The sequence below is a fragment of the Gallibacterium sp. ZY190522 genome (assembly GCF_054166015.1).
Window position 1 is genome coordinate 1 of the sequence record NZ_CM135118.1, and the last position, 115,343, is coordinate 115,343.

General features: G+C 38.1%; 98 protein-coding genes, 6 tRNA genes, 1 other RNA gene and 1 pseudogene (1 of these 106 running past the window's edge). 58 read left to right on the forward strand and 48 right to left on the reverse strand.

The window, feature by feature from the left end; genetic code table 11:
* The 3 genes from dnaA to recF are packed head-to-tail and all read left to right on the forward strand — an operon-like array spanning position 1 to position 3,562.
* Complete coding sequence (gene dnaA / locus ACXPAV_RS00005) at positions 1–1,368, forward strand: chromosomal replication initiator protein DnaA (protein WP_039135194.1); 1,368 nt, start codon at positions 1–3, stop codon at positions 1,366–1,368.
* 11 nt (positions 1,369–1,379) lie between these two features.
* A complete protein-coding gene (dnaN, locus tag ACXPAV_RS00010) occupies positions 1,380–2,480 on the forward strand; it encodes a DNA polymerase III subunit beta (RefSeq protein ID WP_458003631.1) in 1,101 nt (366 codons plus the stop codon).
* Positions 2,481–2,482: 2 nt separating this feature from the next.
* Positions 2,483–3,562: a DNA replication/repair protein RecF gene (gene recF, locus ACXPAV_RS00015; protein WP_458003632.1), complete on the forward strand. Its 1,080-nt coding sequence runs from the start codon at positions 2,483–2,485 to the stop codon at positions 3,560–3,562.
* 16 nt (positions 3,563–3,578) lie between these two features.
* Here recF and rluC read toward each other — a convergent pair whose 3' ends face one another.
* Positions 3,579–4,544: a 23S rRNA pseudouridine(955/2504/2580) synthase RluC gene (gene rluC, locus ACXPAV_RS00020; protein WP_065233388.1), complete on the reverse strand. Its 966-nt coding sequence runs from the start codon at positions 4,542–4,544 to the stop codon at positions 3,579–3,581.
* A 431-nt stretch (positions 4,545–4,975) separates the two neighbouring features.
* Here rluC and rne point away from each other — a divergent pair, with 431 nt between their 5' ends.
* The 3 genes and pseudogenes from rne (at position 4,976) to ACXPAV_RS00035 (ending at position 9,392) form a co-directional block, all read left to right on the forward strand.
* Positions 4,976–7,960: a ribonuclease E gene (gene rne, locus ACXPAV_RS00025; protein WP_458003633.1), complete on the forward strand. Its 2,985-nt coding sequence runs from the start codon at positions 4,976–4,978 to the stop codon at positions 7,958–7,960.
* Positions 7,961–8,055: 95 nt separating this feature from the next.
* Positions 8,056–8,349: pseudogene (locus ACXPAV_RS00030) on the forward strand (helix-turn-helix domain-containing protein); the annotation flags it as partial.
* A gap of 17 nt (positions 8,350–8,366) precedes the next feature.
* Positions 8,367–9,392, forward strand: coding sequence for an IS3 family transposase (locus ACXPAV_RS00035; RefSeq protein ID WP_458004437.1), 1,026 nt, complete (start codon positions 8,367–8,369; stop codon positions 9,390–9,392).
* Positions 9,393–9,465: 73 nt separating this feature from the next.
* Here ACXPAV_RS00035 and ACXPAV_RS00040 read toward each other — a convergent pair whose 3' ends face one another.
* From ACXPAV_RS00040 to ACXPAV_RS00050, 3 genes are all read right to left on the reverse strand, one after another.
* On the reverse strand, positions 9,466–10,062 hold the full coding sequence (locus tag ACXPAV_RS00040; RefSeq protein WP_039135206.1) for a 5-formyltetrahydrofolate cyclo-ligase: 597 nt from the start codon (positions 10,060–10,062) through the stop codon (positions 9,466–9,468).
* Between the two features lie 18 nt (positions 10,063–10,080).
* A non-coding RNA gene (gene ssrS, locus ACXPAV_RS00045) (6S RNA) lies at positions 10,081–10,260 on the reverse strand.
* A gap of 68 nt (positions 10,261–10,328) precedes the next feature.
* Positions 10,329–10,631, reverse strand: coding sequence for a cell division protein ZapA (locus tag ACXPAV_RS00050; RefSeq protein ID WP_013745654.1), 303 nt, complete (start codon positions 10,629–10,631; stop codon positions 10,329–10,331).
* A 138-nt stretch (positions 10,632–10,769) separates the two neighbouring features.
* On the opposite strand from ACXPAV_RS00050, the gene ACXPAV_RS00055 reads away from it, so the two are divergent.
* The 11 genes from ACXPAV_RS00055 to ACXPAV_RS00105 all read left to right on the forward strand — a co-directional run bounded on the left by ACXPAV_RS00055 (position 10,770) and on the right by ACXPAV_RS00105 (position 22,190).
* A complete protein-coding gene (locus ACXPAV_RS00055) occupies positions 10,770–11,324 on the forward strand; it encodes a UPF0149 family protein (RefSeq protein ID WP_458003634.1) in 555 nt (184 codons plus the stop codon).
* Positions 11,325–11,335: 11 nt separating this feature from the next.
* Positions 11,336–12,670: a Xaa-Pro aminopeptidase gene (pepP, locus tag ACXPAV_RS00060; protein WP_458003635.1), complete on the forward strand. Its 1,335-nt coding sequence runs from the start codon at positions 11,336–11,338 to the stop codon at positions 12,668–12,670.
* A 2-nt stretch (positions 12,671–12,672) separates the two neighbouring features.
* A complete protein-coding gene (ubiH, locus tag ACXPAV_RS00065; RefSeq protein WP_458003636.1) occupies positions 12,673–13,860 on the forward strand; it encodes a 2-octaprenyl-6-methoxyphenyl hydroxylase in 1,188 nt (395 codons plus the stop codon).
* Positions 13,860–15,080: an FAD-dependent monooxygenase gene (locus tag ACXPAV_RS00070; protein ID WP_458003637.1), complete on the forward strand. Its 1,221-nt coding sequence runs from the start codon at positions 13,860–13,862 to the stop codon at positions 15,078–15,080. The genes ubiH and ACXPAV_RS00070 overlap by 1 nt, the downstream gene beginning before the upstream one ends.
* Positions 15,081–15,236: 156 nt before the next feature.
* Positions 15,237–15,698: a transcriptional regulator AsnC gene (asnC, locus tag ACXPAV_RS00075; RefSeq protein WP_013745649.1), complete on the forward strand. Its 462-nt coding sequence runs from the start codon at positions 15,237–15,239 to the stop codon at positions 15,696–15,698.
* A gap of 27 nt (positions 15,699–15,725) precedes the next feature.
* A complete protein-coding gene (gene udp, locus ACXPAV_RS00080) occupies positions 15,726–16,484 on the forward strand; it encodes a uridine phosphorylase (protein WP_458003638.1) in 759 nt (252 codons plus the stop codon).
* Between the two features lie 446 nt (positions 16,485–16,930).
* Positions 16,931–18,232, forward strand: coding sequence for a trigger factor (tig, locus tag ACXPAV_RS00085; protein WP_458003639.1), 1,302 nt, complete (start codon positions 16,931–16,933; stop codon positions 18,230–18,232).
* 138 nt (positions 18,233–18,370) lie between these two features.
* The gene (clpP, locus tag ACXPAV_RS00090; RefSeq protein ID WP_013745609.1) at positions 18,371–18,958 is read left to right on the forward strand and encodes an ATP-dependent Clp endopeptidase proteolytic subunit ClpP; all 588 of its coding nucleotides are present in this window, start codon (positions 18,371–18,373) and stop codon (positions 18,956–18,958) included.
* Positions 18,959–18,969: 11 nt separating this feature from the next.
* Positions 18,970–20,217, forward strand: a complete 1,248-nt coding sequence (gene clpX / locus ACXPAV_RS00095; RefSeq protein WP_458003640.1) for an ATP-dependent protease ATP-binding subunit ClpX — start codon at positions 18,970–18,972, stop codon at positions 20,215–20,217.
* Positions 20,218–20,359: 142 nt separating this feature from the next.
* Positions 20,360–20,758: a YbaN family protein gene (locus ACXPAV_RS00100; protein ID WP_335798088.1), complete on the forward strand. Its 399-nt coding sequence runs from the start codon at positions 20,360–20,362 to the stop codon at positions 20,756–20,758.
* A 130-nt stretch (positions 20,759–20,888) separates the two neighbouring features.
* Positions 20,889–22,190, forward strand: coding sequence for an anaerobic C4-dicarboxylate transporter (locus tag ACXPAV_RS00105; RefSeq protein WP_458003641.1), 1,302 nt, complete (start codon positions 20,889–20,891; stop codon positions 22,188–22,190).
* 134 nt (positions 22,191–22,324) lie between these two features.
* Here the strand turns inward: ACXPAV_RS00105 and tnpA are convergent, their stop codons facing one another.
* Positions 22,325–22,741, reverse strand: coding sequence for an IS200/IS605 family transposase (gene tnpA / locus ACXPAV_RS00110; RefSeq protein ID WP_409025852.1), 417 nt, complete (start codon positions 22,739–22,741; stop codon positions 22,325–22,327).
* Between the two features lie 45 nt (positions 22,742–22,786).
* On the opposite strand from tnpA, the gene ACXPAV_RS00115 reads away from it, so the two are divergent.
* From ACXPAV_RS00115 to fruA, 4 genes are all read left to right on the forward strand, one after another.
* Positions 22,787–23,923 (forward strand): RNA-guided endonuclease InsQ/TnpB family protein, encoded by a 1,137-nt coding sequence (locus tag ACXPAV_RS00115; RefSeq protein ID WP_458003642.1) that lies wholly within the window; start codon positions 22,787–22,789, stop codon positions 23,921–23,923.
* Between the two features lie 312 nt (positions 23,924–24,235).
* Positions 24,236–25,399, forward strand: coding sequence for a fused PTS fructose transporter subunit IIA/HPr protein (gene fruB, locus ACXPAV_RS00120; RefSeq protein ID WP_458003643.1), 1,164 nt, complete (start codon positions 24,236–24,238; stop codon positions 25,397–25,399).
* Position 25,400: 1 nt separating this feature from the next.
* Positions 25,401–26,339: a 1-phosphofructokinase gene (gene fruK, locus ACXPAV_RS00125; RefSeq protein WP_458003644.1), complete on the forward strand. Its 939-nt coding sequence runs from the start codon at positions 25,401–25,403 to the stop codon at positions 26,337–26,339.
* 3 nt (positions 26,340–26,342) lie between these two features.
* The gene (fruA, locus tag ACXPAV_RS00130; protein ID WP_458003645.1) at positions 26,343–28,031 is read left to right on the forward strand and encodes a PTS fructose transporter subunit IIBC; all 1,689 of its coding nucleotides are present in this window, start codon (positions 26,343–26,345) and stop codon (positions 28,029–28,031) included.
* A 49-nt stretch (positions 28,032–28,080) separates the two neighbouring features.
* Here fruA and ACXPAV_RS00135 read toward each other — a convergent pair whose 3' ends face one another.
* Complete coding sequence (locus ACXPAV_RS00135) at positions 28,081–28,944, reverse strand: LysR family transcriptional regulator (RefSeq protein WP_458003646.1); 864 nt, start codon at positions 28,942–28,944, stop codon at positions 28,081–28,083.
* A gap of 109 nt (positions 28,945–29,053) precedes the next feature.
* Here ACXPAV_RS00135 and ACXPAV_RS00140 point away from each other — a divergent pair, with 109 nt between their 5' ends.
* Positions 29,054–29,452: a DoxX family protein gene (locus ACXPAV_RS00140; protein ID WP_458003647.1), complete on the forward strand. Its 399-nt coding sequence runs from the start codon at positions 29,054–29,056 to the stop codon at positions 29,450–29,452.
* A 27-nt stretch (positions 29,453–29,479) separates the two neighbouring features.
* A complete protein-coding gene (locus tag ACXPAV_RS00145) occupies positions 29,480–30,070 on the forward strand; it encodes an FMN-dependent NADH-azoreductase (protein WP_458003648.1) in 591 nt (196 codons plus the stop codon).
* Positions 30,071–30,144: 74 nt separating this feature from the next.
* On the opposite strand, the gene ACXPAV_RS00150 is transcribed toward ACXPAV_RS00145, so the two are convergent.
* Entirely contained in the window at positions 30,145–31,062 is a 918-nt protein-coding gene (locus ACXPAV_RS00150) for a mechanosensitive ion channel family protein (protein WP_285094296.1), read from the reverse strand.
* On the reverse strand, positions 31,050–31,277 hold the full coding sequence (locus ACXPAV_RS00155) for a DUF7575 domain-containing protein (protein WP_039144786.1): 228 nt from the start codon (positions 31,275–31,277) through the stop codon (positions 31,050–31,052). The genes ACXPAV_RS00150 and ACXPAV_RS00155 overlap by 13 nt, the downstream gene beginning before the upstream one ends.
* 251 nt (positions 31,278–31,528) lie before the next feature.
* Here ACXPAV_RS00155 and asnB point away from each other — a divergent pair, with 251 nt between their 5' ends.
* From asnB to ACXPAV_RS00180, 5 genes are all read left to right on the forward strand, one after another.
* Positions 31,529–33,112, forward strand: a complete 1,584-nt coding sequence (gene asnB / locus ACXPAV_RS00160; RefSeq protein ID WP_458003649.1) for an asparagine synthase B — start codon at positions 31,529–31,531, stop codon at positions 33,110–33,112.
* A gap of 384 nt (positions 33,113–33,496) precedes the next feature.
* On the forward strand, positions 33,497–34,093 hold the full coding sequence (locus ACXPAV_RS00165; protein WP_458003650.1) for a fimbrial protein: 597 nt from the start codon (positions 33,497–33,499) through the stop codon (positions 34,091–34,093).
* A 102-nt stretch (positions 34,094–34,195) separates the two neighbouring features.
* Positions 34,196–34,888: a fimbrial biogenesis chaperone gene (locus tag ACXPAV_RS00170; protein ID WP_458003651.1), complete on the forward strand. Its 693-nt coding sequence runs from the start codon at positions 34,196–34,198 to the stop codon at positions 34,886–34,888.
* Positions 34,889–34,896: 8 nt separating this feature from the next.
* Positions 34,897–37,413 carry a fimbria/pilus outer membrane usher protein gene (locus ACXPAV_RS00175; RefSeq protein ID WP_458003652.1) on the forward strand — a complete coding sequence of 839 codons (2,517 nt, stop codon included), beginning with the start codon at positions 34,897–34,899 and terminating at the stop codon, positions 37,411–37,413.
* On the forward strand, positions 37,398–38,513 hold the full coding sequence (locus ACXPAV_RS00180; RefSeq protein ID WP_458003653.1) for a fimbrial protein: 1,116 nt from the start codon (positions 37,398–37,400) through the stop codon (positions 38,511–38,513). The genes ACXPAV_RS00175 and ACXPAV_RS00180 overlap by 16 nt, the downstream gene beginning before the upstream one ends.
* Positions 38,514–38,643: 130 nt before the next feature.
* Here the strand turns inward: ACXPAV_RS00180 and tgt are convergent, their stop codons facing one another.
* Both tgt and queA read right to left on the reverse strand, forming a co-directional pair.
* A complete protein-coding gene (gene tgt, locus ACXPAV_RS00185; protein ID WP_458003654.1) occupies positions 38,644–39,780 on the reverse strand; it encodes a tRNA guanosine(34) transglycosylase Tgt in 1,137 nt (378 codons plus the stop codon).
* Positions 39,781–39,861: 81 nt separating this feature from the next.
* Positions 39,862–40,935 carry a tRNA preQ1(34) S-adenosylmethionine ribosyltransferase-isomerase QueA gene (gene queA / locus ACXPAV_RS00190; protein WP_458003655.1) on the reverse strand — a complete coding sequence of 358 codons (1,074 nt, stop codon included), beginning with the start codon at positions 40,933–40,935 and terminating at the stop codon, positions 39,862–39,864.
* A 149-nt stretch (positions 40,936–41,084) separates the two neighbouring features.
* Here queA and menC point away from each other — a divergent pair, with 149 nt between their 5' ends.
* A complete protein-coding gene (gene menC, locus ACXPAV_RS00195; protein WP_458003656.1) occupies positions 41,085–42,083 on the forward strand; it encodes an o-succinylbenzoate synthase in 999 nt (332 codons plus the stop codon).
* Between the two features lie 64 nt (positions 42,084–42,147).
* Here menC and groL read toward each other — a convergent pair whose 3' ends face one another.
* Together groL and ACXPAV_RS00205 are read right to left on the reverse strand one after the other, a co-directional pair.
* Positions 42,148–43,791, reverse strand: a complete 1,644-nt coding sequence (groL, locus tag ACXPAV_RS00200) for a chaperonin GroEL (protein ID WP_065230852.1) — start codon at positions 43,789–43,791, stop codon at positions 42,148–42,150.
* Between the two features lie 18 nt (positions 43,792–43,809).
* On the reverse strand, positions 43,810–44,100 hold the full coding sequence (locus tag ACXPAV_RS00205; protein ID WP_021461355.1) for a co-chaperone GroES: 291 nt from the start codon (positions 44,098–44,100) through the stop codon (positions 43,810–43,812).
* 325 nt (positions 44,101–44,425) lie between these two features.
* Between ACXPAV_RS00205 and aspA the strand changes: the two genes are divergently transcribed.
* Positions 44,426–45,844 carry an aspartate ammonia-lyase gene (aspA, locus tag ACXPAV_RS00210; RefSeq protein ID WP_021461356.1) on the forward strand — a complete coding sequence of 473 codons (1,419 nt, stop codon included), beginning with the start codon at positions 44,426–44,428 and terminating at the stop codon, positions 45,842–45,844.
* Positions 45,845–45,979: 135 nt separating this feature from the next.
* Positions 45,980–48,754 carry a DNA polymerase I gene (gene polA / locus ACXPAV_RS00215; protein ID WP_458003657.1) on the forward strand — a complete coding sequence of 925 codons (2,775 nt, stop codon included), beginning with the start codon at positions 45,980–45,982 and terminating at the stop codon, positions 48,752–48,754.
* 141 nt (positions 48,755–48,895) lie between these two features.
* Here the strand turns inward: polA and ACXPAV_RS00220 are convergent, their stop codons facing one another.
* Together ACXPAV_RS00220 and ACXPAV_RS00225 are read right to left on the reverse strand one after the other, a co-directional pair.
* Positions 48,896–49,819 carry an IS256 family transposase, variant Zn-binding type gene (locus ACXPAV_RS00220; RefSeq protein WP_458004369.1) on the reverse strand — a complete coding sequence of 308 codons (924 nt, stop codon included), beginning with the start codon at positions 49,817–49,819 and terminating at the stop codon, positions 48,896–48,898.
* Between the two features lie 178 nt (positions 49,820–49,997).
* The gene (locus tag ACXPAV_RS00225; RefSeq protein ID WP_458003658.1) at positions 49,998–55,289 is read right to left on the reverse strand and encodes an SGNH/GDSL hydrolase family protein; all 5,292 of its coding nucleotides are present in this window, start codon (positions 55,287–55,289) and stop codon (positions 49,998–50,000) included.
* Positions 55,290–55,600: 311 nt separating this feature from the next.
* On the opposite strand from ACXPAV_RS00225, the gene ACXPAV_RS00230 reads away from it, so the two are divergent.
* Positions 55,601–56,416: an SDR family NAD(P)-dependent oxidoreductase gene (locus ACXPAV_RS00230; protein ID WP_458004370.1), complete on the forward strand. Its 816-nt coding sequence runs from the start codon at positions 55,601–55,603 to the stop codon at positions 56,414–56,416.
* Between the two features lie 40 nt (positions 56,417–56,456).
* On the opposite strand, the gene ACXPAV_RS00235 is transcribed toward ACXPAV_RS00230, so the two are convergent.
* From ACXPAV_RS00235 to nagB, 7 genes are all read right to left on the reverse strand, one after another.
* Positions 56,457–56,531: transfer RNA gene (locus ACXPAV_RS00235), tRNA-Gln, on the reverse strand.
* A 26-nt stretch (positions 56,532–56,557) separates the two neighbouring features.
* Positions 56,558–56,632 (reverse strand) — tRNA-Gln (locus ACXPAV_RS00240).
* Between the two features lie 27 nt (positions 56,633–56,659).
* Positions 56,660–56,734 (reverse strand) — tRNA-Gln (locus tag ACXPAV_RS00245).
* 20 nt (positions 56,735–56,754) lie between these two features.
* Positions 56,755–56,839 (reverse strand) — tRNA-Leu (locus ACXPAV_RS00250).
* Between the two features lie 2 nt (positions 56,840–56,841).
* Positions 56,842–56,918: transfer RNA gene (locus ACXPAV_RS00255), tRNA-Met, on the reverse strand.
* A gap of 279 nt (positions 56,919–57,197) precedes the next feature.
* Positions 57,198–58,343, reverse strand: a complete 1,146-nt coding sequence (gene nagA, locus ACXPAV_RS00260; RefSeq protein WP_039171054.1) for an N-acetylglucosamine-6-phosphate deacetylase — start codon at positions 58,341–58,343, stop codon at positions 57,198–57,200.
* Positions 58,340–59,152 (reverse strand): glucosamine-6-phosphate deaminase, encoded by an 813-nt coding sequence (gene nagB, locus ACXPAV_RS00265; RefSeq protein ID WP_039171057.1) that lies wholly within the window; start codon positions 59,150–59,152, stop codon positions 58,340–58,342. The genes nagA and nagB overlap by 4 nt, the downstream gene beginning before the upstream one ends.
* Before the next feature lie 251 nt (positions 59,153–59,403).
* On the opposite strand from nagB, the gene glyQ reads away from it, so the two are divergent.
* The 6 genes from glyQ to glyS all read left to right on the forward strand — a co-directional run bounded on the left by glyQ (position 59,404) and on the right by glyS (position 64,990).
* Positions 59,404–60,315 (forward strand): glycine--tRNA ligase subunit alpha, encoded by a 912-nt coding sequence (glyQ, locus tag ACXPAV_RS00270; protein ID WP_039137156.1) that lies wholly within the window; start codon positions 59,404–59,406, stop codon positions 60,313–60,315.
* Between the two features lie 10 nt (positions 60,316–60,325).
* Complete coding sequence (locus tag ACXPAV_RS00275) at positions 60,326–60,979, forward strand: FABP family protein (protein WP_039171060.1); 654 nt, start codon at positions 60,326–60,328, stop codon at positions 60,977–60,979.
* Complete coding sequence (locus tag ACXPAV_RS00280; protein ID WP_458003659.1) at positions 60,979–61,245, forward strand: hypothetical protein; 267 nt, start codon at positions 60,979–60,981, stop codon at positions 61,243–61,245. The genes ACXPAV_RS00275 and ACXPAV_RS00280 overlap by 1 nt, the downstream gene beginning before the upstream one ends.
* 33 nt (positions 61,246–61,278) lie before the next feature.
* Entirely contained in the window at positions 61,279–62,316 is a 1,038-nt protein-coding gene (locus tag ACXPAV_RS00285) for a PDDEXK nuclease domain-containing protein (protein ID WP_458003660.1), read from the forward strand.
* A gap of 49 nt (positions 62,317–62,365) precedes the next feature.
* Positions 62,366–62,764, forward strand: a complete 399-nt coding sequence (locus ACXPAV_RS00290) for an endonuclease domain-containing protein (RefSeq protein WP_458003661.1) — start codon at positions 62,366–62,368, stop codon at positions 62,762–62,764.
* 159 nt (positions 62,765–62,923) lie between these two features.
* A complete protein-coding gene (gene glyS / locus ACXPAV_RS00295; RefSeq protein ID WP_458003662.1) occupies positions 62,924–64,990 on the forward strand; it encodes a glycine--tRNA ligase subunit beta in 2,067 nt (688 codons plus the stop codon).
* A gap of 64 nt (positions 64,991–65,054) precedes the next feature.
* Here the strand turns inward: glyS and ACXPAV_RS00300 are convergent, their stop codons facing one another.
* From ACXPAV_RS00300 to nhaB, 7 genes are all read right to left on the reverse strand, one after another.
* On the reverse strand, positions 65,055–65,273 hold the full coding sequence (locus ACXPAV_RS00300) for a gamma carbonic anhydrase family protein (RefSeq protein ID WP_458003663.1): 219 nt from the start codon (positions 65,271–65,273) through the stop codon (positions 65,055–65,057).
* A 20-nt stretch (positions 65,274–65,293) separates the two neighbouring features.
* Entirely contained in the window at positions 65,294–65,590 is a 297-nt protein-coding gene (locus ACXPAV_RS00305; protein WP_458003664.1) for a gamma carbonic anhydrase family protein, read from the reverse strand.
* A gap of 55 nt (positions 65,591–65,645) precedes the next feature.
* Positions 65,646–66,503 (reverse strand): 1,4-dihydroxy-2-naphthoyl-CoA synthase, encoded by an 858-nt coding sequence (menB, locus tag ACXPAV_RS00310; RefSeq protein WP_018345838.1) that lies wholly within the window; start codon positions 66,501–66,503, stop codon positions 65,646–65,648.
* A 13-nt stretch (positions 66,504–66,516) separates the two neighbouring features.
* Positions 66,517–67,248 (reverse strand): 2-succinyl-6-hydroxy-2,4-cyclohexadiene-1-carboxylate synthase, encoded by a 732-nt coding sequence (menH, locus tag ACXPAV_RS00315; RefSeq protein ID WP_458003665.1) that lies wholly within the window; start codon positions 67,246–67,248, stop codon positions 66,517–66,519.
* Complete coding sequence (locus ACXPAV_RS00320; protein WP_458003666.1) at positions 67,248–69,509, reverse strand: ATP-binding protein; 2,262 nt, start codon at positions 69,507–69,509, stop codon at positions 67,248–67,250. The genes menH and ACXPAV_RS00320 overlap by 1 nt, the downstream gene beginning before the upstream one ends.
* A 70-nt stretch (positions 69,510–69,579) precedes the next feature.
* A complete protein-coding gene (gene dsbB / locus ACXPAV_RS00325; protein ID WP_039134715.1) occupies positions 69,580–70,119 on the reverse strand; it encodes a disulfide bond formation protein DsbB in 540 nt (179 codons plus the stop codon).
* An 11-nt stretch (positions 70,120–70,130) separates the two neighbouring features.
* Positions 70,131–71,687, reverse strand: coding sequence for a Na(+)/H(+) antiporter NhaB (gene nhaB / locus ACXPAV_RS00330; RefSeq protein ID WP_039134713.1), 1,557 nt, complete (start codon positions 71,685–71,687; stop codon positions 70,131–70,133).
* Between the two features lie 233 nt (positions 71,688–71,920).
* Between nhaB and fadR the strand changes: the two genes are divergently transcribed.
* Positions 71,921–72,646, forward strand: a complete 726-nt coding sequence (gene fadR / locus ACXPAV_RS00335; RefSeq protein WP_458003667.1) for a fatty acid metabolism transcriptional regulator FadR — start codon at positions 71,921–71,923, stop codon at positions 72,644–72,646.
* Positions 72,647–72,822: 176 nt separating this feature from the next.
* Entirely contained in the window at positions 72,823–73,818 is a 996-nt protein-coding gene (gene gapA / locus ACXPAV_RS00340; RefSeq protein WP_458003668.1) for a glyceraldehyde-3-phosphate dehydrogenase, read from the forward strand.
* A gap of 203 nt (positions 73,819–74,021) precedes the next feature.
* Here the strand turns inward: gapA and plsB are convergent, their stop codons facing one another.
* Entirely contained in the window at positions 74,022–76,445 is a 2,424-nt protein-coding gene (gene plsB / locus ACXPAV_RS00345; RefSeq protein WP_458003669.1) for a glycerol-3-phosphate 1-O-acyltransferase PlsB, read from the reverse strand.
* 189 nt (positions 76,446–76,634) lie between these two features.
* On the opposite strand from plsB, the gene lexA reads away from it, so the two are divergent.
* The 10 genes from lexA (at position 76,635) to manA (ending at position 85,755) form a co-directional block, all read left to right on the forward strand.
* On the forward strand, positions 76,635–77,270 hold the full coding sequence (gene lexA, locus ACXPAV_RS00350) for a transcriptional repressor LexA (protein ID WP_179255232.1): 636 nt from the start codon (positions 76,635–76,637) through the stop codon (positions 77,268–77,270).
* Positions 77,271–77,643: 373 nt separating this feature from the next.
* The gene (gene frdA, locus ACXPAV_RS00355) at positions 77,644–79,434 is read left to right on the forward strand and encodes a fumarate reductase (quinol) flavoprotein subunit (RefSeq protein WP_039134758.1); all 1,791 of its coding nucleotides are present in this window, start codon (positions 77,644–77,646) and stop codon (positions 79,432–79,434) included.
* Positions 79,434–80,207, forward strand: a complete 774-nt coding sequence (locus ACXPAV_RS00360) for a succinate dehydrogenase/fumarate reductase iron-sulfur subunit (protein WP_021461006.1) — start codon at positions 79,434–79,436, stop codon at positions 80,205–80,207. The genes frdA and ACXPAV_RS00360 overlap by 1 nt, the downstream gene beginning before the upstream one ends.
* 12 nt (positions 80,208–80,219) lie before the next feature.
* The gene (gene frdC, locus ACXPAV_RS00365; RefSeq protein WP_021461007.1) at positions 80,220–80,615 is read left to right on the forward strand and encodes a fumarate reductase subunit FrdC; all 396 of its coding nucleotides are present in this window, start codon (positions 80,220–80,222) and stop codon (positions 80,613–80,615) included.
* Between the two features lie 10 nt (positions 80,616–80,625).
* A complete protein-coding gene (gene frdD / locus ACXPAV_RS00370) occupies positions 80,626–80,970 on the forward strand; it encodes a fumarate reductase subunit FrdD (protein ID WP_458003670.1) in 345 nt (114 codons plus the stop codon).
* Positions 80,971–81,282: 312 nt separating this feature from the next.
* Complete coding sequence (gene manX / locus ACXPAV_RS00375) at positions 81,283–82,284, forward strand: PTS mannose transporter subunit IIAB (protein ID WP_458003671.1); 1,002 nt, start codon at positions 81,283–81,285, stop codon at positions 82,282–82,284.
* 22 nt (positions 82,285–82,306) lie between these two features.
* Complete coding sequence (locus ACXPAV_RS00380) at positions 82,307–83,110, forward strand: PTS mannose/fructose/sorbose transporter subunit IIC (RefSeq protein WP_039157278.1); 804 nt, start codon at positions 82,307–82,309, stop codon at positions 83,108–83,110.
* Positions 83,111–83,124: 14 nt separating this feature from the next.
* On the forward strand, positions 83,125–83,961 hold the full coding sequence (locus ACXPAV_RS00385) for a PTS mannose transporter subunit IID (RefSeq protein WP_039082749.1): 837 nt from the start codon (positions 83,125–83,127) through the stop codon (positions 83,959–83,961).
* A 108-nt stretch (positions 83,962–84,069) separates the two neighbouring features.
* Positions 84,070–84,555, forward strand: a complete 486-nt coding sequence (locus ACXPAV_RS00390) for a YobD family protein (RefSeq protein ID WP_458003672.1) — start codon at positions 84,070–84,072, stop codon at positions 84,553–84,555.
* Positions 84,556–84,558: 3 nt separating this feature from the next.
* The gene (gene manA, locus ACXPAV_RS00395; protein ID WP_458003673.1) at positions 84,559–85,755 is read left to right on the forward strand and encodes a mannose-6-phosphate isomerase, class I; all 1,197 of its coding nucleotides are present in this window, start codon (positions 84,559–84,561) and stop codon (positions 85,753–85,755) included.
* A gap of 74 nt (positions 85,756–85,829) precedes the next feature.
* Here manA and ACXPAV_RS00400 read toward each other — a convergent pair whose 3' ends face one another.
* From ACXPAV_RS00400 to ACXPAV_RS00425, 6 genes are all read right to left on the reverse strand, one after another.
* Complete coding sequence (locus tag ACXPAV_RS00400; protein WP_458003674.1) at positions 85,830–86,924, reverse strand: fimbrial protein; 1,095 nt, start codon at positions 86,922–86,924, stop codon at positions 85,830–85,832.
* A gap of 8 nt (positions 86,925–86,932) precedes the next feature.
* Positions 86,933–89,464: a fimbria/pilus outer membrane usher protein gene (locus ACXPAV_RS00405; protein WP_458003675.1), complete on the reverse strand. Its 2,532-nt coding sequence runs from the start codon at positions 89,462–89,464 to the stop codon at positions 86,933–86,935.
* 29 nt (positions 89,465–89,493) lie between these two features.
* A complete protein-coding gene (locus tag ACXPAV_RS00410) occupies positions 89,494–90,198 on the reverse strand; it encodes a fimbrial biogenesis chaperone (protein WP_458003676.1) in 705 nt (234 codons plus the stop codon).
* Between the two features lie 67 nt (positions 90,199–90,265).
* Positions 90,266–90,805 (reverse strand): fimbrial protein, encoded by a 540-nt coding sequence (locus ACXPAV_RS00415; protein WP_458003677.1) that lies wholly within the window; start codon positions 90,803–90,805, stop codon positions 90,266–90,268.
* A 393-nt stretch (positions 90,806–91,198) separates the two neighbouring features.
* Positions 91,199–92,398: a low temperature requirement protein A gene (locus ACXPAV_RS00420; protein ID WP_458003678.1), complete on the reverse strand. Its 1,200-nt coding sequence runs from the start codon at positions 92,396–92,398 to the stop codon at positions 91,199–91,201.
* 3 nt (positions 92,399–92,401) lie between these two features.
* Complete coding sequence (locus tag ACXPAV_RS00425; RefSeq protein WP_458003679.1) at positions 92,402–92,761, reverse strand: winged helix-turn-helix transcriptional regulator; 360 nt, start codon at positions 92,759–92,761, stop codon at positions 92,402–92,404.
* Positions 92,762–93,000: 239 nt separating this feature from the next.
* On the opposite strand from ACXPAV_RS00425, the gene ACXPAV_RS00430 reads away from it, so the two are divergent.
* From ACXPAV_RS00430 to ACXPAV_RS00440, 3 genes are read left to right on the forward strand one after another with little or no spacing between them, the layout of a single operon-like run.
* A complete protein-coding gene (locus tag ACXPAV_RS00430; RefSeq protein ID WP_458003680.1) occupies positions 93,001–93,231 on the forward strand; it encodes a DUF896 domain-containing protein in 231 nt (76 codons plus the stop codon).
* 32 nt (positions 93,232–93,263) lie between these two features.
* The gene (locus tag ACXPAV_RS00435) at positions 93,264–94,136 is read left to right on the forward strand and encodes a pirin family protein (protein WP_458003681.1); all 873 of its coding nucleotides are present in this window, start codon (positions 93,264–93,266) and stop codon (positions 94,134–94,136) included.
* Between the two features lie 46 nt (positions 94,137–94,182).
* Entirely contained in the window at positions 94,183–94,743 is a 561-nt protein-coding gene (locus ACXPAV_RS00440; RefSeq protein WP_458003682.1) for a hemerythrin domain-containing protein, read from the forward strand.
* Between the two features lie 46 nt (positions 94,744–94,789).
* Here the strand turns inward: ACXPAV_RS00440 and ACXPAV_RS00445 are convergent, their stop codons facing one another.
* Together ACXPAV_RS00445 and ACXPAV_RS00450 are read right to left on the reverse strand one after the other, a co-directional pair.
* Positions 94,790–95,134, reverse strand: coding sequence for a DMT family protein (locus ACXPAV_RS00445; protein ID WP_458003683.1), 345 nt, complete (start codon positions 95,132–95,134; stop codon positions 94,790–94,792).
* A 120-nt stretch (positions 95,135–95,254) separates the two neighbouring features.
* Complete coding sequence (locus tag ACXPAV_RS00450) at positions 95,255–96,622, reverse strand: GntP family permease (RefSeq protein WP_458003684.1); 1,368 nt, start codon at positions 96,620–96,622, stop codon at positions 95,255–95,257.
* 338 nt (positions 96,623–96,960) lie between these two features.
* Between ACXPAV_RS00450 and ACXPAV_RS00455 the strand changes: the two genes are divergently transcribed.
* Together ACXPAV_RS00455 and edd are read left to right on the forward strand one after the other, a co-directional pair.
* Positions 96,961–97,488, forward strand: a complete 528-nt coding sequence (locus ACXPAV_RS00455) for a gluconokinase (protein WP_458003685.1) — start codon at positions 96,961–96,963, stop codon at positions 97,486–97,488.
* 10 nt (positions 97,489–97,498) lie between these two features.
* Positions 97,499–99,298 carry a phosphogluconate dehydratase gene (gene edd / locus ACXPAV_RS00460; RefSeq protein ID WP_458003686.1) on the forward strand — a complete coding sequence of 600 codons (1,800 nt, stop codon included), beginning with the start codon at positions 97,499–97,501 and terminating at the stop codon, positions 99,296–99,298.
* Positions 99,299–99,353: 55 nt separating this feature from the next.
* On the opposite strand, the gene ACXPAV_RS00465 is transcribed toward edd, so the two are convergent.
* The 6 genes from ACXPAV_RS00465 to ACXPAV_RS00490 form a co-directional block, all read right to left on the reverse strand.
* Positions 99,354–100,271: an EamA family transporter gene (locus tag ACXPAV_RS00465; RefSeq protein ID WP_065230827.1), complete on the reverse strand. Its 918-nt coding sequence runs from the start codon at positions 100,269–100,271 to the stop codon at positions 99,354–99,356.
* Between the two features lie 61 nt (positions 100,272–100,332).
* Positions 100,333–101,337: a peptide ABC transporter ATP-binding protein gene (locus ACXPAV_RS00470; RefSeq protein WP_065230826.1), complete on the reverse strand. Its 1,005-nt coding sequence runs from the start codon at positions 101,335–101,337 to the stop codon at positions 100,333–100,335.
* Positions 101,330–102,313: a dipeptide ABC transporter ATP-binding protein gene (gene dppD, locus ACXPAV_RS00475; RefSeq protein WP_065230825.1), complete on the reverse strand. Its 984-nt coding sequence runs from the start codon at positions 102,311–102,313 to the stop codon at positions 101,330–101,332. Before dppD ends, ACXPAV_RS00470 begins: the two co-directional genes overlap by 8 nt.
* An 8-nt stretch (positions 102,314–102,321) precedes the next feature.
* A complete protein-coding gene (dppC, locus tag ACXPAV_RS00480; protein WP_458003687.1) occupies positions 102,322–103,212 on the reverse strand; it encodes a dipeptide ABC transporter permease DppC in 891 nt (296 codons plus the stop codon).
* A gap of 11 nt (positions 103,213–103,223) precedes the next feature.
* The gene (locus tag ACXPAV_RS00485) at positions 103,224–104,234 is read right to left on the reverse strand and encodes an ABC transporter permease subunit (protein ID WP_039171749.1); all 1,011 of its coding nucleotides are present in this window, start codon (positions 104,232–104,234) and stop codon (positions 103,224–103,226) included.
* 93 nt (positions 104,235–104,327) lie between these two features.
* On the reverse strand, positions 104,328–105,923 hold the full coding sequence (locus ACXPAV_RS00490) for an ABC transporter substrate-binding protein (protein WP_458003688.1): 1,596 nt from the start codon (positions 105,921–105,923) through the stop codon (positions 104,328–104,330).
* Between the two features lie 293 nt (positions 105,924–106,216).
* Between ACXPAV_RS00490 and putA the strand changes: the two genes are divergently transcribed.
* From putA to ACXPAV_RS00505, 3 genes are all read left to right on the forward strand, one after another.
* A complete protein-coding gene (gene putA, locus ACXPAV_RS00495) occupies positions 106,217–109,657 on the forward strand; it encodes a bifunctional proline dehydrogenase/L-glutamate gamma-semialdehyde dehydrogenase PutA (protein ID WP_458003689.1) in 3,441 nt (1,146 codons plus the stop codon).
* Positions 109,658–109,679: 22 nt separating this feature from the next.
* On the forward strand, positions 109,680–111,185 hold the full coding sequence (gene putP / locus ACXPAV_RS00500; protein WP_458003690.1) for a sodium/proline symporter PutP: 1,506 nt from the start codon (positions 109,680–109,682) through the stop codon (positions 111,183–111,185).
* A 159-nt stretch (positions 111,186–111,344) separates the two neighbouring features.
* Positions 111,345–111,434: transfer RNA gene (locus ACXPAV_RS00505), tRNA-Ser, on the forward strand.
* A gap of 194 nt (positions 111,435–111,628) precedes the next feature.
* Here ACXPAV_RS00505 and glpK read toward each other — a convergent pair.
* The 5 genes from glpK to lapB all read right to left on the reverse strand — a co-directional run.
* Positions 111,629–113,143: a glycerol kinase GlpK gene (gene glpK / locus ACXPAV_RS00510; RefSeq protein WP_458003691.1), complete on the reverse strand. Its 1,515-nt coding sequence runs from the start codon at positions 113,141–113,143 to the stop codon at positions 111,629–111,631.
* Between the two features lie 23 nt (positions 113,144–113,166).
* Entirely contained in the window at positions 113,167–113,973 is an 807-nt protein-coding gene (locus ACXPAV_RS00515) for an MIP/aquaporin family protein (RefSeq protein ID WP_458003692.1), read from the reverse strand.
* Between the two features lie 299 nt (positions 113,974–114,272).
* Positions 114,273–114,593, reverse strand: a complete 321-nt coding sequence (yciH, locus tag ACXPAV_RS00520; RefSeq protein WP_458003693.1) for a stress response translation initiation inhibitor YciH — start codon at positions 114,591–114,593, stop codon at positions 114,273–114,275.
* Between the two features lie 3 nt (positions 114,594–114,596).
* Positions 114,597–115,292 carry an orotidine-5'-phosphate decarboxylase gene (pyrF, locus tag ACXPAV_RS00525; RefSeq protein ID WP_458003694.1) on the reverse strand — a complete coding sequence of 232 codons (696 nt, stop codon included), beginning with the start codon at positions 115,290–115,292 and terminating at the stop codon, positions 114,597–114,599.
* Positions 115,293–115,315: 23 nt separating this feature from the next.
* Positions 115,316–115,343 carry the 3' end of a lipopolysaccharide assembly protein LapB gene (lapB, locus tag ACXPAV_RS00530; RefSeq protein WP_065230818.1) on the reverse strand. Its footprint extends 1,145 nt past the window's final position, so only the last 28 of its 1,173 coding nucleotides appear in the window; its start codon lies off the right edge, out of view — the gene reads right to left on this strand; it ends in the stop codon at positions 115,316–115,318.

The following is a 115,343-nucleotide window of genomic DNA, read 5'->3' on the forward strand; positions in this document are numbered from 1 at the left end:
ATGGAACAGCATAGATTTTCTTCTTTATGGCAAAGTTGCCTATTACAATTGCAAGATAAGACTTCCGAGATAGATTTTAGTACTTGGTTACGTCCACTACAGGCGGATATTTCAGATACTACAATGATTTTATATGCTCCGAATCGATTTGTTCGTGATTGGGTTCAGGATAAATATGTATCTCAAATAGAGGAAATTGTTCGTTTTTTAACGGAAAATCCGCAATTTGTTGTGCGTGTTCGAGAGGGAACGCGTCCGGTCAGGGAAGCGACTCAGGTAGCAGAAGAGATGTCTATTACTGTTACTGAAACGAATACGGAGCAAATACAGCCAACGCATAAATTTAAAACCAACCTTAATCCTAAATATGAATTTCATAATTTTGTGCAAGGTAAATCTAATCAACTGGCAAGAGTAGTTGCGCAAAAAGTTGCAGAAAAGATAGGTGATGAAGGCTATAATCCGCTATTTCTTTATGGTGGAACGGGCTTAGGTAAAACACACTTATTGCACGCTATTGGTAACGGTATTTTGAAGAATAAACCGAATGCAAGAGTGGTTTATATTCATTCTGAACGTTTTGTTCAAGAATTAGTAAAAGCATTAAAGTCGGAAACTATTGAAAAATTTAAGAAGTTTTATCGTTCTTTAGATGCATTATTGATTGATGATATTCAATTTTTTGCTGGTAAAGAAGGATCACAGGAGGAGTTTTTCCATACTTTCAACAGTCTATTTGAAGGGGGACGACAGATTATTTTGACATCTGATCGTTATCCTAAAGAGATTGATAAAATAGAGGAACGTTTAAAATCTCGCTTTAATTGGGGATTAAGTGTTGCAATCGAACCACCTGAATTAGAAACAAGGGTGGCAATTTTGTTGAAAAAAGCGGAAGAGAGCAATATTGTTTTACCTGAAGAGGTCGCTTTTTTTATTGGTCAGAAATTACGTACTAATGTGCGTGAATTGGAAGGTGCTTTAAATCGTGTCAGTGCCAATGCAAATTTTACTGGTCAGCCCATTACTATTGATTTTGTACGTGAAACGTTGAAAGATATGCTGGCAGTACACGATCGTTCTGTAACATTAGATAATATTCAACGTGTTGTGGCAGAACGTTATCGCATTAAAGTGGCTGATTTAAAATCAAAAAGTAAAGCACGATCAGTAGTTCGTCCTCGCCAAATGGCAATGGCATTGTCAAAAGAGTTAACAAATCATAGTTTGCCTGAAATCGGTCGTGCTTTTGGTGATCGTGATCATACTACTGTATTACACGCTTGTCGGAAAATTGCTGAATTGCGTGATTCAGACAATAATATCAGTGAAGATTATTCAAATCTTATTAGAACGTTATCAACTTAAAGGTGGGCATTATGCAATTTATTGTCGCAAGAGAAAATTTATTAAAACCTTTACAGCAGGTGTGTGGAGTGTTGAATAATCGTCCATCTTTACCTGTGTTAAATAATATTTTAGTTCAGATAGACGGTGATCGTTTAACCTTAACTGGTTCTGATCTTGAGGTTGAGCTTTCCACTTTTGTGCAATTAGTGTCATCCAGTGAAAACGGAACATTTACCATTCCTGCACGTAAATTTTTGGATATTTGTCGTTCCTTAAATGAAGATGCTCAAATTACTGTGAATTACGAAAATGATCGTGTTTTAGTTACAGCGGAGCGCAGTAAATTTAATTTAGCCACGCTGCCGGCGGAAAGTTATCCGAATTTAACACAGCTGGATGTTGATGTTGAATTAAATATTGAACAATCGGTGTTGCGCCGTGTGATGGAAGCCACCCAATTTTCAATGGCAAATCAGGATGCTCGTTATTTTTTAAATGGAATGAAGTTTGAAACTGAAAATAATGTATTAAGAACAGTGGCAACTGATGGACATCGATTAGCAGTTTGTGGTATCCAATTGCAACAGGGTGTTCCTGATTATGCGATTATTGTGCCGCGTAAAGGTGTAATTGAATTGATGCGTTTGCTTGATAGTAATAGTGAGAATGCTTATATCCGAATGGGGCAAAGTAATATCCAAGTACACCTCAATAATGTGATTTTTACCTCAAAATTGATTGACGGACGTTTTCCTGATTATCGCCGTGTCTTGCCGAAAAATGCGGATCGAATTTTGGAAGTGGATTGGAATTCATTAAAACAGGCGTGTGTTCGTGCAGCTATTTTATCTAATGAACGTTTTCGTGGAGTGCGTTTGATTATTGAAGCCAATCAGCTAAAAATTTTGGCGCAGAATCCGGATCAAGAAGAGGCGGAAGAAGTTATTGATGTGAATTATCAAGGCGAACCAATGGAAGTCGGCTTTAATGTCAGCTATATTTTAGACGTATTGAATGCATTGAAATGTCAGTCGGTGAGAATGCGTTTAACGGATGCCACTTCAAGCTGCTTAATAGAAGATTGTGAACAGAGTAATGCCGAATATGTGATTATGCCGATGCGTTTATAGTTATGGCTTTATCTCAACTCAATATTCAACATTTTAGAAACCTTAAAGCCGTGAATTTAGCCTTAAATTCAGGCTTTAATTTTTTAATTGGGCATAACGGCAGCGGTAAAACCAGCCTGTTGGAAGCGATCTATTTTCTTGGACACGGGCGTTCTTTTAAAAGCTCAGTGGTGAATCGTATTATTCAATATGAACAAGCTGAATTCACGCTATTTGCTAAAGTGGAAGAGCAGCAACAGTCGTGGGCATTAGGGTTGCAGAAAACACGACAAGGTGAAAATACGATTCGAATCAATGGCAAGGATGGTCATAAAATTTCTGATCTTGCGCATTTATTACCGATGCAGCTTATTACTCCGGAAGGGCTAACCTTGATTAACGGTGGTCCAAGTTATCGCCGCGCTTTTCTTGATTGGGGGTTATTCCATCTTGAACCGCAGTTTCATCATCATTGGTCGGCAATGAATCGTTTATTAAAGCAACGTAATGCGGCATTGCAGCAAGTGGATGATTATGCCTTACTAAAAATTTGGGATCAGCAATTGTGCCAATTAGCACAACAAATTAGTGAATGGCGACAATGTTATGCGGATGAACTAAAAACAGAAATTACGCAGACTTGCCGCTTATTTTTACCGGAGGTGGAGATCGAAGTTCACTTTTATCAAGGTTGGAATAAAGAGAGTGATTATGCTGATATTTTAATTGAAAATTTCCAACGAGATAAAAGTGTCGGTTATACGATGTCCGGTCCACAACGTGCGGATTTTAAATTCAGGGCAAACGGAATGCCGGCGGAAGATATTCTTTCAAGAGGACAATTAAAGTTATTGATGTGTGCGTTGCGATTGGCACAAGGGGAGCATTTAATGCGGCAGCAGCAACGGCACTGTATTTTTTTAATTGATGACTTTGCTTCGGAACTTGACCCGAATAAACGGGCTTTATTGGCACAACGCTTAAAAGAGAGCCATTCTCAGGTGATTATTACAGCTATTACTGTAGAACAATTACAGCAACCTTATTGGCAGGAAGGGAGTAGATTTCAATTATTGAATGGGGAATTATCGCCTTTAGAATAATTCCCCAAGCGGAATATTAACTGCGCAGCTTTGCTAACAATTGTTTGCACTGTTGATCTAACGGTGCAGCAATAACCATTTGTTCACCACTTTTGGGGTGGGTAAAACGGATACTTGCGGCGTGTAGAAAAAGACGTTGCAATCCGAGCGATGCCAATTGTTGATCAAACTCTTTACTGCCATACTTAGTGTCGAACGCAATTGGATGCCCAGCATATTGCGTATGAACACGAATTTGATGGGTTCTGCCGGTCACCGGTGAAGCCTTTACTAAGGTGGCGATTTTAAACCGTTCTTCCACCTTAAATCTGGTTTCTGAAGGTTTGCCTTGATCACTTACTTTTACTATCCGCTCACCACTGGATAATTCATTTTTTAATAAAGGTGCTTTGACAACTTTACAATGCGATTGCCATTCGCCACGTACTAATGCTAAATAATCTTTTTGTATTGTTTTTTCACGAAGTTGTTCGTGCAAATTGCGCAAAGCGGAGCGTTTCTTAGCGACTAATAAAATACCAGAAGTATCCCGATCTAAACGGTGTACTAACTCTAAAAATTTGGCTTGAGGACGCAAAGCACGAAGTGCTTCAATAACACCGAAACTTAGACCGCTACCACCGTGTACAGCAATACCCGAAGGTTTATTGATAATTAATAGTTGATCATCTTCAAATAAAATTTGTTGTTCCAGCGTATTTACCTTATTTAATTTTGTTGAAATCGGTGCATTATTACTCTTTTCACTAATGCGTACTGGAGGAATACGGATAATATCTCCAACTTGCAATTTATATTCAGGCTTAATTCTACCTTTATTAACACGCACCTCGCCTTTGCGAATAATACGATAAATTAAGCTTTTTGGTACGCCTTTTAATTTGGTAAGCAGATAATTATCAATGCGTTGCAGCTCTTCCCCCGCTTCAATGGTAATAAGTTGTACAGAGGCATTAACCACTTTGTCTTCGGATTTATTCATAAGTACTCTAATCTTAAAATTTGTGCGTATCATATCATTAAGCGTTTTAAGTTGCGAAAATATTCTGTTGAGCTGTAGTTAATTGCACTATCTTTAGCTTTCCAAAAGTCAGAGAAAATGGAATAATAGAGAGCATTTTTGTAAATCAGATGCTACTGAATTTTTGTAGTTGTATTTGCAAAGAGTTGTCGAATAAAACAGATTTTTTGGTGCTGCGGTAGGCGTAAGACGCCAATATTGTTGATGTTATACAGAACACGATTCAATAAATTCAACAGAAGTCAGTCGGTAAGTGATATAGACCAATGATTGCCGGTTGGTATTCTATGCAAATAATGAGAGTCGAGAGATTGGCATAACCTGCAACGACAGAATAAAGTGTTGGTATAACATCGTATTGATAAAGCTATAACAAGAATAGAGAAATAACGATGAAAAGAATGTTAATTAACGCCACGCAAAAAGAAGAGTTGCGTGTCGCTTTAGTTGATGGTCAGCGACTGTTTGACCTAGATATTGAATCACCTGGACACGAACAAAAGAAAGCTAATATCTATAAGGGGAGAATTACTCGTGTTGAACCTAGTTTAGAAGCTGCATTTGTTGATTATGGTGCAGAAAGGCACGGTTTCCTTCCTCTCAAAGAAATTGCTCGAGAATATTTTCCGGAAGGTTATGTTTATCAAGGAAGACCGAATATTCGTGATATTTTGCAGGAAGGGCAGGAAGTTATTGTTCAAGTCAGTAAAGAAGAGCGAGGAAATAAAGGTGCAGCTTTAACGACTTTTGTATCTTTGGCGGGTAGTTATTTGGTGATTATGCCGAATAATCCACGAGCCGGTGGTATTTCTCGTCGTATTGAAGGTGATGAGCGTTTAGAACTTAAAGAATCACTGAGTTCTTTAGAAGTACCGGAAGGTGTCGGGCTTATCGTCCGTACTGCTGGAGTGGGGCGTTCTCCAGAAGAGTTGCAATGGGATTTGCACGTGCTGCTTCATCATTGGGAAGCCATTAAACAGGCTTCGGAATCTCGTCCTGCACCGTTCTTGATCCATCAGGAAAGCGATGTGATTGTGCGTGCGATTCGAGATTATTTGCGTCGTGATATTGGTGAAATTTTAATTGATAGCCGTAAGGTTTTCGATAAAGTCAAAGAACATATTAAATTAGTTCGTCCTGATTTTATCAATCGCGTTAAACTTTATCAGGGAGAAGTGCCTTTATTTAGTCATTTCCAGATTGAGTCTCAAATTGAATCAGCATTCCAACGAGAAGTACAATTGCCTTCAGGCGGTTCCATTGTTATTGATGTAACAGAGGCATTGACAGCAATTGATATTAATTCTGCCCGTTCTACTCGAGGTGGAGATATTGAAGAAACAGCATTGAATACAAACTTGGAAGCAGCCGATGAGATCGCACGTCAGTTGCGTTTGCGTGATTTAGGTGGCTTAATTGTTATTGACTTCATTGATATGACACCGGCTCGTCATCAACGTGAAGTGGAAAATAGAATGCGTGAGGCAGTGCGCCAAGATCGTGCCAGAATCCAAATTAGCCGTATTTCTCGTTTTGGATTATTGGAAATGTCTCGTCAGCGTTTAAGCCCTTCGCTTAATGAATCGACACATCATATTTGTCCTCGTTGTCAGGGTACAGGTAAAGTGCGTGATAATGAATCATTGTCACTTTCCATTTTGCGTTTGTTGGAAGAGGAAGCGTTAAAAGAACATACTAAACAGGTGCATACAATTGTACCGGTAAAAATTGCAACTTATTTGTTAAACGAAAAACGTAAAGCAATTACTGATATCGAAAAACGCCACAATGTTCAAATTGTTGTAGTGCCTCACGAACAAATGGAAACTCCTCATTTCTCGGTGTTCCGCTTGCGTGATGGGGAAGATAATCACACTTTAAGTTATAACTTGGCGAAACTTCACGATATTCAAGAAGATGCAGATAGTGAAGAATCATTGCTCAATCGTACAATTGATCTTTCCAATAGTACGACAGCTAATCCGGCAGCTGAAGTGGCTGCGGTGGAGATTACTATTTCTGAGCCGGCACCATTAGTGAAAAAAGAAGAAATTAAAGATTCTTTATTAGCACGCATATGGAAAAAATTAAAAGCGTTTTTTGCTGATAATACGCAAGAGGAAAAAGAGAAACAGAATCGAAGCCGTACTGGTAATAAACGCCATCGTCGTAGTGATAAAGAGAATAATCGTCAGAAAGACAGACGTAATGAAGAGCGTCGAGCAAAAGATTCTGCTAATGTTGCAAATAAAGAAGATCTTAAGCGCACAAAACGGGCTAACCGTAAAGCGGTGGATGAAGCACCAGACTCTGTTTCGGTAGCGAAGAAAGCGGATGAAACCAAGGAAAATAGTAAAGAACAGCAGATTGCGTCACGTCGCCAACGTCGTGATTTACGTAAGAAAGTTCGCTTATCTGAAAGTAATTCGCAACCTAATTCCAATAGAGCAGAAGAAAGCAACGTTGAAAAAACGGTTGAAACTGTCGCTGTTTCTCAAGTTTCTGTTGAAAAGGTGGAAACAGCCAATTTCACTGCGGTTGTCGAGGAAAAGATTGCCACCACAACGGTTGTACAAGAGGAAAATAAACGACAACAAGATGATCATCAAAAACCGCAATCTCCGCTTCCGGAAGAGAAGAGTGAAGCAGCCGTTGATAAGGCTCAGACAGAGAGTGCGGAAGAGAGTGAAAACAGTCATCGTGAAAATAATCGCTCCCGTCGTTTACCGCGTCATTTACGAATGAACAGTCGCAGACGTCGTCATTATCAAGAAACTGTTTCCCCAATGCCATTGTTTATGGCGGTAGCCTCACCGGAATTAGCAAGTGGAAAAATTCATTTACCATTTGTGAACCGCATAGAAAAAGAGAAAAATAATAACTTTGTTTCTGTTGATGAAATGCTTGAACAGCAAAAACAACATAAAAATGACACTTTAGTACCAGTAATTTCAGCAGTGGAGAGTAGAGAAAGCAACCCTCGTCCGTTGGAAGCTGTGTTGACAATGGAAGCGAACGGTAAGGAAGCAAAATCAAAACCAAACAGCAGCATTAATCAAGCGATGCAAGCCGAACAGGCAGCAGTTCGATATGGGGCAATGGAGCAATCATCTGCTGTTTCAGAGGAGAAAAAAGAAGATAAGATAAAGCCTTATTTGTCTGATTATCGATTTGATGGTCGTTTAGGTACATTTTCAGCGGTACATCATATTAAGGCAGAGATGACATTAGCGCAGGCTGATGAGTTGCCAACGATGCTATTAAATATTGTTGAATGGAAAGGTTCACGTTATAGCTTTAGAGGTCGTGGCGCAGCAGGCTATCATACTGCTATTGATCACGCTACTGTGGAGCCGACACAAGCAAAAGCTGAATAGATAATCAGAAAAATTATAGAGCCATACAAGTTTGTTGATCTGCACCCCTAAAGTTGGACTTATTATCCAACAACATACAGAGGTGCAGATTTTTTATGACTAAATATAACCAAACATTTAAACAACAAGTGGTAGATTTCTACTTTCAACACGAGGAAAGCCTTTCTTTAACCTGTCGTACATTTACCGTGTCTAAACGCACATTAAGGCGTTGGATTGCCCAATATCAACATTCAGGTATAAATGGCTTAGCCGTGCTGCATACCAAACGAACCTATACTCCAGAGTTTAAATATCACGTCATACAAACGATTCAAAACAGAGACATGACAGCTGACCAAGCCTGTTTACAGTTTGGAATTGCTAATTCGGGTGCTATTAGCCAATGGTTGAAAAACTTTCAACAATGCGGTATAGAAGGATTACACCCAAAACCCAAAGGACGACCTGCGATGAAAAAAACACGCTATGCCAAAATGCCACCGCCACCGAAAACAGAAGAAGAACGCTTACGCTTAAGAATTCTAGAATTAGAAACGGAGAATGCCTACCTAAAAAAGTGTCAGCAATTAGACCGAGAAAAAATGAGGAAAAAGCCAACGCCGTCCAAGAATTAAGAGCAGACTATCCGTTAGACTTACTGTTACGGTATGCCGATTTAGCCAGAAGTACTTTCTTTTATCATTTACATGGTAAAGATAAGACTAGGGATAACAACGCTTCATTATGTGCCCAAATTCTTGCTATCAAACAACAGAATCCACATTATGGCTATCGCCGAGTCACCAAACAATTAGGCGAGGGGATCAACCATAAACGGGTACAACGATTAATCCAAGTGATGGGATTGCAGGTAAAAGGGAAAAGACAACGTAAATATTATTCTTATCGTGGGGAAGTGGGTAACATCGCCCCGAATCACTTACAACGAGACTTCCACGCCACCGTTCCGCACCAGAAATGGTTGACCGATATTACTGAGTTTAAGGTGAAGGGCGATAAACTCTATTTTTCCCCGATATTGGATTGCTATAACAATGAATTGATTGCTTATCAATGTAGTCGTCATCCAGATGGTAGATTAGTAAAACAGATGGTGTTACAAGCAATTGCTCGGTTAGCTGAGGGGGACTCCCCGATATTACATTCAGACCAAGGTATTCAGTATCAAATGGCAAGTTATCAACAGTTATTAGCTGAGCACAATATTGTGCAGAGTATGTCAAGGAAAGGCAATTGTTTAGATAATGCCGCGATGGAGAGTTTCTTTGGGCGGATGAAAGTGGAATGTTTTTATGGCAAAACTTTCGACAGCATTGAAGAACTTGAATCTGTTATCAAAGAATATGTTCGTTATTACAATGAGGAAAGAATACAATTAAAATTAAATGGACTGAGCCCTGTTCAATACAGAATTCAGTCCTTAAAATAACAGTCTAACTTTTCGGAGTCAGATCATGTCGCTTGTATGGCTTTTTTATTTGGATAGAAAATTAAGAAATGAATTAAACGGCTAAAATTTCAAATAAAGGCATATCCCAATCTTCGGTCGGAATATGTTCAACTTGTTGGCAATGGTGAGCTAATCCTATCGGTAGAAAAGGTTTATTTTGCCAATTTTCAAGAGTTCTATCATAAAAACCGCCTCCCATTCCAAGACGATTTTTTTTCAGATCAAAAGCGACTAAAGGGGTAAAAATAATATCCAATCGATCAGGGGGTAAAACTTGTCTGACATCTAATTCCGGTTCAAGAATATTAAATTTATTTTTAACAAGTTTTGTTGTTGGCGTGTAAGAAAGAAATAAGAGATTCCCTTTGCTAAAAGGGTGTAATACCGGTAAATAGAGACAGTAGCCCTGCTGCCATAATGTTTTAATTAAATAACTCGTTGAGATTTCCCCATCAAAAGATAAATAAACTGCAATATTTTTTACGTTTAAAGGCGCTAGAAAATCCATAGCAACTTTTGCAACTTTCTGTTCAGCCATTGTCTGTTGTTGTAAAGTTAATGAGGAACGTCTTTGACGAATAAACCTTCTCAACTGTTGTCGTTGATATGATTTATTTGCAGATATATCAATAGAGGATTGAAGAGTCATTGTTTGTTTCAATTTAATTAGAAACCCAAGGTGCCGGTGTGGGTGATCGGTCCTTGAACCCTACGGTTCAAGGGAGTCAGTCTTACAATCATTAGGCTTCTTGATAACAAGCATGCTCACCGACTGTAGGTAACCAACTCTAAAAAATATCAGTATCGGCTCAGGGACGTAACCCATTGTCGAACACCCCAGGTTGAGAATAATAGTACCTTAAATTTTTTAATTTGCCTAGTCAGAGATTAGAATTTCTTGTTTTAAATCAGATTTTATTTTCTGGTAGGCATATTAGATAAAATAGTGCTTAAAGAATGTTCTATTTGTTCAATTTTATTGTTGATTAAATATTCTCGTTCAGAATTTTGCTGTTGCTGAGTTAATAATTCATAGCATAAATTTAAACCAACAATAGTGAGCGCTTTATCCAATTGAATAATTCCGGTGCGATTTTTTAATTCAGAAACCTTTTTTTCTAAAACCTCAGCTGCTTCTCTTAATGCCTGTTGTTGATCTTCCGGGCAGCTTAAACGCAGATTTTGACCAAAAATATACAAATCAATATTTTTAGACATAAAAGACCTCTTAGATAAATAATAAAATTATAGAAATGGCGGTATTATGCCATAGCAAATAAGTTTCGTCATAGATTATTGGTGGATATATAAGGTTGGTGATAGAATGACAACATTTACGATCAGATGGAATATAGAATGGTTGCAATAACAGCTCAACAACTGAACAATGAATTAAAACAGGCAGGCATATCCTTAAACGGTGTTGAATTACACGGGCTTTTAAGCGGATTTATCTGTGGCGGTATTAGAGATGAAAGTTGGAAAACCTTGCTTTATAAATTTACTAATGATGATCACGCTTACCCTATTCAATTATTAACAAAGATCACGGAACTTTATCAAGCACTACAGAAAAATTTAGCTGATATTACAGAATTTGAGTTTGATCTTGATTTAGGCGAGTCAGGCGATGTTTTCCAAAATATCAATGCATTAAGTGAATGGAGTAATCATTTTTTACTCGGCTTAGGATTAGCTCAACCGAATTTACAGCAAGAAAAACAAGAAGATATTATTGAAGCAATATCTGATTTACGTGAAATTTGCCAACTTGGCTATGAAGACGGTGATGATGAAGAGGGGCTGGAACAAGCTTTTGAAGAGATTGTTGAGTATTTAAGAACGATTGCAATGCTGTTCTATTCCCATTTTGGTCAGGCTCAGGTAACAATGCACCAAACTGTGCATTAAGGAAGAATTTGATGGATTTAAGTTATATGGCAGAAATGCCGAAAGAAGAGTTTCAGCAACGGCGTCAGCGTGTATTGGAACAAATGTCGGATAACAGCGCTCTTATTCTGTTTTCAAGTTTGGAGTGTAAGCGCAATGCGGATACTACCTATCCATTTCGCCAAGATAGTTATTTTTGGTATTTAACTGGATTTAACGAACCGGATTCAGTGCTATTACTGAAAAAGAGTAATAAAGAACAGCACGCTATTCTGTTTTTGCGTCCGTCCGATCCATTAATGGAAACTTGGAATGGACGCCGTTTGGGCATAGAGAGAGCAACAACAGATCTGAATTTGGATGCTGCTTTTTCGATTGAAGATTTGCAACAACAACTACCGTTGTTATTAAACGGCACACAAACACTCTATTATGCGCAAGAAGTTCAGGCTTGGGGTGATGAAGTTGTGCGTCAGACATTGTCTTTAATGCGTGCTAAACAGCGTCAGGGATTGCGCGTACCATTGACACAAATTTGCTGGCGTCCAATTTTAGATGAAATGCGTCTATTTAAGTCAGAAAACGAAATTCGTTTAATGCAGCAAGCAGGGCAAATTTCAGCATTGGCACATATGCGTGCAATGAAACAGGCTCGTCCGCAGCGGTTTGAATATGAATTGGCAAGCGAATTGTTGCACGAATTTAACCGTTTCGGTGCGAGATCTGAATCTTTCGGATCGATTGTTGCAAGCGGTGATAATGCCTGTATTTTGCACTATACAGAAAATGATCGCTTAATGCAGGACGGTGATTTAGTGTTAATTGATGCCGGTTGTGAATTTGCTATGTATGCCGGCGATATTAGCAGAACTTTCCCGGTGAACGGCAAATTCAGTCAAGCACAGCGAGAGGTTTATCAAATTGTGCTTGACGCACAAAAACGAGCGATAGAATTGTTGGTTAATGGCAGCTCCATCAAGCAAGCGAATGATGAAGTGTTGAAAATTAAGGTTGCAGGCTTGGTTAAATTAGGCATTTTATCCGGTGAGGTAGAGCAGTTAATCGCAGATAAAGCCTATTTACGCTTTTATATGCACGGTTTGGGACATTGGCTCGGATTGGATGTTCACGATGTCGGAGAATATGGTGAAAATCGTAGCAGAACATTGGCGCCCGGAATGGTTGTGACGGTTGAACCGGGGTTGTATATTCCTAATGCAGAAGATATTCCACCGGCTTATCGAGGCATTGGCGTTCGTATTGAGGATGATCTACTGATTACCGACTATGGCAACAAGGTGTTGACCGCAGCAGTGCCGAAAGAGATAGATGAAATCGAAGCCTTAATGGCAGCTAGCAAGGATTAATTATGCAACAACACTACGACTTGATCATTGGTGGCGGTGCAATGAATGGCTTAACGCTTGCCTTGGCGTTATCCCACTTTTCAGCGCAGCGATTAAAAATTGCTGTGGTTGAAAAACGGTTACAGCAAGAACAACAAGGCGTGGGATTTGATACACGTTGTGTTGCTTTGTCTGATGGAACTTGTCGTAAGTTAGCCCAAATTCCTTTTTCCGAACACTATTCATTATGGGACAAAATGCAGGCATTTGCCGAACCGATTAAACAGGTGCATATTTCTGAACAGCACCATTCAGGCATTGTCGAAATTAATGCTCAAGAGTTGCATTTGTCGCAAGTCGGTGCGGTTGTTCCATTAAGCGAAATGGGGTTAATGTTTAGCCAAGCGTTAAAGGCTCAACAGAATATTGATTTTATTTGTCCGGATAGCATTGTTGAGTTACAAACATCAAAACAACAGATTTCCGTATTATTACAAAGTGGACAACAGCTAAGTGCAAAATTACTGGTCGCAGCGGATGGCAGTGATTCAAAAATTGCTGAATTGGCAAAGATTGCTACCGAAACGGTGCATAATTACCAGCAAACAGCGATTATTGCCAATGTGAGAATTTCCAGCTCACATAACGGGCGGGCTTTTGAACGCTTTACTACACAAGGGCCAATTGCATTATTGCCGTTAGCGGACAAAATGATGTCATTAGTGTTTTGTACGAAAGCGCCGGAACAGCTACTTAATATGAATGATGAACAATTCATATCGCATTTACAACAGCAGTTCGGTTGGCGTTTAGGTGCGTTTCAGGCTGTTAGTCGCCGTTATGCCTATCCATTAATGTTAAAACGGGCGACATCTTTTGTCGGAGATCGTATTGCGTTAGTCGGAAATGCAGCACAAACACTGCACCCTGTGGCAGGGCAAGGCTTTAATTTAGGAATTCGTGATGTTTTTGCATTAGCGAAAATCGTGGCGGAAGCAGATGAGATCGGTTCGGCAGCAATGTTGCAACAGTATCAGCAGCAGCGCCTTGCCGATCAACAGCATATTATTGGCTTAACAGATAATTTAGTGCAAATTTTTAGTAATTCATTGTTACCGTTACAAATTTTGCGTAATTTAGGCTTAATTGGTTTAAGCAACTGCGCTTTATTGCGAAATCGTTTTGTACAACCTACTTTGGGAAGAATTTAATGAAAACGTTCGATATTGTCGTCATTGGTGGCGGAATGGTTGGGTTGGCATTCGCACAAGCTTTAAAACAAAGTGCTTGTTCGATAGCTGTGATTGAAGAGAATAATACGGTATTTGATTTATCGAATATCGGTTATCGAGTGAGTGCATTAAATCTTTCTTCCGAAGCGATGTTGCGACAATTCGATGTTTGGCAGCAGTTAAAAGCGTGGCGAGCAACTGCCTATGCAGAAATGCAAGTGTGGGAAAAAGACAGTTTCGGACGCATTGAGCTCAATACCGAGCAGCTTGGTGTTGAACATCTTGGGCATATTGTGGAAAACCAATTGATTCGACAGGCGTTATATCAAGCGGTTGTCGCTCAAGAAAATGCTGAAGTGATTGTGAGCAAACCGGTGTCGTTGGGTGTCAATCAGGACAATGCGATTTTAGGCTTGGAAAACGGTGAAATTTTAGTCGCAAAATTGGTGGTTGGCGCGGACGGTGCGAATTCGTGGTTGCGACAACAGGCGAATATTCCGTTGGTTTTCCGTGATTACCAACATTCGGCTTTAGTGTGTAATGTGGAAACGGAGGAACCGCATCAACAAATTTGCCGCCAAATTTTCTCTCCGGATACCATTTTAGCCTTTTTGCCGTTACATCAGCCTAATTTAAGTTCGATTGTTTGGTCGCAGGATCCGGTACAAGCAGAGGCGATGGCAAGTTGTGATCCGCAACAGTTTAATCGCTATTTAACTACGGCGTTTGATAACAGATTGGGTTTATGTAAGTTGGTCACACAACGTAGCGTCTATCCGCTTACGGCGCGTTTTGCTCGACAATTCGCCGCACAGCGCATTGCTTTGGTTGGTGATGCAGCACACACTATTCATCCTCTTGCCGGTTTAGGCGTGAATTTAGGGTTTATGGATGCGTTGGCATTGGCAGAAGAGGTGGATAAACATTTAGCTCAAGATAAAGATATCGGCAGTTATCGTCATTTGCGCCATTATGAGCGTTGGCGTAAGGCGGAAGCATTAAAAATGTTGGCAGCAATGCAAGGCTTTAAGGATCTTTTTGCCGGTGAGCAGCCGTTAAAAAAATTGATACGAGGCGTGGGCTTATCATTAACCAATCAATTCTCGCCGATTAAGCAGCAATTTATTCAGCAAGCAACCGGATTAAGTGGGGATTTGCCACAGCGGGTAAGACAGTTAAATCTCTTTGATTTAGCTTGAAATTTTGATCTGCTTCACATTTTTGTTGGAAGAATGGCAAGAAAATGGATTTTGTCTTGAAACAAATCAGCAACTCTCTTACCATTAGAAGAAATTTATTTTTTATATCGATAAATTATATATTATCTAATCATTTCATTACTTATAAGGCTGAATATGCAACCAGTTACCAATATTGATCATTTGGATCAGCAGATTTTACGTGTGTTAACGCAAGACGCTCGTACTCCGTATGCGGAAATGGCGAAAAATTTCGGCGTTAGTCCGGGAACGATTCACGTTCGGGTCGAAAAGATGCGCCAGTCCGGTATTATTGAAGGCACAAAAGTTAAAATCAATGAAAGACGTTTAGGCTATGATGTTTGTTGTTTTATCGGCATTATCCTGAAAAGTGCGAAAGATTATGAAAAAGTGATCGCAAAACTGAAAGATTTTGATGAAGTGGTAGAGGCCTATTACACAACCGGAAATTATTCAATATTTATCAAGGTGATGACACATACTATCGAAGAATTGCATCACGTGTTGGCAACGAAAATTCAACTAATTGATGAGATCCAATCAACTGAAACTTTGATCTCGATGCAAAATCCTATTCTCCGGGATATAAAACCATAACATACAAAAATAAAATAAGGAGGCTGTATGTCTGATGTGTTTCATTTGGGCTTAAAGAAAACAGATTTGGATGGCGCTACCCTTGCCATTGTGCCGGGTGCACCGGAAAGAGTTCCTGTTATTGCTAAGCTGTTGGATAACCCTAAATTTTTAGTATCTACACGTGAATTTACTTCGTGGCTAGGCTATTTGCACGGTAAAGCCGTGGTTGTTTGTTCTACCGGTATTGGTGGCCCATCGGTATCCATTGCTGTTGAAGAGTTAGCACAGCTTGGTGTGCGTACCTTTTTGCGTATCGGTACAACGGGAGCGATTCAACCGCATATTAATGTCGGTGATGTTCTGATCACAACCAGTGCGGTACGTTTGGATGGCGCAAGCCAACACTTTGCGCCGTTAGAGTATCCAGCAGTGGCGAATTTTGAATGTACCACAGCACTTTATCGTGCAGCACAAGAGTTAAATCCGAACAAAACTTATGTCGGCATTACGGCTTCATCAGATACTTTTTATCCCGGACAGGAGCGTTATGACACTTATAGCGGTAAAGTTTGGCGTAAGTTTGCTGGCTCTTTGAAACAGTGGCAGGAACTTAATGTAATGAATTTTGAAATGGAATCGGCAACGCTGTTTACAATGTGTTCAGCGTTAGGGTTACGAGCTGGTATGGTTGCAGGTGCAATTGTTAACCGCACACAACAGGAAATTCCTAATGAGGCAACAATGAAAGCGACAGAAGAAAATGCGGTGAAAATTGTTGTGAGAGCAGCGGAGTATCTTCTTTAATAAAAACTAAATTTAGTTTTAATAAAGATTAAAAATAATGATAAAAACCTAGTTCAAAACTGGGTCTTTGATTTAATAAAAATCTCAAATTAAAAATACTCCAATATTACAAATATCTTCTATTGTTCTCTGTCATCTGCCCTAATGTAGATAGAAAAATAAGTCATTGAAGGTTTGTCAATGATCTATAAGATGTTCTTGTTATCTGATGTGAGCTTAAAATTAAATTATTTAGCACAAGGGAAGAAGTAAAAGCAATTAAATTGAGTGAACAATAAACAACTATCCGTTTTTATCGTTCGCTTTCTCGACATATTACCAATGAATAGGCTATAATCGGGCGTTCTTTTTAATACGCTTGTATTACTTTTAAATAATAGGTATTTTTTGCGTGTTCGGTAGCAATAGAAAGTGCCGAGTACAATTATTTTTTTGAGGTAGCATAAATGCAAATTTCAGTAGAAACAACTCAAGGATTAGAACGCCGTATTAGCATTACTGTACCGGCAGACGAGATCGAACAAGCTGTTCGTGAAGAATTAAAAAGAGTAGCTAAAACTGCTCGTATTGATGGTTTCCGTAAAGGTAAAGTGCCGCCAAGCATCATTGAAAAACGCTTTGGAGCTTCTGCCCGTCAGGATGTTTTAGGTGATGTAATGCAGCGTCACTTTTTTGATGCAGTAATGCAGGAAAAAATCAATTTGGCAAGCCGTCCAACTTTTGCACCGGAAAAATACAAAGTTGGTGAAGATTTAACTTTCTCTGCAACTTTTGAAGTTTATCCTGAAATAGAAATCAAAGGTTTAGAAAATATCAAAGTTGAAAAACCGGTTGTAAAAATCAATGAAGCAGACATTGATAAAATGGTTGATACATTACGTAAACAACAAGCAACTTGGGAAGAAACCACTGAAGCAGCAGCGGCTGACAGTCGCGTAACTTTAGATTTCGTTGGTTCTATTGATGGTGAAGAATTTGAAGGCGGAAAAGCGAATGACTTCATTCTCTTTATGGGACAAGGGCGTATGATCCCAGGTTTTGAAGATGGTATTGTAGGTCATAAAGCCGGAGAACAATTTGACATTGATGTAACCTTTCCAGAAGAGTATCACGCTGAAAACTTAAAAGGTAAACCTGCTAAATTTGCTATTACCTTGAAAAAAGTGGAAAAAATGGTACTTCCTGAATTAACAGATGAATTTGTGGCTAAATTCGGGCCAAATACCAAAACTGTAGCTGATCTTCGTGCAGAAATTGAAAAAAATATGCAACGTGAACTTGATAATGCAGTAACTGCAAACATCAAACAGCAAGTTCTTGATGGTTTGCTTGAGCAAAATAATATCGATGTTCCGAATGCAGCGGTTGATGAAGAAATCAATGTATTACGTCAACAAGCAGCACAACGTTTTGGTGGTAATGCTAAACAAGCGCTTGAATTACCACGTGAAATCTTTGAAGAACAGGCTAAACGTCGTGTTAAAGTCGGTTTATTACTTAGCAAAGTTATCTCCGGTAATGACTTAAAAGTAGATGAAGATCGTGTTAAATCAATGATCGCAAGTATTGCTTCTGCTTATGAGCAACCTGAAGAAGTGATTAATTATTACAGTAGCAATAAAGAACTTTCCAATAACATCCGTAACGTTGTATTAGAAGATCAAGCTGTTGATGCAATTCTTGCTAAAGCGCAAGTGTCAGAAGTTGAAAAATCTTTTGACGACATTATGAACACTCCTCGTGCATAATGAATAGTGCTATAGCACTATTTGAAAATAGCGCTATAACACAAAATTATTCTACATTCATCAAGTGCGGTTAATCTATACCGCACTTTTTCTATTCTTTTTACGATTAAAAAGACTAGCTACAAAATAGGAGAAAATATGGCATTAGTTCCAATGGTTGTCGAACAAACTGCTCGTGGTGAACGTGCTTTCGATATTTATTCTCGCTTGCTTAAAGAACGTGTGATTTTTCTTAACGGTCAAGTAGAGGATAATATGGCTAACTTAATTGTTGCTCAATTATTATTCCTTGAAGCGGAAAATCCTGATGAAGATATTAATCTTTATATCAACTCACCCGGCGGTGTAGTTACTGCCGGAATGGCAATTTATGACACAATGCAATTTATTAAACCTGATGTTCGTACGCTTTGTATGGGACAAGCTTGTTCTATGGGAGCATTTTTATTAGCGGGTGGTGCAGCAGGAAAACGTTTTGCACTTCCGCACGCTCGTATTATGATTCATCAACCTTTAGGTGGGTATCGTGGTCAGGCATCGGATATTCAAATTCACGCACAGGAAATTCTTAAAATCAAAGATACTTTAAATCAACGTCTTGCTTTCCATACTGGTCAACCATTGGAAGTTGTAGAACGTGATACTGATCGTGATAACTTTATGTCTGCTCAGGCAGCTAAAGAATATGGTTTAATTGATGAAGTATTAACTCATCGCCAACTATAAGTGAGAAATTTATGTCAGATAAACCAGAGAATAATGAGAAATTTTACTGCTCACTTTGTGGTAAAGAGAAACACGAAGTGAGCAAATTGATTGCCGGAGTATCCGGTTATATTTGTAATGAATGTGTGGAAACGTGCCACGATTTATTGATGGAAGAAGCTAATAAGCAGCAAAAAGAGCAAGAGCAAGGAAAACCGCTAGAAAAGCTACCTACACCACATCAAATCCGTGCGCATTTGGATGATTATGTAATCGGACAAGATCAAGCAAAAAAAATCCTTTCTGTCGCTGTTTATAATCATTACAAACGCCTACGTAACAATGAAACAGAGCTTGATGTTGAATTAGGGAAAAGTAATATTTTGCTGATCGGTCCGACTGGAAGTGGAAAAACGTTATTGGCACAAACATTGGCTCGCCAAATTAATGTTCCTTTTGCAATTGCCGATGCGACAACGTTAACTGAAGCCGGTTATGTTGGTGAAGATGTTGAAAATATTATTCAACGGTTATTACAAAATTGTGATTACGATACCGAAAAAGCGGAACAGGGCATTATTTATATTGATGAAATTGATAAAATTACTCGTAAATCTGAAAATCCATCGATTACTAGAGATGTTTCCGGTGAAGGGGTACAACAAGCATTATTGAAACTAATTGAAGGTACAATCGCATCTGTTCCACCTCAAGGCGGAAGAAAACATCCACAGCAAGAGTTTTTGAAAGTGGATACTTCAAAAATTCTCTTTATTTGTGGAGGTGCATTTTCCGGTTTGGATAAAATCATCGAAAAACGCACTCATAAAGATCGTGGAATAGGTTTCAATGCAAATGTACAAAGCAAAGAAAAAGAGAATGATATCAGCAAATTATTTGCACAGGTAGAAACCGAAGACTTAATCAAATTTGGTTTAATTCCTGAGTTTGTTGGTCGTTTACCAGTTGTAGCGTCATTAGCGGAACTGGATGAAGAGGCATTAATTAGCATTTTAACTGTACCGAAAAATGCGTTAATCAAACAATATCAGGCATTGTTTAAACTAGAGAATGTAGAGTTGGAATTCACTCCGGAAGCATTAACCGCCATTGCTAAAAAAGCACTGGCACGTAAAACCGGTGCTAGAGGATTACGTTCCATTGTCGAAGGTATTTTATTAGATACAATGTACGATCTTCCTTCTTTAGAGGGATTAAAGAAAGTAGTTGTGGATCAGGATGTTATTGAAAACCAATCACTGCCAAAATTAGAATATTAACAACAACATTTGATCTACACTGAAAGATTAATTGATAAGAGCGGTTAATCAGCGGTGTAGATCATTTTCTTTTCTTTCTCATTTCTTTTTTTCACAAAAACTGCTATCTTATTAAGAATAATTCTCAACAAAGAAAAGGCTAATGTTACGCTATATTTATATTTTTCTTGGATTTACTTGTTTAGCTTTAGGCATTCTCGGTGCTTTCCTCCCACTTTTACCGACAACGCCTTTTTTGCTCTGTACGCTTTTTTTCTTTGGAAAAAGTTCCCCTAGGTTAGAAAACTGGTTTAAACAGACTCAGGTTTATCATAAATATTTAAAAACATTTAATGAACAACGAGCTTTAACAAAACGCGCGAAACGTTCCATTTTATTAATCTCAACAATAATGATGGCACTCTCTTTTTATGCCTCACCAAATATCATAGGTAAGATCGTAATTCTTTTATTACTTTTGATCGAATATTGGTGTTTTTTCTTTTGGATAAAAACAATTCCTGAAGAAAAATCAATCTGTCACTCTCGTGAAACAGTGTAATAACATCATTATTTAGATCTAGCTCAACAATATTGATATAAAAACTGATAAAATTATTAACCACAAAGCGTTAATCTTAATTAACGCTTATTTGTTGTGTGTAAATCATAAAATTAAATAAGGAACTTATATGATCTGGTTACAATTTTTAGTTGTACTTTTCTTTATATTTTTAGGTACTCGCCTTGGTGGAATAGGAATCGGTTTTGCCGGCGGTTTAGGTGTTGTTGCATTAGCGTTATTAGGATTAACACCGGGTGAAATTCCATTTGATGTTATTTCTATCATTATGTCTGTTATTATGGCAATTGCTGCTATGCAGGTCGCAGGTGGTATGGATTTCTTAGTTAAATGGGCGGAGCACGTTCTTCGTAAACACCCTAAACACATCACTTTTCTTGCGCCGGCTGTCGGTTATTTTATGACCGTTTGTGCAGGAACAGGTCACACCGCTTTCTCCATTCTTCCTGTGGTGGCTGAAGTGGCAAAAGAACAAGGCATTCGCCCTTCTCGTCCGTTATCTATCACCACTGTTGCTTCACAAATTGCTATTACCGCTTCACCAATTTCTGCCGCAGTTGTTTATCTTGCCGGTGAAATTGAAAAAAATTACGGCATTGGTTATATCGAATTATTGGCGATTTGGATTCCAACCACTTTCGTGGCTTGTATGATTACCGCATTTATCTGTAACTTCTTAGGAAAAGATTTAAAAGATGATGAAGAGTATCAACGCCGTTTAGCAGCCGGATTAATTAAATTGCGTGGTGAATCTCAAATTGAAGTACAGCCTTACGCAAAACGTTCCGTTGCCATCTTCTTAGCGACTGTTATCATCGTGATGTTCTATGCGACATTAATTAGTAAAACCGTTGGTTTAGTTGAGAATCCGGTTTTACCTCGTAACGAAGCGATTATTAGCTTTATGTTAGGGGCAGCCGCATTAATTGTTATTTTCTGTAAAATTGATATTAGCAAAATCACTTCAGCAGCAACATTTAAGTCAGGTATGTCTGCAGCAATTTGTGTAATGGGGGTTGCTTGGTTAGGTAACACTTTTGTTGGTGGTCATATTAATGAAATCAAAGAAGTTTCTGCTGATTTATTACAAAATTATCCTTGGATGTTTGCGGTAATTTTATTCTTTGCAAGTACATTGCTTTATTCACAAGCAGCGACTGCAAAAGCACTTTATCCAACAGCTATTTTGTTAGGGGTTTCTCCACTTTCTGCTGTGGCGGCTTTTGCGGCAGTATCTGCATTGTTCGTATTACCGACTTATCCAACATTAATTGCGGCAGTAGAAATGGATGATACTGGTTCAACTCGTATCGGGAAATTTGTCTTTAACCATCCATTTATTATTCCGGGGGTAATTGCCATTTCCTTATCCGTTCTATTCGGTTTCTTATGGGGAAGCCTATTTATCTAGATGAGATACCTAAACTTTTTAATAAATCGGGAAGCAGGAGAGCTTCCCGATTTTTTATCAGACTCGTGCCGTAAAACTCCGTCCTTCAGGGCGGAGATATAAGGCACAAACGGCGTAAGCCGTTTCAAACCTAACTAATCAGGTGTTTGTTGTTGCTCAATGTATTGGCGAATAATGGAAATTGGAGCGCCACCACAACTCCCTGCAAAATAAGACGGAGACCACAGCTGATTACCCCACAATTTCTTGCGGATACTCGGAAAATTCTTTCGTCTAATCATTCGACTTGACACTCCTTTCAGGCTGTTCACTAATGTAGACACCGCAATTTTTGGGGGATATTCCACAAGTAAATGGACATGATCGTCTTCACCGTCAAATTCAACTAATTTTGCTTTAAAATCATTGCAGACGCTTTCAAAAATCAATTTGAGTTCGTCTAAAATAGCTTTCGTAAAAACATCACGGCGATATTTTGTTACAAAGACTAAGTGAACATGCATATTAAAAACACAATGTCTACCGTGCCTAATTTCTGTTTCTTTTTGCATAGACCAAGTGTAAAATGTTGAAAACTTACATTCTAAACCTTGTCAATGCAACTACACAAAGCCTTTAAGTTCGAGATAATGCCAAACGGCAACCAAATCCGCAGAATTAAACAGTTCTGTGGTTGCTCTCGTTTTGTGTTCAATCGGGCATTGGCTTGGCAAAATGAACAATACGAGCAAGATAACAGCTTTAAGTTCAGTTACACTAAAATCGCCAACTTGCTTCCACAATGGAAAAAAGAATTAGTTTGGCTAAAAGAATGCCATTCTCAAGTGCTTCAACAGTCGCTAAAAGATCTTGAGAGTGCGTTCAAAAATTTCTTTCAGAAACGTGCCGACTTTCCAAAATTCAAGAAAAAAGGCGTGAAAGAGAGCTTTCGTTTTCCGCAAGGTTGCAAATTAGAACAGGAAAATGACCGCTTGTATCTGCCAAAGATTGGCTGGGTTCGCTATCGCAACAGCCGTGAGGTGGTAGGCGAAGTGAAAAATGTGACGGTTAGCCAAAAGTGCGGTCGCTTTTTTGTTAGTATTCAGACGGAATTTGAGTACGACATTCCGACACATAAAGGCAGTGAAATCGGTATTGATATGGGCGTTGCACGTTTTGCCACGCTTTCAAACGGTGAATTTTTTGAGCCATTAAACGCCTTTAAAACCTACAAAGGCAAATTGGCAAAACTCCAACGCCAACTCAAAAATAAGGTTAAATTTAGTCAAAACTGGCAGAAATTAAAGGCGAAAATCGCCAAACTGCATCATAAAATTGCCAATTTTCGCAAAGACTTCTTGCATCAGACTTCAAGCAAAATCAGCAAAAACCACGCCATAATCTATATTGAAGATTTGCAGGTGTCAAATATGTCAAAATCAGCCAAAGGTACGGCGGAAGCACCAGGCAAAAATGTTGCTGCAAAATCAGGGTTGAACCAAGCGATATTAGATCAATCTTGGTTTGAGTTTCGCCGTCAGTTGGACTACAAAACGCAATGGCAAGGTGGATTTTTAGTGGCAGTGCCAGCGCAAAATACCAGTCGAACTTGCCCTTGTTGTGGTCATGTTGCGAAAGAAAATCGCCAAACACAGGCTAATTTTGAGTGTGTAGAATGTGGCTACACAGAAAATGCTGATGTGGTTGGAGCGTTAAACGTGTTAACTCGTGGGCGAGCTATCGTCCACGCGTAATAAAATGTCAGGGCAGGACATGCCCGTAGCGCTTGTGAAGTGAACTTCATTGAGAGGTCAGCAACAAGAACCCACCGAGAGTAGCCCATTGCTTGCAATGGGCACTAGTAGGAATCCCCGTCCTTTAGGGTGGGGAGGATGTCAAACCTTATTCTCACTTGCTAAATATCTAAAACGGTTTAGCAATGTTTTAAAAATACCCTTTCTAATCAAAAAATAGCCTTTTTCTGCATAATTTTTTTACTAAATAAAATAAATTGAGTTAAAATTGTGCAATTTATTTTAGTCACTCATAATCTAAGGAGTCCAATCGTGTTTAATCTCGTTGAAAAAGACATCCATCTTGCGGCGCAAGCCGATGACAAACAACAAGCGATTACTGCTGTTGCCCAAGCCTTCGTAGAAAAAGGGTTGGTTGAAGAGGGGTATTTGCAAGGTATGCTTGCTCGTGAACAACAAACTTCAACATTTTTAGGGAATGGTATTGCGATTCCTCACGGCACACTGGATACCCGTCATTTGGTAAAACAAACCGGTGTACAAATATTCCAATTTCCTAACGGCGTAAAATGGAGCGATGATAATATTGCGTATCTAGTTATCGGTATTGCAGCAAAATCTGATGAACATCTTGCTATTTTACGTCAATTAACTCACCTACTTGGTGATGAAGATATTGCTGAAAAACTTGCAAAAACCACTGATACTCAAGAGTTTATTGCCCTCTTTAATGGCGACAATAATGGTAATATTGTGGATGAAACATTAGTTTCTCTTAATATTGATACCATCAGCTTGTTAACTTTAACTGCAATTAATGCCGGCAACTTACAACAAGCCAAAGCAGTTGATAATCAGTTCGTTAGTGATGTTATTGCTTCTGCTGCTCTGCCTTTAGGCAATGGGCTTTGGGTTAATGACAGCGTTAACGGTAACCAAAAAAATGCAATTGCGTTTGCTCGTCCGAAACAGGCTTTCCAAAATAATAATAAAACTATTGCCGGTTTAGTTACTATCGCTAATGTAGATGACAGTATTGAGAAGTTATTGGCAAATTTACTTGATCCTCAATGCCAACAACAGTTACTCAACGGCTCTGCCACACAAGTTGTTGCGGCATTGCAAGGTAAAGTTGAAGAAGCACCAGCCTCTTCGACTACAACCACATCTGCTGCCGACACATCAACAGCAGCTGCAGACGGTCAATTAGAAGCCACTTTCACAATCAAAAATGAGCACGGTCTTCACGCTCGCCCATCAGCGGTTCTCATCAATGAAGTGAAAAAATATAAATCCACTATTCAAGTGAAAAATGTTGATCGCGATACCGCTTTTGTGAATGCGAAAAGCTTAATGAAAGTGGTTGGTTTAGGCACAACTAAAGGTCAACGTTTATGTTTCGTTGCTCAAGGTGAAGATGCGGAACAGGCATTAAAAGGTATCGGCGAAGCAATTAATGCCGGTTTAGGAGAGTAAAATGCCTCGCATTGCGACTATTACATTAAATACGGCTTTCGATTTAGTCGGTCGTTTGCCTCGAATTCAGCTGGGTGAAGTCAATACGGTTGAAACTTTGGGCATTTATCCTGCCGGCAAAGGTATTAATGTTGCCAAAGTCTTACACGACTTAAATTTGTCAGTCAGTGTCAGCGGATTTCTCGGCGAAGAAAATCAAGGTGACTTTATCCAACTTTTCCAACAACTTGGTTTAGATGATCGTTTCCAACGTGTCGCCGGGAAAACACGTATTAACGTGAAAGTTACCGAAACTGAAGCGGATGTAACCGATTTAAACTTCTTAGGTTATCAAGTTTCCGAAGCCGATTGGCAACGTTTTGTAGAAAAATCGCTGCAAGATTTCAAAGATTATGATTTGGTCGCTGTCTGTGGTAGTTTGCCTAAAGGCATTTCTCCACAAGCATTTACTGCTTGGTTGCAACAATTAGGACAACATACCAAAGTGGTCTTGGATAGCAGTAATGCTGCACTCACAGCCGGTTTAAAAGCTAATCCGTGGTTAGTCAAACCGAACCACCGTGAATTGGAAGCTTGGATTGGCAAACCGCTTAATTCATTAACAGAAATTATTGATGCGGCGAAACAGTTGAAAGCGCAAGGTATCGCTAACGTTATCATTTCAATGGGTGCGGAAGGCTCATTATGGATCAATGATGAAGGCGTTTTACAGGCACAACCGCCAAAATGCACCAATGTAGTGAGCACTGTCGGTGCCGGTGATTCAATGGTTGCCGGTTTAATTTACGGCACAGAACAACAGCTTTCAAAAGAACAAACGCTACGTTTCGCTTCTGCCGTTTCCGCATTAGCAGTTGCACAAAGTAATGTTGGTGTTGCTGATCATCAAGCATTGAATCAACTTATTGACCAAGTCAAAATTACCAAAATTGAGGAATAATCTATGAAGATTTTTTTATTAGCACAAGAAAAACGTGGTAATGCAACGCTTTACTTGTTAAAACAAATGGTTAGTAAAATTGCTAATCAGCATAACCACCAGTTGGTTGAACAGATACAAGATGCCGATCTTGTATTAGTTTTAGGCGATAAATTACCAAATAATCCTGTTCTTGTTGGTAAAAAAGTATTTTTAACAGCTTTTGAACAGGCGTTTAATGCTCCTGAACAGACTCTACAGCAAGCACTAACTTCAGCAAATGACTATCAAACGCCAACAGATGTTCCAGCCGAAGCAGTTGCGAGTGATCGTCCATTAAATATCGTTGCAGTTACTGCTTGCCCTACTGGCGTAGCTCATACATTTATGGCAGCAGAAGCGATTTCTACTTATTGTCAAAAACAAGGATGGAACGTTAAAGTTGAAACTCGAGGTCAGGTTGGGGCTAATAATTTGATCTCTGCTGAAGATGTGGCAGCAGCTGATCTTGCTTTTATCGCTACCGATATTGATGTAGATTTAAGCAAATTTGATGGTAAAAAAATGTACCACACTTCAACCGGTTTAGCGTTAAAGAAAACCGCACAGGAATTTGAAAAAGCGTTTAAAGAGGCTAAAGTTTATCACCATAAACAGGATAATAACGCCACGGCGAAAACTGAAAGCAAAGAAAAAGGTGAGAAAAAAGGCATTTATAGCCACTTAATGACCGGTGTTTCTCATATGTTACCAATGGTGGTTGCCGGTGGTCTTATCATTGCGCTCTCTTTCGTATTCGGTATCGAGGCTTTTAAAGAAGAAGGTACATTAGCGGCTGCATTAATGAAAATTGGTGGTGGCAGCGCATTTGCTTTAATGATCCCTATTCTTTCTGGTTATATCGCTTACTCTATTGCGGACCGTCCGGGGCTTACTCCGGGGCTTGTTGGCGGGATGTTGGCAAGCTCGCTTGGTGCTGGGTTCATTGGTGGTATTATTTCTGGTTTCTTGGCAGGTTATATCGCTAAAGCGATCAATGATCACGTTAAATTGCCACAAACAATGAATGCATTAAAACCGATTCTGATCATTCCATTCCTCTCTACACTGTTTGTCGGCTTAATTATGATTTATATCGTCGGCGAACCTGTGGCTTGGGTAATGAACAGTATGACTGAATTCTTGAAAGGAATGCAATCAGGCAGTGCAGTTGTGCTTGGCATTATCCTTGGAGCAATGATGTGTTTTGATATGGGCGGTCCTGTAAATAAAGCTGCCTATACTTTTGGTGTTGGTCTATTAGCATCTGCTTCCTACTTACCTATGGCGGCTGTAATGGCAGCAGGTATGGTGCCGGCATTAGGTATGGGGATAGCCACCTTTATTGCTCGCAAAAAATTCAATGCAAATGAATTGGAGGGAGGTAAAGCCTCTTTTGTTCTCGGTTTATGCTTTATTTCCGAAGGAGCAATTCCGTTTGCTGCCCGTGATCCAATGCGTGTGATTCCTAGTTGTATGATTGGCGGTGCTTTGACCGGCGCATTATCAATGGTATTCGGTGTACAACTTATGGCACCGCACGGTGGTATTTTCGTACTTGCCATTCCGGGCGCTATTCAACCGGTATTGCTTTACTTAGTGGCTATTGCGGCTGGTAGTATTGTTACCGGTGTGTTGTATGCAATGATTAAACCGAAAACATTAGAAGCTTAACCGTTTAAAAGTGATGGGATTTTCCCATCACTTTTCCTTTCTACCTTTGCTAAAAATCGTAATGTTTTAACGGATAACTCAGGAACTTCTCTGCCATAAAATCAATAAAACTGCGTACTTTCGCACTCATAAATTCTCGATTCATATAAGCAGCATACAGTGTATGATTTCTGTTTGCCGGATGCGGCACAATTTGCAGATCTCCTTGCTTTAAATCATCCTCGCACAAGAAACTAGGCAAATAAGCAATGCCTTGAGCTGCCAATGCCAACTGATACAACATTAAGGTATTATTGCTTGAAATAATATCGACGAAATGATGCTCAACGTGCGTATAAGTCGGAATCAACCCTTTATGTTGCGCCCACGACAGCTCATTCAATTGTCCAAACTGCTGAATATATTTAGGACTGGCAACCCAGTAAAACGGCAAGCTGGCTAAGGGTTTTACAATTAAATTTTCTGCTGGATGTGCGGTAACTTTTAATGACAAATCAAAACCTTGACCTATCAAATCGGTATGATGATTATCTAACGAAAGCTGAAAATTGACTTTAGGATAGCGATGTTGATATTCGGCTAAAAATTCTGCGAAACGCCTTGTAGCAAACCAAACTGGTAAAGTAATTTTTAAAGTGCCTTGAGGATGAATTGTTCCTTGAGCTGCGATTTGCCGTGCTTCTTCAAGATCATCTAATGCCACCACACAACGTTGATAATAATCTGTACCAACTTCGGTTAAACTTAAACGCCTGCTTGTTCTATTTAATAATTTTGCCTGCAAATAATGTTCTAAGTTTGATAAATGTTTACTCACCATTGACGTGGACATATTCAATTGTTCCGCAGCTTTGCTGAAATTACCTTGTTCGACAATCTGTCGAAATACTTTCATACTCTGTAATGTATCCATTATTGTTTCCTATTAAGAAAAAATACTTTTCTCAAAAACATATCGTTTTCAGATTATGAAATCAATATACTTTATCTTGTTTTCACTACTTAGTTAAAAAGGATTATTTATGTCTTATTCACAACCATTAACCAATTACGGTTTAGCTTTATTACGTATTGTTGCTGGTTATACTTTTTTATTACACGGCAGTGCAAAATTATTTGCACTCCCACACGTTTCCGCTTTTGATGGCTTGTCTGTTTTCTCATTATTGGGAATTGGCGGTGTTTTAGAATTAGTCGGTGGTATTTTATTAGTGCTAGGGCTATTCTCTAGAATCACAGCTTTTATCCTTTCCGGAGAAATGGCATTTGCCTATTTTATGTTCCACGCTTCTATATCAACATTTTGGCTACCATTAATGAATGGTGGTGAAGCAGCAGTATTGTTCTGTTTTATTTTTCTCTTTATTGCGATTGCCGGTGGTGGCGCTTTCGCTTTAGATAATCTTAAAAACAAGCAGTAATTTTCAATATACAAGGAGTTCCTCATTATGAGTAATGTTTTAGTTTTACGCACCTCAGTAAACGGTGAAAAAAGTTTTTCTAATCAACTAATCGATCAATTTATTGCTAAAACAAAAGCAAAATGGCCAGAAGTCAATATTATTGAACGTGATTTAGATGCCAATCCAGTGCCACTTTTAACCGGTAAAACTGTTGCAGCAATTCGTGCAGGCATTGCTGAAACAGAAGAACAACGCAATGCGATTGCTTTAGCAGATGAATTAATTGCTGAATTGAAAACAGCAGATTATATTGTGCTTGGTTTACCTCGTTACAATTTTACTGCGCCGGCAACGTTCAAGTCTTACATTGATTATATCGCTCGCCCTCGCATCACTTTTGCGTATGATGAAAATGGCCCTAAAGGTTTACTACCGAATGTACCTGTTTTCGCTTTTGTAACTAGCGGTGGTGAATATGAAGGTACAGAATTTGACACAATGAGCGATTGGGTTAAGCAGGTTTTAGGTTTTGTCGGTTTAAGCAATGTAGATTTAATTCACGTTGAAGGTTTAGCTTATAAAGCGGATGAAGCGGTTGCGAAAGCAAGCGCAAAAATTGATGAAATTTTGAAATAATTGAATGACCTCTATTGTTTCAATTACTTAGGAGCATTTTATTTAAATGCTCCTTTTTATTCTACTTTCTAGGATTAATTTAATGACTTAATCGATAACGGGTTATCATACAAATTAACCCCACCTTTTACACCAAAATCAAGTGTTGTAACATTATATGCAATAGAAATATCTTCTTGTTCGAAACGTTTTTTAATCGCCATTATCATTTGATGAATACATTCTAAATACTGATCGTGGTCAATAAATTCAACCCACACTCGTAATTCAAAATTATAGGTAGAAGCGCCTATTTCAGTAAAAAAGAAATGAGGCTGATTTTCCTCATCCAATAATAATCCTGACAATTTCCCAATTTCATCTAATGCAACCGCTTTAACTTTTTGTAAATCATCACCATAAGATACTCCGGTAGAAACCACCGCAACTCTTTTTCCTAATGAAGAATAATTTATTACGTTTTGTGAATAAATTAGTTGATTGGGAATATGCACTCGTTGCCCATCTTCGGTTAACACCGTTGTTACAAAAGTCCCTATTTTCTCGACACATCCATATTGACCATTGATATTCACCCAATCATTAACTTTAAACGGCACTAATATGTTCACTAACATACCAGAAAAGAAATTACCAATAGTCTCTTTGGTTGCAAAACCAACAACGATACCGATTACCCCAGCACTTGCTAATATTTGTGTTAAAACGCCTTGTAACCCTAATAAATGAATTGCAATAAAGTAACCTATCAGTAAGCATAAAATGCGTAATGTAAATGCAATAACTGAGTTAATGTTATGCACTTGATTAGAAGAATCTTGGTGAAGATGTTTTTTATAAAATTTTTTAATTTGAGCTGAAATAAAGTGAGCTAAAAAAATCACCAATATAGATGCGATGACATTTATCGCATAATCTGAAATTACAGCTAATGTTCGATCAAACCAAGATAACCAATATTCACTCGTTTTCATAGGAATTAATTTTTCCACCACAATAGTCCTCCAATCACTACTAAAAAAATAATAAACCAAATAAACTGCACTTTTGCATTCTGTTTATTCATCACTTTACGATGTTCTATATCTTGAGATAATCGTTGCTGATAAATTTTTTTCGCATTTTCATCGTGTAATGCAGTTTGGCAAAACGGACAAAAATCCAACTCTTCATTTACCTTTTTCTCACATTTTGGGCAAGATAACATTGACTAACTCCTCTTATCAAATTGGCTTGCTACTATAGCAAAATATAAGGATAAACGCTTTAACAAAGAATTTGTGATTTAAAAATAAACGATTACTAAATTTTATATAACTTTTTTATATAAAATATAAAGTTTTGTGAGAAAATAATAAAAAATTTTATCTAATCATCGAAAATGATAGATAAATTTTAATTTAATGCTATGATATGCAGCTATGAATAACATATAAAAAATAATAAGAGGACTTTCGTATGTGTGGATTCGTTTTTTCATCTTCAGCACAAACATCCGGTGCATTTAAACAGAGTTTTGATCATATTTTTCATCGAGGGCCGGATCATCAAGCGATTATCTATGCAGATGACGCAACTTGGGGCTTCCATCGTTTATCCATTATGGATTTAAGCTCACAAGGGAACCAGCCTTTTCAATATGAAGGCATTTCATTAATTTGTAATGGTGAAATCTATAATTACGAAGCACTAAAATCATTATTATCAAGTAGTTACCAATTCCAATCTGGCAGTGATTGTGAAGTGCTGATTCCACTTTATCAACGTGTCGGTGTGGATGTTATGATGAAAATGTTGGATGCAGAATTTGCGTTAGTATTAAAAGACAGCCATAGCGGTGATTTAATTGCAGGGCGAGATCCAATTGGCATTCGTCCAATGTTTTATGGTTTTGATAAAGAAAACGGTGGCATTGCTTTTGCCTCCGAAGCGAAAGGGCTGATTGGCTGGTGTCGTGATATTCAGCCATTTCCACCGGGGCATTACTATTTAAACGGTGAATTTATTTGCTACAACGATATTGCTGATCCGAAAGTTATTCGTGATCAGTCGCTAGAGACCATTACACAAACATTAAAAACAAAACTTGAAATAGCGGTTATCAAGCGTTTACATTCGGATGCGCCGCTCGGATTTTTATTAAGCGGTGGCTTGGATTCCTCTTTAGTGTGTGCGATTGCACAAAATTATTTAGATAAACCCATTAAAACTTTTGCCATTGGAATGGATACTGATCCTATTGATTTAAAATATGCCAAAGAAGTTGCTGATTACCTTGGTACAGAACATACCGAAGTCATTATGAGCAAAGATGAAGTATTGGAATCACTAGAAAAAGTTATCTGGCATTTAGAAACTTGGGATATTACTACCATTCGAGCCAGTATTGGAATGTATTTGGTGTGTAAATATATTCACGAAAAAACAGACTTAAAAGTGCTTTTGACTGGTGAAGTGAGTGATGAAATTTTTGGTTATAAATATACTGACTTTGCCCCGAATGCCGCAGAATTTCAAAAGGAAGCACAAAAACGTATTCGTGAATTATATATGTATGATGTACTACGGGCTGACCGTTGTTTGGCGGCAAACTCGCTGGAAGCTCGTGTTCCGTTCGGTGATATTGATTTTGTTGATTATGCAATGAGCATTAACCCTGAGAAAAAAATGAATGTTTACAACAAAGGGAAATATTTATTACGCAAAGCCTTTGAGGGGACAAACTATCTGCCGGATAACATTTTATATCGAGAAAAAGCAGCATTCAGTGATGCAGTAGGGCATTCGATGGTTGACCACTTAAAAGCGTTTGCTGAAAGCCGATATAGTGATGAAGAATTAATACAGGCAAAACAAAAATATCCATATGGCACACCATTTACTAAAGAATCCCTTTTATATCGTGATATTTTTGAAAAATTCTATCCGGGGCAAAGCCATTGGATTAAAAGTTTCTGGATGCCGAATAAAGAATGGGAAGGGTGCAATGTAAATGACCCTAGTGCACGTGTGCTGAATAACTATGGCGACAGTGGCAAATAACATTATTCAATAAGAATAAATAAATCTGCATTTTTAATCTCAGCTCAAATTGCTCAAGATTAAAGTGCAGATTATTACCATCCTAAAATCATTTTCACATTATTTGCATCAAAATTCATTTTTGATTTAATTCACAAATTCAACTTTTTTGCTTTTTTTCTTTATTTATATTGTTTACGGCAAAATGGGGTAGTGATATTAAATTTTCTGTTTATACAAGCTAACATATTGATTATATTGAGTTTGTTTGAAAAGTGTTTTTTAAATATCTCTACCTTTACGTATAAGTTTACATTTATTGATTGAAATTTACTTGCCCCCCCCCCTGAAACTTATGTATACTTTCACGTAAATTAACTTAATCCTGAAGGAGTATTTAAAAAAATGAAAAAACAACTTTTAACAACTTTAATTACCGTTGGTTTGGGCTTATCAGCACAAGGTGCATTTGCGGATGAGCCTGATTCTAGTCTTTCAATAAATGGCGGTGTTCTAACAGTCAATGGTAAAGTAGTAAACACCACTTGTTTAATTAATGGAGCACAAAATGGTGATTTGACAGTAACATTACCACCTGTTCCTGCATCAAAATTAGCTTCAAAGGGTAAAACAGATGGTGAAGCAAAAGTTACATTTAAATTAAGTGGATGTAAAACTATAACAGGTCAAGGCGACATTGCTAAAAAAGCAGCAGCATTTTTCAAATTCGATGCAAATAATGTAGATGCTGAGGGTAGGTTAAAAAATAAAGCTTCTGATAGTCCCGCTAAATATGTAGTAATAGAATTAACTCATACGGATAAGACTATGATTGAGGTTGGTTCAGACTATAATGCTCAGACAGGTCAAGCAGGGAAGTACAAATTTGACATTGAAAATAATGCAGCTACTTTAGAGTATCTGGCTCGTTACTATGCAACTGGTACGGCAGAAGCTGGAGCGGTTCAATCTCAGGTGAATTATATCATCGCATACGAATAATCTTTTTCCACTTATCGGGCAGATTTCCTGCCCGATTTTTTACTTATCTATTTTATTGCACTTTTATTAATGGTTTTATTGAGAGTTTTATTAGAGGGGCTTATGTTGAGATATTTTTTCACCATCATTATCGCCTTGTGGGCAATGTCAGTTTCAGCAAATGTGGTTATCACCGGCACTCGTGTGATTTATCCTTCTAATCAAAAAACAGTGAGCGTGCAACTTACGAATGCTGGCACAAAACCTTCTTTAGTTCAAGCTTGGATTGACAATGGCGACCCTAAAGCCGCACCGGAAACAATTAAAACCCCATTTGTGATTACACCACCGATTTCTCGTATTGACGGAAATAAAGGGCAAACATTGCGTATTACTTATACTGGCGCATCATTGCCTAAAGACCGTGAATCTATTTTCTATTTAAATGTGTTAGATATTCCGCCAAAACCAAAAGACCAAAGTCAAAATTATTTACAAATCGCCTTGCGTAGCCGTATTAAACTCTTTTTCCGCCCTGTGGAATTAACCATTTCACCGAGCGATGCCTATTCACAAGTAAAATGGCGTGGGCAAGGTAAACAACTGTTTGTGGATAATCCAACCCCGTATTACATCACTTATCCTGATGTGAAAGTTGGTGCTGCAGAAACTGTGAGTGCGAATATGATAGCACCATTCTCACAAGCGACTTTTCAATTAAATAAAGCTCTTCCAGCTAAAGCAACCACCGTTACTTGGACTGTTATCAACGATTATGGTGCGACCCCAAGTGGAACTAGCACTATGCAACATTAATGATAAATATGATAAAACCTAAATTTTTCAGCAAACCAACAAAATTTAAACTGAGCTATTTATCATTAATTTTGTTAAATAGCTGGTTTAGTTATGCTTACGCGAATGAGTATGTGGAGTTTGACGCTGATTTTTTATTTGGCAGTGAAAGCAAAAAAAATATTGATGTTCAACGCTTTAGTTATGAGAACGCAGTTCCAGCAGGTGAATATATTGCAGATGTTTATTTGAATGAGAAATTGCTTGGACGTATTAACATTCAATATAGCGATATGCCTGAGCAAAAACGTTCTGTATTATGTGCAACAGAAAATTTGCTTGCCTTGTTAGATTTGAAAAGTGAAGCGTTTGCAGATAAGCCTAAAACAATTAATGGGAATTGTCAGTCTTTCTCTGAACTGGTGCCTGAAGCTACAGTGAACTTTGATATGGGGCAATTGCGATTAGATGTGAATATTGCTCAAGCATTAATCACTCAACGTCCGCAAGGCTATATTTCACCAGCACAATGGCAAGATGGCACGCCCGTTGCTTTTGTGCGTTATGATGCAACACATTATCGTTATAAATATTCAGATATAGACGCTCAACAAACCTATTTGGGCATTGATGCAGGTGTTAATTTATTTGGTTGGGCATTTCGTCATCGAGGTTCTCAGACTTGGACTGATCAACAAAAACAGAGCTATCAACGAATTGCAACTTATGCTAAACACGATGTTCCGTTATTACGTGGTCAATTTACTATCGGCGATTTTTACACCAGTGGCAGATTAATGGACAGTATCGCCATTCGAGGCGTGCAGCTAGAATCTGATGATAGAATGCTGGCTACCTCTGAACGTTACTATGCACCAGTTATACGAGGTGTTGCCAATACGAATGCGATTGTTAGCGTTCGACAAAACGGTAATCTATTACGAGAAGTTTCTGTACCTGCAGGAGCTTTCTCCATTGATGACCTATTCCCAACCGGTTATGGCGGTGATCTTGAAGTGGAAGTGTTAGAAGCAAATGGCGAGAAACGCACCTTTACCGTGCCATACACCGCCACGGCACAATTAATCCGCCCTGGTTATAGTCGCTATCAATTAAGTGCGGGACGTTACCGTTATGATAATGAAACTTTAGATAATGTTGCACAAGCCACTTGGCAATATGGTTTAACTAATAATGTAACACTTAACCTTGGTGCGATATTGGCTAAAAATTACCATTCAGAATTAATTGGTGTTGCTGTTAACACGCCTATTGGTGCATTTTCAGGGAATGCAACATTTTCAAATGCCAAGATTGTTAATTCACAGCAAAAATATAAAGGATATAACCTCTATTTTAGCTATAACACCCATATTGAACCAACCAATACAAATGTAACATTGGCAGCATATCGCTATTTATCCCGTAAGTATTACAGTTTGCAAGATACGATATTGGCGAACAACCGTGATTTTGTTGACAGACAAGAGATTGATATGTCGTCATACTATTATCGCCCAAAGAACCAATTTCAAGTAACAGTTAGCCAAGTGTTTAAAGACAATTGGGGAAGTGTTTATGTTAATGGTAGCACCTATACCTATTGGGATAGCAACGAAAAGCGCAATGAATACCAAATTGGTTATGGTAATAGCTATAAAAAACTTAATTACAGCCTTTCCTTTTCTCAAGGGAAAACAAGCAATGGCAAAAATGATAGAAGAGTTTATCTGTCATTATCCTTGCCGTTAGGTAATAGCACGAATAGTGCCTATGTTTCACAAACGCTTAATTATCATAAAGAAAATGGCTATTACGCCTCAACTTCGTTATATGGCTCATTGGGTGAACAAGGCAAATATAATTACAATATTGCAGTGAGCAAACAGAAAGATAACAGCAATATTTCCTTTAACAATAACTACTCAAGCCCACAAGCACGCCTTAGTGCTTCTTGGAGCCGTGATAATAAAGGCAGTCAGCAAATATCATTCGGTGCATCTGGTGCTGTTGTGGCTCATCCAAAAGGCATTACATTATCCAATGATTTAGGCGATAGTTTTGCAATTATTCACGCCAAAGGAGCAAAAGGGGCATTAATTAATGGTTCGGTAGGTAATAAAATTGATTACTTCGGTAACGGTATTGTGCCTTATATTGAACCTTATGCAATGAACTATGTCGGGCTGGATGGAAATTCACTACCAAGCACGGTTGAGCTATCAGCCACAGAACAATCGGTAATTCCGCGTGCCAATCAAGCGATATTAGTGAATTTTGAAACAGAGCAAGGTGCGGTTGTCTTCTTTGAATTAACTAATGATGAAAAAGAGTTGCCACCATTAGGTACAGAAGTGTTTGATCAAAATAATCAATCAGTCGGTGTGGTGGCACAAGGTGGCACAATCTATACTCGAGGCATTGCAGAAAGTGGTGAATTAAAACTTTCTTGGGGTGAAACACGTTGCCATATCAATTATCAACTGCCACAAGAGAGCGATAACACAATGCCTGTTATTGTGCCAGTACAATGCCAATTTTATTAAAAGGGGAAATGATGAAGAAACTTTTAACTTATTGTAGTTTATTAGGAATTGCCCTGAGTGGTTATCAGCCGGCTTTTGCCGCAATGGACATTGATGGCTATCAAGTTGGAGTTCCCCAAAAAGGAGGGAAAGATGTTCCTACCCAACTAAAGGTGCCTTTTCTCGTAGAAGCTGAAAAGACTCTAGAGGGGAAAAAAATTGTTTATAAATGGAATTTAAAAAATACAATGGGGGATTACTGTGATCCATATGGGACGAGTAATCGATTTTATTGGGAAATTAAATTTTATCCTAACGTTGGCCAGGAGTATCTGGCTCACTATTTCAAAACAGCTGATTTAAAAGCAAACGGCATGAGTATTCGTGGTAATAAGGCGTACCAACGGGTACCAGTAAATATAGGAGACTCAGTCGAGTTTCAGCTTACATTAACATTAAAAGATGAGGCACTTTATCAGAGCGATACGGATTATATCGTTAGAGCAGGGCAGAAACTTAGTCTAATGACCATTTTTTGTACAAGCGGATCGATGGCAGCAGGCCATATAGGGGAGTATTCAGATGGCTGGATTCTTTATAATAAGTTTACTGGCTTCTCATTAGTTTCTCAAAATGATGCCACACTTCATCTAGATCGTACCTGTATAATTGATGGACGTCGTGATTTAGAGGTAAATCTCGCCCCTGTTACGAAAGCTGATCTTGAAAATAAAAGAATAATAGAAGGCGGTAAATTTGATTTGAAGTTAAACTGTTCGGGAGCTGGAATTAAAAACGCTTATATTATGTTTACCGATCAGTTAAAACCGAATAATAATACTATATATTTGACTACCCAGAACGGTAGCACTAAAAGAGAAGATGTAAAGTTTATCATTAAAGATAGTGAAGGAAAAGCAGTGCAATATGGGCCTCAGCCTCCGACTTCATCAATTATCTTAGGGGGACAGTATCCTAATATGCAACTGTTTGGAAAGCGTTTAAGTAATGAACCATTTTTGAGCAAAAGTTATACTGTTTTTTATCAGAAGACTGTTCCAACTGGAATAGAACCGGGAGAAGTTCAAGGAAAGGTAATTTATAATTTATACTATAACTAATAAAAAACTAATTCCCCAAGCATAAAAAAATAATAAAAGGCTACGTTTTGTAGCCTTTACATTGTAATATTTTTCAAATATAGCTTTTAGTCAGTTATAAAAAAGCGTATCAATGTAAAAAATGATTTTCTTATCCTTCTAATTGCGGAACAGGTTTCCCCATTCTTTCATAAAAAGTTTTGACAAATGCTTCAAAACGCTGTTCTTCAATCGCTTGACGAATTTGTGCCATTAAACGTTGATAATAGCGTAAATTATGAATAGTGTTTAATCTTGCACCTAAAATTTCACCACATTTGTCCAAATGATGTAGATAAGATTTTGTGTAATGTCGGCAAGTGTAGCAATCACATTCTGGATCAAGTGTGGAAGTGTCATCACGATATTTAGCATTCCTAATTTTAACAACACCGTCAGTAACAAATAAATGCCCATTGCGTGCATTGCGAGTTGGCATTACACAGTCAAACATATCAATACCGCGTCTTACCCCTTCAACAAGATCCTCCGGCTTGCCGACTCCCATAAGATAGCGTGGTTTATCTTGAGGGATTTTTGGACAAATATATTCTAAAATACGGTGCATATCCTCTTTCGGTTCTCCCACAGCCAACCCGCCGACTGCATAGCCGTCAAAACCAATCTCTAACAAACCATCTAATGAAATTTGTCGTAAATTTTCGTGTACGCCACCTTGAATAATGCCAAATAACGCATTTTTATTGCCTAATTTGTCAAAATGAACACGACAACGTTTTGCCCAGCGTAAAGATAATTCCATTGAGTTTTTTGCATACTCAAAAGTTGATGGGTAAGGCGTGCATTCATCAAAAATCATTACAATATCAGAACCAAGATCGTATTGGATTTCCATTGATTTTTCTGGAGATAAGAAAATGCGTTCTCCATTAATTGGGTTTTGGAATTTTACGCCCTCTTCTGTAATTTTGCGTAATTTACCTAAACTGAATACTTGGAAACCGCCACTGTCAGTAAGAATTGGGCGGTGCCATTGCATAAAATCGTGTAAATCGCCGTGTTTACGCATAATTTCTTGCCCAGGACGCAACCATAAATGGAAGGTGTTTCCTAATAAAATTTCTGCACCAGTTTCTCGCACTTCTTCCGGTGTCATTCCTTTTACTGTGCCGTAAGTTCCTACCGGCATAAATGCAGGCGTTTGTACCGTAAAGGTTCCTTGAGGGCGTTCAAATGTTAGTTCACCACGTCTAGCGCCGCCATCAGTATTTTTTAATTGATATTTCATATTTTCTCCATCAACGAATAAACAGTTCGAAGTTTAAATCATCGCGTAAACTTGTACGCATTTTTAAAGATTGATTAAAAATTATGATTGTTTTTTAATCAAAAACATTGCATCGCCATAGCTAAAAAAGCGATAACGATTTTCTACTGCACTACGATAAGCTCGCATAATATTATCGTAACCAGCAAAAGCGGAAACAAGCATAATGAGGGTTGATTCCGGTAAATGAAAATTAGTAATCAGGGCATCAACAACACGAAATTTTTTGCCAGGATAAAGGAAAATGGTGGTATCAGCAAAAAACGGCTCAATGAATTGTTTGCTCTGTTTTTCTTCCGCTGCTAATGCGGCACTTTCTAATGAACGAACAGAAGTTGTGCCTACTGCAATAACACGTTTGCCAGCTGCTTTAGTAGCTAATACTGCATCAACTACTGATTGTGGCACTTCTGCATATTCGGCGTGCATATGATGCTGTTCGATATTTTCAACACGTACTGGCTGGAAGGTTCCTGCCCCAACGTGCAATGTTACAAAAGCCATTTTTACACCTTTTGCTTTTAAGGCATTCAATAATGCTTCATCAAAGTGTAATCCGGCAGTTGGTGCAGCAACAGCACCGGGTATTTTACTATAAACCGTTTGATAACGTTCTTGATCGGCATCTTCATCTGGACGATCAATATATGGTGGTAATGGAATATGTCCGATTTGCTGTAAGGTATCCAACAATGAGCCATCAATATCAAATTGTAAATGGAACAGAGAATCTGAACGCCCGATCATAATTGCTCGAATCCCTTTTCCTTCACCTAATTTATCCTCGCCTAAAATGATTTCGCTGCCCTCTTTCGGAGCTTTTGATGCCCGAACGTGAGCCAGACAGCTTTTTTGATCAAGCACTCTTTCAATAAGCACTTCTACCTTGCCACCGCTACTTTTTCGCCCGTACATCCTCGCTGGAATAACGCGAGTATTATTAAAAACTAAAAGATCACCTTCATTCACAAAATCTAATACATCTTTAAAATGATGGTGCGAAAACTCACCACTATTACCGTCAAGTTTTAATAAACGGCTCGCACTACGTTCCTTTTGTGGATAACGAGCAATGAGTTCATCGGGTAAGTCAAAATAAAAGTCGGACACTCTCATAATTTATCTCTTTTTCTTTTATAAATTTAAACGGGCGTAAGTGTATTGCGATCTACATTAAAATGCAAAAAAGATAATATATTTTCCTTTGTCTGGTGATGTTATACTCTTTGCCGAAAGATATTTTTTACTAAAAGGGATTAAGTATTATGACAGAACGACACTATAAACTTTACCGTTATCAAATTCCAATGGATTCCCAAGTGGTATTACGTAACCGTTTTTTGAAACAACGAGAAGGTTTATTGGTACAAATTAGATGTAATGATAAAGAGGGCTGGGGAGAAATTGCACCGTTGCCGGAATTTAGCCAAGAAACGTTAGAACAAGCACAACAACAAGCGATTGAGTGGTTGAAAGCGTGGGATCAAGCACGCGCTAAAAATGAGAAGCTCTCGCTTGAAAACTGTTATCCCTCCGTTGCTTTCGGCTTAAGCTGTGCTTTGGCGGAAATGCAAAATAAATTAACTGCTCAAGGTAATTTTAAAACTGCGCCGCTTTGTTATGGCGATCCTGATGAGCTATATGCTGAGTTGGATCAGCTTCCCGGTGAAAAAATCGCAAAAATTAAAGTAGGACTCTACGAAGCCAATCGTGACGGTTTAATTACTGATATGTTTCTAGAAGCGATTCCCGATCTGAAACTGCGATTGGATGCAAATCGCTCTTGGACTCCTGCAAAAGCCGCAATGTTTGCAAAATATGTTAAACCGGAACATCGCAGCCGCATTCAATTTTTAGAAGAACCTTGTAAAACACCGGCAGAAAGTTTGCAGTTTGCGCAAGATACCGGCATTGCCATTGCGTGGGATGAAACAGTGAGAGATACGGATTTTGAAGTAAAAGCACAACCGGGGGTGACGGCAATTGTCATTAAACCGACATTAGTCGGCTCTTTAGAAAAATGTATTCAGCTCATTGAACAAGCCCATCAACAAGGCTTAATTGCTGTCATCAGCTCAAGCATTGAATCCAGTTTTGGCTTAACTCAACTTGCTCGGATTGCTCAACAATATACTCCAAGTACAACACCGGGATTGGATACCTTAGATTTAATGAAAGTGCAGGTTGTTCGGGCTTGGCAGGGATCAAACTTACCGATTGCTACGTTAGACAGTGAATATATTACGGAAGTTAAATTTGATTAATCCATATAAAAATGCCGACATTAAGTCGGCATTTTGATGGAACATTAATTAGGTTGACAAGCGATTACATCATACCGCCCATTCCACCCATACCGCCCATTCCGGCAGCACCTAAATCTGCTTTTTCATCTTTAGGAAGTTCTGTCACCATACATTCAGTAGTGATCATTAATCCCGCAATTGATGAAGCAAATTGTAAGGCAGAACGTGTTACTTTAGTTGGATCTAGAATTCCCATTTCCAACATATCACCATATACTTCTGCACCGGCGTTATAACCGAAGTTACCTTCGCCAGATTTTACTTTACTTGCAACAACAGAAGCTTCTTCACCTGCATTAGTTACGATTTGACGAAGAGGTGCTTCCATTGCACGTAATGCAAGTTTAATACCTACATTTTGATCTTCGTTTTCACCTACTAATCCGGCAACTTTATTTGCTGCACGAATTAAGGCTACACCGCCTCCTGCAACAACACCTTCTTCAACGGCTGCACGAGTTGCGTGTAACGCATCTTCAACACGTGCTTTTTTCTCTTTCATTTCAACTTCTGTTGCCGCACCAACTTTAATTACAGCTACACCGCCTGCTAATTTAGCAACACGCTCTTGAAGTTTTTCTTTATCATAATCAGAAGTAGATTCTTCAATTTGTTGACGAATTTGTGCTACACGACCTTGAATTTGTGCTTCATCACCAACACCGTCAATGATAGTAGTATTGTCTTTAGAAATCACAACACGTTTGGCTTGACCAAGATCTTCTAAGGTTGCTTTTTCTAATTCCATACCAATTTCTTCAGAAATGACTGTACCAGCAGTTAAGATCGCAATATCTTGTAACATCGCTTTACGACGATCTCCGAAACCAGGCGCTTTCACAGCAGCAACTTTTACAATACCACGCATAGTATTTACAACTAAAGTTGCTAATGCTTCACCTTCAACATCTTCAGCAACAATTAATAATGGTTTTCCTGCTTTTGCTACAGCTTCAAGCACTGGTAATAATTCACGGATATTAGAGATTTTTTTATCTACTAATAGAATATATGGTGAATCTAATTCAACTGTTCCGGTTTCTGGTTTGTTAATGAAATATGGTGAAAGATAACCACGATCAAATTGCATACCTTCAACTACAGCAAGTTCATCTTCCAATCCAGTACCATCTTCAACAGTGATAACACCTTCTTTACCTACTTTCTCCATTGCTTGAGCGATAATTTTACCGACAACGCTGTCAGAGTTGGCTGAAATTGTACCTACTTGTTCAATTTCTTTTGAGGTTTCGCAAGGTTTAGAAAGATTTTTTAATTCAGCAACCACTTCTGCAACGGCTTTATCAATACCGCGTTTTAAATCCATAGGATTCATTCCAGCTGCAACTGCTTTTAAACCTTCATTTACAATAGCTTGTGCTAAAACGGTTGCTGTTGTTGTACCGTCACCAGCTGCATCATTAGCTTTGGATGCAACTTCTTTAACCATTTGTGCACCCATATTTTCAAATTTATCTTCTAATTCAATTTCACGAGCTACAGATACACCGTCTTTAGTAATAGTTGGTGCTCCAAAAGATTTATCTAATACAACGTTACGACCTTTAGGACCTAATGTTACTTTTACTGCATCGGCTAATACGTTAACACCGTTAAGCATTTTTACGCGTGCATCATTACCAAATCTTACATCTTTTGCTGCCATTTTATATTCCTTCTTTTATTATTCTACAATTGCCAAAATATCATTTTCAGAGATGATTAATAGTTCTTCACCATCAATTTTTTCTGATTTTACGCCATAGCCATCGTTAAAAATCACAACATCACCAACTTTTACATCAAGCGGTTGTACTTGACCATTTTCTAAGATGCGACCTTTACCAACTGCCAACACTTTTCCTCTAGTGGATTTTTGTGCAGCAGAACCAGTTAAAACGATGCCACCAGCTGATTTAGTTTCTACTTCTTCACGTTTTAAGATTACACGATCGTGTAATGGACGAATATTCATAAAAGTACTCCTATACATTTTAGCGAAAATTGATTTTTAGGTATCTTACCCAGTTTGTTGAACGTTTGTAGAAATGGGGATCACAAAGACACTTTCAAGAGGGAAATTAAAAATTTTTTCTTATTCTTAATCTATAAAAAAAACTAATAAATTAAATAAAAATAACTCCTATTTGCTCATTTAAATTTTATGATCCACATCACAAAATTTCATAAAAACAACTTTTATAATACGCGAAAAATAGATTGACAGAGATTGATAAAAAAAGATTTTTCTTTAGTTATCAATTTGATTTTTATTAAAAATAAATAATTTGAGGTGTTTTATGAGCGAATTCCGTAAAGAAGTTGACCTACTTGGTGAAAGAGAAATTCCAGCTGATGTATATTGGGGAATTCATACCCTTCGGGCTATCGAAAATTTCAATATTTCTAATAATACTATTTCTGATGTGCCTGAATTTGTACGTGGAATGGTAATGGTGAAAAAAGCTACTGCAATGACTAATGGTGAACTTGGTGCTATTCCACAAAATATTGCTGATGCAATTGTTGCAGCTTGTGATGAAATTTTGACTACTGGAAAATGTATGGATCAATTCCCGTCTGATATTTATCAGGGCGGAGCAGGAACTTCCGTTAATATGAATACTAACGAAGTTGTTGCCAATATCGCACTTGAAATCCTTGGTCATAAAAAAGGTGAGTATCAATTCTTAGACCCGATGGATCACGTCAACGCTAGCCAATCAACTAATGATACTTATCCAACAGGATTCCGTATTGCAGTGTATAACAGCATTTTAAAATTAGTGGAGAAACTACAATATTTACACGATGGTTTCCAAAATAAAGCAGACGAATTTTCCAATATTTTAAAAATGGGGCGTACTCAATTACAGGATGCTGTTCCAATGACTGTCGGTCAAGAATTCAAGGCTTTTGCCGTATTAATTGATGAAGAGATCAAAAATCTATTAAAAACTGCTGCATTATTGTTGGAAGTCAATCTTGGGGCAACAGCTATCGGTACGGCATTGAATACACCTCAAGGCTATACTGATTTAGTTGTGCAGAATTTAGCAAAAGTAACTGGTTTGCCTTGTGTCAAAGCAGAAAATTTAATTGAAGCAACTTCTGACTGTGGTGCTTATGTAATGGTTCACGGTGCATTAAAACGCACTGCTGTGAAAATTTCTAAAGTATGTAATGACTTGCGTTTGCTTTCTTCAGGTCCTCGTGCAGGCTTAAATGAAATTAACTTGCCTGAATTGCAAGCAGGTTCTTCAATTATGCCGGCAAAAGTTAATCCAGTTGTGCCTGAAGTTGTTAATCAAGTTTGCTTCAAAGTAATGGGAAATGATATTACAGTAACAATGGCAGCGGAAGCTGGTCAATTACAACTTAATGTAATGGAACCTGTTATCGGTCAAGCAATGTTTGAATCTATCAGTATCTTGTCTAACGCCTGCGTTAATTTAAGAGATAAATGTATTGATGGTATTACCGTAAATAAAGAAATTTGTGAAAATTATGTCTTTAATTCAATTGGTATTGTAACTTATCTCAATCCGTTTATTGGGCATCACAACGGTGATAAAGTTGGTAAAATCTGTGCGAAAACTGGAAAAGGTGTGAAAGAAGTTGTTTTAGAATTAGGTTTGCTTACTGAAGAACAATTAAATGATATTCTTTCTGTTGAAAACTTAATGAATCCAACTTACAAAGCAAAATTGAATAAATAATTCTCTCAATCAACCCCAACTAAGAGTCCGCCTGAAAACGGGCTCTTTTTTTGTGTTGCGGTTGCAATTTCGTTCTTAGCGCTTAGAATTAGCCCTTTGTAAAAATATTATTTATTAAATCAAATTGAGAACGTTATGCCACAAATCGCAGAAAATCCATTTGTCCTTGTTGATGGTTCATCTTATTTATATCGTGCTTATCACGCTAATTTTCGTTTAGGATTATCTAATTCTGCCGGAGAGCCGACTGGAGCAATGTATGGCGTACTGAATATGCTTAAAAGCTTATTGAAAGAGGTTAAGCCGACACATATTGCGGTAGTATTTGATGCAAAAGGAAAAACTTTCCGTGATGAAATGTTTGAAAAATATAAATCTCACCGTCCACCAATGCCAGAAGATTTACGCCAACAAATTCAGCCACTTCATCAAATGATTGAAGCTTTAGGATTGCCGTTACTTATTGTTGAGGGAGTTGAAGCGGATGATGTAATTGGTACATTAGCTAAGCAGGCTTCCAAAGCAGGGCGTAATGTATTGATCAGCACCGGCGATAAAGATATGGCTCAATTAGTCGATGATAAAATTATGCTGATCAATACAATGACTAACACTTTATTGGATCGTGAGGGAGTTATTGAAAAATATTCAGTACCGCCAGAATTAATCATTGATTTATTGGCATTAATGGGTGATAGTTCGGATAATATTCCGGGTGTTCCAAGTGTTGGTAATAAAACGGCTGTTGCATTGTTGCAAGGGCTTGGTGGTATTGCTGATATTTATTCACAATTAGATAGAATTGCTGATTTACCGATTCGTGGCGCAAAAAAATTGGCTGATAAACTTGTTGCCGGCAAAGAAGATGCGGATCTTTCCTATAAATTGGCAACCATAAAAACAGATGTGCCGTTGGAAGTTACTTTTGAACAACTCACCTTGCAAAGTGAAAACCGTGATCAATTAATTGAATATTATGCACGTTATGATTTTAAACGTTGGTTAAATGAAATTTTAAATGGAAATACCGTGTCTTCATTGCAAAATGTTGTTGCGGCTAAAGCAACGCCGAACCGTGAAATTCAGCCTTTTACAGCCAAAATTGATCGTAGTCGTTATCAAACTATTTTAACGGAAGAACAGTTAGCACAGTGGCGTGAAAAATTAAGCAGAGCAACACTGTTTGCGATAGATACTGAAACTAATAGTTTGAATTATATGCAGGCAAAATTAGTCGGTTTATCTTTTGCATTAGAAAATGGTGATGCTGCCTATTTACCACTACAACATCATTATCTTGACTGTCCGAAGCAGCTTAGCTGGGATCAGGTTTTAGCTGAGTTAAAAACGATTTTAGAAGATCCGAATATTAAGAAAGTTGGTCAAAATTTAAAATATGATTTGACCATTCTTGCCAGACACGGTGTTACATTACAGGGTGTTGTTTATGACACAATGTTGGAATCCTATATTTTGGATAGCACCGGTCGCCATAATATGGATGATTTGGCAAAACGTTTTTTACATCACGATACTATTCATTTTGAAGATTTGGCAGGTAAAGGTAAAGGGCAACTTACGTTTGATCAGATTACAATTGACAAAGCTGCTGAATATGCAGCGGAAGATGCAGATGTTACCTTTAAATTGCATCAGGCTTTGTGGTCGCAACTTAATCAAATACCAAGTTTAGTTAAACTTTTTACTGAAGTGGAATTGCCCCTTTCTCAAGTTTTAGCACGAATGGAACGTAACGGTGTCTTGATTGACAGTGATCTGCTTTATCAGCAGTCGCAGGAAATCAGTGCTAGACTTATCCAATTGGAACAGCAAGCACATCAACTTGCCGGACAAACATTTAATTTGGCTTCAACTAAACAGCTACAAGAAATTCTGTTTGAAAAACTCGGTTTACCAGTGTTAAAGAAAACGCCTAAAGGTGCGCCGTCAACGAATGAAGAGGTGCTAGAAGAGTTAGCATATGAACACGAATTACCGAAATTATTAGTAGAGCATCGAGGTTTCAGTAAATTGAAGTCTACTTATACGGATAAACTACCACAAATGATCGATCCGGATACCGGTCGTGTGCATACTTCTTATCATCAAGCAGTTACTATTACAGGTCGTTTATCATCATCCGATCCGAATTTACAGAATATTCCGACCCGTAGTGAAGAGGGCAGAAAAATCCGTCAGGCATTTATTGCCGAAAAAGGATTTAAAGTGGTCGCTGCAGACTATTCACAAATTGAGTTAAGAATTATGGCACATCTTTCTGGAGATGCCGGTTTGGCTTATGCTTTTTCTCACGGTTTGGATGTGCATCGCTCTACTGCTGCTGAAGTATTTGATGTTCCGTTGGAACAAGTTACTCCACAACAACGTTATCGTGCTAAAGCGATCAATTTTGGCTTAATTTATGGGATGAGTGCATTTGGATTGGCACGTCAATTACAAATTCCTCGTAATGAGGCTCAGATCTATATAGATCGTTATTTCCATCGTTATCCTGCCGTTAAACAGTTTATGAGTGATATTCAAGAGAAAGCAAAACAACAAGGATATGTTGAAACATTGCTGGGACGACGGCTTTATTTACCTGAATTAAAATCAAGCAATGGAATGCGTCGTAAAGCAGCTGAACGAGTGGCAATCAATGCACCGATGCAAGGCACAGCAGCAGATATCATTAAAAAGGCGATGATTGATATAGATCGTTTTATTGCTGACAAAGAAGATATTCGTATGATTATGCAAGTTCACGATGAATTAGTCTTTGAGGTAAAAGAAGATAAAATTGAATATTATGAAACCATTATCAAGGATATGATGGAGAATGCAGTTAAATTGAGTGTTCCTCTCATTGTTGATGTTAATTTTGGGGATAATTGGGATCAAGCACATTAATCAGCGAATTTTAAGATAAAATTCAGTTATGCAGTTAGTCAATCTATGATTTTTTATGGCATAGTAGACAAAATTGTTGCTGATCTATCAAAAACTATGCCATGTAGACAATTTTGTTGCTAATATTTATTTTTCAAAATATTAGCAACTCTTTTTATTTAAAAAATCCTTTATAAACATGATCTTATGCTGTTTTGTTAAGCCATTATGATTATTTAATTGACGTTTTAGATGTTTAAATAATCCTTCAATCCTATTTGTCGTCTTTTCAATATTTATTTCAGTATACTTTTCAAAATAGAGTAAATAATTCATATACCATTTTAAACTGGCATAAGCGCCTCTTATGTTTCGATGCTTATATGGGAAATAGCCTTTTTCATTCGCTTTTTCACTTCGTTCTTTTAAAAAAATCTCGTGCTTTAAATACCATGTATGTAAGCGAAGATAAAATTCATTTTTTGTACTTTCTGTTATTGTTTTAGTGATAATTTTTAATTCCTTACCTGCTGATGATTGATGTTTTTTTCTTAATTTTCTCATTACAATAGCTATCATATGAAATTGACACATCTGTACCGGAGTATTAAAAAGATCTTTCATTAATCCTCTTCTCCCATCACAAGTAATAGCTTGAATTATATAGCCTTTTTCTCTTAGTCGATTTAATGCTAATTTGTAATAAATATCCTTTTCTGTTCGTATAAAGTGATAACAAACTACCTTATTTGTTTTTGAATCCATCAGCACTAAAACACCAAAATAGCGACCAAAAAAGGTGGTATCCATAATAATGTTCAGGTATCGATTTTGAGGTAATTTTAAGGGTGTTTTGGGGGATTTATCTATATATCTTTGAATGGTTCTAACGGAACAATGATATTTAATTGCAAGTTGTTGATAAGTTTGTTTTCCACAAGTGTAATCAGACCAAATTTTTATTGGCTCTAATTTCTTTTTGAACGTAAATGTTTTATGGCATTGGTGACAAAAATAACGTTGAAAATTATTTAATTTGCCATGTTTCTTTATTTCTGCACTTTGGCAAAATGGGCAGTTTTTTATTCATATTTCAAAAAGAGGGCTTAAAGCCTTGTACTATAAGGCTTTAAGCCACTTTTTAGCAACAATTTTGTCTACTATGCCTTTTTTATTGTAGATTTGCTTTTAGAATAAAGGTCTAGTTTTTATCTAGACCTTTATTAGTAGCTTAATGAATTATTTCAATTTCTTGTCTTTATTTTTAGAATTGAATACTCATACCCACTTGGTAATTCATTCTTCTCAATTTTTGTTCTTTAGTTAAAGAACGCAAATACTCTAAATTAATAAAGGTTGAAATATTATCTGTGAAATAATATCTTGCATTTGCAGAGAGTGCAGCACTATCTTTAGCAAATTTATCTAGAATTACCGTGTTATCCATTGTTAAACGGTCAAAATCACGCAAGTTCTTCACTAATCTTAAATTAGATGAGAAAGCAAATTTTTCAATGCGATATTGTGTACCAATATTCATTAACGCATTGATGTTGTGTTCGCTAATCTTATCTACCGCGATTTGTGCCACTGACATCGCAGAATAGTGATGGTAACTTTCTTGTAATCCGAGATCAGCATAAACAGTCCAATTTGAATTCATTGGATAGCGATAACCTAATAACTGCTCAGCAGAAGCGATATAACCGTGTTGTTTATATTCCTCTTTATCCGCATTCTTGAATTTATGCGTTACTCGTCCAACACTCATCACGGCTTGAGCATACCAATTATCCCAGTTATAAAGATAATAGCCATTAACAGAAGCCATTTCAGAAGTGACTTTACCTGAATAACAACGTAAGCCTAATTGGCAATTAATATAGTTATCCACTGAGTTTTGTGTTTTAGAGTAAGTCGCAGATAAGCCCGCTACCATATTTTTTGTCGTGATGACATCCTTACCGATAGATAAAATTTGGCTATTTTGTCTTAGGTTAAGGAAATGATCACCTTTCACACGATTGTGCGCATAAGCAACATTCACCCAATAATCTAAATGATTTTGACGATCCCATAATGGTGCATTCGGATTACGGCGAGCGTAATCTAAATGCAATTCAGATAAATATTGGCTGATATAAGGCAGAGAAGCCAATAATGTTGCATTATTATTCAAAATACGTTGCAGTTGTGATGCCGGTACATCCGATGTTACTGAAGATGTTGCAACAGAGCTGTTATCTGCTGTTTCCTCAGCCACATTAGCAGCGGTATCGCTTGCTTTATTGGCATCATCATTGACTGTGGCGTTGTTGGTTTCAACATCGTCAGTTTTTGCTGTAATTTCTTCTGTTTTTTCTGCAACATTTGTATCGGCAGCTTGAGTTGCCTCAACAGGCGTGTCGGTTGAATTATCAGTTGAAGATGCAGTTTGTGTCGTATTTGGCTCAACTGCATTAGCAGCTGTTACAACGCTGTTAGTTTCAACAGCAGGTTGGTTTGCAACCACGTTGTTAGTTTCTGTAGAAGCAGTATCTACAGCAGAATCTTCAATATAACCACTTGCATTTCTTCTATTACGAGTACGAGGTTTAGCTGAATCTTGGTCGGCAGTGAGTTGTTCTTCAACCACAGGCTGAGTTTCAACAGCAGGTTGGTTTGCGACCACAGGCTGAGTTTCAACAACAGGTTGGTTCGCAACCACAGGCTGAGTTTCAACAGCAGGTTGGTTTGCAACTTCAGGTTGAGTTTCAACAACAGGTTGGTTTGCAACCACCGGTTGAGTTTCAGCAGCAAGTTGGTTTGCGACCACCGGTTGAGTTTCAACAACAGGCTGGTTCGCAACAACAGGTTGAGTTTCAACAACAGGCTGGTTCGCAACAACAGGTTGATCTTCAACAACAGGTTGGTTCGCAACTACAGGTTGAGTTTCAGCAACAGGTTGGTTTGCAACCACAGGTTGAGTTTCAACAGCAGGTTGGTTTGCGACCACAGGTTGAACTTCAGCAACAGGTTGGTTCGTAACCACAGGTTGAGTTGCTACTTCAGGTTGAGTTTCAACAACAGGTTGGTTTGCAACCACAGGTTGAGCTTCAGCAGCAGGTTGGTTCGCAACCACAGGTTGAGCTTCAGCAGCAGGTTGGTTCGCAACCACAGGTTGAGCTTCAGCAGCAGGTTGGTTCGCAACCACAGGTTGAGCTTCAACAGCAGATTGGTTTGCAACCATAGGTTGATCTTCAACAACAGGTTGGTTTGCTACTTCAGGTTGATCTTCAACAACAGGCTGGTTCGCAACCACAGGTTGAGTTTCAACAACAGGTTGGTTCGCAACCACAGGTTGAGCTTCAGCAGCAGGTTGGTTCGCAACCACAGGTTGAGCTTCAGCAGCAGGTTGGTTCGCAACCACAGGTTGAGCTTCAACAGCAGGTTGGTTTGCAACCACAGGTTGAGTTTCAGCAACAGGTTGGTTTGCAACCACAGGTTGAGCTTCAGCAGCAGGTTGGTTCGCAACCACAGGTTGAGCTTCAACAGCAGGTTGGTTCGCAACCACAGGTTGAACTTCAGCAGCAGGTTGGTTTGCGACCACAGGTTGAGCTTCAACAACAGGCTGGTTTGCAACCACAGGTTGAGTTGCTACTTCAGGTTGAGTTTCAACAACAGGCTGGTTTGTAACCACCGGTTGATCTTCAACTACAGGTTGGTTTGCAACTTCAGGTTGAGTTTCAGCAACAGGTTGGTTTGCGACTACAGGCTGAGTTTTAGCAGCAGATTGGTTTGCAACCACAGGTTGATCTTCAACAACAGGTTGGTTTGCTACTTCAGGTTGAGTTTCAACAACAGGCTGGTTTGTAACCACAGGTTGAGCTTCAGCAGCAGGTTGGTTCGCAACCATATTGTTAGTTTCTGTAGGAGCAGTATCTACAGCAGAATCTTCAACTACAGGCTGATCTTCAGTAACAGGCTGAGGTTCTGTAACAGATTGCGCTTCAACAGATAAATCAGTTGAAGCAACACTGCGATCTTTACCCATTGTTGGTGTAGGTTGTGTGGTTTCTGGTTCAGCGATCACCACAGGAATAACCTTGTCATCTTGTTTGATGTAAGAAGAGGTTAAATACCAGTCGGATTGATCATCCGCGCCGATTCCACCGTGCGTCAACATATACTGATATAAACCGGCAGTCACATCTTTTGCCAGATACAGCGAGCCACCATTTTCTTTATTTGGGTTCAGATCGATAATTTTAATGCCGGCTTTGGTTTCCGCACCGAGAGAAAGTGCGCGGTTTTCAATATAAAGTGCAGCATTTAATAAAGAATTACCGTGAATTTGAATTTTATCTGTTGCACTGCTGTCATCATACAAATCTGTACCTAAACGAATTGTGGCATTTTGTGCCGCAAATGAATCATTCACATTTAAGGTTTTCGCTTGCCAATTTTCCGCAGATTGAGATAAATCCAATGTGGAATCTCTCAAATTCATTGAAGTAACATTTGAATCTTTGGTCATATTCCAAAGACTATTGTTGCTCAAGACAAAGTGAGATTGAGAATGTTGGAATGGATTAGACGATTGGTTCGCTGTAAAAATACCACCATTGATAGTTGAATTATCAAGTACGGCATTTAAAATGGCAGCATTTCTAGTGCCGTTTTCAGCCACTTTGATCGCATAATAGGTTGTGGCAGTGATGGTTGAGCCATTCATTGCTAAGGTTGAAACGCGGCGTTGCTGATCGTTTGCAAACACACGAACACCACTCGCTTTTTCACTTTCTGTTTTTAGCGTTGTGTTCGTTAATGTTGCATTACTGTCCCATAAATTCAGAACATTAGCACCAATACCATTGGAACTGACGGTGCTGTCGGTTAGAGCAATTTTTGCTTTGTTTCCAACCGTCATTGCTGTTGTTTCTTTACCATAGGTATTCAACTTGATTTTATTTAATTCAACTTCTGAACTTTGTCCGTTAACCATTACACCGAATGGAGCAACATAAGGGTTAGTACGGTAAATATCAATATGACCATTAGTAAGATAAATTTTACCACCTAGTTCTGCATTAATAATTCCACCTAGACGCCCTTGAGAAGTGATATTGGTATTTGTCAATTGGATCTTGCCACCATTACTGGCGAATAAAGCGCGACCGTCATTAAAAATATTGAGGTTTGATTTGTTAATATCATTACTATGCATATCAACATGGAAAACACCATCGCCTTCAGCAGAATGGTAAATATTATTAGCTGTGCTATTAAATGGTGTGGTGCTTACACGTCTTACTGTTAAATCAGTTGGATCTCCACTCTCAGATTCTAGTAACGACATAATATAATCTGCGATCATACGATGTGTTTTTGGTGAAGGATGAAATTGATCAGCAAAAACGAATTGGTAACCTTTCCCCCAAAGATAATTTTTATCTTTAACACCTTTTTGCCCGTCTATTGGTTCAAAAGCCGCAACACGCCCTTTTCCAGCTCCCCAACCAACTACTGCACTGGTAAAAGGATTTGCAGCAGAACCGGAAACATTATTAAAGCCAAATTCAGTATAGTGAGACATTACCTCATCTAGCAATAATTGGATATTTGGGCGGATGAAAGTAACATCAGGATGTTGAGCTTTTAAGTTTTCTATTACTTTATCAACACCTTGATTAAATGTATTTACCAAAGACGTTTCTGCTTTATATACACGCTCAAATTGTCTTTTCCATTGTTGCAATTCTTGAAAGGCGGCACTAGTTAATGGCTTACCTTGAGGGATGTTATAATGCTTACGCAAAACAAATTCAAAAGCATCGTAAATAACGTCTTTTGCTGGACGACCGTGATTATTTTGATCATCTAAAAAACGGATAACGTCATCTTTATTGATCCAACCGAAACCAAGAAATTTGCGCCCACCAAGCAATGATTTCCAACCGTCAAAGTAAATGCGCCCATCAGAAAGAAAATTGTTAGTAAAATTGGGGGTGTTCGCAATATTTGGTGCATTTGGCACAATTACAAACTTAGCATTCCCTTTGACCAATAATTTTTTTAATTGTGTTTCTACGGCTTCAATACTACCTTGAATTTTTTTGTTTTGGCTTTGGTCTGTTGAAATATTAGGATCACCTAAACTAATATCATCATCGGCTAAACGGAGATCATTGCCACCAATCCAAAAAATATATTTATAATCTTGATTTTGAGTATTGCGACGACTTAGATAATTATTGATTTCATCGCTTAATTTTGGTGATAAAGATCCCTGCAATCCACCAAGATAATCATTAGCAACAGCTCCGCCTAATGCATAATTAGGTCCATCTTGATTTCTTTTGGTTAAAAAATTTCCATCGTGTCGAGGAGAATTATAGCCATAATAATTGGCTAGATATTCGTTATAGACATTTTCTTGGTTATAAGTAAAGCGAAGAATATTACCGTTATCGCTAAGGCTATCTCCAAAAATGATCAGTTTTTCTGGCATTCCTACACTATATGCATTAGTTGCTAATGCAAGAGAAACGCTTAATGCTAAAAAATGTTTTTTCATATAATTATACCCTAAAAAATTTTGTGGATTTTATACATTACTTGTATGAAAGTAAAATCAATAAATAAAATTTATTAGCTATTTTTTGTAAAAAATCTTTTGTTTTTGTGTGGTTATTTTATATTTTAAAAATTAATGTTTCTTATTTAATATTGGTGTTTTTTATGTAATTAATTAGATTTATTTTGTTTATATGCTCAATTTTTTTAGTGAATAATCTTTTTTATTGATTTATCTTTTTGACTTTGTAATGGACATTAAATAGGATATGTTTTTTATGAAGGAAAGAGTAAATGAAAAATAGGAATGAAATGAGAAGTGTTGCTATTGTAGGGTTAGGTTGGTTAGGATTTCCATTGGGGCGTTATTTACAAAGTTTAGGGTGGCTAGTAAAAGGTAGTAAAAGGACACACGAAGGCACAGAACATATGCGATTACAGCGCATTGAGTGTTATCAACTTGAATTAACGCCGGCAATTAATGCTGATCCGGATGATCTTGAAGCCTTATTAAATGTTGATAGTTTAATTATCAATATCCCACCAAGTGAATACTTTTTCGATCTTAATAATTATATTTTGAGTGTTGAAAATTTATTGACGGAAGCCCTTCTACACAATGTTCAGCACATCATTTTTATCAGTTCAACTTCTGTATACCCAATGATTTCAGGCGTATTTGATGAAGACTATATACCGAAACCAACATCGGATGTGGGAAAAGCTTTATTAGAAATAGAGCAACGATTATGGGATTTGCAGGATATTGATGTAGATATTATTCGTTTTGCCGGTTTAGTCGGGGAAGATCGGCATCCGGTTTATCATTTATCCGGAAAAGAAAATATTCAAGGTGCGAATCAGACTGTTAATTTAGTTCATTTAACGGATTGTATACGGGCAATTCAATTATTGTTAGAAACGCCAGCACATCATCGTCGTTATAATTTAGTTGCGCCAATTCATCCATTAAAACAGGATTTTTATACTACAATGGCGGAAAAACTATCATTGCCAGTACCACATTTTTTGCCGGATGAAGAAAAAATGGAGAGAATTATTTTAGCGGATAAAATTTGTAGAGATTTAGATTTTGTTTATCAATATCCTGATCCAAAAATGATGTGATTGTGAAATATAATCTTAAAAAAGCGGAATTCAAGGAAAATGGCTGGGGTACTAGGATTCGAACCTAGGAATGCCGGAATCAGAATCCGGTGCCTTACCGCTTGGCGATACCCCAATCTAAAGGGGATTGATTAATAAAGATGGCTGGGGTACTAGGATTCGAACCTAGGGATGCCGAGATCAAAACCCGGTGCCTTACCGCTTGGCGATACCCCAACATAAAAGATGATCATTAATAAAAGATGGCTGGGGTACTAGGATTCGAACCTAGGGATGCCGAGATCAAAACCCGGTGCCTTACCGCTTGGCGATACCCCAACTTTATGAAAGTTGCAAAATGGTGCGGGACGAGGGACTTGAACCCACACACCTCACGGCGCCAGAACCTAAATCTGGTGCGTCTACCAATTTCGCCAGTCCCGCAATGGTGGCTATGACGGGATTCGAACCTGTGACCCCAACATTATGAGTGTTGTGCTCTAACCAACTGAGCTACATAGCCATCGTTTTTGCGGCGCTAATTATGCTGATATCTGTAAGTCTCGTCAACACATTTTTTTAGAAAAAAAGATTTTTCGGTCTGTTCGCATAGAGAATAGCCAATTTGTTGTTTTTTTATTAGAAATAGTCGGATGGTTGTCCATTGATATGCAATTAAAATAGATTTATAAAAGTGTGAATGGAGAGGTTGGCTGTAAAACAATTGGATTAGCTAATAAATGAATAATTATAAAAAAGAAAATTGCGATAAAATGATTATCGCAATTTTGGGATAAAAGGGTTAGTTAAAGTGCCAATTACCGTTGACTGCAGTGCCAATTACTTCAAATTTATGGTTAAAGGCTGCTAAGTTGGCAATCTTTCCTTTTTCTAAACTACCTAATCTATCATTAATATGAATGGCACGAGCTGGATAGAGAGTTGCCATACGAAGGGCTTCGTCTAAAGGAATACCCACTTCATTTACACAGTTACGGATTGATTCGATCATAGTAACAGCAGAACCACCGATTGTACCGTTAGCGTCATAGCATTTGTGATCTCGAACATAAACAGTTTTGCCCACAAATTGGAATGATTCAATATCTGCACCAGCAGCAGCGGTAGCGTCAGTGACTAAACAAAGTTTGTCTTGTTTGCATTTTTTAGCAATACGCACATTGCCGAAATTTACGTGTAAACCATCAACAATAATTCCGGTATAGACATTAGGATTATCCAGTACAGCACCAACAACACCCATTTCTCGTCCGGATGACACAGGCGACATTGCATTATACAAATGAGTTGCAAAAGTTGCTCCTTGTTGGAAACGAGCATTCGCTTGTTGATAAGTGGCATTGGAATGCCCGATAGAAACGACAATATTGTTTCTAATAAATTCAGCAATATGATCTGCGGTAGGATTTTCCGCAGCAATCGTCATTTTTGTAATCACTTCAGCGTTATCACATAAAAAAGTGAGCATTTCATCAGAAATTTCACGAATAAATTCCTCGCGATGAACACCTTTTTTAGCTTTACTTAAATAAGGCCCTTCTAGATGTAGCCCCAACGCTTGATTGTGATGTTTAGCAAGATATTCTTTCATTACCGCAACAGCTTGTTTCATTTCAGCATCAGGGGCGGTAATGAATGTTGGCAAAAAGCTGGTTGTGCCGGATTTTAAATTGGTAGCCTGCATAATTTCCAATGTTTCAACAGAACAATCATCATTGAACATTACGCCACCGCAACCATTAAGTTGCAGATCGATAAAACCGGCAGAAAGGTTAGCACCTTGAAGATCGATAGTATCAAGAGCCGGATCAAGATCAGCGGTTTTAACAATATCTGCAATTTTATCGTCATTTACGATCAAAGCGTGATCATACAGAATCTCAGCCCCTGTATAGATAATACTATTAACTAACGCATATTTTTTCATTTTAACTCTCTTACACTATGAATTGCGTGTGATTCTAATTCTTTGAAATATTTCACAGTTTTAACTTTTAATTCTTGAGTTGCTGACTCATCGCAAACAAAAATTGCACGGCTGTGCATTTGCAATGCACTAATTGTCCATAGATGATTTACTGCACCTTCTACACCTGCTTGCAATGCTTGAGCTTTACGATAACCGGTAATTAACAACATTACCTCTTCCGCATCCATTAAAGTTCCAACCCCGATGGTTAAGGCATATTTTGGCACTTGATTAATGTCATTATTAAAGAATCGAGAGTTTGCAATTAAAGTATCTTCATTTAAAGTTTTAATCCGAGTCCGAGAGGAGAGTGATGAACCAGGTTCATTAAATGCGATATGTCCGTCTTCACCTACACCCCCCATAAACAGATGAATTTTACCATAAGATTTAATTTTATCTTCGTAACGTTGGCATTCCGCATCGTGATCATCAGTGTTACCGTTTAAAATATTGATATTTTCAAGCGGAATGTCAACGTGATTGAAGAAGTTATTAAACATAAAGGAGTGATAACTTTCAGGATGTTCTTTTGGCAAACCGACATATTCATCCATATTGAAAGTAACGACATTTTTGAAGCTTACTTCACCTTGTTGATAAAGCCTAATTAACTCTCTGTAAGTAGCGAGCGGTGTGCCGCCAGTTGGTAAGCCAAGAACAAATGGATGTTCTTTAGTGGGAGAAAAACGATTAATGCTGTCAACAATATGGCGCGCTGCCCATCTTGCTACCTGTTGTTCATTATGTAATGGAATAAGACGCATAGATTGCTCCTTGAATAATAAATAGACATTTTAAAATAAAACTTCATTATTTAAATAATCAAGATAATTTTACTTCAAAAAAGTGGATTGATCTAATTGAAAAAGAGTGTTTTTTGAGTAAAGTCACAGAAAAGACCAAAATGGAAAAGAAAATAAATATAAAAGGGAGTAGAGCTTAATTCTACTCATTAACCTAAAAATCAAGTAGAATAACGTTATTTTTTAGAAACTCACTGCACAAAGATTTTATTATGACAACACAATTTAACATTAAAACGTTTCAAGGGATGATTCTTGCACTTCAAGCATATTGGGCGGAACAAGGCTGCACTATCGTTCAGCCGTTTGATATGGAGGTAGGTGCAGGGACTTCTCATCCAATGACGGCACTGCGTGCATTAGGTCCTGAGCCAATGGCATTTGCTTATGTGCAACCTTCACGCCGCCCAACTGATGGTCGTTATGGCGAAAATCCAAACCGTTTGCAACATTATTATCAATTTCAAGTGGTGATCAAACCTTCTCCAGATAACATTCAAGAGCTTTATCTTGGTTCTCTTAAAATGCTTGGTTTTGATCCAACACAAAATGATATTCGTTTTGTTGAAGATAACTGGGAAAATCCAACGCTTGGTGCGTGGGGGCTTGGTTGGGAAGTTTGGTTAAATGGTATGGAAGTAACACAATTTACCTATTTCCAACAAGTGGGTGGTTTGGAGTGTCGTCCAGTAACTGGTGAGATTACCTACGGATTAGAACGTTTAGCGATGTATATTCAAGGCGTGGATAGCGTGTATGATTTAGTGTGGTCAGATGGCCCACTCGGTAAAACCACCTACGGTGATGTTTTCCATCAAAATGAAGTAGAACAATCCACTTATAACTTTGAATATGCTGATATTGATTTCCTCTTCAAGGCTTTTGAACAATATGAAAAAGAAGCTCAAGAACTGTTGGCATTGGAAAAACCATTACCCTTACCGGCGTATGAACGTATTTTAAAAGCGGCACATAGTTTTAACTTGTTAGATGCCCGCAAAGCCATTTCTGTAACCGAACGTCAACGTTATATTTTGCGTATTAGAGCGTTAACTAAAGGTGTGGCGGAAGCTTATTATGCCAGTCGCGAAGCATTGGGATTCCCAGGATGTAACAAAAAATAAGGCAGGAACAATGAAAGAATTTCAATATCCTAAAGATATCTACACTGAACCAGATGCGGATGTGAATACTCTTGCTAATCTTGGGCCATTAACAGCAATGGCTGGTATATGGGAAGGAAAACGAGGATTAGATATTAATCCAAAAGCGGAAGGAGCGGTAAAAGATCCTTATATTGAACATATCGAGCTACAACCTATTGATCCACAAACTAACGGACCGCAGCTTTTTTATGGTTTGCGTTATCATATCCATATTGTGCAACCAAATGAAGTGGAAACATTTCACGATCAAGTTGGTTATTGGCTATGGGAACCGGCAACAGGAAATTTATTGTTAACCTTAAGTATTCCTCGCGGACAAACTTTAATTGCTACTGGTAATGCTAGTGTAGATGCCAAGAAATTTACATTAACCGCACAACGTGGTTCATTAACGAATGGTATTATTTCTAATCCATTTTTAGAACAATCTTTCCGTACAGAAAGTTATACTATTACTGTAACTATCAATAATGACGGTACGTGGTCATATGAGCAAGATACTGTAATGGTAATTCCTAATTACGATGAGCCGTTTCATCATCAAGATCGTAATCGTTTAACGAAGGTTGCTGAACCAACACCGAATCCATTAGCATTAGCAGAACAAAAAGGGCAACTATAATGGATAAACCGATTTTATTTTTCGCCGAAAATTGCCCTGATACTGCTCCTTTTGTGGCAGAGTTGAAGCGATTAAATGTGGATTATGAACGCGTAGAAGTTTTAACTTCATTAGCCAATTTTAAACAATTTCTACGGTTGCGTGATAAGTCAGCGGTGTTTGATAACGCCAAAGCAAATGGCTATGTGGGAATTCCAGCACTGTTGTTGAATAGTGGTGAAGTAATTTTGGATTATAAGAAACTGGCAGAAGTGTTTACTCCATAAATAAAAGCGCGGTAAGTTTTGCAGAGGTTTTAGATGACGACAAAAAAGCCACTTGTGAGAAGCGAACAGCAATTAGTTGGTGAAATTAGCCAACTTATTCAAACAAGCAAACAACGTGTTGCGGTTACCGTTAATGCGGAACTTACCTTGCTTTATTGGCATATTGGACAGCGGATTAATCAGCATATTCTAAACAATGAACGGGCGGAATATGGCAAGGAAGTGATTAAGAATTTGTCTAAAAGCCTAACAGAGCAATTTGGGAAGGGGTGGGGTAAAAGACATCTTAGTTATTTAATGCAGTTTGCTGCCGCTTTTCCTGATCCCAAAATTGTGCACACACTGTGTGCACAATTAAGTTGGTCGCATTTTAAATTGATCATTGCGGTTGATGATCCAATAAAACGAGATTTTTATACCACGATGGCAGCACAAGAAAGATGGTCGGTGAGAACGCTTGATAATCGTATTGGCTCATTGCTATTTGAACGCACCGCAATCTCGAAAAAGCCTGATGAAACTATTAGCCAAGAATTAACTTTATTGCGAGAAAAGGGCGAATATAATCAATCAATGATCTTAAAAGATCCTTATATTTTGGATTTTTTAGAACTTAATGATCGTTATTTAGAAAAAGATCTTGAAGATGCAATTTTAAGAGAAGTTGAACAATTTCTTTTAGAATTAGGAGCGGGTTTCACTTTTATTGCTCGGCAGAAAAGAATTCAAATTGATAATGATGATTTTTATATTGATTTACTCTTCTACAACCGTAAATTAAAACGTTTAATCGCCATTGAATTAAAAACCGAAGCATTTAAACATTCACACAAAAGCCAAATGGAACTTTATTTGGCGTGGCTTGCGAAATATGAGCAAGAAGAAGGGGAAAATCCCCCGTTAGGTATTATTTTGTGTACTTCTAAAAAGCAAGAGCAAGTTAAATTATTAGATTTAAACCATTCTGATATTCATATTGCTGAATATATGACGGTGTTGCCGAGTAAAGAAATATTAGAGCAGCGATTGCATTTGGCGGTATCACGAGCGAAAGAACGGCTTGCTAAATAATATATTGTTAGCTAATAGAATATTTTTGAAATAGTAGATTTTAGTTAGAATGCAGCCTTACTCTAAGAATTTAAAGGAACTTTCACAGAAATTACGTTCAAATCAGACTGATGCTGAACGTAAATTATGGCAACGGATTAATCGAGATCAATTATTAGGCTTTCGCTTTAATCGTCAAAAGCCATTGCTGAATTATATCGTAGATTTTTATTGTGCAAAGGCAAAACTGATTATCGAACTAGATGGTTCTCATCATTATGAGCCAGAGTATCAAGAAAAAGATCGACAAAGAGATGATGAACTAAGATCTCTAGGTTTTACAGTGATGCGGTTTAGCAATGACGAGATTTATTATGAGATTGAGGCTGTTGTAGAGCAGATTTATTTATTTTTAGAACAAGTACAAATTTCCCCTAGCCCCTCTTTACTAAAGAGGGGAACTAGCTAGTTAGCGTTGTAGGGATGATGAGTGGGTAAAACATAAATTTTTAAGTGTTTTTAGGAACGACAAATCTCCCCCTGCCCCCTCTTTACTAAAGAGGGGGCAGGGGGGAGATTTGCCCATACTACCCATACTAAAAGATACAAAATAAAAGAGAAAACCAAAATGACAAAAAACTTCCTCGCCGAGATCGGCACTGAAGAGCTACCACCGAAGGCTCTGAAAAAATTAGCGGTGGCATTTAAAGACAACGTAGAGCAAGAGCTCACTCAAGCGGGTTTGGCGTTTGATGCGGTTGAATGGTTTGCTAGCCCTCGCCGTTTAGCGGTGAAAGTGTTGGGGTTGGCGGAAGCACAACCGAGCAAAGAAGTGGAAAAACGTGGGCCTGCTGTTACAGCGGCGTTTGATGCGGAGGGCAAGCCAACCAAAGCAGCTGAGGGTTGGGCGAGAGGCTGCGGCATTAGTGTGGATCAAGCGGAGCGTTTGACTACGGACAAAGGCGAATGGCTGGTGCATCGTGCTGTGATTGAGGGGCAACCGACTAAAAATCTTCTGCTAGGCATTATCAGCAATGCCCTTGCGAAATTGCCAATTCCAAAAACAATGCGTTGGGGCGATAAAAGCGAGCAATTCGTCCGCCCTGTGCATACGGTAACGTTGCTGTTTGGTGATGAGCTAATCGAGGGCGACATTCTTGGTGTGGCGAGTGGCAGAACGATTCGTGGACACCGTTTCTTAGGCGAACAAGAATTTACCATTGAAAATGCCGAACAATATCCTGAAATTTTAGAGAAAAAAGGCAGCGTGATCGCTGATTTTGAACAACGTAAAACAATTATCCGCCAAGACGCTGAAAAAGCAGCAGCAAAAATCGGTGGCGTTGCAGATATTGAGGATGATTTGCTTGACGAAGTAACCTCATTAGTTGAGTTCCCAGTGGTGATGACTGCAAAATTTGAGGAGCGTTTTTTAGCTGTGCCAGCGGAAGCTTTAGTTTATACAATGAAAGGTGATCAGAAATATTTCCCTATTTATGATCAAAACGGTAAGTTATTACCTAATTTTATTTTCGTTTCCAATATCAATCCGCAAGATCAATCTTCAGTTATCGAAGGAAATGAAAAAGTGGTGCGTCCACGTTTAACGGACGCAGAATTTTTCTTTAAAACCGATTTAAAACAGCGCTTAGAAGACAATCTTCCACGCCTCAAAACTGTGTTATTCCAGCAACAACTCGGCACGCTATTTGATAAAACGGAGCGTATCGAAAAACTCAGTGGCAAAATTGCAGCACAAATCGGAGCGGATGTGGCGAAAGCAGAGCGTGCGGGCTTGCTGTCAAAATGCGATTTAATGACCAATATGGTGTTTGAATTTACTGATACGCAAGGCGTAATGGGAATGCACTATGCCCGCCACGACGGTGAAGATGAAGAAGTCGCGGTAGCGTTGAATGAGCAATATATGCCACGTTTTGCGGGCGATGAATTGCCTCATTCTTTGGTTGCTTGTTCTGTGGCGTTGGCGGATAAATTTGATACATTAGTGGGTATTTTCGGCATCGGTCAGCACCCGAAAGGGGATAAAGACCCGTTTGCTTTACGACGTGCGGCGTTGGGCGTGTTGAGAATTATTGTTGAGAAAAAATTACCACTTGATTTGGTTGATTTGGCACAGAAAGCAACCGCATTATATGATGATAAATTAAGCAATGCTAATGTGGTTGAAGAAGTGGTTGATTTTGTACTTGGTCGTTTCCGTGCTTGGTATCAAGAAGAAGGTATTTCGGTAGATGTGATTCAGGCAGTATTGGCTTGTCGTCCGACTAAACCAGCAGATTTTGATGCACGAGTTAAAGCTGTTAATCATTTTCGTACTTTAGATGCAGCTCAGGCACTAGCTGTAGCAAATAAACGTGTACAAAATATCCTTTCCAAAGTTGATAGCGTGTTGCCAGAAAATATTGATCTCTCATTGTGCTGTGAACCTCAAGAGATCAATTTAGCGGAACGTGTATTGGAATTGCAACGTGAGTTGCAACCATTATTTGAAAAAGGCGATTATCAAACTGTATTGAGCCGTTTGGCTGATTTGCGAGAAAGCGTTGATAGTTTCTTTGATAATGTAATGGTAAATGCTGAAGATGAAAAACTTCGTCAAAATCGTTTAGCCTTATTGAAAAACTTGCGAGATCTGTTCTTTAAAATTGCAGATATTTCGTTATTACAATAACGTTAATTGAATTTGAAAAATTTAGAGGAAGACCGAATAGTGAATGAATATTCGGTCTTTTTTGTTATTTCATACTAAGAAAGTCCGCCGCTGTATCAATATAATTTTGTGCGGAAATTCGTAAGAATTTGCTTTCTTCTTCAGTTAATGGACGAATCATTTTGACAGGAGAGCCAAGATAGAGATAACCGCTAGTTAGGTGCTTTCGCGGTGGGACTAAACTACCGGCGCCAATGATAACGTCATCTTCAATGACAGCATCATCTAAAATAATGCTACCCATTCCGACTAAAACTCGATTTCCTATAGTACAACCGTGTAAAGTAAAACACTATGACCGACAGTAACATCTTCTCCGATTTTCAAAGGAGAACCCTTAGGATGTTCTGTAGTGGATCGAGTAGTATGCAGTACACAGAGATCCTGTATATTGCTGCGTGCGCCGATACGAATATCATTCACATCACCACGCAAGACTGCTCCTGGCCAAATGGAAACGTTATCTTCAAGCCAGACTTTACCAATAACGGTAGCCGCTTCATCGACATAAACATCTTTACCTAATTGTGGTGTGAAAGATAAGTAATTTCGGATTGCCATAGTTGATTGCCTCTAGATGGAAAAGAAATGGTCAGCGAATGCTGACCACTGGAAATTAAGGATTACGTTTAAATTTGCTGAAGTCTGGTTGACGTTTTTCATTAAAGGCATTTCTGCCTTCTTGTCCCTCTTCGGTCATATAGAACAGCATTGTGGCATTGCCTGCCAATTCCTGCAAGCCGGCTTGACCGTCACAATCTGCATTTAATGCCGCTTTCAAACAACGTAATGCAATAGGGCTGTTTTGCAACATTTCACGGCACCAACGTACAGTCTCTTTTTCTAAATCAGCATAAGGGACGACGGTGTTGACTAACCCCATATCCAGAGCCTCTTTTGCATTATATTGACGGCATAAGAACCAGATTTCACGAGCTTTTTTCTGACCAACAATGCGAGCCATATAAGAAGCACCCCAGCCACCATCAAAAGAACCAACGCGTGGACCGGTTTGACCAAAAATAGCATTATCCGCTGCGATAGTTAAATCGCACATCATATGTAAAACGTGACCACCACCAATAGCATAACCGGCTACCATTGCTACCACTGGTTTTGGACAAGTGCGAATATCTCGTTGGAAATCAAGTACGTTTAAATGATGAACGCCTTGATCATCTTTATAACCACCGTAATCACCACGTACTTTTTGATCACCGCCGGAGCAGAAGGCTTTCTCACCTTGACCGGTTAAAACAATAACGCCTATTTTTTCATCAAAACGAGCGTCAGAAAAGGCTTTAATCATCTCTTTTACGGTTTGTGGGCGGAAAGCATTACGTACTTCAGGGCGATTAATTGTAATTTTAGCAATACCATCTTTTGATTTGTGATACAAAATATCGCTATAACCTTCGCTACAATTTTGCCATTCAACAGGAGCGTATAAAAAGTCTTCACTTGGATATAACATAAAATTTCCTTTTTTATTGATTGAATAGGGTGATTAAACACTCGGCAAATGCTGCCGGTTGATGAATATGCGCATTATGCCCAACTTTAGCAATTAATGTTAGGTTTAATTGATGTTTTTCAGCCAACAGTTTAAATTTTTTATCATTTTCTCCACAAATATAGTGAAATTTTTGTGGCTGAGTTTGAATTTGTTGCCAAAGATTAGGTTGTTTGGCTAATGAGGTTGCACTTAACATTTTTGCCAAATCGCTACCGTTATTATGTTTGCGAATTGCAATTAATTGTTGGCGTTGCAAAGCCGTTAAATCCGAAAAAACTGCTTGTTGATACCAATCTTTAAGCACTGTTTCAATATTTTCTGATGCAAATCGTGTTGCCCACTTTATGTCATTTTGCCAACGTTGTTGTTTTTCCTGTTCGGTATCTAAACCTAAATTTGCTCCTTCCAGAAAGACTTGTTGCAAATGATGATGTGCAAATTGTGTTTGTGTAGCAAAGTAGGCAGCTAAACGACCACCTAACGAGTAGCCGATTAAATGATAAGGTTGATTTCCGATTAAGTGATGAATTTTATTGGATAACCATTCGGAGCATTGGTCAAAATCTGCCATATTTTGCCTATTTTGACCGTGTGAAGGTAAATCTAAACAGTAACAATGATAATAGGGTAGATGCTTAATAACATTTTTCCAATCTTTACTGCTGCCAAGAAACCCGTGCAAAAAAATTAAGTTTTGTACCATTATTTGCTATCCAGCCAGCGTTGTAAACTTGCTACGTGTTGTTGCCAAGACTTTAATTGTTCAATACGATTAGCAAGACATATTTGCCAATCACTACTATCTCCGTCTTGAATTGCTTTACAAACTTGTTGTAGCTGTTTTAATCCGACTGAAGCGGCAGCTCCTTTCATTTTGTGTGCAGTTTCAGTAAGCTGTAATTTCTTCTGCGGATCACTCAAATAGTGTTGATACTCTTGCATAAGTTGCTGTAGATATTCTGGCATTGTTGCGACAAAAAGCTTTAAATTATTTTGAATTGCTTGTTTGCCAAGAATTTCATAAAGCTCATCAAGAATGGACAAATCAAGTTGAGGCCACTGTTTATCCTGTACAGAAGGTATAGTTTCCATTTCGTGAGAGTTTTCCTGTTTTTCTTTGTCGCTGGAATTTTCTGGTTGTAGATTAAATAGTTGCAATAAACATTTATTTAAAGCATCGAGTGACAACGGTTTTTGTAACACATCATCCATTCCGTGTTTCAGATAATCTTGTTTATTGGAAACGACATTTGCTGTTAATGCGACCAGAGGCGGTAAATAATCGAATTTTTCATCTTCATATTGCTGATGTAGATAATCTGCAATTTCAAATCCTGTCATATCAGGTAGATGAATATCAAGGAAAACTAGATCATATTGATTATTTTCAATTTTATGAATTGCCTCTTTACCGTTCATTGCAATGTCTACTTGATAACCCAGTTTTTCTAAAACAGATTTAGCAACAATGATGTTGATTTCAATATCTTCAACCAGCAATACAGATAGATTTTGTAGTTCTGGAGTAGAGGAGATTTTCGGCAATTTATGTGCGTGTTCTGCTTTAAATGTGAATGTGAAGGTTGAACCTTTGCCCAGTTCGCTAACAACAGTGAGATCACCGTTCATTAATTTAGCAATACGTTTGGAAATCGATAGACCGATACCGCTGCCAAGTGCTTTTTGATTAGCGGTACGAACTTGATAATACATTGCAAAGATCTTTTTCAATTCGGATTGGGGAATACCGATGCCGGTATCGGTTAGCGCAAAGCTATAAGTATTTTGATCCAAACGTGAAAATCGTAATGTCAGACCGCCGGAAGGCGTAAATTTCACAGCATTATTAATTAAATTCCATAGAATTTGTGAAATACGAGCATAATCTAACAACAATAAATTTGGCAAATTTTGATCATATTCAAGCTTAAAACTGAGATTTTTTTGATTGGTCATAAAAGTTGCAAAATTATTAATATCGCTCAATAAATGCATTACGTTGGTTTCTTTCTTATAAAGTTGAATTCGACGAGTATCTAATTTTTCTAAATCAATGATATCGCTAAAAATATGCCCGAGTGAAACAGCACTCACATTAATAGTATGTAGATAATTACGCTGCTCCTCATTTAATTGGCTATCTAACAGAATTCTACTCAAACCTATTATACCGTTAAGAGGGGTGCGTAATTCGTGACTAATGGTTGCCATTAGTGTGGACTTATCACGGCTCGCTTTTTCAATGGTTTCCTGATAACGTTTATGTTCTGTAATATCTCGCCCAAAACCCAATAAACAGTGCTGTTTATTAATGCGATCATAATAAGGTACTTTGCGGATTTCAAAACAGGCCAGTTTGCCATTAGGATATTTAAACCATTGCTCGTAAGTCATTCCATAATTATTATCCAAGACAGCTCGATCAGTTGCTCGTACATATTTTGCAATATCAATAGAAAATGTTTGTTCGATCTCTAAGGTTTTTAATTCTGCCTCACTTTTTCCTGTCAATAACTCCATTGCACGGTTACATTCTAATAATTGCCCATTTTCCGCACGAGAAAAAACTAAATCAGGAGAGGCATCAATAAAAGAACGTAAGAAATCTGCTTTTTGTTGTAGTGCAATTTGGGCTTTATTTTTAGCACTAATTTCTTGTTCCAACAAAGTTAAAGTATTAGATAATTCTAAATTTGATTCGTGCAAATGTTGGCGTGACAGCTCTAGTTTTTCCACAATCACATTAAAAAAATAGATCACAAAAGGTGCTGAAATTAGGCCGAATGTAATAGAACGAATGATATCCATCCAATCTATAGTGCCAATGATGAAGATGCTTAAGAGAATTTGCGTACAAAGTGCAAATACCGCTAGGATAGTAATCCCTAAAATTGAAAAACGTAAACGCCCAAGCCGAATAACCCAATCAATATATTTTTGTAGTGAATGACGAATATCAACCATATTTTTAACCTTTATCTGAAAAATAAGAAAAAAGGATAAATATCAAATAATTATCCTTTTTTATTCACTCTTATCTGAATAATTGACGTTGACGAGAAAAAGGGTGGCGTTTGAATTGAGATAATGCCACGATTAGCCAAATAACAATATAGATAACAAATATAGCAATTAACCATTGTGGCATTGTATAGCCAAGGAATTTCCAAGTGATATCACTACAGGAGCCACTTGCCTGAAAAATATGTGGAAACCACTGATCTAACGGCAATGTATGTGGGAAATCAGGTTTGAATTCGCACTGTTTCCAAGGTGCGGGATTGAATTGATAATCGACGTGTTCGATAGCGATCATCAATCCTTTAACCGCTCCCCATAAACCGACAGCAATACCGAGAAGTCGACAAACCAATACAGACGGATAAATGGCACCAATTAATGCACCTATAATAATTGCAAATAATGCAACGCGTTCATAAATACACATTACACAAGGATGTAACCCCAGACCGTACTGAAAATAGAGTGCCGCCCCCTCTAGTGCGACACCTGATAACGCCATAATAAACCAAGCTGTGCGAGTTAAAGACCAAGATTTAAAGAGTACGAACATTATTTATCCTTCTAGTGAACCGGTGGAATATGCGATACTGGGATTAAACCCCATTGTGTAAATAATGAAGCAAGTTCCGGTAAGAAAAATTCTACACCAATAAGACCAACGATAGATAACACAATGGTATAAGGTAACGCCATAATCACCATTCTACCATAAGATAAACGAATTAATGGGGCAAATGATGAAGTTAATAAGAATAAGAATGCAGCTTGACCGTTTGGTGTTGCCACTGAAGGTAAGTTAGTTCCGGTATTGATTGCAACAGCAATAGACTCAAATTGTGTTAATGAAATTTTGCCGGCTTCTAAAGCTGCTTTTGCTTCATTAATATAGACAGTGCCGACGAATACATTATCTGAAATAGACGAAAGCAGACCATTGAAGATATAGAACAACATAAGTTGTGAGCTTTCACTAGCACTTAATACGAATTGGATGATGCCACCGAAAAGATGTTGATCGATAATGACGGCAACAACTGTGAAAAATACCACTAACAAAGCAGTAAACGGTAATGACTCTTGGAACGCGCGCCCAATAGTATGTTCATCGGTAACTCCGCAAAGAGAGGTCGCTAAAATAATAATGGTTAAACCAATTAATCCAACGGCTGCAAGGTGAAATGCTAAACCGATAATTAGCCAAACAGCAATAATTGCTTGAACGATTAATTTCAGACGATCATTATTGGTCATTTTTTCGCTTTGACTACGATCTAAAATTGCTAACACTAACCAGACACGACGTGGCAAATGTGCGCCATAGCCGAATAATTTAAATTTCTCTAATGCAAGGCAGGTTAATAAACCGCAAAGAAGAACTGGAAGGGTAACTGGAGCCATACGGAAGAAGAATTCACTAAAATTCCAGCCAGCTTGTTCAGCGATAATTAAATTCTGTGGTTCGCCTACCATTGTCATTACACCACCTAAAGCCGTACCGACACTAGCGTGCATCATTAAACTACGTAAAAATGCACGAAACTCTTCCAATGTATTTTTTGCGTTGGTGATTTTATCGTCATTGGTAATATCGGTGGAATCATCAAACTTATTACCGGAGGCGACTTTGTGATAAACCCCATAGAACCCCATACAGACGCTGATAACTACGGCGACAACGGTAAGTGCATCAAGAAAAGCGGATAAAAATGCGGAACTCATACAGAAAGCTAAGGAAAGAACAAGTTTGGAGCGAATAGCAAGAAGAAGTTTAGTAAATAGAAACAGTAACAATTGTTTCATAAAATAAATACCGGCAACCATAAACATCAATAACATAATAACTTCAAAGTTAGCCATAATTTCGTGCTTAATATGTTCCGGTGTAGTCATTCCTATAATTACGGCCTCTAATGCTAGTAAACCACCTGGTTGTAAGGGATAACATTTTAATGCCATTGCGAGCGTAAAGATAAACTCAGCAACTAAGATCCAACCTGCGGTAAAAGGATCAATGTAAAAAACAATCGGATTTATCAATAAAAAACCGATAATAAGTAATTTATACCAATTTGGGCTTTTCCCTAAAAAGTTTTGCATACCAGCTTGCAAATACGCCATAACGTCATCTCCATAGACTGTAAGTTTTTTTGATCAAAGAATATTGAATTTTTTCAATGTACAACGAGCAAGATTGTAATACAATCTTGCAAGTTCATTTCATCCGATATTCATTTTATTTGTGAAGGATCAAAAATTTTCACTATTTCATCTCTTTTAAGTATAGAGCTGTTATAAAAGCGTTGGAAAATAGACTGATTTAAAAGATATGAAAACAGACGAAGGAATAATTAATGGTAACACAGAACGATATCATCAAAGCACAAAGTCCTGCTGGTTTGGCGGAAGAGTATATCATTCGTAGTATTTGGAATAACCATTTTCCACCGGGAACTGACTTACCGGCAGAAAGAGAACTGGCAGATAAAATTGGAGTAACCAGAACAACGTTGCGTGAGGTTTTACAACGTTTAGCGAGAGATGGTTGGTTAAGTATCCAACATGGTAAACCAACGAGAGTAAATAATATTTGGGAAACTTCAGGATTGAATATTCTAGAAGCTTTGATTAAGCTGGACGGTACACGTGTGCCGACAATTATTGCTAATATTTTGTCGGCAAGGACTAATATCTCCGCTATTTATATCTGTAAGGCATTCCGAATTGCTAAAGAAGAATCTTTGGAAGTGTTTAAACCGTTAGCAGTATTAAAAGATAATGCTGAAGACTATACAACGTTTGATTATGAATTATTTAGAAAATTAGCATTTGCATCAAAAAATCCAGTATATGGGCTGATTTTAAACAGTTTAAAGAGTTTATATGAGCGAGTCGGACGTTTCTATTTTTCCAATCCAACAGGGCGAGCGTTAGCATTAAAATTTTACCATCAGTTGCATAAAATTTGCCAAAGCGGTGAATTGGAGCAGGTTCGTCCTTGTATTAGACAATATGGTATTGAAAGTGGTCTTATTTGGTCATCAATGCAGCAACATTTACCGGAAGACTTTAATGAATAAAATTTGATGTAGATCACAAAAAAGTGATGTGTTATCTTTCATCCGAGGGCTAGCGGATTTTCGTTAAAAACAAGTTTGTGTTATAATTTGCCCAGCTTGAACACGGGATATTGGTGATGTTAATAGTCCGTGTTTAAATTCAATTTTGTTTAACATTAAATATAGGTAAAAATACTATGGCAATTAAAATTGGTATTAATGGTTTTGGTCGTATCGGTCGTATCGTTTTCCGTGCTGCACAACATCGTGACGATGTTGAAGTTGTTGGTATCAATGACTTAATCGATGTTGATTATATGGCTTATATGTTGAAATATGATTCAACTCACGGTCGTTTTGACGGTACAGTTGAAGTTAAAGACGGTCATTTAGTAGTAAACGGTAAAACTATTCGCGTTACTGCAGAACGTGATCCTGCTAACTTAAAATGGAACGAAATCGGTGTTGATGTTGTTGTTGAAGCAACAGGCTTATTTTTAACAGACGAAACAGCACGTAAACATATCACCACTGGTGCGAAGAAAGTTGTTATGACTGGTCCTTCAAAAGACAGCACTCCAATGTTTGTAAATGGTGTTAACTTCGATAGCTATGCAGGTCAAGATATCGTTTCAAATGCATCTTGTACAACAAACTGCTTGGCGCCAATTGCTAAAGTATTAAATGACAAATGGGGTATCAAAGACGGTTTAATGACTACCGTTCACGCAACTACAGCAACTCAAAAAACTGTTGATGGCCCATCTGCGAAAGATTGGCGTGGTGGTCGTGGTGCAGCTCAAAACATCATCCCATCTTCAACCGGTGCGGCAAAAGCTGTAGGTAAAGTAATTCCTGCATTAAACGGTAAATTAACCGGTATGGCATTCCGTGTTCCTACTCCAAACGTATCTGTTGTTGACTTAACAGTAAACTTAGAAAAACCTGCAACTTATGCAGAAATCTGTGCAGAAATGAAACGTGCTTCTGAAGAAGAATTAAAAGGCGTTTTAGGTTATACAGAAGATGATGTTGTTTCAACAGACTTCAACGGTTGTGCATTAACCTCTATTTTTGATGCGAAAGCAGGTATCCAATTAACAGATACTTATGTTAAAGTTGTTTCTTGGTATGACAACGAAACAGGTTACTCTAACAAAGTTCTTGATTTAGTAGTTCATATCTCTAAATAATTAGGTTCTATATATATTCCTCAATAATTAAAAACCGCCAAACGGCGGTTTTTTTATGCCTGTTATTTTGTTGAATTGAAAAGTGATAGAGTCTAAATGTTAATAGTTTGGTGAAAAATTAAGTTAGAGAAATAAATGCAGAATAAGAATATAAAAAATCAGCCTACTTTTATATAGCAGGCTGATCTAATTTATAAAAACGACTATTTCTCGATAGCACCTTGAATAGTAATATCAATTTCTAGTGAAATTATTTTGTGTAAAATAGAAAGTAACTGATCCAATTTCTCATTATTAACATTACCCTCTGTATCAAAATATCCGTTCTGTTTTAATCCATTAATAAAAGCAGAAAATACTGCTTTATCAAAGAATTCGGGAGCATTGATACCGTGTAGTACAGATAAACGTTGAGCAATGGATTGACTCTCTTTTTCCAATTCTGTTCTAGCTTTATTTGGCTCAGCTTTAAGCAGGCTTAATGTAATAAAGTAACGTTGTAAAATTTCACGCACACCAGCAGCTAGAAGCTGTAGTGAACGCCCACGTTTTTTATTAATAGTCAAAATATTTTCGTGGCGTTTTAAGATTTCTTGTTGGCATAATTCATCAATAATCGATAATAAATATTTCTGCAATTTCTCTTCAGGAATATTTAAGAAAAGTTCATTTGCCAAGAATGGATAGAATTTTTTTACTGCCTCTAAGACAAGATTTAACTCTATCGCTTCGTGATGTAATACTAAGCTGGCAATAAATGAAGGCAACACAAATAAATGTTGAATATTATTACGGTAATATGTCATCAAAACTGCGGAGTTGCGTTCTAGTCTAACTATTTCACCGAAATTATCTTTTTCGATTAAAATGCCGACACGATCTAAATTTAAAACGTGTTGTAATATGCTTTCACCGTTTTCGTTAGGCAAAATAATATCATCATCGTAACAGGTATTGCGCAATAATTGTAAGCAGGAATCAATCTGTTCAATTAATAACTCTTTGGATAACGCACGTTGACGTGAAGAAAGTAAGATTGAAACCGTTAAATTCATCGCATTTACAGCAGCAGCACGATTAATATTCACCATCACTTGATTGGAAACACGGGAAACTGCTTCATTAAACCATTCTGGGCGATTTTTATCATCTGCACTATGATTACGCCAATCCGGATAGTGCTGATTTAAATAATTGTTGAGCGTAATCGGCTCGGCAAAATTCACATAACCTTTACCGAGATTGCGTAATTTCTTGATAACGCGTAACACTAATCCGGCATTTTCTTTTTCTTTCTCAGCACCACGAAGCTCTTTTGCGTAAGTGTCAACTTCGAGTACGTGTTCATAACCGATATAAACCGGTACGATTGAGATTGGTCGTGTTTGTTGTCCACTTTGCAATGCTTGTAATGTCATTGACATCATCCCAGTTTTGGGGGCTAATAAACGTCCAGTACGAGAACGCCCACCTTCAATAAAAAACTCAACGGAATAACCACGATGGAACAATTCTGCCAAATATTCTCTAAAAATAGTGGAATAAAGACGATTGCCTTTGAATGTTCGACGAATAAAAAATGCACCCCAGCTACGGAATATTGAGCCTACAGGCCAGAAATTTAAATTAATGCCGGCAGCAATATGTGGTGGTACTAAACCTTGATGATAGAGTACATAGGAGAGTAATAAATAGTCGATATGGCTACGATGGCAAGGGACATAAACAATTTCGTGTCCTTCTAAAGCCAGTTTTCGTACACGATCTGCGTGTTCGACATTAATTCCTTGATAAAGGCGATTCCATAACCAACGCAAGAAACGATCAGCCACACGTAAACTGCTGTAATTAAAGTTGGCAGCGATTTCCTGTAGAATTTTTTCAGCTTCCTGACGAGCTTTCTCGGGTGAAATTTTCTTATTTTCTGCTTCGTCTGCAATTGCCTTTATAATCTTTTCATTGCTTAGTAATTTAGCAAACATAGCGGAACGATTTAGTAAACGTGGACCGGTAGCGGAAATACGCTGTTTTGAGAAATGGATACGAGCAACCCGCGCTAATTTTTGTGCCATTTTTTGATCGGAACCGAAATTATTCACCATATAACGTAAAGAGACCGCTTGTGAAAAACGAACAAAATTATCACGACCAAACCATAAAATTGTTGCAAACTTTTCGATACCGTTAAGCAAACGCAGTTTCGGTAAACCGGATTTATCTTCATAGCCGGGTGAGCGTCCCCATAGCACAGAAACTGGAATTAATTGCACGTCAAGATCTGCTAAATTGCGGTGCTGTTCTAGATATTGAGAAAAAATTTGTTCTGTTTCTTTTTTTACTGTTTTTGATTTAAAGAAACGACGTCCCTCATCGAGAAAAACATAGCGAGGCAATTGTTTTCCATTAATTTCATTCATCTCTAATGGATCAGGCAAACCTAAAGAAAGACAGTTTTTCTGAAAAATAAGTAAGTCGGTTTGAGAAGTGTAGGGAAGAACATAAATTAGGGGTTCATTAATATTGAGATGTAATTCTTCGATTGGATTATTGGGAATTGAATTACTCTTGACCAAAATAGATAGCGGCAAGCTTAATAATTTTCGATAAAAATTAAGAAAAAAAGCCATTTGAATTCCTTTATTTTGATTTTTAATAAAAAACGGAGTAAGTGTAGCATAAATTTATTATTAAAAGTGAGCGTCAGATCAAGCAATTCATAAAAGAACGGTGCTTGATAAATTACTTTGCAATCAGAGAGAGGCTGTATATAATGACAGGTAATACTGTATAAAAGCACAGAGAATGGGATTATGGCGATAAAAAGTAATAAAGCACTGACAGCACGTCAACAACAGGTTTTTGATTTTGTAAAACAGCATTTAGAACAAACAGGAATGCCACCGACTCGTGCGGAAATAGCCAAGCAGCTTGGTTTCCGTTCTGCCAATGCAGCGGAAGAGCATTTAAAAGCTTTAGCCAGAAAAGGTGTTATTGAAATAGTATCTGGCACTTCACGCGGAATAAGGTTAATTGGTGAAGTGGAAGCGGCAAACGATGAACAGGAGGGGTTGCCGTTGGTTGGACGGGTTGCTGCCGGAGAACCAATTTTGGCGGAAGAACATATCGAAGCGATGTATCAAGTAGATGTGAATATGTTTAAACCGAAAGCGGATTTTTTGCTGAAAGTACAGGGAATGTCGATGAAAGATATTGGTATTTTAGACGGTGATCTATTAGCTGTGCACAGTACAAAAGATGTGAGAAATGGGCAAGTGGTGGTTGCGCGTATCGGTGATAATGTAACAGTAAAACGTTTTGAGCGTAAAGGAAATATGCTTTATTTGCATCCGGAAAATAGCGAACTTTCTCCAATTGTAGTCGATCTTAGCCAAGAAAATGTAGAAATCGAAGGAATTGCAGTCGGTATTATTCGTAATAATGCTTGGATGTAGATAGAGAGATAGACAAAAAAGAGTCAGGCGGCAGATCAGATCAAAATTGTCGCCTTTTTCTATTTTGTTAATTTCTCGTGCTATAAAAGATTGATTATTGCAAAAATATTAATTTTTTGTGTTTTGTTGGTCGAATAAATTTTCAGAAAATAAAATCCTTCCTATTTTTCATTTTGTTTAAATCTTGTTCTAACAACAGTTTCTTTGTATACCCCATAATTGTTGTTCAGCCACATAACTTTTTTGAGGTAGATCACGAAACTGACTTTTTTTATTAAAAATCTGTAAAAAAATAATTACCTACCGGGCAAATAATGGCACAATAATGGCACTTTTTACTTCTATTCTAAATAACGTAACCTTGGAGGATATCGTGCAGACTGTTAATGTCGATATTGCAATTGTTGGTGCCGGTGGTGGTGGCTTGCGTTCAGCAATCGCAGCTGCAGAAGCAAACCCTAACCTTAAAATTGCTCTAATTTCAAAAGTTTATCCAATGCGTAGTCATACTGTTGCTGCTGAAGGTGGTGCTGCGGCAGTTATTAAAGATGAAGACTCATATGATAAACATTTTCATGACACTGTTGCTGGTGGTGACTGGCTTTGTGAGCAGGATGTAGTGGAATATTTCGTAGAGCATTCTCCAATTGAAATGACACAGTTGGAACGTTGGGGATGCCCTTGGAGTCGTCGTCCGGATGGTGATGTGAACGTACGTCGTTTCGGTGGTATGAAAATCGAAAGAACTTGGTTCGCAGCTGATAAAACCGGTTTCCACTTACTTCACACTTTATTCCAAACTTCTATTCAATTCCCTCAAATTCAGCGTTTCGATGAGCATTTTGTGCTTGATATTCTTGTTGATGATGGTCACGCACGCGGTGTTGTTGCAATGAATATGATGGAAGGCACAATGGTTCAAATCAATGCCAATGCAGTCATTATCGCAACTGGTGGTGGTTGCCGTGCATTCCGCTTTAATACTAATGGCGGTATTGTAACAGGTGATGGTCTTTCTATGGCTTATCGTCACGGTGTGCCGTTACGTGATATGGAATTTGTTCAATATCATCCTACTGGATTACCTAATACCGGTATTTTGATGACTGAAGGTTGCCGTGGTGAAGGTGGTATCTTGGTCAATAAAGATGGCTATCGTTATTTGCAGGATTATGGTCTAGGTCCTGAAACCCCAATCGGAAAACCTCAAAATAAATATATGGAACTTGGTCCTCGTGATAAAGTTTCACAAGCATTCTGGCAAGAGTTGCAAAAAGGTAACACTTTGAAGACCGCAAAAGGCGTTGATGTGGTTCACCTTGATTTAAGACATCTTGGTGAAAAATACTTACACGAACGTCTACCGTTTATTTGTGAGTTAGCACAAGCATATGAAGGTGTTGATCCGGTTAAAGCGCCTATTCCTGTACGTCCAGTTGTTCACTATACAATGGGTGGTATTGAAGTTGATCCTCAATGTGAAACTCGTATTAAAGGTTTATTTGCTGTGGGTGAATGTGCTTCTTCTGGTTTGCACGGTGCTAACCGTTTAGGTTCTAACTCACTTGCTGAATTGCTTGTATTAGGACGTGTTGCTGGCGAACAAGCTGCTCAACGTGCGGTTGAAGCAAAACCAGCAAATCAATCTGTAATTGATGCGCAAGCACAGGATGTGATTAAACGTCTTGATGCCTTGTTAGATCAGGAAGGTACAGAATCTTGGTCTGCAATTCGTGATGAAATGGGCAACTCTATGGAAGAGGGTTGCGGTATTTATCGTACGCAAGACAGTATGCAAAAAACTGTAGATAAAATCCAAGAGTTGAAAGAACGTTATAAACGTATCCGTGTTGCTGACCGTTCAAGCGTATATAACACTGATGTGCTTTATACTATTGAATTAGGTTATATCCTTGATGTAGCACAATCTATCGCTTGTTCAGCACTTGATCGTAAAGAATCTCGTGGTGCTCACCAACGTTTAGACTATACAGAACGTGATGATGTGAATTACTTGAAACATACGCTTGCATTCTATAAAGAGGGTGGAGTGCCGACTATTGAATACAGCGATGTGAAGATTACTAAATCGCAACCAGCAAAACGTGTTTACGGTGCGGAAGCAGAAGCCGCAGAAAAAGCAGCAAAAGAAGGGGCAAAATAATGGCGAACGCATTACAAACAATGACGGTTGAAATTCTACGTTATAATCCGGAAGTAGATAACGAACCGCATTTAAAATCTTATCAGGTTCCATATGATAGCCAAACCTCATTACTTGATGCGTTGGGTTATATTAAAGATAAACTTGATCCGGATCTTTCTTATCGTTGGTCTTGCCGTATGGCGATCTGTGGCTCTTGTGGAATGATGGTAAATGGTCGTCCTAGCTTGGCGTGTAAGACTTTCTTGCGCGATTTTAGTGGTCATATGCGTATTGAACCATTAGCGAATTTCCCAATTGAACGCGATCTTGTTGTTGATTTGAGCCATTTCATCGAAAGCCTCGAATCAATTAAGCCATATATTATTGGCAACAAAGCTCCGGAGTTGAAGAATGTTCCACAACCTTCTTCAGAATTGGCGAAGTCAAGAACAAAACAAACTCCGGCAGAATTGGAAAAATATCGTACATTCTCAATGTGTATTAACTGTGGTTTATGCTATGCAGCGTGTCCGCAATTTGGCTTGAACCCTGAATTCGTTGGTCCAGGTGCGATTACATTGGCTCATCGTTATAATTTAGATAACCGTGACCACGGTAAAGAAGAACGTATGAAGATCCTTAATGGTAAAAATGGGGTTTGGAGTTGTACTTTCGTTGGTTATTGCTCAGAAGTGTGTCCAAAACACGTTGGTCCTGCTTCGGCGGTTAACCAAGGTAAAATTGAAAGTGCGAAAGACTACGTTTTTGCAATGTTAAAAATGCAAAAATAAGGAGAAAGTAGAATGACAACAGTAGCAACAAGTAAACGCAAAAAGTATGTGCGTGAAGTCAAAGCGACTTGGTGGAAAAAGTTAGACTTTTACAAATTCTATGTCTTGCGTGAAAGTACATCAGTACCAACCATTTGGTTCTGTTTAGAATTATTCTACGGTTTGACTTGTTTAGGTAACGGTACTTTTGATAGTAATTTTGTAAACTTCTTACAAAATCCGGTGGTAGTTATTCTGAATATTATTACTCTTGGTGCAGTGTTACTTAACACATTCACATTCTTTAATATGGCACCACAAATGATGAATATCATTGTGAAGAATGAACGTATTAATGTGAAAATGGTTACCAAGGTTTTCTGGGCAATTACCTTAGTAGTAAGTATTATTGCTTTAATTTTAGTATAGGAAACAGAAAATGAACAAAGAAACTCCAAAACGTTCAAACGAACCTGTCGTTTGGTTACTGTTCGGTGCAGGTGGCGCAATCAGTGCGGTATTTTTCCCTGTATTAGTCCTCATTTTAGGTTTTCTACTCCCATTTGGATTAGTGTCACCGGACAATATCATTGCATTTGCTCATACCTGGCTTGGTAAATTGGCAATTCTCGTATTGTTAATTTTCCCAACTTGGTGCGGTATTCACCGTATCCATTTAGGGTTGCACGATTTTAAAGTGCATATTCCTGCAGGTGGAGTGATTTTCTACGGATTAGCAGTACTTTATTCTGTATTGACTATTTTTGCAGTGATTTCACTATAATCGGCTTTTAGTAGAAAATCTCCTGTTCCGGAAGGGCAGGAGATTTTTTTTATGGCTTTAAAAAAACTCTTTTTGATATTTATTTTACCGTTTTAAATAAATTTAATTCACAAATGAGAAACATCCTTTTTACATCTTCGGGTAAAAAAATGATATTGAGCAAAAGTCTATAAAATAAGGCAATAATTTCTAATCTTTTTCTCAATTTTGTGATCTGTGTTATATCTCTTTTAGCAAAATTTCTTTAAAATTGCCGGCGTTTTTACTCTATTTGAAATTTTATCTATTCATTAAATTAAATAAGGAGCTCCTATGAGTATTGCTATTATCATAGCAACGCATGGTGTCGCAGCCGAGCAATTACTTCGTACAACAGAGATGTTGATCGGAGAGCAAGAAAATGTCGCTTTTATTGAATTTGTTCCGGGTGAGAACCAAGAAACGATCATTGGTAAATATCAGGATAAATTGGCGAATGAACTTTCTGGTTGTGATGGAGTGTTATTCCTCGTTGATACTTGGGGTGGCAGCCCGTTTAATGCAGCTAACCGTGTTGCGGACGGCAAAGACAATATGGAAGTGGTAACAGGGGTTAACGTGCCGATGTTGGTGGAAACCTTTATGGCTCGTGATGATGATCCTTCTTTGGAAGAATTGGCAGAAATTGCTTTGGAAACTGGTCGTGGCGGTGTCCGTGCATTGAAATTGGAACAAAAACCACAACAAGAAACCAAACCTGAGCCAGCTCCAGTAGTTGCTACTCCGGCGCAATCTCAGCCTGTTGAACCAGCTCAACCACAAGTTGCAACAGCCGGTAAACATATGGCAATCGGTCTTGCACGTATTGATGACCGCTTAATTCACGGTCAAGTAGCGACTCGTTGGACAAAAGAGAGCAAAGTTAATCGTATTATCGTGGTGAATGATGAAGTTGATAAAGACGATGTTCGTAAAACAATGTTGAAACAGGCTGCACCTCCGGGAGTTAGTGCGCACGTTGTCAATGTAGCGAAAATGGTGCGTGTTTACAATAATCCTGAATATAACGATGATCGTGTAATGTTGTTGTTTACTAATCCGACCGATGCTCTCTTTTTAGTTGAGTCAGGGTTGGATATTAAATCGGTCAACATTGGTGGTATGGCTTATCGTGAAGGTAAAAAACAGATTACCAGTGCCGTTTCGGTCGATGAGAAAGATATTGCCGCATTTAAAAAGTTGGCTGATTTAAATGTTGAACTTGATGTGCGTAAAGTATCGAATGATCGTAAAGAAGATATGATCGATTTATTGAAAAAAAGCAACCTTATTTAATACTTAACTGAAGGAAAATATTATGGAACTTTCTAGTATTCAAATTATTTTGATCTTCATCATCTCCTGTATTTCAGGAATGGGATCGATCTTGGATGAGTTTCAGACTCACCGTCCGTTAATCGCTTGTACCTTAATCGGTCTAGTTTTAGGTGACATTAAAACAGGGATTATCGTTGGTGGTTCATTGGAATTATTGGCATTAGGTTGGATGAATATCGGTGCAGCACTTGCACCGGATGCCGCTTTAGCCTCCGTTGTATCTACCATTTTAGTTATTGTTGGTGGACAAGAAATTACCACTGGGATTGCGATTGCGATTCCGCTTGCAGCTGCCGGTCAGGTATTAACCTATGTGGTGCGTGCGATTACAGTAGGTTTCCAACATCTTGCGGATAAATCTGTGAAAGATGGTAACTTAAATCGTTTAGACTGGGTTCACTGTAGTGCATTACTTCTTCAAGCGATGCGTATTGCTATCCCTGCATTGATCGTAGCATTGACAGCAGGTACAGATACTGTTCAATCTTTATTGAATGCGATTCCTCCAGTGGTTACAACTGGATTGAAAATCGCCGGCGGTATTATTGCCGTTGTCGGTTATGCAATGGTTATCAATATGATGCGTGCAGGTCATTTAATGCCATTCTTCTATGCTGGTTTCGTTGTGGCAGCATTTACTGATTTCAATTTAGTGGCATTAGGGGTACTTGGTACAATTATGGCAATTCTTTATATCCAACTTCACCCTAAATACAATCAAAGTAAGCAAGTGGTGCAAGTAGTATCAAGCGGTAATGACGATCTTGACAACAGATTAGATTAATGGGGAAAGCAGAGATGACAACTGAAACTAAAAAAGTAACCCAAAGCGATTTAAATAAAGTCGTACTTCGTTCAAACCTTTTCCAAGGATCTTGGAACTTTGAACGTATGCAAGCGTTAGGTTTTGCCTTTTCAATGGTGCCGGTAATTAAACGTTTATATCCGGATCCAAATTCACAAGAGCGCAAAGACGCAATCAAACGCCATTTGGAATTCTTTAATACACAACCGTTCGTAGCCGCACCGGTATTGGGTGTTACTATTGCGATGGAAGAAGAACGTGCTAATGGTAAGCCGATTGAAGATTCAGCAATCAACGGGATTAAGGTTGGTTTAATGGGGCCATTGGCTGGTGTGGGTGATCCGATTTATTGGGGAACTGCACGTCCGGTATTTGCGGCATTAGGTGCTGGTTTAGCATTAAGCGGTAGTATTTTAGGGCCATTACTCTTTTTCGTATTATTTAACCTAGTTCGTTTGGCAACTCGTTACTATGGTGTAACGTATGGCTATAAAAAAGGTTTGGATGTGGTTAAAGATATGAGTGGCGGTTTATTGCAAAAATTAACCGAAGGAGCTTCTATTCTTGGTCTGTTTATTATGGGAGCGTTGGTGCAGAAATGGACAACTATTAATGTGCCACTCGTAGTTTCTACTATTGAAAAACAAGATGGAACTATTGAAATTACCACTGTTCAGTCAATCCTCGACAGCTTAATGCCAGGATTATTACCGTTGCTGTTTACCTTTGCCTGTATGTGGTTATTGCGTAACCGTGTAAACGCACTTTGGATCATTATCGGTATTTTCATTATCGGTATTATTGGCGCAGCCACTGGAATTTTAGGCTAATCGATAAAGGTGGGCAGTTGTCCACCTTATCACTATTCGGCGGAAGTGGGCTTTGCCCACTTTCTGTTTATAAATAATAAATTTCTGTTAGAACGGATAGAAATAGCTATGTTGATTAACGCCATATTATTCACTTTGATTATTCTCTACTTTCTGTTCGCCATTTATGATCAATTCTTAATGGCGAAGTGCTATGGCAAAACAGCACTGAAAATACGACTATTGCGTAGACAGAAAATCGAAGGATTGGTAATGCTGGGGCTGATTTGGTTATCTGTTTATCAGGCAGTGCCGCGAGGGCTTGAGCAAATGACAATTTACTTATTAGTAATGTTGTCAATTTTATTGATTTATCACTTTTTTGTGCGTTATCCAGTATTTTTACTAAAACAAGATGGCTTTTTTTTAAATAATATTTATATTCCCTATCAACATATTAATGCGATAAATATCAGTGAAAATGGCTTTTTACAAATAGTCTTAAAAAATGATAAAGCCTTACCGGTTTACATTGAGAATGTTGATGACATTGCCGCTGTTTTACAGTTTTTAGCGCAAAGCGGCAGAATTACCCAGCCGATTGGAGGAAAATAAATTATGTTTTATCGCCTAAATGGAAAGGCACAACATTATATTTGGGGTGGAAAAACATTCATTCCACAATTATTACAACAACAACCAGATGGTCAAGTTTATGCAGAATGGTGGTTAGGAACACACCCAAGCGCAGTTTCCAGTATAGAGGTGAATGGGGATAAACAAAGGCTTGATCATTATATTGCCACACATCCGATAGTGTTAGGTGAAACATCACAACAGCAATTCGGGAATAGATTACCCTATCTGTTGAAAATATTGGATGTAGAGAAACCATTGTCTATTCAGTTACACCCAACCAAAAAAGAGGCGGAGCAGGGTTTTGCACGCGAAAATGCGCAAGGCATTGATCTCAAAGATACAAAACGCAGTTATAAAGATGACAACCATAAACCGGAAATGATGATTGCGTTATCTGATTTTTGGTTATTACACGGTTTTAAAACCAAAAGTGCGATTTTAAAAACCTTGTATGCTCGTCCGTCTTTAGTGGTTTTAGCGGAAAAATTGGAACAACAATCTTTAAAAGATTTTTATGCAGATGTAATGCAGTCCTTACAAACGCAATTAGCACAATGGTTATTGCCGATTATTCAGCATAATCAAGTGGCATATCGAAATAATGAATTAACTTTGGATAATCCAGATTATTGGTTGTTATATGCATTGGAAGCGATGGAAATTTCGGTAGATAAACTTGATGTGGGATTATTGAGTTTCTACTTATTCAATATTGTTCATCTGAAAAAAGGTGAAGGCATTTTCCAAGATGCCGGTATTCCACATGCCTATTTACGCGGGCAAAATATCGAACTAATGGCAAGTTCCGATAATGTGATTAGAGGTGGTTTAACGCCGAAATATGTTGATATTCCGGAACTGTTAAAAATTGTTGATTGTTCGGAAATTATTCCTAAAGTAATTGCAGCGGTCAACAAAGAGAATGGTTACTACACTTATCAAACACCAAGTCGAGATTTTGCGTTAAGTAATATTAATTTTTCCACTGATTATCAGTGTCAAATAAAAGCGGATAATGCTGAGATTCTGTTGGTGATGCAGGGTGAAATCACTTTGCATAACAGTGAACAAAAATTAACTTTAGCACAAGGTGAATCTGCATTTATTGAAGCGCAAACATCATATACTTTGTCAGGTGAACAAGATGGGTATGCCATCATTGCCAAGTTACCTTAATAGATAGATTCCTTCTTTGATAAGAAGAAGTAAATTTTATAATAGATAAGGTGCGAATCAACGCACCTTATCTATTATTGATAGGAGAAAGTGAAAGTTGCTCTGCTGATAACTGAGCCTGGCTGGAGTGGGGTGCTAGGATCTAAAGCGTATTTCACAATATAACGTTGAGAAGCTGAACCCCAATCGTTTGTTGGTTTAATATAGTTTCCGAAAGGTATAGCGTTTAAATTGCCTTTAATTCGAGAGGGTGGTCCAAATTTTATTGCTTGAGAGCTATTTTCTGGATAAATTTTGATGCCAATGCCGGAGGCAGTAGCATCCTCACTTAAACTTAATATATCGCCATAATTGCTAGGCGTGCTTGCATCAGAAAAGGTAATAAAAATTTTTTCAATAGCATTGGAAGAGAAAAAAAATCCTGGTACACCGGCACCACAATTTCCAAGTCGAATTTCAAAATTACCAGATTCAATTTCTCTTTCTTGGCGTAATTTGTAGACCTGTATTGTTTTCATATTGATATTAATATCTTTTTCGGAAAGCAAGTTACAGGTGCTGGATTCAACTCTGAGATTAAGTCCGGTTGGTTTGATTGCTGTTTCAGGTGTACCGTGCGTCCCCCTAATAGATATATCATTGTCATCTGTTACTGTGATATAGCCCATATCATAATTTTCAAATCGTGCAGAAGAGTAGGTGACGGTTTCCCTTTCTAATGATGTAGCGACAGCTACAATTTCAGGATTAATAGTAAATGAAACTTGTCGTATATTGGCATCTACGTCAATAAAAATGGCATTAAAATTTTTTCCCCCATTTTGAACGACCTCTTTTTTATAAAAACGGCTACCTGAAGAATAATTAGTAATGTTAAATTGTAATTCAAATTTATTCCCTGTACCAACAAGGTACTGTTCTAACATTACTCTTATTCTTTTTCGTTTAGATGTTGCTTCTGAACCTTGAAAAGAGAGTGTTACTTGCTTTGGTGTGGTAGCTAACCGTTTACCATAAAAATTATCGCGTGCTAAATAGATATAATTAATTTTTCCTTTTAATTCTAAACGAACAGGATTAGGTGTAGCTTGATATTGAATATCTGCATACCCCTTTGAGATGGTTAAAAATAAGGAAAAAAAGAGAAACAACAAAGACTTTAAATGCATAGCGACCTCTATTTAAATTCGCACTGTACAGGGATAATTAATGGTTTATCTTCGGAAGTTTTATGATTAATGTGATAATGAATTACGCATTGTTTATCACGCCATTTTAAGTGTAGTACGCCTTTTTCATCAGAAATATGGCTATAAATACGACCGCCTTGAGCGACAACACCAATGGCTTGTCCATTTTGATCAAAAACTTCTGTACCTAATGGAGGCACACTTGCTCGATTTTGAATTTCAAAGAACACTACGTTACCGACTGTTGTTGCAAACTCAACTAAAATAGCGTTATTAGCACGAGGGATCACTTTTTCTTCCGTAGCGGAAAGTTCAACATTGCTAGATAAATTGTCAGTATTGATGCCAACATAATTAATTTTGTATGGAGAAATATAAGGTACGATACCATTACCGAAACGATCGATTTGGCTTCCGTTTGTGCCATTAATAACCGCACCTTTTGCACCTTTTGCGTGAATAATGGCGAACGTGTCACTAAGATCATTGGTTAAGGTAATCCCTCTTGGGTGAGCAACAATCGCACCAGAAGCACCAAATGACAATTGGTTATTATGTAGATTGTCTTGACTCCAAGAAGAATCTAATCGCATTAGTGAACTATAATAACTTTGATTTATTGCGTAACTATGTGAAGCACGCTGTTTATTAAATGATAAGTTATAGCTATAACTATTTGTTTCACCAAGCGTACCTGAAAGCGTAGTGTAACTAGAATGTCCTTGAGTTTTGTTATAATTTAACTGTTGTGATACATAGGCAGAATTTGCACTATTACCAAATGGGATTGATAAATTCAGTGAAATTATTTTCTCTTTGTGTCCAAGGGAATTTTTGCTTTGAGAAAACGCTAAATTGTAGCTTAAACTTTTGTAGTTATTACTATAACCAAATTGGTACTCATTTTGCTTAGCGGAATTATCCCAATAAGTATTGGTTGTTCCGATTAGGTAAGCGGAACCCCAACCGGGTTTTAATTCTTGGCTAATAGAAATTTGAAATTGATTTTTTAAATTTTTTCGAATGATGCCATTTGTCTCTTTATTAAAACGTTGTTGGTTATTTAACATCATTACATCTACAAGGCTCATATAATTACGAGAAAGGTAGCGATAAGCAGCTAAAGTAACATTAGTATTAGTGGGATCAATACGCTTGTTATAACTGGCAGATAAACTGTAGCCTTTGTATTTTTCATTAAGTGGTATCACTGTTGCAGTAGAAAAAGTCGCATTAGTTGCAAATGAACCAAATGGTGTGTTGAATGCTAAACCGGCTAATTCTGCGTGATAATGTTTTGAAAAGGTTGCACCAAAATTAACAGTAATATTGTTATTAAGACCATATTGCCAAGTGGCTTGAGCAATTTTTTCATTAAATAGCGTATTACCAAAACGATAACGACCGGCCGCTATTTGGTAACGGCTATATCCCGGTCTGATAAGTTGGGCAGTAGCTGTATAAGGAACGCTAAATGTACGTTTTTCACCGTTAGCCTCTAAAATTTCAACTTGTAAATCACCCCCATAACCCATTGGGTATAAATCGTTAATGCTGAATGGGCCTGCCGGTACGGTAACTTCTCGTAAAATACTACCGTTTTGTCTAACTGTAACACGTGCATTACTATTGGCGATTCCACGAATAATAGGTGCATAGCCTTGTACGGATGTGGCTAACATTCTATCATCAGAACTGAGTTGTACGCCTCGCAAAGAGAAACTGTCCATTAAAACACCATCAGTATTAAAATCACCAATTTTTAATTGTCCGCGAAGTACAGCAATATCTCGTTGTAAATAGGTTGCCGTATTTTGATATGGTAATCTCTGATTGTTTTGCCACGAGATCGAACCTTGATGACGCAATGCCCAACCAGCAAAATTGAGACCAGCATTAATACCTAAATAACTTTGTTGTGAATTTATATCTGTGTATTTATAGCGATAGTTTGAGGCATCATAACGGATAAAAGCAACGGGAACACCGACTTGCCATTGAGCGGGGGAAATGTAACCTAAAGGACGTTGCTTAATAAAGGCTTGAGGCGATTTGACATCAAGTTGTAAATCGTTGAGATTAAAATCAGTTTTGATTTCAGGCGCAATATTATCAAATAAAATACACCCATTATGTTCATTACGAGTTCTAGCAATGGCATCATCGGTTAAATCTAATATTTCCAACAATGTGTCATCAGCACATAATGCAGTATTATTTTTTTCAGGAACTTCAACAAATTGAAGTTTTAAGCGTCCTTTAAATTCTTGATTAAGGTAAATATCACTTAAATATTCACCAGCAGGTGTTGGGTTTCCGTAATTAAAACGAGAAATATCTACTGTTTCTTTAACTGTTTTTCCTCGTAAAAATCCATCATAAAACTCAGCAAATTCAACGGCTTCTACGCTAGAATGTAGAAAGCAACCTAGCAATGCCAAAGATAAAGCATTAAGTTTAAAACTCTGCTTATATGGATATTTTTTTGATGAAATGGCATTACAAACCGTTGTACACATTATGTTATAACTCCATTTGATAATTTTCTTTAGTGTAAATTACTGTTTCCGCTCACTTTTGCACCATAATCGTTAATGACACGCCAATTCACGTTCCCACCACTAATAGCTTGTTTTAATGCAAAATGTTTTTCAGAAAATGGTGCGACCATCCCGGTTTCTTTCACATCGATTGTGTGTCCGTTTTGATGAACAGCAATATCTTGGTAAGTAATAAAGTAAGGTGTTGGATTTTTGGCAATAATGTCGTTTTTGCCACTTAAACGCCATTGCACTTTCTCATAAGCTTGTTCAACAGGGAACGGCAAATTTCGTGGTCGATAGAATAGTTTTATTCGGCTACGTACCGCAATTTGAAGGTAATTTTCAGGTGCTTTTTCACCTTGTGGTTTTGGTGGAATATCTAATACATTTAAATAAAAAACGGATTCTCTATCTTTAGGTAACGCCTCACCAGTGTGAGTGATTCGTATAGTTTGCCCTTTATTTGCTTCAATTCTGGAAATAGGTGGCGTGATAACAAAGGGGGTTTGAATTTGATCGGGAGCAGCGTCAATTTGCCCGTTATCGATCCAAGTTTGCATTAATGCTGGGGTCGTACCAACATTGGAAATTTGTACGTTTACACTTTTTTGTTGAGCAGGGTAAATTACTCGAGTGCCAGTAATAATAAGACCGGCATAGCTAGAAGAAGCTGAAAATGCAATAAGCAATAACATCAATTTTTTCAACATAGAGCAACCTTATTTAAACATCGGGCAGAAACTCTGCCCGAAGAGAAATAAATTTTAATGACAATGTTTATTCGTATTCGACATAGTAATCTACTGCGGCTTTAACATTACCAGCTGTTGTTGGGCCGGTTGCATAGTAACGTGCGTAGTAGGTAAGTTTGTTATTGGAGGTAGTGATGGTTTGTAGATTACTTCCTTGATGTCCGCCTGTCCCTGTTGCATTGATAACAGTAGCTGCATCGCTATCAAGTAATTGTACTTGTGCATTTTTTGCAGCTGTATTTGGTGCTTCAGTATTTTTTAGACGACCAGAAGTTAAATCAACTTTGTCTGGGGTAGGAACAAAATAAGCTCTTGCTTTTTGATTATTACAATTATCCAATTGAATTTGGAATAATGTTAAACCGGCAGTGTCATTAGCAGCGGGTAATAGACGGATTGGTAATGTCGGTAGTTGTACGGTGAGGTTCTTACTATTTGTATTTACTTCACAGGTATTCTCTACCAATTTCCCATTAAAATTAGCTGTTCCGTCTTTTGGCTTATCTACGGCAAAAGCTGTTACTGATGTAGCCAATACTAACGTTGTTAAGAAAAGTTTTTTCATAACTTAATTTCCTTTTTTAGTTGGTTGACAAGAGATCTTTTTATAACATAGCGGGGGGGGGTGTAAAGTTTTGTTATAATAAATTCACGAATTAATTTATTAATTAGATTATATAATCACTATTTTTTATTAAATTTTCTATTATATTGTTGTATATATAGTACAAAACAAGAAAAATAGGGTATTCTTGCATTATTTTTACTAATCATTTTTTGTAAATTTATGTGATTTAGATCACATATTATAATGAATAATCACTCTGTTTTTTTAAAGCAACTTAGAGAGTTAAAGTAAAAACGTAAATAAAAGAGCAGGTTGTGGGCAGACACTGTGCTAAGAAAGAAGAAAAGATTGATAATAATGCGTGAATAAAAATCACGCATTACTCATTGATTATTGATCACCTTGTTGGTGGATAAAGATCATTATGACTGGAGCAATAACAGCAAGCCAGATTGCCCAAATAAGATCCAGTTCTAAATAAACAGCCCCTAATGCTAAGAAAGTAGCAATAATACCTAGCCAGTATCCAAATAGGTGGTAATGTCTTTGCCCACTTAAGCGACGGCGGATAAAGGTAAGTGAGGTTAAATAAACGGCGATTGCGGTGGTTAAGGTTGCCATCGCAAACAGCGGTGATACAGGGTGTTCAGCGGCAGTGGTGCTGTTTAATTGCGTAACGGTATCCGCCACCAATTCCAATGCCGAACCGACAGCGGCTAAGGCGATAAAGACAAAATAATGACCATAGCCGAAGAAAAACGCCGCTTTGAACGTGCGCCGTTGTTCTAATAATTGTGCAAACGGCATTTTAAAATAGAGCCACCAAAGTGAGAACATAATGGCAGAAATGCCTAAACCGAGCGGCAAGGCTTCGGTCAGCAATGAAATTTCGCTACGCAATAATGGCGTGATGGCGTTGGTAATGCCGAGCAAGCCTTCACCAAGCAGAATAATCGCCAATAAGCCATAACGTTCCGCAATGTGATGTGGATGCCAACTGGTTGCCTCTTTTCGTTCTGCCCACAAAGGCACAGAGAGTTCAATCAGCATCATTAACGGTAGCAGATAATAGGCATAATCGGTTAAGACGAACACGACAATCGCCCATAAAATTTGGGTGATAATCAAACCGTAGCCATAACGTTGGCAGGTTGCTTTTCGGGTTGGATCATTCTTTGCCGCTCTGAACCACTGATAGGCTTGCGCTAAACGCATAATCACAAAGCCCCATAACATATTTTTCATTGAACCGTTATGAAACACTTCATTAATGCTGACGGCTAAAATCAATGCCCCGAACATTTGCACCATAGTCACGATACGATAGGCAGTATCATCGGTATCGTAGGCGGAGGCAAACCAAGTGAAATTCATCCACGCCCACCACACGGTGAAGAAGCAAAAAGAGAAAGTAGCCACCCCTTGCAGTAGGTGATGGGCGGCGAGTGCGTGATGCAAACCGCTTGCCGTGGCAGCGATAGCGATCACAAATACCAGATCAAAATATAACTCTAACGGCGTGGCGACACGGTGATGTTGTTGATGGTCGCGCGCCACCATCGGTTTTGTAGCAAGATAACGTTTTATCATAAATTAATTTTCCTGTTGATGGCGTTGTTGGCAGGTTTTTTCATATTTGTTTCCCCATTTGTGCATTGCTTTAATCACCGGCAGTAGGGTTTGCCCAAATTCTGTCAGTGAATATTCCACTTTCGGCGGAATTTCCGGATAAACCTCACGATGCAAAATGCCGTCATTTTCCATTTCTCTCAGTTGCAATGTCAGCATTCGCTGCGTGATATTCGGAATCAATCGGCGCAATTCATTGAAACGTTGCGTCCCTTGGAAAAGGTGATACAGAATAATCACTTTCCATTTGCCACCGATAATATCTAATGTGGTATTTACCGGGCATTGTTGATGTTCGGTAATATTTTTGTCTGTCGCTTGCATTGTTTCCTCTGCTTGTCTGAAAAAAACGGCGTTATTATAGCGAAAAAATTTTATAAAAAAAGTCCATTTATTTTTCATATTAATTTTAAAAATAACAGTTTTGTTTTTGTAACTATATGAAAATTAATAAATTATTGTAATTTAAAGGTATAAAAAATGTGCGTACTTACGAAAAATAAATTAAGTTTGTATAATGCACCGCATAAATTCAAGGGATGAAATGATAAAGGAGGGTAATAATGCAAATTTCAGAATTGGATAGAATTAATCAGTTGGCACATAAAGCAAAAAATGAAGGTTTAACTACGGATGAAATTGCGGAAAGAGCAATGTTGCGTCAACACTATTTAGCGAAAATCCGAGGTCAATTAACCAACATTTTGGCAACAGTTACGGTGGTGGATAGCGAAGGTAATGATATTACGCCACAGAAATTACGTTTGGCACAAAAAAATGGAATGTTAATCTAAATGATGAATTAAAAAGAAAAAAGGATAGTAAAATGAGAAAAGTTAAAAATATTTATCAAGAAAATCAAGCACATTGGGTCGGAGATGGCTTTTTGGTTCAACCGTTATTCAGTCATATGGGGGAAGATCGTGGAACAAATCCGTTTTTGATGTTGGATTATGCCGCACCACAATATTATGAACCGAACAGCCAGACACCTCGTGGCGTGGGGCAACATCCGCATAAAGGTTTTGAAACGGTAACGATCGCTTATCAAGGGGAAGTGGAACATCGTGATTCCAGCGGTGGCGGCGGTGTGATTAAAGCCGGCGATGTGCAATGGATGACCGCCGGAGCCGGTATTATCCATCAAGAGTTCCATTCTGAAGCCTTTAGCCGTCGAGGTGGAATGTTTGAAATGGTACAACTTTGGGTAAACTTGCCGCGTAAGGATAAAAATGTACCGGCACATTATCAGCACCTCGCTAAAGAGAATATTCCGGTGGTGGAATTTGCCGATAATGCCGGTTATGCCCGCATTATTGCCGGTAATTTCGCCGATATTCAAGGAGCAGCGAAAACCTATACCAAAATGAATGTGTGGGATATGGTGATTAATGCTGGACGTGAAGTTGAGATTGAAATACCGGAAAGCCAATCTCTCTCTATGGTGGTTTTGCGTGGTAAAGCGATCTTTAACCATAACGAACAGGCGAGTGCTGGACAGTTAGTCAATTTTGAGAGAAGTGCCGGCAAAGTAACCATTACCGCCGCAGATGAAGAGGTGAAAATTCTGCTGTTAGCAGGGGAACCGATTGAAGAACCGGTTGTCGGTTATGGCTCGTTTGTGATGAATTCTTTCGAAGAGATTCGTCAAGCCGTAAATGATTTTAATGCAGGTAAATTTGGTCAAATTGAAAATTGATAAAATGGGTGGTTGCTAAGGCATCCGCCCTGAATAAGGAGAAAATATGATGCTTTATAAACCATCCCATCCACACAGTTTATTGCAAGATGAACAACTTTTTCTATTCCAGCAATTTCCACCTGAAAAATGGCAGATGTTGCCGAGTTTCAGCGGTGCTGCCGGTTGGTTAGGAATGCACGATAGCTTGCGTTTCGGACAAGGAATGTTAGAGCATCTAGGACAGCAATATTTGGATCAGCACTTAGATTGGGAAACGTTCCGGCAACGGTTATTGCACGAAGCCTATCTGCATTATGGGCATCTGGATGGGCATCATCGTTTAGAAGATGATGAACATTTTCCTAAAATGCGTTTGCAACAACCGAAATTAGCTTCAGGATTTGATCTGTTAGAAAATGATCATCATCAGATTGCCGAACGGTTAAGTGAAGTCAATCGTGATCTGTTACGTTTACGGCAAACGCCGGTACCGCAAACGCAGCCAAAATGGGTCGAGCAGCTAATCAATAATATTAAACAGAGCGGTGAGCTGCTTTATCGTCATCTTGCGGATGAAGAAGATTTGGTGATTCCGTTATTAGCTCTACAACAAGAAGCAAACTAAATAAAATAAATTATTTTATAAAAAAACAGCCATTAAACGGCTGTTTTTAACTTCTGAATACAAAATAGACGCAACCTAACAGACAAAGCCCAGCCCAGATATAATCCAATTTAAATGGTTGTTTAAAGAACCAAACTAGAAACGGCACAAAAACGAGCAATGTAATCACTTCTTGTGTAATTTTCATTTGCCCGAAAGAGAAACCTTGAGCCGCGAGATAACGTGTTGCCGGAATCATAAAACTGTATTCCAACAATGCGATAAACCAACCGAAAATTATAGCTTGCCAAATTGGCGCATTATGTAGAAATTTTAAATGACTATACCAAGCTAATGTCATAAAACAGTTAGAAATTACTAAAAGTAATAATGGGAATATGTACGAAAACATATCATACCTATGAAATCAAATACGGAAATAAGCGATGCATTTTACGCTTTTTTTGATGTCTGAAAAGTGGGAATAAAGAAAAAGTTGGGCATATCGCCCAACTGTGAATGATTGATAAACTTAGAGAAAAATGCTGGCGATAGCTACGATTATAAAACCGATAACACCCAACAATGTTTCTAAAACAGTCCAAGTCTTAAAGGTTGTCTTGGTGTCCATCTCTAAGAAACGACTGATTAACCAGAAGCCGGAGTCATTAACGTGAGATAACACAGTTGCACCGGAAGCGATAGAGATCACGATAAAACAAAGATCAAATTGGCTTAATCCAGGGGTTGCGGCGATAGTTGGTGCCATAAGAGCAGCGGTAGTGGTTAATGCTACGGTTGCAGAACCTTGAGCAACGCGTAAACAGGCTGAAATTACAAATGCGGCTACAATAACAGGCAAACCGGTATTGGATAAAGTAGATGCTAACACATCGCCAATACCGCTGGCACGCAATACGCCACCGAACATACCACCAGCACCTGTTACCAATACTATTGAGCAGATTGGCCCTAATGCACTGTCGCAAAGTTTTTCAATTTGCTCCTTAGTACGTTGACCTTTTAATAACATAATAGCAACCAATAATGTGATTAATAAAGCAACAGGAGTTTTCCCTAACATTCTGAGAATTTCAACCCAAGTTTGTGAGCCATCAATTACTTTGATGGTACTTAAAGTATTTAACCCTGTATCTAAGAAAATTAAACAGAGCGGTAATAGCAAGATAAATAAAACTTTTCTAAAGCTTGGTACTTCAGAATTTACAGTTTCAGCAACCACATTTTTACTTAAAAAGGTGGTTGGTAATGCAACGTGAATACGTTTACCGATAAATTGAGAATAGAGATAAGCACCGATATACCAAGTTGGGATAGCAGTAAGCAAACCAATAATCACTAATAGCCCCATATTTACACCAAGTAACTCACCGGAAGCTACCGGACCTGGATGTGGTGGTAGAAAAGCGTGCATTACAGCAAAAGCGCCGGCTGCAGGAAAAGCATATTTTAAAGTAGAATCACCAAAGCGTTTTGCCACACTAAAAATAATTGGCAACATTACAACTAATCCGGCATCGAAAAAGATTGGAAAACCGAAAAGCAGTGATGTTACGCCTAGCGCTAATGGTGCGCGTTTTTCGCCGAAAATTTTGATTAAGGTATCTGCTAGTACTTTTGCACCACCGGTGATTTCTAATAAACGACCAATCATTGCACCTAAACCTACCAATAGAGCGACAGAGGCTAAGGTGTTACCGAAACCACTCAGCATTGTCGGAACGATTTTGGTATAAGGCGTACCGGTAACAAGTGCAGTTAAGAGACTGACCAATGTTAAGGACACAAAAGCGTGAACTTTAAAACGTATAATTAAAACTAATAAAGCAATAATTGCACCAAGTGCAATTAAAAGCAGCGTAGTTGCATCGTGAGCCATAGAATTCTCCCTAAAAAAAGATTAAACATTTTAATTATTTTATATGTTACCGATAACAATAAAATTGTAAAAACAATTTTTCCTAAAATGAGATCTAGATCTCATTTTTTGGCATAATTTCGTTTTTTAGAATATAAAATAATCAATATAAATGGTTTTTAATAAAAAATGACTTAAATCAAAGAAAAATAATTTCAGTTATTGACGAAATAGGTAATATAGATTTAATCTTTAATTGTTACCGATAACATTTAATTCTAAATTTTATAGTGTATTTGGGGTAAGTGGTTATCGTAGATGGATTTTAGTAAGAATTGATTGTTTCTAGGGGAATGAAAATGACAGCACAAAAAGGAAAAAGTTTTATCTTAATGGGGGTTTCGAGTACAGGAAAAACAAGTATTGGTACGGCAATTAGTCAGCAATTAGGACTGAAATTAATTGATGGAGATGATCTACATCCACGTGCCAATATCATCAAAATGCGCGATGGACACCCTTTGAATGATGAAGATCGCGCTCCTTGGTTGGAGCGTATTCGAGATGCTGCATTCAGTCTGGAACAAAAATCTGAACGAGGCATTATTATCTGTTCCGCTTTGAAAAAGAAATATCGAGATCAAATTCGAGAAGGAAATGATGATGTGAAGTTTATTTTTTTAGAAGGGGATTTTGATTTAGTGTTATCAAGAATGAAACAACGCCAAGGTCATTATATGAAAGTGGATATGTTGAAAAGTCAATTTGCAACATTGGAAACGCCACAAGCCGATGAAACGGATGTGATTCACATTGATATTAATGCACCTTTTGAACAGGTAGTAGATCGTTGTGTTACTGCTATTAAGCCATTTTTAGCTGAATAGGTGGTGCAGTATGAATTCTGTTATTGCTCAAGTAACTAAACGAATTGTGGAACGCAGTCGACACACACGAGAACGTTATTTAGCTCGTATTGAACATCAGTTGCAACGAGGAAAAAGTCGCTCCCATCTTAGTTGTGGTAATTTAGCACATACAGTAGCAACCTGCTGTCCAGCACAGAAACAGACAATTTTGGATTTTACAAAAATCAATGTGGGAATTGTTTCTGCTTATAATGATATGTTGAGTGCGCATTCGCCTTATCTTGAGTATCCAACACAAATCAAACAGATATTAGAACAAATGGGACATTCTGCTCAGGTAGCAGCAGGTGTGCCAGCAATGTGTGACGGTATTACGCAAGGACAGGAGGGAATGGATCTTTCATTGTTTTCTCGAGATCTAATTGCTCAAAGTACAGTGATTGGTTTAAGTCATAATACTTTCGATGCCACATTGTTATTAGGTATTTGCGATAAAATTGCACCGGGACAATTAATGGGGGCATTGTCTTATGGTCATTTGCCGACAGCATTTGTGCCGACTGGCCCAATGACAACTGGAATATCAAATAAGGAAAAAGTTGCTATTCGTCAGCAGTATGCAGCTGGAAAGTTAGGTAAAGAAGCGTTACAGCAGATGGAAAATGCAGCTTATCATAGCAACGGAACTTGTACGTTTTATGGTACGGCAAATACTAATCAGCTTGTGTTTGAGGCGATGGGATTAATGTTGCCGGGTGCTGCATTTGTGCCGGTGAATAGCCCGATTCGACCGTTGTTAACAGAAATGGTTAGCCGTCATATGGTGAAAATCAGTCAAAGTAGTAGTGATTTTAGACCGCTCGCGAAAGTTTTAGATGAGAAAAGTTTGGTCAATGGTTTAGTGGCATTATTGGCTTCGGGCGGAAGTACAAATCACACAATGCATATGATTGCTGTAGCGAAGGCGGCAGGTTTTATTCTGAATTGGGATGATTTTTCTGATTTGTCGAATGCTGTACCACTTTTGGCTAAAATTTATCCAAACGGATCGGCAGATGTAAACCAATTTCATCAAGCAGGTGGAGTGCCGTTATTGCTGAAACTTCTGGCAGAACAGGGATTATTACATTTAGATGCTACACCGATTTATGGTTCAATGCAGGATTATTTTACTATGCCGACCTTACAACAAGGGAAATTGGTTTATCAGGCGGTGGAGCAGACTTTAGATAAGAATGTGATTGCGGAGCAAGGTAAAGCATTCAGTGCACACGGCGGATTAAAAGTGGTTGCCGGTAATCTGGGACGAGGTGTGATTAAAATCAGTGCGGTGCAACCGGAAAAACGCCGATTAACCGCACCGGCAATGGTGTTTGAGTCACAACAGGATGTGGTGAACGCTTATCAACAAGGAAAATTGACGCAAGATGCAGTGATTGTGGTGCGTAACAGCGGACCGGCAGCAAGAGGAATGCCGGAATTGCACCAGTTGATGCCGATTTTAGGCAATTTAATGGAACAAGGGTTAAAAGTGGCGTTGGTGACGGATGGGCGTTTGTCCGGAGCATCGGGGAAAGTGCCTTCAATCATCCATCTAACACCTGAATCAGTTAAGGGAGGGGCGCTGGCTTATGTGCAAAATGGCGATCTGTTGGAAATTGATGCAGAACATGGACACTTAAACTGTTTAACTGATTTAAGTGAACGTCAAGCAGTGAAGATTGATTTGAGTGCGGAGTATCAATATTCCGGACGGGAGTTGTTTAAACTGTTCAGACAAAACATCAGCTCGGCGGAAGAGGGGGCGACCATTTTCAATGATATGTAAGTCGCAAGGACGTAAACATTGAGGAGGTTGGTAGCGATACCAACCTCTCTTTTTTTTAATGTCTAAAATGGTGATGGCGACCGCCGAAGAAACGTAAAATTTCTTTCCCTGAAACGGTTAAGACAATCGCAGAAAGGATCGCGATGATGCCGAATAAAATCCGCACAGTCATCTGTTCGTGGAATACTAAAACGCCGACTAGTAGCGCCGTAATCGGTTCTAATGCGCCGATAATGGAAGCGGTGGTTGAACCGATCATTTGAATAGACTGATTCATCAACACCAAAGAAAGCACGGTCGGAACAATCGCTAAGCCAATGATATTAATAAAAAATTGTGACGAATTATTTACTTGCAAATGTGTGCCGAAATCCAAACGGAGGAAAAACACCAATGCACTGAAGAGCAAGCCGTAAAAAGTTAATTTAATGATTGGCAGATTATGCAAAGGTGATTTTTCAACTGCAATAATATAAATGGCGTAAGTCAAGGCTGAAATAAAGACAAGCAAGACACCAAATGGATTAAGACTGGTACCATCATTGTCTTGGTATAGCATAGATACGCCAAAAATTACGAGCGTAATTGCAAGCATAGTGATTAAATTAATACGTTCCTTGAAGAACATTATCATCATCACTGCTACTAATAATGGATAGATAAATAAAATAGTTGATGCAATACCGGCTTCAATCAATTGATAACTCATAAAGAGAGTAAGTGATGAAATGGCAAACATTACCCCAACGAAAATAACAGAAATCAACTCTACTTTAGTGAGTGAAAAAGATATTTTTTGTTGCCGCATAATAAATGCAAGGATCAAGCTGGCAACACTAAAACGATAGAATAATACGGAGTCGGGAGATAACCCTAATTCATATAAAGGCAGTGTAAATAAAGGGTTTAATCCATAAAAGCTGGCACCGATACAACCAAAGATAAACCCTTTAGAAACAAGTTTTGAGATCATTTTTAAACACACATAAATTAGAATGCGCGTATTATAGACCTTTTATTTTTTGCGTAAACGCCTAATTGTTATCAACCATAAAGCAAGCAATTTTTACTCCGTCAGAATAGGTTTTTAATTCCGGTTGTTGTTGACGACACTGTTCTGTGGCAAACTGGCAGCGAGCATTGAAAGCACAACCTTTTGGTGGATTTAATGGGCTAGGTAATTCGCCGGAAAGTTTGATTCGTTCTCGTCTTAATTCGGGTGATAATCTCGGTGTCGCTGAGAGTAAAGCTTTAGTATATGGGTGACGTGGGTTGCCGAAAATTTGTTCGGTTGTGCCTTGTTCGACACAACGACCTAAATACATCACTATTACTTCATCAGAAATGTGTTCTACCACAGAGAGATCGTGAGAAATGAAAACATAGGATAAACCTAAGTTTTCCTGTAATTCCATCATCAAATTTAGTACTTGCGCTCGAACAGAAACATCCAGCGCAGAAACAGGTTCATCCGCCACGACAATATCGGGATTCAACATTAAACCACGAGCAATGGCAATACGTTGACGTTGCCCCCCAGAAAACATATGAGGATAACGATCATAAAATTCCGGACGTAATCCCACTTTATCCATAATTGATAAGACCGCTGCTTTACGCTGATCTTTTGTTAGATTAGTATTAATTTTTAACGGTTCATCTAGAATCGTACCAATTTTTTTACGTGGATTAAGAGATGCATAAGGGTTTTGAAACACAATTTGAATTTTTTGTCGGCGTAATTTAACAATCTCGTTATCTTTAACTAAAAAATTTTTCCCTTGATAATAGAGTTCACCTTCTGTCGGACTTTCAATCATTGTTAGTAATCTTCCCAATGTTGATTTACCACAACCGGATTCTCCAACAACCGCTAATGTTTTTCCTTGCTGTAATGTGAATGAAATGCCGTCAAGTGCTTTTACATATTGAACAGGCGTGAAAAGCCCTTTTTTTACTGGATAATATTTTTTTAGATTAATCGCTTCCAATAAAGGCGTACTCGCCGTTGTTTTTGTAATCATTTGTTTATCAGACATTTTGAGGATTTCCTTGTACATCAAGAGGTGTATGACATTTCACCAAACGGTTGCCTAGTTTGTGTAGTTGTGGTTCATTTTTGCGACATTCATCCGTAGCATACGGACAACGAGGATTAAGTAGACAACCTTGTGGACGATCATATTTTCCGGGAACAACACCGGGTAATGATTGCAAACGAGATTTTCCGGAGGCAAACTCCGGTAAGGAGCGTAATAATGCTTGTGTATAAGGATGCTTAGGTTCACGGAAAATATCTTCAGATAAACCCTCTTCAACTACTTGACCGGCATACATTACGATAATGCGATGCGCAGCTTCTGCAACTAATGCTAAATCGTGCGTGATTAGAATCAACGCCATATTCTCTTTTTGCTGTAATTCTAAAAGTAAATCAATAATTTGTGCCTGAATTGTTACGTCTAATGCAGTAGTTGGTTCATCAGCAATTAATAATTTCGGTTTGCAAGCGATTGCCATTGCGATCATCACTCGTTGACTCATTCCGCCGGATAATTGATGTGGATAAACATCAAGGCGAGATTTTGGGTCAGGAATGCCAACCAATTTTAATAATTCAAGGGTACGCTCTCGACGTTCTCTGCGACTTCCTCCTTGATGTACTTTGAGTGCTTCCATAATTTGGAAACCTACCGTATAACAAGGGTTTAAACTTGTCATTGGGTCTTGAAAGATCATTGCAACATCAGCACCGACTAATTTTTGCTTCTGTTTTTCATCCAGTTTTAATAAGTTCTGCCCATCAAATTGTAATTGGTCAGCACTCACGCGTCCTGGAAAATCAATTAGTCCCATAATTGCCAACGAACTCACTGATTTTCCTGAACCAGATTCTCCGACAATTCCTAAAATTTCACCCTGTTCAACTTGATAACTGATACGATCAACTGCTTTAAAAGGTTTATCTTTATCGCCAAAATGAACAGATAAATTGTTGATGGTTAATAACGACATTATTACTCCTACTGTTTCAATTTTGGATCAAGTGCATCTCGTAAGCCATCACCCATTAGGTTAAAGGCAAGCACAGTGAAAAGAATGGCTAAGCCGGGGAAAGTGACTACCCACCAAGCACGTTGAACAAATTGTAATGCTTCTGCCAGCATTGCTCCCCATTCCGGTGTTGGTGGTTGAGCGCCAATTCCAAGGAAACCGAGTGCTGCCATATCTAAAATAGCGTTGGAGAAGCCCATTGATGTCTGCACAATTAATGGTGCAAGACAGTTAGGTAAAATGGTAATAAACATTAAACGTAAGATCCCTGCTCCAGCAACACGGGAAGCGGTTACGTAATCTCGATTGATCTCATTTAAAACCGAAGCGCGAGTTAAACGGACGTAACTTGGTAACGATACAAAAGCAATTGCAAATGAGGCATTGAGCAATGATGGACCTAAAATTGCCACAATTGCGATTGCAAGCAAAAGGCTAGGTAATGCCAACATAATATCGATAATTCGCATAATGATCATATCGACTAAACCACCGAAATAACCGGCAATTAAACCTAAAGTAACGCCTAAAATAAAAGAAAGTGAAACGACTAACAGTCCAATGAAAAGAGATAATCTTGCACCATAGATAAGACGGGAAAGAATATCTCTTCCTACGTCATCTGTTCCTAGAATATGGCTCCAATTTCCTCCGTCAATCCAAGCAGGGGGAAGAAGGAAGGCATCACGAACCTGCATAATTGGATCGTGTGGTGCAATTACATCTGCAAACAAGCTAATAACAAAAATAATAATAATGTATCCTAAACCGACCACAGCCCATTTGTTTTTGCTGAAATTGAACCAAAACTCTTGTAACGGTGAACGCGGAGCTGGTGCGGTAAGTTCAAGGGTAGACATAAATGAAATCCTTATTTACGGTATCTAATACGGGGATTAACCACACCATATAACAGATCAACCAATAAATTGACGATGATAATGATAGTGGCAATAATCAACACGGCACTTTGTACTACTGGATAATCTCTGGCACGAATTGCTTCGATAACCCATTTGCCGATTCCCGGCCAAGAAAAAATTGTCTCAGTAAGGATAGCACCGGACAATAATTGCCCAACAATCAATCCAATTACAGTAACGACAGGTATTAATGCATTACGCAGTGCGTGAACAACAATAATACGCATCGAAGAAAGCCCTTTGGCACGAGCAGTGCGGATATAATCTTCGCCTAGCACTTCCAACATAGAAGAACGAGTCATTCTTGAAATAACCGCTAGTGGAATAGTACCAAGTACAATAGAAGGGAGAATTAAATGCATAACTGCTGATTTAAATGCTCCAGGTTCTCCAGATAACCAGCTGTCAATCAACATAAAGCCGGTTACAGAATCGACCCAATATTCCGCATCAATGCGACCGGAAACAGGAGTTAAATTCCATTGTACTGATACCAACAACATCAATAATAATCCCCACCAGAAAATCGGCATAGAATAGCCAGTGAGGGAAATTGCCATTACCGAGTGATCAAATATCGACCCTCGCTTAATCGCTGCTAAAATCCCGATAGGGATACCGATAATAACAGCAAATAAAATTGCGAAAACGGCAAGTTCGATTGTTGCCGGAAAGAGTGACAGAAATTCATCTAAAACTGGCACATTGTTTTTAAAAGAGGTGCCGAAATCACCGTGAGCAATGCCTTTTAAATAATCGAAATATTGTTCAGGTAAAGATTTATCAAGCCCCAATTGATGCATCATTTGCTGATGGACTTCCGGACTTAAGCCACGTTCTCCCATACGAATTTCGATTGGATCACCGGGAATAAGATGAATAAGAGCAAAAGTGAGTAAAGTGATTCCGATAAATGTTGGAATCACCATCGCTACCCGTTTGAAAATAAATCGAAACATAAGATTCTCATTAAATAATTAAAAGATTCTTGCCATCAAGTGATGGCAAGAAAAGTTGTTATCATTATAAAAGTGATAATATAGCGATTGTAATTATTCTAAGTCAACGCCATAAAACGGATGAAGTGAGAATGGGTTAATAATGTAATTCTTCACTTCTTTACGAGTCGGCTCATAAACAGTTGAATGTGCAATAGTGATCCAAGGAGCCTGTTCTTTGAAAATCACTTGTGCCTGCTTATAAAGTTCAGTACGTTTAGCTAAATCGGTTGATTGCACCGCTTCACGAATTAATTTATCAAATGGTTCATAGCAGAATTTAGCATAGTTTGAACCTTGCTCTTTCGCAGCGCAGCTTAATAATGTTCCTAAGAAGTTGTCAGGATCACCGTTATCACCGTTCCAACCCATCATACCGCTTGGATCTTCACCTTTACGCATACGTTGCAAATATTCACCCCATTCATAGCTGATGATTTTGGCATCAACTCCGACTTTTTTCCAGTCAGCCTGAATCATTTCTGCCATACGACGTGCATTCGGATTATATGGTCGAGAAACCGGCATTGCCCAAAGTTCGGTACTGAAACCTTTTTCAAAACCAGCTTCTTTTAGAAGTTGTTTTGCTTTTTCAGGGTCGTATTCATAATCTTTAATATCATCGTTGTAAGACCACATTGTTGGTGGAATAGGGTTTTTGGCAATTTGACCAGTTCCTTGATAAACCGCTTTTATAATTGCTTCTTTGTTGACAGCATAACTTAATGCTTGACGAACTTTAATATTATCAAATGGTGGTTTTGTGACGTTAAAACTTAAGTAGCCAATGTTAAGCCCTGCTTTTTCGTTGACGATAATTTCGGGATTTTTCTTCATATCGGCAATATCAGCCGGATTAGGATAAGGAATTACATGGCATTCACCTTTTTTTAGTTTAGCATAACGAACGGAAGGATCCGGTGTAATAGAAAATACTAAACGATCTATTTTTGCTTTACCTTCCCAGTAATTAGTGAAAGCTTTATAACGAATTAAAGCATCTTTTTGATAAGAAACAAATTCAAACGGGCCAGTACCAATTGGTTGAGTATCAACGGACTCTGGTTTTCCTAAGGCTAACATTTTATCAGCGTATTCTTTAGATAATATAGAAGCAAAATCCATTGCGACGTTAGCTAAAAACGGAGCATTGGGTGTTTTTAAAATAAAACGAACAGTATAATCATCAACTTTTTCAATTTTATCAATGATATTTGGCATATTCATTCCGATAAAATATTCATAAGTTCCGCCGGAAATTTTGTAATATGGATTATCTTTATCCAATTGGCGATTAAATGAGAACAACACATCATCGGCATTAAAATCACGAGTAGGTTTAAACAGTTTATTTGATTGGAATTTTACGCCTCTACGGAGATGAAATGTGTATATTTTACCATCGTCTGAAATATCCCAACTTTCTGCCAATGATGGAATAACATTGGTTTTACCACGTTCAAAAGTTGTTAAACGGTTATAAATGGCTTGTCCGCTAGCATCAATGGATGCACCGTCTGTCACTAATTGTGGATTGAATGCTGAAGGAGAGGCCTCTAAACAATAAACTAATGTTTTTGGTGCAGCGAGTGCAACAGTAGAGAGAGATAGTGCCAGCACGCTCAGTGATAGCTTAGTTAATTTTTTCATAATTTCTCCAAGTTGTATGTGTGTTTGCCATTGTTTTTATTAAAAAACTTCTTTATTTAGTGAACAAAAACTTAATTTGTCAAGAAATATTTAACTAAATTTAAATAAACGAGTGAAAAGCGATCATTAACATCAAATAAGCACAGAAAAATCATAATAACAATAAATATTTCTGTAGAGTTAAAAATTTATTTGAAATATGTCACAAATTTAAACAAATAAACTTTATTATTTGTGATGATTACTTTAAATTCACAACAATTATTTAACAATAAATTATTCGTGGAGCAAAAATGAGTTATCAATATGCCAATGATCTTAGCCAAAAATCTGAATTACGCCAATTAATTAGCCAACATTATGCGTCTCCTGAACAGGAAGCAGTACAGCGTTTGTTGACTACATTGTCTTTTAATGAACAACAAGAAAATACGATCAATAATGTAGCGCGTGAGTTGATTACCAAAGTTCGTTCTAAAAAACAGAAACATTACGGAGTTGATGCTTTAATGCACGAATTCTCTTTAGGGTGTGATGAAGGGATTGCGTTGATGTGTTTGGCGGAGGCGTTGTTGCGTATTCCGGATGCGGAAACGAGATATGCATTGATTAACGATAAATTACAGCTTGGTAATTGGCGTTCTCATATTAAAAAATCGGGGTCATTATTTACCAATGCTGCCAGTTACGGTCTGCTTTTAGGCAGTAAAATCAGTGCTTCCTTGAGTGAAGAAGCACTCTCTTCGGCATTAATGAAAAGTTTTTCTCGTTTATCTGCGCCGCTAATGAAATTAGCGATTGAAAAAGCGATGGGCATTTTGGGCAATCAATTTGTTACCGGCGAAACAATGGAAGAGGCATTAAAAAACATTATTCCTCGAGAAAAAATGGGCTATCGTTTTTCTTTCGATATGTTGGGCGAAGCAGCAATGACAATGGCAGATGCTGACAGATATATGCAAGATTATGTAGATGCAATTAATGCAGTTGGGCGTCAATCAGCTGGTCGTTCTCTTTATGACTCCAATGGTGTATCCGTAAAACTTTCAGCAATTCATCCCCGTTATAGTCGTTCTCAGCAACAACGAGTAATGGATGAGCTTTATCCTCGATTAAAGAAATTGTTTGTATTAGCGAAGCAGTACAATATTGGATTAAATATTGATGCTGAAGAAGCTTCTCGTTTAGAGATATCTTTAGATTTGCTGGAAAAATTATTACAAGATCCTGACCTTACCGGATTTGATGGTATTGGTTTTGTAGTTCAGGCTTATTCTAAGCGTTGTCCGTTTGTGTTGGATTACATTATTGAAATGAATCGTCGTTATCAGCGTAAAATGATGATACGGCTAGTAAAAGGCGCTTATTGGGATAGTGAAATCAAATGGGCGCAAGCAGAAGGTGTTTCCGGTTTTCCTTTATATACTAGGAAAGTACATAGTGATATTTCTTATATCAGCTGTGCAAAAAAATTGTTAGCGGCTCAGGATGTGATTTATCCACAATTTGCGACACATAATGTGCAGACACTATCAACTATTTATGAGTTGGGAAAAAATAAAGAATTTGAGTTTCAATGTTTACATGGAATGGGGGAAACGTTATATGACAACATTGTTGGTCCGCAACAATTTAACCGTCGTGTTCGCGTTTATGCGCCGGTGGGGACTCATCAAACATTACTAGCCTATTTAGTGCGTCGTTTATTGGAAAACGGAGCTAATTCTTCTTTTGTACATCAATTAATTGATGACAATATTTCTATTGATGAGTTAATTGAGGCGCCTTGGAAAAAGGTAAAGAAATTTAATGGTTTGCCGAATAAAGCGATTAAATTACCAGCAGAATTATTCACAAAACGAAAAAATTCTCAAGGTTTCAATTTAAATGATGAAATAGATTTGATGTTATTAGAACAGGCGTTAAATAAAGCTGAATATGATGATGTTCATTCTCTTTGTGCAATAGATACGGATGTTTCACAGAGCTATAAAGTTACTAACCCAGCACGATTAGCGGATAGATTAGCAACAGTTGATTTTATGTCCACTTCATCCGCTACAGAGGTTTTCTGTGCAGCACAACAGAGTAAATGGAACGAAAAAACAGCACAAGAAAGAGCTGAAATTTTAGAAAAAGCAGCTGATCTTTATCAACAGAATTTCGGATTATTGATTAAATTAGCAATTGAGGAAGCCGGTAAAACGTTGCCGAATGCGATAGGAGAGTTAAGAGAGGCGATAGATTTCTTGCGTTACTATGCAGAGCAAATTCGATTATTATCAGAAAATAAGATGTTAGCTCCGCCATTGGGTACTATTTTATGTATTTCACCTTGGAATTTCCCATTAGCAATTTTTACAGGACAAATCGCGGCAGCGTTAGCTGCTGGAAATAGTGTAGTGGCTAAGCCGGCTGAACAAACCTCAATTATTGCCTATTATGCGGTGAGATTGTTGCATCAAGCGGGCGTTCCTCGTGATGCATTACAATTAACATTGGGCAATGGTGATTTAGGTGCGGCATTGGTTGCACAGCCGTTTAACGGGGTAATGTTCACCGGCTCAACAGAGGTAGCACATTTAATTAATAAACAGTTGATTACCCGTGAAAATCATCCGGTATTTATCGCAGAAACTGGTGGATTAAATACGATGGTAGTAGATTCTTCTGCATTATTAGAACAGGTGATTACAGATGTACTTAGTTCAGCATTTGATTCAGCAGGGCAACGTTGTTCCGCTTTGCGTATTTTGTTGGTGCAAGAAGATATTGCCGACCGTTTATATCAAATGCTTACAGAAGCAATGCAAGAACTGGTAATAGGCGATCCAAGATATCTTAATACTGATATTGGACCAGTGATAGATCAAGAAGCTCAACAAAAACTACTTGATTATCAAACAAGTGTGCGTAAAATCGCACGTCGTCATTTTGAATTGTTTGAACCAACATCTGGTTATTTTGTAGCACCGTCAATTTATGAGATTGGCTCATTGCAACAGATTACACACGAAGTTTTCGGGCCGATTTTGCATTTTGTACGTTATAAACCGCAGGATCTTGCCGCTTTGTTACAAGAGATTAATGCGAAAGGTTATGCGCTGACCGGCGGTTGCCATAGCCGTATCCAGCAATCAATAAAAATGGTCGAAGACAATCTACAATGCGGTAATTTCTATATCAATCGTAATATCGTTGGTGCGGTAGTTGGTGTGCAGCCATTTGGTGGACACGGTTTATCTGGAACTGGGCCGAAAGCGGGCGGTGAATTATATGTTCAACGTTTGACGCGAACAACGCAATATTATTCCTCTTTAGCGGAAGTGCCGAAAACCGTGCCGAGCATTACCGGAGAATTGAATACCATTGATTATAAAACAACATCAGTGTTGTTGTTGGGCGATGATGCCGCACGTTTGATGTCAGCATATCAGTATCTGCAACGTTCCGGATTTAAGGTAGTCGTGGAAGAGGATAATCTACTGTTAGCACATCGATTGCCGGATTTAACTGCGCGTAAAGCGAACGAATATTATCAAAAAGGCGTGTTTGTCTCGCCAATCAGTCAGGAGAAACGAATGGCATTAGCACAACAAAATCCATTTATTTTCTGCCTATATGATTGGACACAGCATCAAGATATCACGTTGTTATATCACGAATTTTCACGTAGTGAGAATATTGCGGCCGCAGGTGGAAATGCGACACTGATGGCTATTGAAGAACAATAACCACTATTAGTAGGGGGAAAGTATGCAGAATTATCAAATCTACACAGCTTTTGGTTTATATCTGTTTGTAATTTTAGGTATTGGCATTTACGCTTATTACTCGACAAAAAATTTTAATGATTATATTTTGGGTGGACGCAAAATGGGAAGTTTTGTAACAGCAATGTCCGCTGGTGCATCTGATATGTCCGGTTGGCTGTTGCTTGGACTGCCCGGTGCGATTTTCATTACCGGATTGTCGGAAGCGTGGATCGCAGTCGGGTTAACGGTAGGGGCTTATTTTAATTACCGTATTGTTGCCGGACGTTTGCGTATTTTCACTGAGCATTATGGCAATGCGTTAACCTTGCCGGAATTTTTTGCCGCGCGTTTTCCTTATCGTGCTAAATCATTAAAAATTATCTCTTCCTCAGTGATCCTCTTTTTCTTTACCATTTATTGCGCTTCAGGCGTGGTGGCAGGTGCGAAACTGTTCCAAAGTTTACTTGGTATTGATTATGGTACGGCATTAATTTTTGGTGCAGTTGCGACCATTGCATATACGTTTATTGGCGGTTATTTAGCTATCTCTTGGAGTGATACAATTCAAGCTTCATTAATGATCTTTGCATTGTTACTGGCTCCAGTTATCGTTTTGCTGAATATCAGTTGGGATGAAATTTCGGCAGCGTTAACATTAAAATCAGAGCAGACAGGCATTCCTTATTCAAACTGGCTGTATAACGTTTCTGGTATTGGTGTAATTTCCGCCCTTTCTTGGGGATTAGGGTATTTTGGACAACCACATATTTTAGCGCGTTTTATGGCTGCAAATTCTGTACAGGCCTTAGAAAAAGCAAGAGTAATAGGTATTACGTGGATGCTACTTTGTTTAGGCGGTGCTTGTGCAGTGGGTTATTTCGGTTTGGCCTATTTTGAAGTGAAAGGTGTTATGTTGGATTCGGCAGAATCAGTATTCATTGAAATTTCCAAAGCTATTTTTAATCCGTGGATAGTGGGAATTGTATTATCAGCTATTTTGGCAGCTATTATGAGTACTTTATCAGCTCAATTTTTAATGTGTTCAGCAGCATTAACAGAAGACTTTTATCACGGCTTTTTACGAAAAAATGCTTCCAGTAAGGAGTTAGTTTGGGTTGGGCGTATTATGGTGTTAATTATTGCCGTGATTGCAATTGCGATTGCTCAAGATCCGAATTCACGTGTGATGGGATTGGTTTCCTATGCGTGGGCAGGATTTGGGGCTTCATTCGGGCCATTGGTGATAATGTCTTTATTTAACCGTAATATCACTTCCAATGCGGCATTATGGGGAATGATCGCCGGTGCAGTAACCGTAGTAGCGTGGAAACCATTAATGCAAACTTTAAATTGGACGGATATTGCCAATCTTTATGAAATTATTCCGGGCTTTTTAGCCTGCTCAGTTGTTACCGTTACTTCATCATTATTTTCTCCGGTGGCGAAAGATGTTGCGGAACGGTTTGATGTTGCGGTTGATCATTTCAATTCGCAAAAGAGTTTGTAATTATTCGATTTTTTGCTAGTAAAGATAAGTAGAGCATTTGGGCTGAGTAAAATCAGCCCCTTTTTTAAGCAGTTGTTGTCATTTTTGCCGAAAATGCTTGACGATTTGCCGGAAAGTGAATATATTGCGCACCTAATTTCTGAATGAAATCCTCAAAACGGTGAGATGTCCGAGTGGTTGAAGGAGCACGCCTGGAAAGTGTGTATAGGGGAAACTCTATCGAGGGTTCGAATCCCTCTCTCACCGCCATTTATTTCCTTAAAAAATTTTCTTATATAATCCTTTTTCTCTTATTTCCATTAAGTTTTTATTAAACATTTTGGAATATCCGGAATAGTTGAAACGCTACTGTATTGAAAAATCTTTTTGCAAGAAAAAAGAAAACCTGCAATTTAAAGCAATTACAGGTTTTGATTACAATTAAAAGAAAAGGTTAGTTTAAATTACTCTTCATCGTCTTCTTTCGCCCATTCCAACGCGCGTTTGACCGCTTTTTTCCAGCCTTTATAACGACGTTGTTGTTTAGCTTCGTTTTGATCCGGTAAGAAGGTTCTTTCGATTGATGCTTTATCACGTAACTCTTCAAGATCTTCCCAGAATCCAGTTGCCAATCCGGCAAGATAAGCTGCGCCAAGAGCAGTTACTTCTTTAACGGTCGGACGTTCCACTTGAGTGTTAAGAATATCAGCTTGGAACTGCATTAAGAAGTTATTAGCGGTAGCGCCACCATCAACACGCAATGCTTTCAATTTTTCGCCAGAATCGGACAACATTGCCTCTAGGACATCTTTAGTCTGGTATGCGATAGATTCAAGCGTCGCTCTTACAATATGATTACGGTTTGCGCCACGAGAAAGACCAACAATTGCTCCACGTGCATATGGATCCCAGTAAGGGGCTCCTAAACCGGTAAATGCCGGAACAACATAGACTCCGTTACAATCAGGTACTTTTTGTGCAAAATATTCAGTATCAGCACTATCGTGTACGATTTTTAATTCATCACGTAACCATTGGATTGACGCACCGGCAATAAAGACAGAACCCTCTAAAGCGTAAGCAGGTTCACCTTTGGCGTTACAACAGATAGTGGTTAATAGTCCATTTTGTGAAGTAATTGCTTTATCGCCGGTATTCATTAACATAAAGCAACCTGTACCGTAGGTGTTTTTCGCTTGTCCGGCATTAACACAAAGGTGTCCATAAAGAGCAGCCTGTTGGTCACCGGCAATACCAGCGATTGGAATACGCACACCACCTTTACCACCGATATTAGTTTGACCATAAATTTCGGAGGAATTTTTCACTTCTGGTAGCATATTGCGAGGAATATCCAAAATTTCCAACATCTTGTCATCCCACTGTTTTGTGTGAATATTAAACATCATTGTACGAGAAGCATTAGTGTAATCGGTAACGTGAACACGACCTTGAGTGAGTTTCCAAATTAACCAAGTATCGACAGTACCAAATAATAATTCACCTTTTTCAGCCTGTTCTCTAGCACCTTCAACGTTATCCAAAATCCATTTAACTTTAGTTCCTGAAAAATATGGGTCGACCACTAAACCGGTAGTATTACGGATATAATCGGTATAACCTTTTGCTTTTAATTGATCACAAAATTCAGCAGTACGGCGACATTGCCAAACAATTGCATTGTAAATTGGTTTACCGGTATTTTTGTTCCAAACGATAGTAGTTTCACGTTGATTGGTGATCCCAATAGCGGCAATTTGATCGGAAGTAATACCGGTTTTTGCCACTACTTCATTTAAAGTAGAACTTTGTGTTGCCCAGATTTCCATAGGATCGTGTTCAACCCAACCAGTTTTTGGATAAATTTGTGTGAATTCGCGTTGTGCAATGCCGACAATATTGGCATCGTGGTCAAGCAAAACAGCGCGAGAACTGGTTGTACCCTGGTCTAAAGCAATGATATATTTTTTATCTGTCATAATAAGTTACCTTTTCAAGAAATTTAGTTATCAATTTTACAGCTATTGCACGGAAGATTTCTGCCAATAAAGCGACGATAACCCCACGCACCGAATAATCCGCCAAGAATTGGCGCAATAATTGGAACTAATGCATAAGGAATAACGTGTCCGCCGGTCATTGCAATTTCACCCCAGCCGGAAAGTGCAGCGAATAATTTAGGGCCGAAGTCACGTGCAGGATTCATTGCAAAGCCGGTTAACGGCCCCATTGCACCACCCAATACCGCAATTAGAATACCGATAAGTAAAGGAGCTAAAGCACCACGCGGTACGCCGTTACCATCATCAGTCAAAGCTAAAATAACACCGACTAAAGTGGCAGTAAGAATAAATTCAACTGTTCCAGCAGTGAGTAAATCAATATGAGGATTTGCATAGGTAGAGAAAATACCAGCAGTAAATAGGCTTTCGGCAGAACCTCTTACAATATGTTGAGTTGTTTCGTAATCAATGATGACTCCTCGATATAGCAGGTAAACAACTGCGGCTCCGAAAAAACCTCCTAACATTTGAGCGATAATGAAAGGTACTACTTTTTTGCTATCGAAGCAGGCGAATTTCCAAAGAGCGATAGTGACAGCAGGATTAAGATGAGCTCCGGAAACACCGGCGGTAAGATAAACTGCTAATGCAACCCCCATTCCCCAAACGATACTGATTTCCCATAAACCGAATGAAGCACCTGCAACACGGGCTGCAGCTACACAACCGCAACCAAAAAAGATCAATAATGCCGTTCCGAGGAATTCGGCAATACATTGTCCTTTTAATGAATGATCGAGTGCCATAAAGACTCCTTATTTGTAAAATGAAAGTAGAAAAGAAAGTATAAATAATGTTCTTAATCGAACTTATGTTTTGTATTTAAAAGAAAAAATGAGCGTTTATAAAGTATAAATTTTCTAAAATGAGAAGTGTGTCAAAATTTTTATTGCAGATTTATTTAAAAATGAGTGATATGTCGCAAAATGAAATCTTAATGATGCAATTAATGCTAGAAATTTTTCTAAAAAGAGAATATTTGGCGTGAAAGAAAAACTCTCGTATTTAATTGTGAATGCGAGAGTTTTGAGTGAATATTTAGTGTTTAACCACCTGCTAACTTGACTTTAAAGCCTTTTTCTTCGAGCAACTGTTTTAATATGTCGCGATTTTCCCCTTGAATTTCAATTGTACCGTTTTTAACTGAGCCGCCACAGCCACAACGCTTTTTCAGTAATGAAGCCAGATCAGAGAGAGCTTTGTCCTCTAAGAGTAAACCGCTGATAACACAAACACCTTTTCCTTTACGTCCTGATGTTTGGCGTTGAATACGAACAATACCATCACCTTGTGGACGTTGCTGTACTTGCTTTTGAGGTTTGATACGTCCGTTTTCAGTTGAGTAAACAAGTTGACTATCAGACATTGATTATCCTTGAATTGATGTATTGATCTGTTTTAATACAGCAACAGGATCTGCGGCTTGTGTAATTGGACGACCGATAACTAGATAGTCTGAGCCGGCATTAATCGCCTCTCTTGGTGTCATTACGCGACGTTGATCACCTAGTTGAGTACCTTCAGGACGAATTCCAGGGGTGATTAATTTAAATTCGCTTCCACAGCGCTGACGTAAGATTTCCACTTCTTGTGGTGAACAGACTACGCCATCCAATCCGGCACGTTGGCTTAAACGCGCTAAACGAATAACGTGTTCTTCTGGAGAAGTATTAACGCCGATTTGCAATAAATCTGCTTCTTCCATACTGGTTAGAACAGTGATAGCAATTAAAATCGGCGCATCTTTGCCATAAGGTTCCAGAATTTTTTTCGCTGCTTCCATCATTCTTAAACCACCACTGGCGTGCATATCGACCATCCAAACACCTAAATCGGCGGCGGAACGTACCGCACGGGCAACAGTATTCGGAATATCGTGGAATTTTAGATCTAAGAACACATCAAAATTACGTCTTTGCAATTCTTTGACAAATTCTGTACCTAGTGTAGTAAACATCTCTTTACCCACTTTAAGGCGACATAAACTGGGATCAAGCTGATCAACCAGTTGCATTGCTTCTTTTTTCGTTTCATAGTCTAAGGCGACAATAACTTTATTTTCCATGATGTTCCCTCTTTGTTTGCAAATTAATTTTCTATTGGTGTAACCGTTTCC

Coding starts and splice junctions, on each gene's coding strand:
- ACXPAV_RS00275 (WP_039171060.1), top strand. CDS start 60,326: ATGAAAGAATTTCAATATCCTAAAGATATCTACACTGAACCAGATGCG.
- ACXPAV_RS00430 (WP_458003680.1), top strand. CDS start 93,001: ATGCAAATTTCAGAATTGGATAGAATTAATCAGTTGGCACATAAAGCA.
- rne (WP_458003633.1), top strand. CDS start 4,976: ATGAAAAGAATGTTAATTAACGCCACGCAAAAAGAAGAGTTGCGTGTC.
- ACXPAV_RS00420 (WP_458003678.1), bottom strand. CDS start 92,398: ATGATAAAACGTTATCTTGCTACAAAACCGATGGTGGCGCGCGACCAT.
- ACXPAV_RS00415 (WP_458003677.1), bottom strand. CDS start 90,805: ATGAAAAAACTTTTCTTAACAACGTTAGTATTGGCTACATCAGTAACA.
- ACXPAV_RS00175 (WP_458003652.1), top strand. CDS start 34,897: ATGATAAAACCTAAATTTTTCAGCAAACCAACAAAATTTAAACTGAGC.
- ACXPAV_RS00100 (WP_335798088.1), top strand. CDS start 20,360: ATGTTACGCTATATTTATATTTTTCTTGGATTTACTTGTTTAGCTTTA.
- ACXPAV_RS00070 (WP_458003637.1), top strand. CDS start 13,860: ATGAAAACGTTCGATATTGTCGTCATTGGTGGCGGAATGGTTGGGTTG.
- edd (WP_458003686.1), top strand. CDS start 97,499: ATGAATTCTGTTATTGCTCAAGTAACTAAACGAATTGTGGAACGCAGT.
- ACXPAV_RS00485 (WP_039171749.1), bottom strand. CDS start 104,234: ATGTTTCGATTTATTTTCAAACGGGTAGCGATGGTGATTCCAACATTT.
- ACXPAV_RS00055 (WP_458003634.1), top strand. CDS start 10,770: ATGGTTGCAATAACAGCTCAACAACTGAACAATGAATTAAAACAGGCA.
- ACXPAV_RS00035 (WP_458004437.1), top strand. CDS start 8,367: ATGCGGTATAGAAGGATTACACCCAAAACCCAAAGGACGACCTGCGAT.
- udp (WP_458003638.1), top strand. CDS start 15,726: ATGTCTGATGTGTTTCATTTGGGCTTAAAGAAAACAGATTTGGATGGC.
- polA (WP_458003657.1), top strand. CDS start 45,980: ATGCCACAAATCGCAGAAAATCCATTTGTCCTTGTTGATGGTTCATCT.
- dnaA (WP_039135194.1), top strand. CDS start 1: ATGGAACAGCATAGATTTTCTTCTTTATGGCAAAGTTGCCTATTACAA.
- nagA (WP_039171054.1), bottom strand. CDS start 58,343: ATGAAAAAATATGCGTTAGTTAATAGTATTATCTATACAGGGGCTGAG.
- ACXPAV_RS00435 (WP_458003681.1), top strand. CDS start 93,264: ATGAGAAAAGTTAAAAATATTTATCAAGAAAATCAAGCACATTGGGTC.
- gapA (WP_458003668.1), top strand. CDS start 72,823: ATGGCAATTAAAATTGGTATTAATGGTTTTGGTCGTATCGGTCGTATC.
- ACXPAV_RS00490 (WP_458003688.1), bottom strand. CDS start 105,923: ATGAAAAAATTAACTAAGCTATCACTGAGCGTGCTGGCACTATCTCTC.
- ACXPAV_RS00405 (WP_458003675.1), bottom strand. CDS start 89,464: ATGTGTACAACGGTTTGTAATGCCATTTCATCAAAAAAATATCCATAT.
- ACXPAV_RS00115 (WP_458003642.1), top strand. CDS start 22,787: ATGCAACTACACAAAGCCTTTAAGTTCGAGATAATGCCAAACGGCAAC.
- manA (WP_458003673.1), top strand. CDS start 84,559: ATGTTTTATCGCCTAAATGGAAAGGCACAACATTATATTTGGGGTGGA.
- ACXPAV_RS00465 (WP_065230827.1), bottom strand. CDS start 100,271: ATGATCTCAAAACTTGTTTCTAAAGGGTTTATCTTTGGTTGTATCGGT.
- menH (WP_458003665.1), bottom strand. CDS start 67,248: ATGGTACAAAACTTAATTTTTTTGCACGGGTTTCTTGGCAGCAGTAAA.
- ACXPAV_RS00280 (WP_458003659.1), top strand. CDS start 60,979: ATGGATAAACCGATTTTATTTTTCGCCGAAAATTGCCCTGATACTGCT.
- ACXPAV_RS00230 (WP_458004370.1), top strand. CDS start 55,601: ATGAGAAGTGTTGCTATTGTAGGGTTAGGTTGGTTAGGATTTCCATTG.
- ACXPAV_RS00135 (WP_458003646.1), bottom strand. CDS start 28,944: ATGGATACATTACAGAGTATGAAAGTATTTCGACAGATTGTCGAACAA.
- ACXPAV_RS00390 (WP_458003672.1), top strand. CDS start 84,070: ATGTTGATTAACGCCATATTATTCACTTTGATTATTCTCTACTTTCTG.
- ACXPAV_RS00105 (WP_458003641.1), top strand. CDS start 20,889: ATGATCTGGTTACAATTTTTAGTTGTACTTTTCTTTATATTTTTAGGT.
- tig (WP_458003639.1), top strand. CDS start 16,931: ATGCAAATTTCAGTAGAAACAACTCAAGGATTAGAACGCCGTATTAGC.
- fadR (WP_458003667.1), top strand. CDS start 71,921: ATGGTAACACAGAACGATATCATCAAAGCACAAAGTCCTGCTGGTTTG.
- ACXPAV_RS00155 (WP_039144786.1), bottom strand. CDS start 31,277: ATGTTATCTTGCCCAAAATGTGAGAAAAAGGTAAATGAAGAGTTGGAT.
- dsbB (WP_039134715.1), bottom strand. CDS start 70,119: ATGTTCGTACTCTTTAAATCTTGGTCTTTAACTCGCACAGCTTGGTTT.
- frdC (WP_021461007.1), top strand. CDS start 80,220: ATGACAACAGTAGCAACAAGTAAACGCAAAAAGTATGTGCGTGAAGTC.
- ACXPAV_RS00425 (WP_458003679.1), bottom strand. CDS start 92,761: ATGCAAGCGACAGACAAAAATATTACCGAACATCAACAATGCCCGGTA.
- ACXPAV_RS00205 (WP_021461355.1), bottom strand. CDS start 44,100: ATGAATATTCGTCCATTACACGATCGTGTAATCTTAAAACGTGAAGAA.
- ACXPAV_RS00050 (WP_013745654.1), bottom strand. CDS start 10,631: ATGTCTAAAAATATTGATTTGTATATTTTTGGTCAAAATCTGCGTTTA.
- groL (WP_065230852.1), bottom strand. CDS start 43,791: ATGGCAGCAAAAGATGTAAGATTTGGTAATGATGCACGCGTAAAAATG.
- ACXPAV_RS00445 (WP_458003683.1), bottom strand. CDS start 95,134: ATGTTTTCGTACATATTCCCATTATTACTTTTAGTAATTTCTAACTGT.
- ACXPAV_RS00515 (WP_458003692.1), bottom strand. CDS start 113,973: ATGGCACTCGATCATTCATTAAAAGGACAATGTATTGCCGAATTCCTC.
- tnpA (WP_409025852.1), bottom strand. CDS start 22,741: ATGCAAAAAGAAACAGAAATTAGGCACGGTAGACATTGTGTTTTTAAT.
- plsB (WP_458003669.1), bottom strand. CDS start 76,445: ATGGCTTTTTTTCTTAATTTTTATCGAAAATTATTAAGCTTGCCGCTA.
- aspA (WP_021461356.1), top strand. CDS start 44,426: ATGAGCGAATTCCGTAAAGAAGTTGACCTACTTGGTGAAAGAGAAATT.
- fruA (WP_458003645.1), top strand. CDS start 26,343: ATGAAGATTTTTTTATTAGCACAAGAAAAACGTGGTAATGCAACGCTT.
- ACXPAV_RS00320 (WP_458003666.1), bottom strand. CDS start 69,509: ATGGTTGATATTCGTCATTCACTACAAAAATATATTGATTGGGTTATT.
- menB (WP_018345838.1), bottom strand. CDS start 66,503: ATGTTATATCCAAGTGAAGACTTTTTATACGCTCCTGTTGAATGGCAA.
- ACXPAV_RS00285 (WP_458003660.1), top strand. CDS start 61,279: ATGACGACAAAAAAGCCACTTGTGAGAAGCGAACAGCAATTAGTTGGT.
- clpP (WP_013745609.1), top strand. CDS start 18,371: ATGGCATTAGTTCCAATGGTTGTCGAACAAACTGCTCGTGGTGAACGT.
- nagB (WP_039171057.1), bottom strand. CDS start 59,152: ATGCGTCTTATTCCATTACATAATGAACAACAGGTAGCAAGATGGGCA.
- ACXPAV_RS00455 (WP_458003685.1), top strand. CDS start 96,961: ATGACAGCACAAAAAGGAAAAAGTTTTATCTTAATGGGGGTTTCGAGT.
- ACXPAV_RS00225 (WP_458003658.1), bottom strand. CDS start 55,289: ATGAAAAAACATTTTTTAGCATTAAGCGTTTCTCTTGCATTAGCAACT.
- fruK (WP_458003644.1), top strand. CDS start 25,401: ATGCCTCGCATTGCGACTATTACATTAAATACGGCTTTCGATTTAGTC.
- queA (WP_458003655.1), bottom strand. CDS start 40,935: ATGAGAGTGTCCGACTTTTATTTTGACTTACCCGATGAACTCATTGCT.
- recF (WP_458003632.1), top strand. CDS start 2,483: ATGGCTTTATCTCAACTCAATATTCAACATTTTAGAAACCTTAAAGCC.
- dppD (WP_065230825.1), bottom strand. CDS start 102,313: ATGTCGTTATTAACCATCAACAATTTATCTGTTCATTTTGGCGATAAA.
- pyrF (WP_458003694.1), bottom strand. CDS start 115,292: ATGGAAAATAAAGTTATTGTCGCCTTAGACTATGAAACGAAAAAAGAA.
- ACXPAV_RS00170 (WP_458003651.1), top strand. CDS start 34,196: ATGTTGAGATATTTTTTCACCATCATTATCGCCTTGTGGGCAATGTCA.
- ACXPAV_RS00040 (WP_039135206.1), bottom strand. CDS start 10,062: ATGACTCTTCAATCCTCTATTGATATATCTGCAAATAAATCATATCAA.
- putA (WP_458003689.1), top strand. CDS start 106,217: ATGAGTTATCAATATGCCAATGATCTTAGCCAAAAATCTGAATTACGC.
- ACXPAV_RS00290 (WP_458003661.1), top strand. CDS start 62,366: ATGCAGCCTTACTCTAAGAATTTAAAGGAACTTTCACAGAAATTACGT.
- ACXPAV_RS00385 (WP_039082749.1), top strand. CDS start 83,125: ATGACAACTGAAACTAAAAAAGTAACCCAAAGCGATTTAAATAAAGTC.
- ACXPAV_RS00360 (WP_021461006.1), top strand. CDS start 79,434: ATGGCGAACGCATTACAAACAATGACGGTTGAAATTCTACGTTATAAT.
- glpK (WP_458003691.1), bottom strand. CDS start 113,143: ATGACAGATAAAAAATATATCATTGCTTTAGACCAGGGTACAACCAGT.
- glyS (WP_458003662.1), top strand. CDS start 62,924: ATGACAAAAAACTTCCTCGCCGAGATCGGCACTGAAGAGCTACCACCG.
- glyQ (WP_039137156.1), top strand. CDS start 59,404: ATGACAACACAATTTAACATTAAAACGTTTCAAGGGATGATTCTTGCA.
- clpX (WP_458003640.1), top strand. CDS start 18,970: ATGTCAGATAAACCAGAGAATAATGAGAAATTTTACTGCTCACTTTGT.
- ACXPAV_RS00450 (WP_458003684.1), bottom strand. CDS start 96,622: ATGGCTCACGATGCAACTACGCTGCTTTTAATTGCACTTGGTGCAATT.
- ACXPAV_RS00145 (WP_458003648.1), top strand. CDS start 29,480: ATGAGTAATGTTTTAGTTTTACGCACCTCAGTAAACGGTGAAAAAAGT.
- ACXPAV_RS00380 (WP_039157278.1), top strand. CDS start 82,307: ATGGAACTTTCTAGTATTCAAATTATTTTGATCTTCATCATCTCCTGT.
- ubiH (WP_458003636.1), top strand. CDS start 12,673: ATGCAACAACACTACGACTTGATCATTGGTGGCGGTGCAATGAATGGC.
- pepP (WP_458003635.1), top strand. CDS start 11,336: ATGGATTTAAGTTATATGGCAGAAATGCCGAAAGAAGAGTTTCAGCAA.
- manX (WP_458003671.1), top strand. CDS start 81,283: ATGAGTATTGCTATTATCATAGCAACGCATGGTGTCGCAGCCGAGCAA.
- ACXPAV_RS00440 (WP_458003682.1), top strand. CDS start 94,183: ATGATGCTTTATAAACCATCCCATCCACACAGTTTATTGCAAGATGAA.
- putP (WP_458003690.1), top strand. CDS start 109,680: ATGCAGAATTATCAAATCTACACAGCTTTTGGTTTATATCTGTTTGTA.
- tgt (WP_458003654.1), bottom strand. CDS start 39,780: ATGAAATATCAATTAAAAAATACTGATGGCGGCGCTAGACGTGGTGAA.
- ACXPAV_RS00410 (WP_458003676.1), bottom strand. CDS start 90,198: ATGTTGAAAAAATTGATGTTATTGCTTATTGCATTTTCAGCTTCTTCT.
- yciH (WP_458003693.1), bottom strand. CDS start 114,593: ATGTCTGATAGTCAACTTGTTTACTCAACTGAAAACGGACGTATCAAA.
- ACXPAV_RS00305 (WP_458003664.1), bottom strand. CDS start 65,590: ATGGCAATCCGAAATTACTTATCTTTCACACCACAATTAGGTAAAGAT.
- rluC (WP_065233388.1), bottom strand. CDS start 4,544: ATGAATAAATCCGAAGACAAAGTGGTTAATGCCTCTGTACAACTTATT.
- dnaN (WP_458003631.1), top strand. CDS start 1,380: ATGCAATTTATTGTCGCAAGAGAAAATTTATTAAAACCTTTACAGCAG.
- ACXPAV_RS00180 (WP_458003653.1), top strand. CDS start 37,398: ATGCCAATTTTATTAAAAGGGGAAATGATGAAGAAACTTTTAACTTAT.
- ACXPAV_RS00140 (WP_458003647.1), top strand. CDS start 29,054: ATGTCTTATTCACAACCATTAACCAATTACGGTTTAGCTTTATTACGT.
- ACXPAV_RS00165 (WP_458003650.1), top strand. CDS start 33,497: ATGAAAAAACAACTTTTAACAACTTTAATTACCGTTGGTTTGGGCTTA.
- dppC (WP_458003687.1), bottom strand. CDS start 103,212: ATGTCTACCCTTGAACTTACCGCACCAGCTCCGCGTTCACCGTTACAA.
- asnB (WP_458003649.1), top strand. CDS start 31,529: ATGTGTGGATTCGTTTTTTCATCTTCAGCACAAACATCCGGTGCATTT.
- ACXPAV_RS00300 (WP_458003663.1), bottom strand. CDS start 65,273: ATGGGTAGCATTATTTTAGATGATGCTGTCATTGAAGATGACGTTATC.
- ACXPAV_RS00400 (WP_458003674.1), bottom strand. CDS start 86,924: ATGCATTTAAAGTCTTTGTTGTTTCTCTTTTTTTCCTTATTTTTAACC.
- nhaB (WP_039134713.1), bottom strand. CDS start 71,687: ATGGCGTATTTGCAAGCTGGTATGCAAAACTTTTTAGGGAAAAGCCCA.
- ACXPAV_RS00470 (WP_065230826.1), bottom strand. CDS start 101,337: ATGTCTGATAAACAAATGATTACAAAAACAACGGCGAGTACGCCTTTA.
- asnC (WP_013745649.1), top strand. CDS start 15,237: ATGCAACCAGTTACCAATATTGATCATTTGGATCAGCAGATTTTACGT.
- frdD (WP_458003670.1), top strand. CDS start 80,626: ATGAACAAAGAAACTCCAAAACGTTCAAACGAACCTGTCGTTTGGTTA.
- menC (WP_458003656.1), top strand. CDS start 41,085: ATGACAGAACGACACTATAAACTTTACCGTTATCAAATTCCAATGGAT.